This window comes from Arthrobacter sp. U41, assembly GCF_007679325.1.
Classification (GTDB): domain Bacteria; phylum Actinomycetota; class Actinomycetes; order Actinomycetales; family Micrococcaceae; genus Arthrobacter.
Genome location: NZ_VEGI01000001.1, coordinates 1,535,625 through 1,647,642, shown reverse-complemented (window position 1 = coordinate 1,647,642; position 112,018 = coordinate 1,535,625). Strand labels below are relative to the sequence as shown.

Annotated in this window: 112 protein-coding genes and 2 pseudogenes (2 of these 114 only partly in view); 49 read left to right on the top strand and 65 right to left on the bottom strand. The window is 65.9% G+C overall.

Annotated features, from left to right (window positions below):
• The 4 genes from FS787_RS07705 to FS787_RS07690 all read right to left on the bottom strand — a co-directional run.
• Positions 1 to 578 carry the start of an ABC transporter substrate-binding protein gene (locus FS787_RS07705; RefSeq protein WP_260982444.1) on the bottom strand. It extends 793 nt beyond the left edge of the window, so the window shows 578 of its 1,371 coding nt (coding positions 1-578); the start codon lies at positions 576 to 578; its stop codon lies off the left edge, out of view.
• 142 nt (positions 579 to 720) lie between these two features.
• Positions 721 to 1,830 carry a LacI family DNA-binding transcriptional regulator gene (locus FS787_RS07700; RefSeq protein WP_144671589.1) on the bottom strand — a complete coding sequence of 370 codons (1,110 nt, stop codon included), beginning with the start codon at positions 1,828 to 1,830 and terminating at the stop codon, positions 721 to 723.
• Between the two features lie 61 nt (positions 1,831 to 1,891).
• Positions 1,892 to 2,770 carry a PfkB family carbohydrate kinase gene (locus tag FS787_RS07695; RefSeq protein ID WP_144671588.1) on the bottom strand — a complete coding sequence of 293 codons (879 nt, stop codon included), beginning with the start codon at positions 2,768 to 2,770 and terminating at the stop codon, positions 1,892 to 1,894.
• A 91-nt stretch (positions 2,771 to 2,861) separates the two neighbouring features.
• A complete protein-coding gene (locus tag FS787_RS07690; protein WP_144671587.1) occupies positions 2,862 to 3,863 on the bottom strand; it encodes an SIS domain-containing protein in 1,002 nt (333 codons plus the stop codon).
• Positions 3,864 to 4,217: 354 nt separating this feature from the next.
• On the opposite strand from FS787_RS07690, the gene FS787_RS07685 reads away from it, so the two are divergent.
• The 6 genes and pseudogenes from FS787_RS07685 to FS787_RS07655 all read left to right on the top strand — a co-directional run.
• Positions 4,218 to 5,426, top strand: coding sequence for an MFS transporter (locus FS787_RS07685; RefSeq protein ID WP_260982443.1), 1,209 nt, complete (start codon positions 4,218 to 4,220; stop codon positions 5,424 to 5,426).
• A 69-nt stretch (positions 5,427 to 5,495) separates the two neighbouring features.
• Positions 5,496 to 5,960: a GNAT family N-acetyltransferase gene (locus FS787_RS07680; protein WP_222124045.1), complete on the top strand. Its 465-nt coding sequence runs from the start codon at positions 5,496 to 5,498 to the stop codon at positions 5,958 to 5,960.
• Positions 5,961 to 6,087: 127 nt separating this feature from the next.
• Complete coding sequence (locus tag FS787_RS07675) at positions 6,088 to 6,264, top strand: CsbD family protein (protein WP_144671585.1); 177 nt, start codon at positions 6,088 to 6,090, stop codon at positions 6,262 to 6,264.
• A 61-nt stretch (positions 6,265 to 6,325) separates the two neighbouring features.
• Positions 6,326 to 7,198, top strand: a pseudogene (locus FS787_RS07670) (ABC transporter ATP-binding protein); the annotation flags it as partial.
• Between the two features lie 461 nt (positions 7,199 to 7,659).
• On the top strand, positions 7,660 to 8,814 hold the full coding sequence (locus FS787_RS07660) for a helix-turn-helix domain-containing protein (RefSeq protein ID WP_222124044.1): 1,155 nt from the start codon (positions 7,660 to 7,662) through the stop codon (positions 8,812 to 8,814).
• Positions 8,815 to 9,012: 198 nt separating this feature from the next.
• Positions 9,013 to 9,597: pseudogene (locus FS787_RS07655) on the top strand (ATP-binding cassette domain-containing protein); the annotation flags it as partial.
• A gap of 346 nt (positions 9,598 to 9,943) precedes the next feature.
• On the opposite strand, the gene FS787_RS07650 reads toward FS787_RS07655, so the two are convergent.
• Positions 9,944 to 10,687, bottom strand: a complete 744-nt coding sequence (locus FS787_RS07650) for a hypothetical protein (RefSeq protein ID WP_144671584.1) — start codon at positions 10,685 to 10,687, stop codon at positions 9,944 to 9,946.
• A gap of 760 nt (positions 10,688 to 11,447) precedes the next feature.
• Here FS787_RS07650 and FS787_RS07645 point away from each other — a divergent pair.
• The 3 genes from FS787_RS07645 to FS787_RS07635 are packed head-to-tail and all read left to right on the top strand — an operon-like array spanning position 11,448 to position 15,142.
• Positions 11,448 to 12,467, top strand: coding sequence for a serine/threonine protein kinase (locus FS787_RS07645; RefSeq protein ID WP_144671583.1), 1,020 nt, complete (start codon positions 11,448 to 11,450; stop codon positions 12,465 to 12,467).
• Positions 12,464 to 13,069, top strand: coding sequence for a hypothetical protein (locus FS787_RS07640; protein ID WP_144671582.1), 606 nt, complete (start codon positions 12,464 to 12,466; stop codon positions 13,067 to 13,069). The genes FS787_RS07645 and FS787_RS07640 overlap by 4 nt, the downstream gene beginning before the upstream one ends.
• A 15-nt stretch (positions 13,070 to 13,084) precedes the next feature.
• Positions 13,085 to 15,142 carry a hypothetical protein gene (locus tag FS787_RS07635; RefSeq protein ID WP_144671581.1) on the top strand — a complete coding sequence of 686 codons (2,058 nt, stop codon included), beginning with the start codon at positions 13,085 to 13,087 and terminating at the stop codon, positions 15,140 to 15,142.
• Positions 15,143 to 15,189: 47 nt separating this feature from the next.
• On the opposite strand, the gene FS787_RS18120 is transcribed toward FS787_RS07635, so the two are convergent.
• The 4 genes from FS787_RS18120 to FS787_RS07620 all read right to left on the bottom strand — a co-directional run bounded on the left by FS787_RS18120 (position 15,190) and on the right by FS787_RS07620 (position 16,963).
• Positions 15,190 to 15,417 carry a hypothetical protein gene (locus FS787_RS18120; RefSeq protein WP_260982442.1) on the bottom strand — a complete coding sequence of 76 codons (228 nt, stop codon included), beginning with the start codon at positions 15,415 to 15,417 and terminating at the stop codon, positions 15,190 to 15,192.
• A 256-nt stretch (positions 15,418 to 15,673) separates the two neighbouring features.
• Positions 15,674 to 15,862, bottom strand: coding sequence for a hypothetical protein (locus FS787_RS18240; RefSeq protein WP_313959642.1), 189 nt, complete (start codon positions 15,860 to 15,862; stop codon positions 15,674 to 15,676).
• 215 nt (positions 15,863 to 16,077) lie between these two features.
• The gene (locus tag FS787_RS18235; protein WP_313959641.1) at positions 16,078 to 16,290 is read right to left on the bottom strand and encodes a hypothetical protein; all 213 of its coding nucleotides are present in this window, start codon (positions 16,288 to 16,290) and stop codon (positions 16,078 to 16,080) included.
• A gap of 1 nt (position 16,291) precedes the next feature.
• Positions 16,292 to 16,963, bottom strand: coding sequence for an MSMEG_4193 family putative phosphomutase (locus FS787_RS07620; RefSeq protein ID WP_144671580.1), 672 nt, complete (start codon positions 16,961 to 16,963; stop codon positions 16,292 to 16,294).
• An 87-nt stretch (positions 16,964 to 17,050) separates the two neighbouring features.
• On the opposite strand from FS787_RS07620, the gene FS787_RS07615 reads away from it, so the two are divergent.
• Together FS787_RS07615 and FS787_RS07610 are read left to right on the top strand one after the other, a co-directional pair.
• A complete protein-coding gene (locus tag FS787_RS07615; RefSeq protein ID WP_144671579.1) occupies positions 17,051 to 18,439 on the top strand; it encodes a sigma 54-interacting transcriptional regulator in 1,389 nt (462 codons plus the stop codon).
• Between the two features lie 26 nt (positions 18,440 to 18,465).
• The gene (locus FS787_RS07610) at positions 18,466 to 20,469 is read left to right on the top strand and encodes a VWA domain-containing protein (protein ID WP_144671578.1); all 2,004 of its coding nucleotides are present in this window, start codon (positions 18,466 to 18,468) and stop codon (positions 20,467 to 20,469) included.
• 62 nt (positions 20,470 to 20,531) lie between these two features.
• Here the strand turns inward: FS787_RS07610 and FS787_RS07605 are convergent, their stop codons facing one another.
• Entirely contained in the window at positions 20,532 to 21,266 is a 735-nt protein-coding gene (locus FS787_RS07605) for a DUF3592 domain-containing protein (RefSeq protein WP_144671577.1), read from the bottom strand.
• A gap of 259 nt (positions 21,267 to 21,525) precedes the next feature.
• Between FS787_RS07605 and FS787_RS07600 the strand changes: the two genes are divergently transcribed.
• The gene (locus tag FS787_RS07600) at positions 21,526 to 22,005 is read left to right on the top strand and encodes a GNAT family N-acetyltransferase (protein ID WP_186329106.1); all 480 of its coding nucleotides are present in this window, start codon (positions 21,526 to 21,528) and stop codon (positions 22,003 to 22,005) included.
• A 330-nt stretch (positions 22,006 to 22,335) separates the two neighbouring features.
• Here FS787_RS07600 and FS787_RS07595 read toward each other — a convergent pair whose 3' ends face one another.
• A complete protein-coding gene (locus tag FS787_RS07595; protein WP_144671575.1) occupies positions 22,336 to 23,004 on the bottom strand; it encodes a hypothetical protein in 669 nt (222 codons plus the stop codon).
• Positions 23,001 to 24,092, bottom strand: a complete 1,092-nt coding sequence (locus FS787_RS07590) for a type I restriction endonuclease (RefSeq protein WP_144671574.1) — start codon at positions 24,090 to 24,092, stop codon at positions 23,001 to 23,003. Before FS787_RS07590 ends, FS787_RS07595 begins: the two co-directional genes overlap by 4 nt.
• Before the next feature lie 277 nt (positions 24,093 to 24,369).
• Between FS787_RS07590 and FS787_RS07585 the strand changes: the two genes are divergently transcribed.
• From FS787_RS07585 to FS787_RS07575, 3 genes are all read left to right on the top strand, one after another.
• The gene (locus FS787_RS07585) at positions 24,370 to 25,227 is read left to right on the top strand and encodes a phosphatidylinositol-specific phospholipase C/glycerophosphodiester phosphodiesterase family protein (RefSeq protein WP_144671573.1); all 858 of its coding nucleotides are present in this window, start codon (positions 24,370 to 24,372) and stop codon (positions 25,225 to 25,227) included.
• A gap of 45 nt (positions 25,228 to 25,272) precedes the next feature.
• The gene (locus FS787_RS07580; RefSeq protein WP_144671572.1) at positions 25,273 to 26,325 is read left to right on the top strand and encodes a metallophosphoesterase; all 1,053 of its coding nucleotides are present in this window, start codon (positions 25,273 to 25,275) and stop codon (positions 26,323 to 26,325) included.
• Positions 26,326 to 26,602: 277 nt separating this feature from the next.
• Positions 26,603 to 27,457: a hypothetical protein gene (locus FS787_RS07575; protein ID WP_144671571.1), complete on the top strand. Its 855-nt coding sequence runs from the start codon at positions 26,603 to 26,605 to the stop codon at positions 27,455 to 27,457.
• Positions 27,458 to 27,521: 64 nt separating this feature from the next.
• Here FS787_RS07575 and FS787_RS07570 read toward each other — a convergent pair whose 3' ends face one another.
• Together FS787_RS07570 and FS787_RS07565 are read right to left on the bottom strand one after the other, a co-directional pair.
• Complete coding sequence (locus FS787_RS07570) at positions 27,522 to 27,887, bottom strand: hypothetical protein (protein ID WP_260982441.1); 366 nt, start codon at positions 27,885 to 27,887, stop codon at positions 27,522 to 27,524.
• 69 nt (positions 27,888 to 27,956) lie between these two features.
• A complete protein-coding gene (locus FS787_RS07565) occupies positions 27,957 to 29,171 on the bottom strand; it encodes an NAD(P)/FAD-dependent oxidoreductase (RefSeq protein WP_144671570.1) in 1,215 nt (404 codons plus the stop codon).
• Positions 29,172 to 29,360: 189 nt separating this feature from the next.
• Between FS787_RS07565 and FS787_RS07560 the strand changes: the two genes are divergently transcribed.
• Positions 29,361 to 30,152 (top strand): GPP34 family phosphoprotein, encoded by a 792-nt coding sequence (locus FS787_RS07560; RefSeq protein ID WP_144671569.1) that lies wholly within the window; start codon positions 29,361 to 29,363, stop codon positions 30,150 to 30,152.
• A 16-nt stretch (positions 30,153 to 30,168) separates the two neighbouring features.
• Here the strand turns inward: FS787_RS07560 and FS787_RS07555 are convergent, their stop codons facing one another.
• A complete protein-coding gene (locus FS787_RS07555) occupies positions 30,169 to 31,590 on the bottom strand; it encodes an FAD-binding oxidoreductase (protein ID WP_144671568.1) in 1,422 nt (473 codons plus the stop codon).
• Between the two features lie 357 nt (positions 31,591 to 31,947).
• On the opposite strand from FS787_RS07555, the gene FS787_RS07550 reads away from it, so the two are divergent.
• Positions 31,948 to 32,757: an alpha/beta fold hydrolase gene (locus FS787_RS07550; protein ID WP_144672042.1), complete on the top strand. Its 810-nt coding sequence runs from the start codon at positions 31,948 to 31,950 to the stop codon at positions 32,755 to 32,757.
• On the opposite strand, the gene FS787_RS07545 is transcribed toward FS787_RS07550, so the two are convergent.
• The 4 genes from FS787_RS07545 to FS787_RS07530 all read right to left on the bottom strand — a co-directional run bounded on the left by FS787_RS07545 (position 32,754) and on the right by FS787_RS07530 (position 37,531).
• Complete coding sequence (locus FS787_RS07545) at positions 32,754 to 33,890, bottom strand: amidohydrolase family protein (RefSeq protein ID WP_144671567.1); 1,137 nt, start codon at positions 33,888 to 33,890, stop codon at positions 32,754 to 32,756. The genes FS787_RS07550 and FS787_RS07545 overlap by 4 nt on opposite strands.
• A complete protein-coding gene (locus FS787_RS07540; protein WP_144671566.1) occupies positions 33,890 to 35,254 on the bottom strand; it encodes a glutamine synthetase family protein in 1,365 nt (454 codons plus the stop codon). Before FS787_RS07540 ends, FS787_RS07545 begins: the two co-directional genes overlap by 1 nt.
• Positions 35,255 to 35,466: 212 nt before the next feature.
• Positions 35,467 to 35,988 (bottom strand): hypothetical protein, encoded by a 522-nt coding sequence (locus FS787_RS07535; RefSeq protein WP_144671565.1) that lies wholly within the window; start codon positions 35,986 to 35,988, stop codon positions 35,467 to 35,469.
• Between the two features lie 592 nt (positions 35,989 to 36,580).
• A complete protein-coding gene (locus tag FS787_RS07530) occupies positions 36,581 to 37,531 on the bottom strand; it encodes a formylglycine-generating enzyme family protein (RefSeq protein ID WP_260982440.1) in 951 nt (316 codons plus the stop codon).
• Between the two features lie 271 nt (positions 37,532 to 37,802).
• Between FS787_RS07530 and FS787_RS07525 the strand changes: the two genes are divergently transcribed.
• Positions 37,803 to 40,163 carry an arylsulfatase gene (locus FS787_RS07525; RefSeq protein ID WP_144671564.1) on the top strand — a complete coding sequence of 787 codons (2,361 nt, stop codon included), beginning with the start codon at positions 37,803 to 37,805 and terminating at the stop codon, positions 40,161 to 40,163.
• Positions 40,164 to 40,248: 85 nt separating this feature from the next.
• Here the strand turns inward: FS787_RS07525 and FS787_RS07520 are convergent, their stop codons facing one another.
• The 7 genes from FS787_RS07520 to FS787_RS07490 form a co-directional block, all read right to left on the bottom strand.
• Positions 40,249 to 40,497 carry a hypothetical protein gene (locus tag FS787_RS07520; protein ID WP_260982439.1) on the bottom strand — a complete coding sequence of 83 codons (249 nt, stop codon included), beginning with the start codon at positions 40,495 to 40,497 and terminating at the stop codon, positions 40,249 to 40,251.
• A gap of 332 nt (positions 40,498 to 40,829) precedes the next feature.
• Positions 40,830 to 41,513 carry a response regulator transcription factor gene (locus tag FS787_RS07515; RefSeq protein ID WP_260982438.1) on the bottom strand — a complete coding sequence of 228 codons (684 nt, stop codon included), beginning with the start codon at positions 41,511 to 41,513 and terminating at the stop codon, positions 40,830 to 40,832.
• Entirely contained in the window at positions 41,506 to 42,771 is a 1,266-nt protein-coding gene (locus FS787_RS07510) for a sensor histidine kinase (protein ID WP_260982437.1), read from the bottom strand. Before FS787_RS07510 ends, FS787_RS07515 begins: the two co-directional genes overlap by 8 nt.
• Before the next feature lie 262 nt (positions 42,772 to 43,033).
• The gene (locus FS787_RS07505) at positions 43,034 to 44,773 is read right to left on the bottom strand and encodes a cytochrome b/b6 domain-containing protein (RefSeq protein WP_144671561.1); all 1,740 of its coding nucleotides are present in this window, start codon (positions 44,771 to 44,773) and stop codon (positions 43,034 to 43,036) included.
• A gap of 2 nt (positions 44,774 to 44,775) precedes the next feature.
• Entirely contained in the window at positions 44,776 to 45,762 is a 987-nt protein-coding gene (locus FS787_RS07500; RefSeq protein WP_144671560.1) for an electron transfer flavoprotein subunit alpha/FixB family protein, read from the bottom strand.
• A gap of 13 nt (positions 45,763 to 45,775) precedes the next feature.
• Positions 45,776 to 46,552 (bottom strand): electron transfer flavoprotein subunit beta/FixA family protein, encoded by a 777-nt coding sequence (locus FS787_RS07495; RefSeq protein WP_144671559.1) that lies wholly within the window; start codon positions 46,550 to 46,552, stop codon positions 45,776 to 45,778.
• A gap of 188 nt (positions 46,553 to 46,740) precedes the next feature.
• A complete protein-coding gene (locus FS787_RS07490) occupies positions 46,741 to 47,520 on the bottom strand; it encodes an ion transporter (protein WP_144671558.1) in 780 nt (259 codons plus the stop codon).
• A 157-nt stretch (positions 47,521 to 47,677) separates the two neighbouring features.
• Here FS787_RS07490 and FS787_RS07485 point away from each other — a divergent pair, with 157 nt between their 5' ends.
• The gene (locus FS787_RS07485; protein ID WP_144671557.1) at positions 47,678 to 48,106 is read left to right on the top strand and encodes a hypothetical protein; all 429 of its coding nucleotides are present in this window, start codon (positions 47,678 to 47,680) and stop codon (positions 48,104 to 48,106) included.
• Here the strand turns inward: FS787_RS07485 and FS787_RS07480 are convergent.
• The 3 genes from FS787_RS07480 to FS787_RS07470 all read right to left on the bottom strand — a co-directional run bounded on the left by FS787_RS07480 (position 48,103) and on the right by FS787_RS07470 (position 50,745).
• Positions 48,103 to 48,588 carry a sensor histidine kinase gene (locus FS787_RS07480; protein WP_395940320.1) on the bottom strand — a complete coding sequence of 162 codons (486 nt, stop codon included), beginning with the start codon at positions 48,586 to 48,588 and terminating at the stop codon, positions 48,103 to 48,105. The two genes, FS787_RS07485 and FS787_RS07480, sit on opposite strands and share 4 nt — an antisense overlap.
• 94 nt (positions 48,589 to 48,682) lie before the next feature.
• On the bottom strand, positions 48,683 to 49,318 hold the full coding sequence (locus tag FS787_RS07475; RefSeq protein WP_144671555.1) for a GAF and ANTAR domain-containing protein: 636 nt from the start codon (positions 49,316 to 49,318) through the stop codon (positions 48,683 to 48,685).
• Between the two features lie 176 nt (positions 49,319 to 49,494).
• The gene (locus tag FS787_RS07470) at positions 49,495 to 50,745 is read right to left on the bottom strand and encodes an MFS transporter (protein WP_144671554.1); all 1,251 of its coding nucleotides are present in this window, start codon (positions 50,743 to 50,745) and stop codon (positions 49,495 to 49,497) included.
• A 74-nt stretch (positions 50,746 to 50,819) separates the two neighbouring features.
• Here FS787_RS07470 and FS787_RS07465 point away from each other — a divergent pair, with 74 nt between their 5' ends.
• Together FS787_RS07465 and FS787_RS07460 are read left to right on the top strand one after the other, a co-directional pair.
• Positions 50,820 to 51,362, top strand: coding sequence for a transcriptional regulator (locus tag FS787_RS07465; protein WP_144671553.1), 543 nt, complete (start codon positions 50,820 to 50,822; stop codon positions 51,360 to 51,362).
• A 61-nt stretch (positions 51,363 to 51,423) separates the two neighbouring features.
• A complete protein-coding gene (locus FS787_RS07460; RefSeq protein ID WP_144671552.1) occupies positions 51,424 to 51,732 on the top strand; it encodes an antibiotic biosynthesis monooxygenase in 309 nt (102 codons plus the stop codon).
• A gap of 25 nt (positions 51,733 to 51,757) precedes the next feature.
• Here FS787_RS07460 and FS787_RS07455 read toward each other — a convergent pair whose 3' ends face one another.
• The 3 genes from FS787_RS07455 to FS787_RS07445 form a co-directional block, all read right to left on the bottom strand.
• Entirely contained in the window at positions 51,758 to 52,390 is a 633-nt protein-coding gene (locus FS787_RS07455; RefSeq protein ID WP_144671551.1) for a DUF998 domain-containing protein, read from the bottom strand.
• A 97-nt stretch (positions 52,391 to 52,487) separates the two neighbouring features.
• On the bottom strand, positions 52,488 to 53,759 hold the full coding sequence (locus FS787_RS07450) for an MFS transporter (RefSeq protein ID WP_260982436.1): 1,272 nt from the start codon (positions 53,757 to 53,759) through the stop codon (positions 52,488 to 52,490).
• A gap of 48 nt (positions 53,760 to 53,807) precedes the next feature.
• A complete protein-coding gene (locus FS787_RS07445) occupies positions 53,808 to 54,308 on the bottom strand; it encodes a cyclophilin-like fold protein (RefSeq protein ID WP_186329105.1) in 501 nt (166 codons plus the stop codon).
• Positions 54,309 to 54,439: 131 nt separating this feature from the next.
• On the opposite strand from FS787_RS07445, the gene FS787_RS07440 reads away from it, so the two are divergent.
• A complete protein-coding gene (locus FS787_RS07440) occupies positions 54,440 to 55,336 on the top strand; it encodes a helix-turn-helix transcriptional regulator (protein ID WP_144671550.1) in 897 nt (298 codons plus the stop codon).
• Between the two features lie 54 nt (positions 55,337 to 55,390).
• The gene (locus FS787_RS07435; protein WP_395940319.1) at positions 55,391 to 55,732 is read left to right on the top strand and encodes a hypothetical protein; all 342 of its coding nucleotides are present in this window, start codon (positions 55,391 to 55,393) and stop codon (positions 55,730 to 55,732) included.
• A 13-nt stretch (positions 55,733 to 55,745) separates the two neighbouring features.
• Here the strand turns inward: FS787_RS07435 and FS787_RS07430 are convergent, their stop codons facing one another.
• The 8 genes from FS787_RS07430 to glyA all read right to left on the bottom strand — a co-directional run bounded on the left by FS787_RS07430 (position 55,746) and on the right by glyA (position 65,998).
• Positions 55,746 to 57,113, bottom strand: coding sequence for an MFS transporter (locus tag FS787_RS07430; RefSeq protein ID WP_144671549.1), 1,368 nt, complete (start codon positions 57,111 to 57,113; stop codon positions 55,746 to 55,748).
• A gap of 94 nt (positions 57,114 to 57,207) precedes the next feature.
• Positions 57,208 to 58,104 carry a formyltetrahydrofolate deformylase gene (purU, locus tag FS787_RS07425; RefSeq protein WP_144671548.1) on the bottom strand — a complete coding sequence of 299 codons (897 nt, stop codon included), beginning with the start codon at positions 58,102 to 58,104 and terminating at the stop codon, positions 57,208 to 57,210.
• Between the two features lie 3 nt (positions 58,105 to 58,107).
• Positions 58,108 to 59,481 (bottom strand): L-serine ammonia-lyase, encoded by a 1,374-nt coding sequence (locus FS787_RS07420; protein ID WP_144671547.1) that lies wholly within the window; start codon positions 59,479 to 59,481, stop codon positions 58,108 to 58,110.
• Complete coding sequence (locus FS787_RS07415; RefSeq protein ID WP_144671546.1) at positions 59,481 to 60,116, bottom strand: sarcosine oxidase subunit gamma; 636 nt, start codon at positions 60,114 to 60,116, stop codon at positions 59,481 to 59,483. The genes FS787_RS07420 and FS787_RS07415 overlap by 1 nt, the downstream gene beginning before the upstream one ends.
• Positions 60,109 to 63,078, bottom strand: coding sequence for a sarcosine oxidase subunit alpha family protein (locus FS787_RS07410; RefSeq protein WP_144671545.1), 2,970 nt, complete (start codon positions 63,076 to 63,078; stop codon positions 60,109 to 60,111). The genes FS787_RS07415 and FS787_RS07410 overlap by 8 nt, the downstream gene beginning before the upstream one ends.
• Positions 63,075 to 63,380, bottom strand: a complete 306-nt coding sequence (locus FS787_RS07405) for a sarcosine oxidase subunit delta (protein WP_144671544.1) — start codon at positions 63,378 to 63,380, stop codon at positions 63,075 to 63,077. Before FS787_RS07405 ends, FS787_RS07410 begins: the two co-directional genes overlap by 4 nt.
• 27 nt (positions 63,381 to 63,407) lie before the next feature.
• Positions 63,408 to 64,628, bottom strand: coding sequence for a sarcosine oxidase subunit beta family protein (locus FS787_RS07400; protein ID WP_144671543.1), 1,221 nt, complete (start codon positions 64,626 to 64,628; stop codon positions 63,408 to 63,410).
• Positions 64,625 to 65,998 (bottom strand): serine hydroxymethyltransferase, encoded by a 1,374-nt coding sequence (gene glyA / locus FS787_RS07395; RefSeq protein ID WP_144671542.1) that lies wholly within the window; start codon positions 65,996 to 65,998, stop codon positions 64,625 to 64,627. Before glyA ends, FS787_RS07400 begins: the two co-directional genes overlap by 4 nt.
• Before the next feature lie 157 nt (positions 65,999 to 66,155).
• Here glyA and FS787_RS07390 point away from each other — a divergent pair, with 157 nt between their 5' ends.
• Positions 66,156 to 66,827: a GntR family transcriptional regulator gene (locus FS787_RS07390; RefSeq protein WP_144671541.1), complete on the top strand. Its 672-nt coding sequence runs from the start codon at positions 66,156 to 66,158 to the stop codon at positions 66,825 to 66,827.
• On the opposite strand, the gene FS787_RS07385 is transcribed toward FS787_RS07390, so the two are convergent.
• From FS787_RS07385 to FS787_RS07335, 11 genes are all read right to left on the bottom strand, one after another.
• A complete protein-coding gene (locus FS787_RS07385; protein WP_144671540.1) occupies positions 66,828 to 68,981 on the bottom strand; it encodes a discoidin domain-containing protein in 2,154 nt (717 codons plus the stop codon). It lies immediately after the preceding gene.
• A 514-nt stretch (positions 68,982 to 69,495) separates the two neighbouring features.
• Positions 69,496 to 70,449 (bottom strand): threonine/serine dehydratase, encoded by a 954-nt coding sequence (locus tag FS787_RS07380; protein WP_144671539.1) that lies wholly within the window; start codon positions 70,447 to 70,449, stop codon positions 69,496 to 69,498.
• Positions 70,446 to 71,228: a triose-phosphate isomerase family protein gene (locus FS787_RS07375; RefSeq protein ID WP_144671538.1), complete on the bottom strand. Its 783-nt coding sequence runs from the start codon at positions 71,226 to 71,228 to the stop codon at positions 70,446 to 70,448. The genes FS787_RS07380 and FS787_RS07375 overlap by 4 nt, the downstream gene beginning before the upstream one ends.
• Before the next feature lies 1 nt (position 71,229).
• Complete coding sequence (locus FS787_RS07370) at positions 71,230 to 72,237, bottom strand: 4-hydroxythreonine-4-phosphate dehydrogenase PdxA (RefSeq protein ID WP_144671537.1); 1,008 nt, start codon at positions 72,235 to 72,237, stop codon at positions 71,230 to 71,232.
• Positions 72,234 to 72,716 (bottom strand): ribose-5-phosphate isomerase, encoded by a 483-nt coding sequence (locus FS787_RS07365; RefSeq protein WP_144671536.1) that lies wholly within the window; start codon positions 72,714 to 72,716, stop codon positions 72,234 to 72,236. Before FS787_RS07365 ends, FS787_RS07370 begins: the two co-directional genes overlap by 4 nt.
• Positions 72,709 to 74,430, bottom strand: a complete 1,722-nt coding sequence (locus tag FS787_RS07360) for a dihydroxyacetone kinase family protein (RefSeq protein ID WP_144671535.1) — start codon at positions 74,428 to 74,430, stop codon at positions 72,709 to 72,711. The genes FS787_RS07365 and FS787_RS07360 overlap by 8 nt, the downstream gene beginning before the upstream one ends.
• Positions 74,427 to 75,395, bottom strand: coding sequence for a sugar phosphate isomerase/epimerase (locus tag FS787_RS07355; protein ID WP_144671534.1), 969 nt, complete (start codon positions 75,393 to 75,395; stop codon positions 74,427 to 74,429). Before FS787_RS07355 ends, FS787_RS07360 begins: the two co-directional genes overlap by 4 nt.
• Positions 75,388 to 76,890, bottom strand: coding sequence for a tripartite tricarboxylate transporter permease (locus tag FS787_RS07350; protein WP_144671533.1), 1,503 nt, complete (start codon positions 76,888 to 76,890; stop codon positions 75,388 to 75,390). Before FS787_RS07350 ends, FS787_RS07355 begins: the two co-directional genes overlap by 8 nt.
• Before the next feature lie 10 nt (positions 76,891 to 76,900).
• Positions 76,901 to 77,446 (bottom strand): tripartite tricarboxylate transporter TctB family protein, encoded by a 546-nt coding sequence (locus tag FS787_RS07345; protein WP_144671532.1) that lies wholly within the window; start codon positions 77,444 to 77,446, stop codon positions 76,901 to 76,903.
• Between the two features lie 2 nt (positions 77,447 to 77,448).
• Positions 77,449 to 78,426, bottom strand: a complete 978-nt coding sequence (locus FS787_RS07340; protein ID WP_260982435.1) for a tripartite tricarboxylate transporter substrate binding protein — start codon at positions 78,424 to 78,426, stop codon at positions 77,449 to 77,451.
• 129 nt (positions 78,427 to 78,555) lie between these two features.
• On the bottom strand, positions 78,556 to 79,260 hold the full coding sequence (locus tag FS787_RS07335) for a GntR family transcriptional regulator (RefSeq protein ID WP_144671531.1): 705 nt from the start codon (positions 79,258 to 79,260) through the stop codon (positions 78,556 to 78,558).
• Positions 79,261 to 79,420: 160 nt separating this feature from the next.
• Here FS787_RS07335 and FS787_RS07330 point away from each other — a divergent pair, with 160 nt between their 5' ends.
• The 3 genes from FS787_RS07330 to FS787_RS07320 all read left to right on the top strand — a co-directional run bounded on the left by FS787_RS07330 (position 79,421) and on the right by FS787_RS07320 (position 82,210).
• On the top strand, positions 79,421 to 80,224 hold the full coding sequence (locus FS787_RS07330; protein ID WP_144671530.1) for a GPP34 family phosphoprotein: 804 nt from the start codon (positions 79,421 to 79,423) through the stop codon (positions 80,222 to 80,224).
• Between the two features lie 190 nt (positions 80,225 to 80,414).
• Positions 80,415 to 81,242: an alpha/beta fold hydrolase gene (locus FS787_RS07325; protein ID WP_186329104.1), complete on the top strand. Its 828-nt coding sequence runs from the start codon at positions 80,415 to 80,417 to the stop codon at positions 81,240 to 81,242.
• On the top strand, positions 81,239 to 82,210 hold the full coding sequence (locus tag FS787_RS07320; RefSeq protein WP_144671529.1) for a GGDEF domain-containing protein: 972 nt from the start codon (positions 81,239 to 81,241) through the stop codon (positions 82,208 to 82,210). The genes FS787_RS07325 and FS787_RS07320 overlap by 4 nt, the downstream gene beginning before the upstream one ends.
• Positions 82,211 to 82,292: 82 nt before the next feature.
• On the opposite strand, the gene FS787_RS07315 is transcribed toward FS787_RS07320, so the two are convergent.
• Both FS787_RS07315 and FS787_RS07310 read right to left on the bottom strand, forming a co-directional pair.
• On the bottom strand, positions 82,293 to 82,496 hold the full coding sequence (locus tag FS787_RS07315) for a hypothetical protein (RefSeq protein WP_144671528.1): 204 nt from the start codon (positions 82,494 to 82,496) through the stop codon (positions 82,293 to 82,295).
• A gap of 356 nt (positions 82,497 to 82,852) precedes the next feature.
• Positions 82,853 to 83,653, bottom strand: coding sequence for an IclR family transcriptional regulator (locus tag FS787_RS07310; protein ID WP_144671527.1), 801 nt, complete (start codon positions 83,651 to 83,653; stop codon positions 82,853 to 82,855).
• Between the two features lie 119 nt (positions 83,654 to 83,772).
• On the opposite strand from FS787_RS07310, the gene FS787_RS07305 reads away from it, so the two are divergent.
• The 9 genes from FS787_RS07305 (at position 83,773) to FS787_RS07265 (ending at position 92,254) form a co-directional block, all read left to right on the top strand.
• Positions 83,773 to 84,276 (top strand): tripartite tricarboxylate transporter TctB family protein, encoded by a 504-nt coding sequence (locus FS787_RS07305; protein WP_144671526.1) that lies wholly within the window; start codon positions 83,773 to 83,775, stop codon positions 84,274 to 84,276.
• A gap of 2 nt (positions 84,277 to 84,278) precedes the next feature.
• Positions 84,279 to 85,781, top strand: coding sequence for a tripartite tricarboxylate transporter permease (locus FS787_RS07300; RefSeq protein WP_144671525.1), 1,503 nt, complete (start codon positions 84,279 to 84,281; stop codon positions 85,779 to 85,781).
• 63 nt (positions 85,782 to 85,844) lie between these two features.
• Positions 85,845 to 86,846 (top strand): tripartite tricarboxylate transporter substrate binding protein, encoded by a 1,002-nt coding sequence (locus FS787_RS07295; RefSeq protein WP_144671524.1) that lies wholly within the window; start codon positions 85,845 to 85,847, stop codon positions 86,844 to 86,846.
• 32 nt (positions 86,847 to 86,878) lie between these two features.
• Positions 86,879 to 87,517, top strand: a complete 639-nt coding sequence (locus FS787_RS07290; protein WP_144671523.1) for a methyltransferase — start codon at positions 86,879 to 86,881, stop codon at positions 87,515 to 87,517.
• A 13-nt stretch (positions 87,518 to 87,530) separates the two neighbouring features.
• Entirely contained in the window at positions 87,531 to 88,322 is a 792-nt protein-coding gene (locus tag FS787_RS07285) for an NAD(P)-binding domain-containing protein (RefSeq protein WP_144671522.1), read from the top strand.
• Positions 88,323 to 88,403: 81 nt separating this feature from the next.
• Complete coding sequence (locus tag FS787_RS07280) at positions 88,404 to 89,741, top strand: TRAP transporter large permease subunit (RefSeq protein ID WP_144671521.1); 1,338 nt, start codon at positions 88,404 to 88,406, stop codon at positions 89,739 to 89,741.
• 12 nt (positions 89,742 to 89,753) lie between these two features.
• A complete protein-coding gene (locus FS787_RS07275) occupies positions 89,754 to 90,011 on the top strand; it encodes a hypothetical protein (protein ID WP_144671520.1) in 258 nt (85 codons plus the stop codon).
• A complete protein-coding gene (locus FS787_RS07270; protein ID WP_144671519.1) occupies positions 90,008 to 90,997 on the top strand; it encodes a cyclase family protein in 990 nt (329 codons plus the stop codon). Before FS787_RS07275 ends, FS787_RS07270 begins: the two co-directional genes overlap by 4 nt.
• Positions 90,998 to 91,048: 51 nt before the next feature.
• Positions 91,049 to 92,254, top strand: coding sequence for an MFS transporter (locus FS787_RS07265; protein WP_144671518.1), 1,206 nt, complete (start codon positions 91,049 to 91,051; stop codon positions 92,252 to 92,254).
• A 68-nt stretch (positions 92,255 to 92,322) separates the two neighbouring features.
• Here the strand turns inward: FS787_RS07265 and FS787_RS07260 are convergent, their stop codons facing one another.
• The 3 genes from FS787_RS07260 to FS787_RS07250 all read right to left on the bottom strand — a co-directional run bounded on the left by FS787_RS07260 (position 92,323) and on the right by FS787_RS07250 (position 94,143).
• Positions 92,323 to 93,612, bottom strand: coding sequence for a sodium:proton antiporter (locus FS787_RS07260; RefSeq protein WP_144671517.1), 1,290 nt, complete (start codon positions 93,610 to 93,612; stop codon positions 92,323 to 92,325).
• Positions 93,603 to 93,803, bottom strand: coding sequence for a hypothetical protein (locus FS787_RS07255; RefSeq protein WP_144671516.1), 201 nt, complete (start codon positions 93,801 to 93,803; stop codon positions 93,603 to 93,605). The genes FS787_RS07260 and FS787_RS07255 overlap by 10 nt, the downstream gene beginning before the upstream one ends.
• A 136-nt stretch (positions 93,804 to 93,939) precedes the next feature.
• Positions 93,940 to 94,143, bottom strand: coding sequence for a three-helix bundle dimerization domain-containing protein (locus FS787_RS07250; protein WP_260982434.1), 204 nt, complete (start codon positions 94,141 to 94,143; stop codon positions 93,940 to 93,942).
• Positions 94,144 to 94,263: 120 nt separating this feature from the next.
• On the opposite strand from FS787_RS07250, the gene FS787_RS07245 reads away from it, so the two are divergent.
• On the top strand, positions 94,264 to 94,500 hold the full coding sequence (locus FS787_RS07245; protein WP_144671514.1) for a hypothetical protein: 237 nt from the start codon (positions 94,264 to 94,266) through the stop codon (positions 94,498 to 94,500).
• A 65-nt stretch (positions 94,501 to 94,565) separates the two neighbouring features.
• On the opposite strand, the gene FS787_RS07240 is transcribed toward FS787_RS07245, so the two are convergent.
• The gene (locus tag FS787_RS07240; protein WP_144671513.1) at positions 94,566 to 95,648 is read right to left on the bottom strand and encodes a LacI family DNA-binding transcriptional regulator; all 1,083 of its coding nucleotides are present in this window, start codon (positions 95,646 to 95,648) and stop codon (positions 94,566 to 94,568) included.
• 202 nt (positions 95,649 to 95,850) lie between these two features.
• Between FS787_RS07240 and FS787_RS07235 the strand changes: the two genes are divergently transcribed.
• From FS787_RS07235 to FS787_RS07215, 5 genes are all read left to right on the top strand, one after another.
• Positions 95,851 to 96,696: an ABC transporter substrate-binding protein gene (locus FS787_RS07235; RefSeq protein WP_144672034.1), complete on the top strand. Its 846-nt coding sequence runs from the start codon at positions 95,851 to 95,853 to the stop codon at positions 96,694 to 96,696.
• 83 nt (positions 96,697 to 96,779) lie between these two features.
• A complete protein-coding gene (locus FS787_RS07230) occupies positions 96,780 to 97,568 on the top strand; it encodes an amino acid ABC transporter permease (RefSeq protein ID WP_056430206.1) in 789 nt (262 codons plus the stop codon).
• A complete protein-coding gene (locus tag FS787_RS07225; protein ID WP_144671512.1) occupies positions 97,565 to 98,350 on the top strand; it encodes an amino acid ABC transporter ATP-binding protein in 786 nt (261 codons plus the stop codon). The genes FS787_RS07230 and FS787_RS07225 overlap by 4 nt, the downstream gene beginning before the upstream one ends.
• Complete coding sequence (locus FS787_RS07220; RefSeq protein ID WP_144671511.1) at positions 98,350 to 99,408, top strand: Gfo/Idh/MocA family oxidoreductase; 1,059 nt, start codon at positions 98,350 to 98,352, stop codon at positions 99,406 to 99,408. The genes FS787_RS07225 and FS787_RS07220 overlap by 1 nt, the downstream gene beginning before the upstream one ends.
• 66 nt (positions 99,409 to 99,474) lie before the next feature.
• A complete protein-coding gene (locus FS787_RS07215; protein ID WP_144671510.1) occupies positions 99,475 to 100,596 on the top strand; it encodes an FAD-binding oxidoreductase in 1,122 nt (373 codons plus the stop codon).
• A gap of 124 nt (positions 100,597 to 100,720) precedes the next feature.
• Here FS787_RS07215 and FS787_RS07210 read toward each other — a convergent pair whose 3' ends face one another.
• Positions 100,721 to 101,293 (bottom strand): MOSC domain-containing protein, encoded by a 573-nt coding sequence (locus FS787_RS07210; RefSeq protein ID WP_144671509.1) that lies wholly within the window; start codon positions 101,291 to 101,293, stop codon positions 100,721 to 100,723.
• Positions 101,294 to 101,390: 97 nt separating this feature from the next.
• Between FS787_RS07210 and FS787_RS07205 the strand changes: the two genes are divergently transcribed.
• The 3 genes from FS787_RS07205 to FS787_RS07195 all read left to right on the top strand — a co-directional run bounded on the left by FS787_RS07205 (position 101,391) and on the right by FS787_RS07195 (position 103,180).
• Entirely contained in the window at positions 101,391 to 102,185 is a 795-nt protein-coding gene (locus FS787_RS07205) for an alpha/beta fold hydrolase (RefSeq protein WP_144671508.1), read from the top strand.
• An 83-nt stretch (positions 102,186 to 102,268) separates the two neighbouring features.
• Positions 102,269 to 102,643 carry a nuclear transport factor 2 family protein gene (locus tag FS787_RS07200; RefSeq protein WP_260982433.1) on the top strand — a complete coding sequence of 125 codons (375 nt, stop codon included), beginning with the start codon at positions 102,269 to 102,271 and terminating at the stop codon, positions 102,641 to 102,643.
• A 192-nt stretch (positions 102,644 to 102,835) separates the two neighbouring features.
• Positions 102,836 to 103,180 (top strand): DUF6221 family protein, encoded by a 345-nt coding sequence (locus FS787_RS07195; protein WP_144671506.1) that lies wholly within the window; start codon positions 102,836 to 102,838, stop codon positions 103,178 to 103,180.
• Between the two features lie 6 nt (positions 103,181 to 103,186).
• On the opposite strand, the gene arfB is transcribed toward FS787_RS07195, so the two are convergent.
• On the bottom strand, positions 103,187 to 103,609 hold the full coding sequence (arfB, locus tag FS787_RS07190; RefSeq protein ID WP_144671505.1) for an alternative ribosome rescue aminoacyl-tRNA hydrolase ArfB: 423 nt from the start codon (positions 103,607 to 103,609) through the stop codon (positions 103,187 to 103,189).
• A gap of 4 nt (positions 103,610 to 103,613) precedes the next feature.
• Positions 103,614 to 104,429: a DeoR/GlpR family DNA-binding transcription regulator gene (locus FS787_RS07185; protein WP_144671504.1), complete on the bottom strand. Its 816-nt coding sequence runs from the start codon at positions 104,427 to 104,429 to the stop codon at positions 103,614 to 103,616.
• Positions 104,430 to 104,596: 167 nt separating this feature from the next.
• Here FS787_RS07185 and galT point away from each other — a divergent pair, with 167 nt between their 5' ends.
• Both galT and galK read left to right on the top strand, forming a co-directional pair.
• Entirely contained in the window at positions 104,597 to 105,739 is a 1,143-nt protein-coding gene (gene galT / locus FS787_RS07180) for a galactose-1-phosphate uridylyltransferase (RefSeq protein ID WP_144671503.1), read from the top strand.
• Positions 105,736 to 106,929, top strand: a complete 1,194-nt coding sequence (gene galK, locus FS787_RS07175; RefSeq protein ID WP_144671502.1) for a galactokinase — start codon at positions 105,736 to 105,738, stop codon at positions 106,927 to 106,929. The genes galT and galK overlap by 4 nt, the downstream gene beginning before the upstream one ends.
• A gap of 190 nt (positions 106,930 to 107,119) precedes the next feature.
• On the opposite strand, the gene FS787_RS07170 is transcribed toward galK, so the two are convergent.
• The 4 genes from FS787_RS07170 to FS787_RS07155 all read right to left on the bottom strand — a co-directional run bounded on the left by FS787_RS07170 (position 107,120) and on the right by FS787_RS07155 (position 109,258).
• The gene (locus FS787_RS07170) at positions 107,120 to 107,464 is read right to left on the bottom strand and encodes a DUF202 domain-containing protein (protein ID WP_144671501.1); all 345 of its coding nucleotides are present in this window, start codon (positions 107,462 to 107,464) and stop codon (positions 107,120 to 107,122) included.
• A gap of 2 nt (positions 107,465 to 107,466) precedes the next feature.
• On the bottom strand, positions 107,467 to 107,823 hold the full coding sequence (locus FS787_RS07165; RefSeq protein ID WP_260982477.1) for a DUF202 domain-containing protein: 357 nt from the start codon (positions 107,821 to 107,823) through the stop codon (positions 107,467 to 107,469).
• Positions 107,824 to 108,034: 211 nt separating this feature from the next.
• On the bottom strand, positions 108,035 to 108,574 hold the full coding sequence (locus FS787_RS07160) for a TspO/MBR family protein (protein WP_313959640.1): 540 nt from the start codon (positions 108,572 to 108,574) through the stop codon (positions 108,035 to 108,037).
• A gap of 78 nt (positions 108,575 to 108,652) precedes the next feature.
• Entirely contained in the window at positions 108,653 to 109,258 is a 606-nt protein-coding gene (locus FS787_RS07155; RefSeq protein ID WP_144671499.1) for a TetR/AcrR family transcriptional regulator, read from the bottom strand.
• Between the two features lie 84 nt (positions 109,259 to 109,342).
• Here FS787_RS07155 and FS787_RS07150 point away from each other — a divergent pair, with 84 nt between their 5' ends.
• Together FS787_RS07150 and FS787_RS07145 are read left to right on the top strand one after the other, a co-directional pair.
• A complete protein-coding gene (locus FS787_RS07150) occupies positions 109,343 to 110,122 on the top strand; it encodes an SDR family NAD(P)-dependent oxidoreductase (protein WP_144672032.1) in 780 nt (259 codons plus the stop codon).
• A gap of 138 nt (positions 110,123 to 110,260) precedes the next feature.
• Entirely contained in the window at positions 110,261 to 110,869 is a 609-nt protein-coding gene (locus FS787_RS07145) for a DUF1992 domain-containing protein (RefSeq protein ID WP_144671498.1), read from the top strand.
• A 121-nt stretch (positions 110,870 to 110,990) separates the two neighbouring features.
• On the opposite strand, the gene FS787_RS07140 is transcribed toward FS787_RS07145, so the two are convergent.
• Positions 110,991 to 112,018, bottom strand: the 3' portion of a protein-coding gene (locus tag FS787_RS07140; RefSeq protein WP_260982432.1) for a S8 family serine peptidase. It continues 427 nt past the right edge of the window; 1,028 of the gene's 1,455 nt are visible here — the last part of the coding sequence; its start codon lies off the right edge, out of view; it ends in the stop codon at positions 110,991 to 110,993.

Genomic DNA, 112,018 nt, shown 5'->3' with positions numbered 1-112,018 from the left:
GGGGTGATTCCCAGTTCCTTAAAGATTCTCTGGTTGTAGCCCATGAACTTACCGTTGTTGTAAAGCGGGACAGCAAAGTATTTGCCGTCCTTCTCGAAGGCCTTGAGTGCCGATTCGCCGAACTTCGCCCCCCACTCGGTGCCGGGCGCGATGGCGGGCGTTAGGTCCGCAGCGAGTCCGCCGTCGATAAAGTTATTGGCCCAGTTCCCGGCCCAGGTGAAGAAGATATCGGGAAGGGCCTGAGAAGCGGTCAGGGTCTTGGTCTTGTCTTTGATGCTCTGATCCGTCTCCTGAATTAGCTCGAACGAGACGTCCGGATGCATCTTCTGGTACTCGGCCGCCAGATCCTTGAAGTACGGCTCGAGGGGATCGCCACCGAACTTCGTCAGGATGCTTAGCTTTCCGGAGTACGCAGGCTCCTTGGTGAGGTCCAGAGGGGCGGCAGCCTGGCTTCCGCCGCCCCCGCAGCCGGCCAGGGCCAGCGCCGCCCCGGCCACGAGTGCCGTCATCAATTGCTTGCTCTTGGGGAACATCATTTCTTCTACTTTCGCTCGGTGGCCGATCAGCCGAGGCTTCACGATAGGAGCGGCACCTTCGCCCTTCATTGGAATAGGTGCCGATCTCCATTACTGGATATTGGGACTAGTGATACCGGTACCACAGTGAATCACGATTTGACGAGATGGGGAAGAGCCCTGGGGGCGAATTGCGGGGCGGGTTCTATGTGCCGGGAACAGCGGAAGGGACGGGTCCGTCGGAGGACCGCGCGATCAAGGTGGATGGCAGCACATGCCTAGAAGGAGCGGAAACGTCACCATTGATGCGTGCTATGAGCTGTTGGGTCGCTACCGCCCCCAGCTCCCGCACGGGTTGGCGAATCATCGTGAGCGGCGGCTCCATCACGGCAGCCCACGGGCTGTCATCAAAGCCAATCAGTGATACGTCCTTGAGCAGCCGAAGATTGCGTGCCTGCAGTGCGTGGAGCGCACCTATAGTGGCCTCGGTCTCGGTTGTAAAAATTGCGGTGGGCGGATCCGCCAGGGCAAGCATGCCGCTGATTGCGCGCGTCGCTTGTCCTTCGTTTTTCAGGACGTGGGTTACCAGTGCCGTGTCGAACGGTATCCCAGCATCGTTCAAAGCGTCGAGGTAACCGCGCAGGCGTTCGCCGTCGCTCCACAGTGTGTCATCGAGGATGCGATGCATTTGCTCGAGGTCGGTTGCTGGGCTCAGCGTCACTGGGCCCCAGGCGAAAGCGATTCTTCGGTGCCCGTTCTGGATAAGGGAGTCCACGGCGGACCGGGCTGCCTCACGGTTGTCGATGACCACTGAATCCGTATCGAGACTGTCCACGAGGCGGTCAATCAGGACTACCGGAATTCCACGTTCCATGGCGCCGGTCAGATGCAAAATGTCGTCATGGCGCCCGGCGGCCGACGCCACAATTAGGCCGTCGACTTGTTTGGCGAGCAGGACGCCGACGGCGTCTTGCTCAAGTTGCAGTTTCTCGTCGGTGCTCAGGATGATTGCGTCGTAGCCGGCCAGCTTCGCGGTTTCGGATATGCCTTTGAGAACACCAGTGAAGAACGGGTTGGCGACATCCGCCACAACAATGCCAAGGGTTTTGGTGATACCCGTGGTCATGCTCCGCGCCAGGGCGTTGGGCTTGTAGCCCAGGCGCTCAGCCGCGAGCATCACTTTGGCGCGGGTCGCGTCACTAACAGAGCCGTAATTCCCAAGCGTTCGAGCGACTGTGGCCCTGCCCACCCCCGCCGCAGCCGCAACGTCGGTGATGGTCGGAGCCGCGTCATGGTGCTGGTGGTCCGACGGCATCAAATCCCCTTCTATGTGCAGGGATTCGCGTCGGCGTCCCGGCCGTGTAAGTGTTCCTTCATCAGATCCTAGTTGGTGTAGCGACTGGCTGGCCGTAACCAAAGGCGCCCTCCACATAGCACTGCGCCGCCGCAGCGCTTGCAGCAACGCTCAGAGCTTCCAGAAGGCTGTGGGTGGACGGTCGGGAGAGCTTCGTCCAGCCTGCCTTGAGGAGGCTCACGACCATCCCGGTCAAGAAGGCATCACCGCACCCCATGGTGTCGGCGAAACGCCTGGGGTCTACGGGCTCGGCACCCTGCGTGAGGAATTCGTTCCCATCGAACAGCACGGCCCCGTCTGCTCCTCTGGTGCCCACCGCCAAGGTCGCACCTGCCGCAACGACCCGCCGCAACTCATGCTCCGCGGAGTGCCGGGTTCGCCCACCCAACGAAAGCAATGCGAGGTCGACATAAGGAGCGGTTCGGCTGAGGTAATCGTCGGTTCGCCGGTCCGGCTCAGAGGAGTAGTCGAAGCTGACCAAGGCCCCGGTATCGCGCACCAAGGGAAGCTGCGACTCTGACGCTGAGTAGACGCTGGAATGCACTAGGTCCGCCGTGGCCAGGTAGGCGAGGTGCTCCGGTTGGAGCTCGAACGGCTGGCTTAAGGTGACGCCTCCATTGTTCCAACCCAGGAACACCCGGTCGCCGTCGACCACCTCTATTTCAGTCACACCGTTTGGGCCTTCCCGGGTGACGCAGCGGCTGATATCGACCCCTTCTTCTACCAAGGCGGACCGGACGAAGTCTCCTAGTACGTCGCTGCCGAAAACGCCGACGTAGGCAGCGTCCAGGCCCGAGCGCCGTGCTAGAACGGCGAAGTTGACGCAGTTCCCTCCCGGATAGATCACCTTGCGGTCAAGAAATCGGTCCACAATGTTGTCTCCGAAGCCAATTACTTTCATGCTGTTCCCGTCTCGACGCTGCGGGCCCAGGCCCGACCGGGCCCGCAGCGCTGGAAGTCGTATCCCGGCTGGGTACGAACCTGGCTGTCTGTCAGTATTCAACGACGCGGTAGTACCGGCGCAGTTCCAGCGAGTGATTCCGGACCCGCTCTAGGTGCTTGCTGATGCGGTCCACTACGGTGTCCAGAACGAGCGGGGCCAGCAGACCGCGGAAGCGGGGGCTGATACCGGGCAGTTCGTAGTCCTTGGTGTCCAGCAGCGTCGTGTTCTTGTTGTAGTTCTCCGCGAACTTGACGACACGCTCCATGAGGGGCCGGCTTTCATCTTCGCCGAGGAACAGCATGAGGCTCGTGTCTTCTTCGATGAGTTCCAAAGACCCGTGGAAAAATTCGGCCCCGTGGACGCGCGTCGTCCGCAGCCACTGCATCTCCTCGAGGATGCACATGGAGTAGAGGTAGGTGAACCCCCAAAGGTTCCCGGCGCCGACGAGGAAGTGGTAGTCGACATCCTTGTTTCTTTCGGCGAAAGCTTCCGCTGCCGGTTCTGCCTGTCGCGCCACGTCCACCAGGATTACGGGGATGGCTTGGAGCTCCGCCGCAAGCTCTTCGTACCCTTCGAACTCCCCGCGGACAGAAAGCAAGCGCGTGCTGAGGAGCAGCAAGGGGATGTCGAACGGCCATGTCTTGGGTTCGGTGACGAGAACGGCGTCCAATGACTTTGCAAATGGACTGTCACCAAAACCAGTGAAGCCGACCGTGTAGGCGCCCTTAGCCTTCGCGAACTCGATGGCCTCGATGACGTCCTCGGTGGTCCCGGAAACTGATGCAAAAACTGCTACGGAACCGGGACCGAAAGTTGGGTCAGCGGTCAGCATGAGTTCTTTGCCAATAGCGGCGCGAACGGGCAGGTTGGAATTGGAGCGGATGAAGTGCTCATAGGGGAGCATCGCCGCGTAAGTCCCACCGGCACCGATCAGGAATAGATTCTGGAAGTCGCGTTGCTCCAGCGAGTCCACAAGCTGTTCGATCTGCTCCTGCAGTGCAAGCGCACTGCGGGTCTGGAGCAGGAATTTCTCTTCATTGAAGCCCAGCACGGGTAGCCCTTTCGTCGATGAAAAACTGGTAGTGATACATGTTGATACCGGTATCAACAATGTCCACATCGTGTCACGACCGTGAGTAGGCGTCAAGAGCGGTTTTCCAGGCAGACGGCTGCACCGCAAACTTCGGTGCAGGCCGAAGGTCCCTCCACTTTGCCGAATGTGGTGCGTCGACCATCTGTGGCAGAGGATCCGCTGGGCAGCCCGCTCGGCTGTCCAGGGACACATCCGCCCCAACGGCTTGAGGCGGACGCAAGGGTAGGCAACCGGCTCGGCATAAGGTGAGGTGTCGGCAAATTGAAATGCCTAGTCAACTTTTATCTGACAAATCGAAGGATGGAAGAACGCATGATGCCCGCTGCCACCCGGAACGCGCCGGACCGCACTGCCAGATTCGGCTTCGCTTTCATCGGCGTTCTGCTCATCGCAATTAACCTTCGGGTGTCCTTCGTCAGCGTGGGGCCGGTGCTCGGGAACATCAGCAGCGACCTTGAGTTATCAAGTGCCGCAGCAGGGTTCCTCACGGGCCTTCCGCTCATTGCTTTCGCAGTTTTCTCCCCGCTGGCACCCGGCTTTGCGTCCCGTCTGGGTCTCGACCGGGCGCTGTGGATGTCCCTGCTGATCCTGGCCACGGGCATCGTGCTTCGCTCCCTGCCCTTGCCCGGCGTCATCTGGGCGGGCACCGCACTGATCGGCTTGGCTATCGCGTTTCTCAATGTGCTGGTGCCCTCCCTCGTAAAGCGGGACTTTCCGATGCGGGTCAGCCAGGTCACCGGAGGCTACACCGCCACACAGGCCGCCTTCGCCGCGGTCGGGGCAGCCGTCGTCGTTCCCGTGGCACAAACGTCCCCGGCGGGATGGCGGCTTGCCCTCGGAATCTGGGTGGGCCTGGCCCTCATCGCAATGGCGGTGCTCCTGCCGTGGCTGCGCCGGCACAGATCAGGGACCGCGCACGCCACCAGGCCGGAGGTTTCCTTCCGGTCGCCCTGGACCTCAGCCCTGGGCTGGCAGGCGACGATCTTTATGGGATTGCAATCGATCGCCTTCTACGTCCTGATGGCATGGCTGCCCACCATCGAACAAAGCCAGGGGGTTCCCGCCACTACTGCGGGCGTCCATCTGTCCGTATTCCTGCTCATCAGCGTGTTCGCCAGCCTTGCCACAGGGGGAATCCTGCACCGCGGTTCGGACCAGCGCCTTGTATCCTTCACGAGCGGCGGGCTCACGTTCGTGACGTTTCTCGGGCTGGCACTGGCGCCGGACCTCATACTGCTGTGGGTCGTTCTTGGGGCGATCGGGTGCGGGAGCCTCATTGTCATCGCTCTGTCGCTGTTCAGCCTCCGGACCGTGAATTACCCGCAGGCCGCGTCATTGTCCGGCATGGCGCAATCTGTCGGCTACGGTCTCGCCGCGGTGGGGCCGGTAATGTTCGGTGGTCTTCGCGACGTGAGCGGGGGCTGGACGCTTCCGCTGCTCGTCACCGCGGGCATAATGGCGGTTCTCGCCGTGCTGGGGTTGCTGGTTGGACGCGACCGCGTGATCAGCGCTTCAACCTGATCCGCTCCTTAGCCGCGCGTTCAGGAGGTCAGCATGGACACCGCTTCGCCCAGTGCTCAAAATGAGGTCATGACCTCCGGCGGTTCTGCGCGGCGGGCGACGGCGGCCGATGCCGTCGTCGTTGCCCGGCTGCTTCATGATTTCAACACCGGGTTCTCGACGCCGACTCCGGACGCTCGCGAGCTTGAATCGCGGTTGACGCAGCTCCTGGCGGGGGACGACGGCGTGGCCCTGCTGATCGGCGAGCCGGCGAGCGGTGTTGCGGTGCTGAGTTTCCGGCCCAACGTCTGGTACCGAGGGCCGGTCGCGATCCTCGACGAGCTCTACGTCCGTCCAGAGCTCCGCGGTCACCGCCTCGGCAGCGCACTCCTGGACGCGGCCCTCGATTTGGTGCGCGACCGGGGCGGCGCACTCCTTGAGATCAACGTGGACGGCGAGGACACCGATGCGCGCCGCTTCTATGAAGCCCACGGGTTCACCAACACCGAACCCAACCAGACAGACCCAATGCTCTACTACTATCGAGAGCTCTGAAACGGGCACTCGGGGCAGGGCCGTAACGACGCTGCTGGGTTGAGGATGGCCGTCCCGCTGGGCGGCGAATAGCATGAATTTGTGATCCCTCGGCAGCCCGCCGGGCAGTTCTCCAAGGAGGAAAACCATGGGTCTGGGTGACAAGATCCGGAATGCGGCGACAAAGCTGACCGGCAGGGCCAAAGAAGCCACAGGCAAGGCAACGGGGGACGACCGCCTCAAGAACGAAGGCAGGGGCGACCAGGTCAAGGCGGACCTGAAGCAGGCTGCCGAAAAGGTGAAAGACGCTTTCAAGAAGCACTGACGACCGGTAGTGCCGGGAGCTAGTCACGCCGGCCGGGGTCCTTACTGGCCGCCGAGTGCGGTTGGCCCAGCTGGGCTCGATGGCGAATCTGCTGCAGTCCGGGGTGGCGTCGGCCGAGCGGGTGTTCGAGCTGCTGGATGAGGAGGAGCAGTCGGAGGATCCTGTGCCTCCGGTGGCGCCCAACGGCGGGCGGGGCCGGCTGGTGTTCGAGAATGTGTCGTTCTCCTATTCGCCGGACAAGCCGATGATCTCGGACCTGAGCCTGGTGGTCGAGCCCGGGCAGACCGTGGCGATCGTCGGCCCGACCGGGGCGGGGAAGACCACGCTGGCGAATCTGACGATGCGCTTCTACGAGCTCGACGCCGGGCGGATCACGCTCGACGGCGTGGACGTCACCGCGATGACCCGCGACGGGCTGCGCTCGCGGATGGGCATGGTACTGCAGGACACCTGGCTGTTCGGCGGGACCATCCGGGACAACATCGCCTACGGCAGGCCCGATGCGTCGGAGGAGGAGATCCTGGAGGCGGCGAAGGCGACCTACGTTGACCGGTTCGTGCGGTCCCTGCCGGAGGGCTACGACACCGTGCTGGAGGACGAGGGCGGCAACGTCTCGGCGGGGGAGAAGCAGCTGCTGACCATCGCCCGGGCGTTCCTGGCCCGGCCCTCGGTGCTGATCCTGGACGAGGCGACTTCTTCGGTGGACACCCGCACCGAAGTGCTGGTGCAGAAGGCGATGAGCGCCTTGCGCTCCGACCGGACGTCGTTTGTCATCGCGCACCGGCTCTCCACCATCCGCGACGCCGACCTCATCCTGGTGATGGAGAACGGGCAGATCGTGGAGCAGGGGACGCACGCCCAGCTGCTGGCTGCGGGTGGGGCGTATGCCGCGCTGTATGCGGCGCAGTTCGCGGCGCCGGTGGCGGAGGTCTAAGCAGGTCGGGCGCCTGTGGCCGCAACACTTAATCTATGGATCCGTCGTCGTCGGAGTTTTCGGGTTGAACCACTAATTAGATCGCCGAGGACGTCTAGTGTCGCCATAGTGTTTACATAAAACACTATATATCCCTATCCTGAGTACATGTTAGGCACCCTCGACAACGAAAGGTCCCATGCCATGTCTCGCCTCGATCTCGCCAGCCTTGCCCGCACCGCCACTCAGAACATCCAGACCGCCGACGAAGTCAGTCGTGACCCAGCGGTTATCACGGCCGCCAAGCAGTTCGCGGAAGATGGTACCCGGGCCGTCCGCTCCGGAGGGGCTCTCATCCGTGAAACTCGGTCCTCTTGGCATCGCCACAGCGTGGACGGCAGAGAGCCGAACCGATGAGCGATTTCAGCACAGAGGCAATGGGTCTCGTGATCCGCGAGCATCGCCAAGCTCAGACACCTCCGATGACTCAGGAAGAGCTTGCCGTGCGGGCCGAATACGGCAAGGGAGGGGCGGTCTCAATCTCTCGGATCGAGCGTGGCCTCATGAGTCCCGGGCAGCACCGCCTAGACGCCATCGCTTTGGCGCTCCGCCTGACGCCTGAACAGCTCCAGCAGGAGGCTAAGGACCGAACTGACTCCCTCGTTAGTCAGCGTGGCCAGCGACCGGTGAAACTGCGTGACCAAGTCGCCGAGACGAAAAGACGGCATGCCAAGATCAACGACAACGTGGCCCAGCGATCCAGGATCACCCAAGAGTTAGGGGAGGCATTCAATAAGGTCCACGATGACGCCCGCGACCAGTTCTTCATGAAGTTTGTTGAGCTCGCCGAGAGCGTTAGCGGCGCGCCCGCACCCGTAAAGCCGAATGAGCAAGAGATGGATAGCAATAGCGAAACACCTGCTGCGATCCATGTCGGGGCCATGTCGGCGGGGATCGCCAACGCGATCCGCGGCGCCGCCGCTGGTGGCGCAGTTGGGGCGGCCGCTGGCGGCGCCGCAGCCTACGGCGCCTTCACCGCCGTCGCGATGTTCGGAACTGCCTCCACCGGAACGGCTATCTCAACACTGTCCGGAGTGGCAGCGACCAATGCCACCCTCGCCTTCCTCGGCGGAGGCACCCTGGCCGCTGGCGGAGCCGGCATGGCGGGAGGCGCTCTCCTGCTCACAGGCATGGTCGCCGCCCCCGTGGCTGCACTGGCGGCCGCCGGATTCTACGTTCTAAAGCAGCGTCGCACCAAGAAGGAGGAGGAGCAGTTGCGAACCGAGGTCGAGGCTGCTGAAAAGGCTCTGGACCAATCGCAGCAGGGCTTCAACGTAATGATCGACGTGCTGGGTCGGGCCACGGAAGTCATGGAATACGTCAGCGTCCACGGCACGCATGCCCTCGAAAAGTGGAGGGAAAGCCTGCCCCCGGAGCCTCGGGCTTGGGAAGCACTCGGGCACGACGGTCAGGAGCGGTACAAGGAGTTCCTAACCCTCGCGGGATGTCTTCTTGCTGTGAGCAGCATCAACATCACCGCTCTCCTGACGGCAGAGCCCGACGCCTTGCGTGAGATGGAGAAGGCGATCAATGAGACGCTGGGATACGCCGGCCAGACCATCCGGTCACTGGTCTGAGTGCCAGGCGCGGTCAGCGTCGCCAGGTCGGGTTGTCCGAACTGGCTCTGTCCGTACCGATGACGTCGAAAGCGGGGCCCGCAGAGCGGCAACCCGATGTGACAAAACCCGGCAACGGCGGGAGCGACCGCCATCGTTCAATTCAGTTCCGAGTCGCCAGCAGCAACCTCTGGGTTGGAAGGCCGTGCCCTTCAAGGGCTGGACGCCGGGCGGATCACGCTGGACGGCGTGGACGTCGCCGCGATGTCCCGCACCGGGCTGTGCGCGCGGATGGGAATAGTGCTGCAGGATACCTGGCTTTTCGGCTGGACGATCCGGGACACCGTCGCCTACGGCCGGCCCGGCGCTTCGGAGGCGGACATCCTGGAGGCGGCGCGGGCGACGTACGTGGACCGGTTCGTGAAGTCGCTGCCGCAGGGCTACGACACACGCTCGACAATGAGGGCTCCCACGTCTCAGCGGGGGAGAATCAGCTGCTGACCATCGCACGGGCGTTCCTCGCCCCGGCCGTCGGTGCTGATCCTGGACGAGGCCACCAGTTCGGTGGACACTCGCACCGAGGTGCTGGTGGCGAAGGCGATGAGCGCGCTAAGGTCGGACCGGACTTCGTTCGTCATTTGCCCACCGGCTCTCCACCATCCGCGACGCCGACCTCATCCTTGTGATGGAGGCCGCCCCGATCGTGGAGCAGGGAACGCATGCGGGGCGTATGCGGCGCTGTACGCCGCACAGTTCGCGGCATCGGTTGCCGAGGCCTCATTCGTAGGCGCTGTCCACCCCTAAGGCCAAGCACGATGATTGGGCCTGAAGGCTGGGCGCCGGCTCATCGCGGCCACTAATTCAAGGATCTGGTTGGTCACGTCACGGCCGCGCCGGAGGAGGCGGGACGCGAAGCCGATGAAGAGGACGTCACAACAACGATACTGTCCCGCTTCGAAGTTCGATCGGACGGGGAACTAACGCCGACTTGATGACCGTTGTCTGCTGGGCAAATGTCGACGTCGCATAATTGCTGGGACGGGAGCAAAACAAGGGCCCTCAAACAAGCCACCTTCGAAAAGCGCTCCGTTGAAAAGAATCGCCGAGGAGGACTACCTGTCGCCACTGGATGAGTGGGCAGGGGGATGAACTAGTTGTCCGTATTCTCACGGCTTACATTGATGCCAGCGGAAGCGTTCCGATTGCTCCGCGACACCTTCCAGAGAACATCTGAGTAGGTCCGGACATACCAAGCTGCGAGACCATGGTCAGTGAGCTGAAAATCGAGCTTTATTTCGCTCGGCGCGAGGCCAGTTTGCTCCTCCCAAGCCTCCAAGAAGTCTCGAGGCATGGCTTTGCGCACCGTTAGGCCGCGCGCTTTACGCACGAACCAGCGTTCACCGTCCCGCGCTGAATTCGATTCGACGAACCATCCGTGGTTCCCTGTCATCGGTTGAGGAGTGATCTTGCGGCGCCAGCGAAGATCGTCGAGGGTCAGCTTTGCTCCGCGCTCCCGGAGCGCCCTGACCGCCTCTTCGGCGTACGACGGAAGCTCCAGGGATTCTTCCTGACTTGTGTCCGCGTCGGAATCCTCTGGGAGCGACGGCGTAGATGAGCCGTAGTCCTGTGTCGCCGTCTGCTCTTCAATCTTAACGAGGATTCGACGCAGATTGTCGGTGTCCGCGTTCTGCTGATAGGCGATCGTGAAAGTGAGGACGATCGCCGCGATGGCGGCGCCTGCCCCCAATATAACCGGGAGAGATCCCATTCCAGGGATCAGAGCTAGCACGCCACTCGCGCCGCCCAAAAAGACACCGGCGACTAGAAGAGAAATCGGCTGCCAATTCGAAGACTTCGTGGTTGACTGCTCGGGGGTTGCGGTGGTTTGAGACACCATCTGAGGATATACCAACTCTGCGGTTGAATTTGCTTAGGTGATTGCTCCATCGCAGCGATCGAATTGACTGGACGTTGCCCTGCTCGTTTAGCGCCGAAGAGGCGGAATGTATCGGCCTTACATAATCTCGATTACATGCATCCAGCAAGCCCTTGGGATCCAGGTTCGACGGAACCGTGATCGACAAGTGATGATCGGCCGCTATTATGGATGCTCCGACGCATGAGGCAGACCCGTGAGCCGCTTCCTGGCTCTCCGCTCGCTCAAGTTGATACCGCTTGCTCGTACGAGCAAGGCTCGGACTGGTGTCGAAGTTTTCTCTCTCCGCCGCACTCGAGCACCTGGAATTCTGGGAGATCAGGTTGCACCGCCGAAATTTCACCCGTAGCTGGAAATACGGCACTCATTTATACCGGCTCAGACGTTGTCGAGGGCCGCGATTGAGTCGTCAGTCCATGCTGTTTGGGTGCTTGACGCACAGGCAGCGCGGGAATGTACTTGGCGCCACTTGTGCCTTGTGGTGCACGACTCTGAGGAACAACGAAATGGAGACGGGCGGAAACCTGATTTCAATGTCCGCCGCGCTTCTACGACACAGCCCTGATCTTCGACCCGACATGCAGCCTGGTCTGTGAGTTCGGGGCGATGAGAGGGCCGGCGTAAGCACCACCGCGGAATATGCGGTCGCATGGGTTATAGATATGCTGATGCTTTCGAACGGGGCTTGGGGGGCTGATTGTCAGATCAAATTGCTGTGGTGGGCTCCGGCGACATCGACTTCCGGTTCCTTGAAACGCGATTCGCTGGCCCCGCGGGTGCTCGCGACGCGTTCGAACGACTTATTGCAGACATTGTCGGGATCGTTCATCCCGATGTCCAGGAGGTCCAAGCGAACCCGGGCGATTGGGGCATCGACGCCTACGTCGGCGATCTCGGAAAAGAAGGTGAAGTCCATATCTGGCAGTCGAAGTACTTTATCGATGGGTTCGCTAAGACACAGCAGGGCGATGTTCGAGACTCTTACAATTCGGCGCAGAAGGCTGCCCAGGAGAACGGCTACAAGATCGCGTCCTGGACGCTCTGCATCCCCTGCGAACTGGATGGTCCGATGCTCACCTGGTGGGAAGGGTGGAAAAAGCGAACGTCTAAGGCTGACACCCTCACGGTGAGCCTCCAGACCGCGGGGCGGCTGCGGCGACGACTCCAGGCATCGGCCGCGGCAGACGTTCGGAACCACTACTTCTCGCCTCTGTTTCCGCTGCCGCCGACAACCGCTGACCCCGAAGAGCCACGGGGGCTTGAGGAACTTGTCGACAACACCAAGTACGACGGCGCTCTCTTCGTGCGTCAGATGGACGAAGCCGGATTGCCAGAGACTTTCGCTGCCCGAGAGGCGTTTTTCAACGCCGAGATCTTGGAGCGCGAGGTCACCGACAAGGGTATCCAGCTCGAAGTCTCGGCGCTCTCGACATGGCGTGTACGGGTTTCATCGACCTGGTCGACAGCCTTCAACACGGCATGTCAGATGTCGAGGGGCCGGCGCTTCCCGAAACTGTATGGCGAGGTACTCGGAGGGATCGAGACAAATCACGCGCAGGAGGCCGCGAGCCTCCGAGCGCACGTCCTCCACGGCGTTGGCCTGCTCCATCAAGCCGTGGACAATGGCCGCGCTGGATGGGTTCGGGACTGGCGTGATGTCGCCAAAGTCCACCTTGCACGGGTCCCGAACAGCGCTTCCAGCCCAAACAAGGAGGAAGGAATGGAGGAGGAACCGTGAGCGCCGAGGTTGACCCTAACGACAACGCAGCTTCGACGCTGCGCGCGGAGTCCGTACCCGCTTTTCGGATGGCCCAGATCATTCTCGTCCTGGTGGGCGCACAAGCCCAGGAGAGCAAGCTGGATCTCGAGCGGCTTTCGGTGATTGAGTTCCTATCGGCGAACCCATACCTCGTGTTGGACACGGATTCTCCCGCCTCTAATGAGCTACGGCTGCAAGGATTCGGCCGCCACTCCATCACCTACGCCTCGCCGAGCCAGCGCTTCGTTTCTCGGCGGGAACGAGTGACTTCGGACATCGCCCAACTGGTCGCTTTCGGGCTTGTGCGACTCACCGTACACGAGGGGCAGAGAGTCTTCACCGTTACCGAACTGGGGCAGCAATCAGCGGACAGTCTAAGCTCCGTGTACGCCGACGCATACCGGCTCAGTGTCGCGACCGTCGCTCCTCTCGTGATGAAGCTGTCTTCCCCGAAGATGCGAGAGCACCTCGAAACATGGCTTCGGGTGGACCCGGTGCTCTTTGACCTCATCGACAGTCCGACAATCGACGAGTTCGAGGCTGAAGCCTCCGGGCTCGCATCGCGCAACATGCTCTTCTAGGAAACGACGACGCCCATGACGAATCTTCCCGCCTTCAACATACGAGCGCTCCGCTTGGTCGGCCCAAAGCACTCGTACCGCGTCGACTTCACGGACCCACACGACGAGGAGCTGGTCCGGCCGTTGTCGATTATTGCCGGCGAGATCAGCACTGGTAAGACCACCGTGCTGGAGTTCGTCGACTGGTGCCTCGGCGCGAAAGAGCATCCTGAACATGATGAGGTGATGGCGAACGTACGATCTGCTCAGCTTGCCATCGACGTCACGGGACCGGGCGACGCTAACCCCGCACAGTACGTCGTCGAGAGAGCGCTTGGCACGAAGACAACGAGTGCCTACCTTTACACCGGTGACCTCGACACGATGTCTGGCACACCAGTTCGGTCCTTTACTTCCGACCCCTCCGACGCCGACTCTCTGTCCCACTATCTCCTGCAGCTGTGTGGTCTCAGCGGACTCCGCCTGGACCAGTCGCCGTCTCAGGCAGACTCGAAAACCAGCGCACTGAGTTTCAGAGACCTCCAGCCGCTCTGGTTTCTCACCAATCGAAGGCTCGACAACGGCGACCTCGCGTACGAAAGACAACCGCACCGTTCCATCAAGCTCAACCAGGTCGTGAATATCCTGTTCGGCGTCTCGGACAACGAGCAGTCGACGCTGTCCCGCGCCGTGGAAGAACTCGGCGCGGAGCAACGGGAGCTCGCGCGAGCTGTCCAGACGCTTCGGACGTTCATGACAGATGCGGGGTTCACCACCATCGAGGAGATCGACCGCGAGTCGGACCGGCTCAAAATCCGGGTAGCTGAGCTCAACGCACAGAAGCGGGCCATCGACGGCAACATCTCCGCCCGCGGAGACTTCACCGCCGAGCTACGTGCGAACTACGCCCGGAGCGAGAAGCAAGCACAGCGCATCCAGACTGAGTTGCGAGACCGGGACACCCTTGCACGGCGGCTTGAACCCCTCCGCGCTCAGTATGCCGACGAGATCCGACGACTAGATCTCGTCGCTGAATCGCTGAACCTCTTCGACTCGCTCACCGTGGTGACATGCCCGGCATGCCAGAGCAAGCTCCAATCACCGCCCACGGTCGTCGGGAACCAGTGCTCACTCTGCCACTCCCACCTGACCGCAGACGTCACCAATGGCCAGAGCGTTCCCGACCTCAGCACGGAACGACGCAGTCTTGTGCGCCGCCTGAACCAGCTCCTCGAGTTCGCCCAGGAAGTGCGCGCAGAGGGCGACAAGCTTCGGAGGAACCTGGGCGCCGCGAACGCAGCGGTACGAGAGGCGCAATCAGCGCTCGACCGGATCTCCGGCGAAATTATCTCGCCCTTCTTGATGCAACGCGACGAAATCCAACAGTCACTCGGTGACAATCGCGTTGAGCTCACGACGATGCTCCGAGCACGGCAGATGCTGCTGCAGCTGCAGCAAAAGGAAGTGGAACTCCTGCAGACGTCAGCCGCCCTCAAGGAAGCGAGAGCGCGCAAGGCGCGATACCTGAAGAATGCGACGCCTCGAGACACGACCCTCGCCCGCATCGGCGAACGCCTGTTCAACATCCTTGAAGACTTCGGCTATCCGAAAGTCAATCTCGTGCACGTTGACAGGAACCTCGTGCCGTTCGTTCGCGGGCGCCGCTATGACAAGGTCGGTTCTTCTGGGGCCATGACGCTCATCGCAATCGCCTGGGAACTCGCGCTCTTCGAGTTGGCGTTCGAGCAGGGTGCAGGCCATCCCGGATTCGTCATCGTCGACAGCCCCCAGAAGAACCTCGTCCCCGGAGCTGTCACTGCCCCGACTACGCCGGATCCCGGCGCGGACGATGGTGGTGCCGAAATCGGCCTGCTCATCACCGCTCGCAGCCGCAACATTGTGGAGAACATCTACCGCCACGTCGTGAGCTGGCTCGCCAAGCACCCCGGCGCGCAGATTATTTTCGTCGATAACCAACCACCGTCTGTGGCTGATCAGCACATCGTCGTCCGCTACTCGCAGAGCCCCGATGACCCGCCCTACGGTCTCATCGAGAACGAAGACGGTCACGCTTCGGAAGCCGAGAATCGCTGACAGGTGTTGTGCCTAGTCTGGATCCCGAGGTATCCATACACCGTGCCTTAAGGCGACTTGGTCATGCCCCAGTAATTTGCAGGCATTGATCTCGCGCGGAAGCTCGAGCCGTTTGACGAGAAAATCAATCGGACGCGGTTGCGGCCCAAGTGCAGCGCGGCCGGGTATTCACCTTCGGTGCGGAACGCCGTCCACGCGCCGGCGGGAACCTCGATCGTGGCGAGATCGTCGGGCACCGGGGGCGTGCCGGAGACGCCGTCGACGTCGGCGCTCACCTGCAGCAGTCCGGCAGGTTCGGTGGTGTTGCTCAGCCCTTTAAGGCGCGTGCTTTGCCCCGGCAGGGAGGCGATGTGGGCTTAGATGTGCGGGTTGATGCCTAGAGTTGCACTCTTACTCGGAAGATAACCATCGGCACCCCAGCGCTTCCGGTCCTCGCCCCGACATGCGGTCCACTATTGGCGTGGGCGACACATGGAATCGGTGTCCCGTCGCCGCCACACCAGCAGCCACGGATAGCGCATGCCGGTGCGGTCAACCGGCAGCACCCGGGTGTGCAGCAAGCGCTGGACACGCCGCTGCAGGGCGGAGCTCCTCGTCGAGCAGGGCAGTGGGGATGGGGTCGCCGGCGAAGTCCCAGATCACGGTGCGCAGCTTGAAGGCTGCCAAGAAGCGCAGCCCGTGGTCGATGCCCCAGATCCGCCCGTCGTCGCCGCGCAGCACGTGGCCGCTCTTGCGGTCCGTGTTGTTGGCGACGTAATCGAACAGGGCGATCCGCCCCAGCTCGCGGTGGGGCTCGGGGGCATCCTCGAACAGGGTGAAGTAATGCTCTTAGAAGTCGCAGTCGATGAACCACTGCAGCGACCCGACGCCCAGGGGAGCGTCCTCGCGGATCACGGTCGGCGGACGAAACTCCAGCCCAGCGATTCGCTCAGGAGCTAGGCGGCGCGTTCGCGCTTAGAGAGCCCGGGCTCAAAGTCGGGCAGCGGACGTTCGCCGGCTTCCGGCTTGTAGACCGCGTACCCCTCATCCTCGCCGCAAAAGACCTGGACGAGGAATGTCTGGTTGCTGCTGCGCGGGATGCGGCCGAGCAGTTCGATGCTGCCCTCGGTGAGCAGCGTCAGCTCCCGGCCGGACACCGGCTGCCCCAATTCACTGTGCCCTCAGCCCACTGAGCGGTTGTGAAGTCGAATTCACCATGTGCACGGCGGGGTCCTGGCCCTCCACGAACGAGATGGCGGACACCGAGCCCGGGCTGATGACGATGCGCTGGAACAGATCCAGCGGCATGCCCAGGGCGTGCGCAACGGCGGCCTTGATCGGATCCGCGTGGGAGAAGCACACAACCACACCCCCGGCATGGGCCGCACATAGAGCCTCGATAGCTCCGACGGTCCGCGCCTGCATCTCGGTGAAGCTCTCGCCGTTCGGGAACCGGAAGGTGGAAGGGCTGTGCTGCACCGTCTGCCATTCGGGCAGGGCTGCCAGCTCGGCGATCGCGGCGCCGGTCCACTCGCCGAAATCGCACTCGAGCAACCCGTCGTCCAGCTTCACATCCAGTCCGATGCGGGCCGCCGTCGGCTCCGCCGTCTCGCAGGCGCGCTCCAGCGGCGAGGAATAGAGGGCATCGACTGGGAGGCCAGTGAGCCGTTCAGAAACCCGTTCCGCCTGGGCGCGGCCCCTGTCGGAAAGATGAAGTCCCGGCGCCCTGCCCGGCAGCAGCATGCCCGTCGTCGGCGTCTCCCCGTGGCGCACCAGAAGCAGGAGCGTGGCCTGCTGTGGGGGCTCCGCTGAAAGTCCGGGCATTGCTGCAGTCATCAGCATCCAGCCTACGTCCGCACAAACGCCCAATACGCAGGAATCTCAGGAAATCCCTCGATTCGCCGCACAGCAGAGGTCTACGGTGGAGGGGTGAGTGATCGCCCCGATATCTTCACTGTTGGTGAACTGCGTGCCTCCGGCCACGTTCACAAGGACCTGCGCCGCGAAATCCGCGACAACCTGCTCGCCGCGCTCGCTGCCGGCCGTGACCCCTGGCCCGGGATGTACGGCTTCAGCCGCACCGTCCTGCCCCAGTTGGAGCGGGCCCTGCTCGCCGGGCACGACGTCGTCCTGCTCGGCGAACGCGGTCAGGGCAAGACCCGGCTCCTGCGCACCCTGGTCGGGCTGCTGGACGAGTGGTCGCCGGTGATCGAGGACTCGGAACTGAACGAACACCCGTACGAACCCATCACCGAGCACTCCCGGGCCCGTGCCCTCACCGAGGGGGACCGGCTGCGGGTGGCGTGGCGGCACCGCTCGGAACGGTACGTCGAGAAGCTCGCGACGCCGGACACCTCCGTCGCCGACCTGATCGGCGACGTCGACCCGATGCGGGTGGCTGAGGGCCGCCGCCTGGGCGATCCGGAAACCATCCACTACGGCCTGGTGCCGCGCTCCAACCGCGGCATCATCGCCATCAACGAACTGCCTGACCTCGCCGAGCGGATCCAGGTCTCCATGCTCAACGTGATGGAGGAACGCGACATCCAGATCCGCGGCTACGTGCTCCGGCTGCCGCTGGACGTCCTGGTGGTCGCGTCCGCCAACCCGGAGGACTACACGAACCGCGGCCGGATCATCACGCCGCTGCGGGACCGCTTCGGCGCCGAGATCCGCACGCACTACCCGATCGAGCTCGACGACGAGGTGGCCGTCATCCGGCAGGAGGGGCACCTGGTGGCCGGCGTCCCGCCCGTCATCCTCGAGATCCTGGCCCGCTACACCCGGGCGCTGCGGCAGTCGCCCGCGATCAACCAGACCTCCGGGGTGTCCGCGCGGTTCGCCATCGCCGGCGCCGAAACCGTCGCCGCGGCCGCCCTGCGCCGGGCCAGCGTGCGCGGGGAGGACGAGGCCGTCGCCCGGATCATCGACCTGGAAGCCGCCGTGGAAGTCCTCGCCGGGAAGATCGAGTTCGAATCCGGGGAGGAGGGCCGGGAACAGGACATCCTGGACCACCTCCTGCGCGTGGCCACCGCGGAAGCCGTGCGGGCGCACTTCCACGGCATCGACATGGGTGAACTCGTGGCCGCGCTTGACGGCCACACCACGGTGACCACCGGGGAGCTGGTCACGGCGCGGGAGTTCCTGGAAAACCTCCCGTCCCTCAACGGATCCCGCCTCTACGACGACATCGGTGAGCGGCTCGGCGCGGAAAACGACGGGCAGCGCGCCGCCGCCGTCGAACTGGCGCTGGAAGGCCTCTACCTCGCCCGCCGGATCGCCAAGGAGTCCGACGACGAGGCAACCGTCTACGGGTAAGGCAGTTCCACGGCCAAGGAGGCCCCATGACCGCACACCACCGGTCCCGGTACAGCCGCTACCGGGGAGGGCCGGATCCGCTCGCCCCGCCGGTGGACCTGGCGGAGGCGCTGGACGCCGTCGCGGAGGACGTGATGGCCGGCTACTCGCCCCGGTACGCCCTGCAGGAGTACCTGCGGCGCGGCGGCCGCAACCGCGAAGGGCTGGACGACCTCGCCGGCCGCGTCCAGCAGCTGCGCAGTGAACTGCTTGGCCGGCACCGGCTGGACGGCACCCTCAACGAGGTCCAGAAACTGCTGGACACCGCGGTGCTGGAGGAGCGCAAACAGCTGGCCCGCGACGCCATGATGGACAACACCGACCGTGCCTTCCGGGAGATGCAGCTGCAGAACCTGCCCAAGTCCACGGCGGCCGCGGTCAAGGAACTTGCCTCCTACGACTGGCAGTCCAGCACCGCCCGGGAGGCCTACGAGCGGATCAAGGACCTGCTGGGCCGCGAGGTCCTGGACCAGCGGTTCGCCGGGATGAAGGAGGCCCTCGAAGGTGCCACGGAGGAGGACCGCGCGGCCGTGGCCGAAATGCTGCAGGACCTCAACGAGCTGCTCGACAAACACCGCCGCGGTGAGGACACCGACGCGGACTTCCAGGAGTTCAAGGCCAAGCACGGGCAGTTCTTCCCGGAGAACCCGCAATCGGTCGAGGAGCTGGTGGACGCGCTCGCCCAGCGCGCGGCCGCCGCCCAGCGGCTCCTGCAGTCCATGTCCGCCGAGCAGCGCGAGGAGCTGCTGCGGCTCTCCGCGCAGGCGTTCGGCTCGCCGGAGCTGATGGCACAGCTGGGCCAACTCGATGCCAACCTGCAGGCGCTGCGCCCCGGCGAGGACTGGTCCGGCTCCGAACGCTTCGAGGGCGAGGAAGGGCTGGGACTCGGCGACGGCACCGGCGTGCTGCAGGACCTCGCCGAATTGGACGAGCTCGCCGAACAGCTCTCCCAGTCCTACAACGGGTCCCGCCTGGACGACCTGGACCTGGACGCCCTCGCCCGCCAGCTGGGACAGGACGCCGCCGTGTCGGCGCGCACTTTGGCGGGGATCGAGCGGGCCATGCACGACGGCGGCTTCCTCCAGCGCGGGGCCGACGGCGACCTCCGGCTCTCCCCGCAGGCCATGCGGCGGCTCGGCCGGGCGCTGCTGCGGGACACCGCCAGGCAGCTCTCCGGCCGGCAGGGCCGGCGGGATACGCGCGTAGCCGGGGCCGCCGGGGAGCAGACCGGCTCCAGCCGCCCGTGGGAGTTCGGCGACGCCGAACCGTGGGACGTCACCCGCACCATCACCAACGCGATCCGCCGCACCATCGGCGACGGCGGCGACCCGCGCCGCGGACTGCGTCTCGCCGTGGACGACATCGAGGTGACGGAAACGGAGGCGCGCACGCAGGCCGCCGTCGCTCTGCTGGTGGACGTGTCCTTCTCGATGGCCGCCGAGGGACGCTGGGTGCCGATGAAACGCACCGCGCTGGCCCTGCACCACCTGGTCACCACCCGGTTCCGCGGCGACCGGCTGCAGCTGATCACCTTCGGCCGCTACGCGCAGTCCATGGACATCGGCGAGCTCACCGCCCTGCCGGCCTTCCGGGAGCAGGGCACCAACCTCCACCACGGCCTGCTCCTGGCCGGCCGGTTCTTCCGCCAGCACCCGTCGATGCAGCCGGTCCTCCTGGTGGTGACCGACGGCGAACCCACCGCGCACCTGCTGGCCGACGGCGAGTCCTGGTTCTCGTATCCGCCGGACCCGGAGACCATCCGCGTCACCGTGGCCGAACTGGACCGGCTGGGGCGGGCCGGCGTGCAGGCGACGTTTTTCCGGCTGGGCAGCGATCCCGGCCTGGAGCGCTTCATCCAGAAACTGGCCCGCCGGATCGACGGCCGCGTCGTGGCGCCCGAGACCGGGGACCTGGGCGCCGCCGTCGTCGGGGAGTATCTCCGCGCGCACTTCCGCGGACGTGCGTTCGGCGACGACGACTGGGCGCAGTAGATGAAGCCCATGGACTGCCTCGCGAGTCCGTGGAGCGGGGTGCGTGCGCCGACGAGCGAGCCTCAGAGTCTGCGGGCCGCGCGGACATTCCTGACACCCACGACCATCACCACGGCCGGTACGATCAGGACCCCGCCGGTAATGGCAAGGATGAGGAACGCAGTGCGTGGGGTCGAACCGGCATCCTCGTCCCTGTATTCGTGGAAGAGGATGAACCGTTCCGGGTTGCCGGGGTCCGCGTACACCTTCACCATCTCTCCCCGGCGCCAGGCCGGCGCGGGGTATTCACTTTTCTTGCCGCTGTAGTCGTAGATCTGAGCCCGAATTGTCCGTCCCGCAACCGTGTACTTGATGCCTGCCGTGGTCTCGGTGATGTAATCCCGGCCTGAACTATTTCGGGTTCTGTGAGTTGAATGCTCCACGGTGACGGTCCCCACCGTCGCGGGCACGAGGACGCCCTCGCTCTTCAGCTGGGTGTAGTTCCGTTGTTCCGACATTTCCTCGAGGAGCTGAAACGCACCGACGCCAAGGACGATGGCGGCCACCGCCGCGCTGATCCACACCAGGAGTCCCGCCCGGCGCGCGATACGTTCGCCGTCCCAACCCGGCGCAAAGTAGCCGTTGCCCTTCCCATCGTTGAAATACCACTTGGTGGTCCTGCTGATTTCAAAGGCGAATCGGCTCGTGGACCGGTTGGGCGAAGGCGTCCATCCTTCCGGCGGCGCAGGCGGGCCGTCGTCAGCGACGCTGTCACGGAGCGGACGCGAAACATCGTCGAGCGGGGTGCGTTTGGTCATGAGAGCCTGTCCAATTGAGGCGGGTTGCCAGCGAGCCTGTGTCTGCCTATCAACCTAGTGCAGTTGCCCGCACCCGCCCCGCCCGACATGGATGGCCAGGACCTCGCCGAACTGAGCTCCACCACACCGGAGTGCCGCTCCTGCTGCCCAATGCGTACTGGGAGATGCAATCGCGTGTGGTGTCACTTAGCCAGCGTCCTCCGGATCCTGATAGGACGTAAAGGTGGACGCCGCTTCGTCTGCTGCTCATGATGAAGCCATGACTTCCGACGATTCTGCAGGCGGCCAGAGGCCGCGGCGGGCGACGCTGGACGACGCCGCCGTCGTTGCCCAGTTGCTTCATGATTTCAACACTGAATTCTCGACGCCGACGCCCGGCACCCAAGAGCTTGAATCCCGATTGACGCAACTCCTGGCGGGGGACGACGTGGTGGTCCTGCTGACCGGCGAGCCAGCGAGCGGGGTTGCGGTGCTTAGTTTCAGGCCCAACGTCTGGTACCGAGGGCCGGTCGCAATCCTCGATGAGCTCTACGTCCGTCCAGAGCTCCGCGGTCACCGCCTCGGCAGCGCACTCCTGGACGCGGCCCTCGATTTGGTGCGCCGCCGGGGCGGCGCACTCCTTGAGATCAACGTGGACGGTGAGGACACCGATGCGCGCCGTTTCTATGAAGCCCACGGGTTCACCAACACCGAACCCAACCAGACAGACCCAATGCTTTACTACTATCGCGAGCTCTGAAACGGGCACGTTGTTCACGGCGAGGGAACCGTCTTCTGTGAGTCAAAGCGAAGGAACCAACCTGCACACGGCCGCGTCGCCGCCGTGTGGGGGAGTACTTCCGCGGCCGCCCCTACGACGACGACGACTGGGCCAAATAGGTTCACTGGTCGGGACCAGTTGACCTTCTGATCCGCGTTCAAATCGATCCGTTGCGCATCGAGTAAAGCCGTCAGACAAGCACCGTGCCGCGCCTAGTATGCGGGCTGGAGCTTGCTAACGTTTCCTCGCCGCCGACGGCGCTGATCCGCGCCGTCGGCGGCTCGCAATCGCACGCAGACTCCCTCTGTCTCAGAGTGTTTTCGGCATACCTTTCAGCCTTGTAGTGCTGGCGTAGCTCCAAATGGCGTGATCGAGACCCTTTTCTTCTACGCAAAGCTTCTCTGCAGCCTCCTTGACGAGGGAGCCGGCAAATTCTGAAGTCACTCGTCGCCCCACCGCGCGCCCCACGAACTCAGTGATCCAGGTGTCTGCCTTCACCCCATCATGGCTGAGGAGCATGGTGAAGTACTCCCATGTGACCGGGCCGAGGCCAGATACGCCGGTGTACTGGGTCCTGTGATCAGCGTTATCCGGGTCTAAGTGTGCTGGCTCAGTGACCCCAATGGCCGCGAAACGCTTAGCAACTTCCACGATGGCAAAAGCTTTGGTCTTTCCCGCATGCACTTTCTGGCGATTCAGGATCCCTTCGAGTGCAACCGGGTCCTGGCCTGCCAGATGGCGCAGTCTCTCTGGAGCGCTGATGTGCTCAGCGTGCTTCTCATATCGCAGAACGGCACCCCGGGCTCCTGTCCACGACCCGTCGTTGCGTGGTCTGCCGTATCGGAAACGGATCGACATAACCGCATCTACCAATGCTGAATCCATGCGCTCATAGCCGCCTGGCCATCTCTTCCAAGGTGTCGGCATAGCCGCGACTGCGCTGAGGAGCAGATCGAGGTCGGCAACTGGTTCACTCACAGGTAGTTCTTCACACTCGCGCGGAGGGCTTCCGTGTGCTCGTAGATCTCTTCCAGAGAGCTAATGGGCACACGGGTCTCTTCCTTGCTGTCGTCGAAGATGCCGATGTACTTCTGGGTGCGGTTGAAGTGCAGCCGTGCGATCGGCTTCCGGTTGTTGTCGTCCAGCAGCACCGCGAAATAGGACTTGGCGTCCCTCTGCACCACACGAGCGGGCTTGACCTCGCTGCAGACGATGGCCCGCACGATCTGGTACCCCTCGATTTCCTCCAGCGTCGTCTCCAAACCGTCAGCCTCGGCCAGGTCCGCTTCAGCCACAGGTGCGCTGGTGACGCTGGCAGCCGCCGTTGCGTCGTCATTCTGCGGGAAAGCCGGGGCGCCCAGGGCCTTCTTTAGCCGCTCGTTCACCTGGTCGTTCAGAAACTGCTTGGACGCCTTGGCCACCAACGCGGTGAACTGCTCGCGCACCTTCTGCGTGTAAGGGCCCGGATACACCCGACCGGTTAGGAACTTGACCCACTCATCCTCCGGCTCCTTGAACTGCGCGGCGAGGGTCCTCTTGAGTTCACCAATGTATTTCAGTTCGCCGGCCGCGTTGATGATCGAGTCGAGATCAAAGACGTCCTTGGACAGTTTTTGCAGCTCCGGAATGAGGGTTTCATCGATGTCGTTCAAATCGAGTACGAGGAAGGGCTTGGCATCCATGCGGTTCGGCGCATCGAGGTCCGTGAAAAATTGGTACACCTCACCGTTGGTAAGAATGGCGATCCTGGCGTTGGTCACCGCGAAGTACCGGAAAAGCTGAGAGGCGTGCTCGATCTTCACGGGTTCCGTGGACTTCTTGCACTCGATCAGAATCTGAACCTCGCCATCCTTGACGATCGCGTAGTCGATCTTCTCGCCCTTCTTGAGACCCACATCCGCGATGAACTCCGGAACGACTTCCATGGGGTTGAAGACGTCGTAGCCGAGAATTGTGGAAATGAAAGGCATGACAAAGGCATTCTTCGTAGCCTCTTCCGTTTGAATCACATCCCGCTGCTGGCGCACCTTTGCTGCCAATGCTGAAAGTTTTTCTGAAAACTCCATTAGTCCCCCTATGAATTGATGGTGCTGACAACCGTAGCGCAGCCCTGTGACAATTCGATGAAGGTACCCGGAGTCGGGCCGTGACTGGAACAAATGGACGCGCAGGGGGATTACCCGGCGGGCGGGAACAGTTCCAATGGTCCTTCCCAGTTCACCCGCCAGCCACCAGCACGCCCTCCGGCGTTTTCCCACGACCAGCAGTCTTTTCACGCCCCCTTTTTGCCCGGCACGTCCCCGTGTGCCGGGCGGAGAATCCCCTGCATTCAAGGAGTACTCCGTGTTCGTGAAAACCACCCTTACCGCCGTCGCCGTCCTCGCCTCCCTGGCCGGGACGGCAGCAGCCCCTGCCCCGGCAGAGGCGACCAAGCCCGCTCCCGCCGTCGTCGGCCAGCCGCTCGCCCAGGCGCACGCGCACAACGACTACGAGCATGACCGCCCCCTGTTCGATGCGCTGGAGCATGGCTTCACCAGCGTGGAAGCGGACGTGTGGCTGGTGGATGGCGAGCTGCTGGTGGCCCACGACCGTGAGGATGTCCAGCCCGGCGTCACCCTAGAGAGCCTCTACCTCGATCCGCTGCAGAACCTGGTCCGCGGCCAGGGCCATAGCGTCTACCCGAAGTGGGACGGCAGCCTGCAGCTTCTGATCGACATCAAGAGCGACGGCGAATCCACCTACGCAGCCATCGAGCAGGAACTGGCCGAGCACCGTGACATCATGAGCCGCTTCAGCCACGGGACCACCAAGACCGGCCCGGTCACCGCGGTCATCAGCGGAAACCGCCCGCTGGCCACCATGCAGGCACAGGAGAAGCGCTTCAGCTTCTACGATGGCCGTTCCGCAGACCTCACCTCCGGAAAGCCGGCCGGCCTGATGCCGCTGGTCAGCGACAACTGGACCAAGCTCTTCACCTGGCAGGGCGTGGGCCCCATGCCGGAGGCCGAGCGCGCCAAACTGCGCGCCTACGTGGCCGAGGCGCACGCCAATGGCTACCGCGTCCGCTTCTGGGCCACCCCGGACATGCCCGGCACCGCACGCGAGGCCGTCTGGAACGAACTCTTCGACGCCGGTGTGGACCACATCAACACAGACCACCTCGCCGCGCTGCAGCAGTTCCTGACGGCCCGCGCGGCCTGAACCGCCCACCTCACGCCCCAAGCCCGCAAAAAGAGGAACACCGTCATGCCTTCAAAGACCATCAAAACGACGACGGCGGCAGCCGTCCTGGCGCTCGGACTCCTTGCGTCCCAGCCCGCCACCGCCGCCGGCAACACCGCCGACCACACTGCCGACAGCCGGGCGTTCACGTTCGGCGTGATCGGCGACATCCCCTACGGGGAGGCCGAAATCGCGAAGTTCCCCGCCCGCATCCAGGACATCAACGCCGACAGCGCGCTGAAGTTCGTCACCCACGTGGGCGACATCAAGAACGGCTCCTCGGTCTGCTCGGACGAGTACTTCGAGAACATCCGCACGCAGTTCGACACCTTTGAGCACCCGCTGGTCTTCACGCCGGGCGACAACGAATGGGTGGACTGCCACCGCACCAACAACGGCGCCTACAACCCGCTGGAACGGCTCGACAAGCTGCGGGATGTCTTCTTTGACGAGCCGGGCAAGACCCTGGGTGCCACCATGCCGGTCAAGACCCAGGCGGACCTCGGGCTGCCGGAAAACGTCCGCTTCACCCAGAATCGGGTGGCGTTCTCCGTGCTGAACATCCAGGGCAGCAACAACTCGCTGCAGCCGTGGACCGGCCTGGGCGAAACCACAGCCACGCCCGAGCAGGTGGCCGAAGTTGAGCACCGGACGGACGCCGTCCTGGCCCAGATCCGCGACACCTTCGCCGACGCAGAACGCCGCAACGACCGCGCCGTTGTCCTGATGACTCAGGCCGACATGTTCGACCCGTCCCTGCTCGCCGCCGCGACCGCCAACCCTGACACCATGTCCGGCTTCCGCGAAATCGTGCAGGCCATCATCGACGAAACCAACAGCTTCGACGCCCCGGTGTACCTCATCAACGGCGACAGCCATGTCTTCGCCGAGAACCAGCCGCTCGCCGAGGGCTCACCCTGGCTGGACATCTACGGCCAGCCCGCCGCCGATGACCTGGAGCGCGTCACCGTGGACGGATCCGCCAACGCCACCAACTACGTCAGGTTCACCGTCACCGGCAACCGTGCCGACGGCGCCGACGTTCTCGCCTGGGAAAAGGTCCCCTTCAGCCAATAGGCACCCGACGGAAGCGGACGACGGCGGGAGGTCCCGCCGTCGTCCACGTCCCTCTATAACTAAGCGCCAAAGGTCATTGACCGGAAGTCTCTGCGCTGACTTCCGGTCGGCCGGGCCAGCGGCCTGTGGCCTCATGGAAATCAATGGCCCGCATTAGCGGCGTCATGTCGTAGGCCTTGATGTTCAGGGTTAGCCCGACGCCATCATTGCCGGCAGCACTTCGGTCAACGGGAGGCACGAGGCGTGTGGCAGCTCGGTGCGTCCGTAGGATTGGCCCATGACTGAGGGTGTTGCTGAAGCGCGTAAGAAGGATCAACGGGGTGTGTTGCTCCTCCGGGCCGGGATGATTGCCCTGATGTTGGGGATGTTCGTGTGGGTCGCCGGCGACGGGCTCCTTGAGGCGTCACTGTTCCTGGCGGTGGCGGCTGCCTACGCAGTTCTCGTGTATCGCGTCGTCTCGCAATCGGTCCGTGCGTTTACGGTGATGTTCGGGACGTTCTTCCTGAACTATGTAACGTTGATCTCGATCACCGTTGACGATGATCTGGGCATTCCGGCGGCGGGGCCGTGGTTCGTCGGGTTTGTCGTAGGCGGAATTGCCGGCGCATATGTGTGGTTCGGCCCGGGTGCCGGGACGGAATTCAAGCAGGCGCGTAAGCGCAGCCCTGAAGCCGACGGCAGTTTTACGGGCGGGTGGCGCCTTGCGGTGGTCAATGCTGTCTGTGTGCTTGTGCTGCTCGGAATGGGCGTAGCCCAGCTCGTTCTGCTCTCCCCGTCGGTGCTTGCCGTTGCCGTCCTCGCCGTTGCCGTCATCGCCGGCTGGGCCCTATTCCGTTTTCCGCCGCCCCTGCCAGTCAGGGACGGGCTCCTGCTGGCGATACCGGTTCCCTGGTTTGCGTTGATGTTCATAGGCGGCGCCACCGACCAGATGGGTCTTCCATCGGCGTGGGCGTACGGCGTCCTCGCCGGCATCCTGATCGGCGGACGGTACTGGAGCGGCCCCCGGTTCGGTGCTCCCCGGCCACCGTTCAGCGGTCAAGGCACGCGACGACGACTGCGGAATCGCCGGCCGCGTACGCGTCAGACGGAGCGCCGGGAGGACCAGGTCAAGACACCGGTCAGCCGGTCATGACCCTCCTGAGTGAACAACGGAAGCGGACGACGGCGGGAGGTTCCGCCGTCGTCCGTTTGAAGGGTCATTCCTGGGTGCTGAGCTGCCAGTGGACTTTGATGGCCTCGGCAATCGGGCCGGTGGTGACGTCGACCCGGAAGGCGACGGGCGCGGTTCCTGTCTCTTCGATGACCGAGTCGCAGTACACCCGGCCGCAGGAGGGGCACAGGGTGTACAGATCCTCGTCCGCGGGCCACACCGCCAGTCCGGCGGGGACCGGGGTGCTGTCCCCGCCGTAGATGGGGACGCCCTGTGCATTGGCCTGGATCAACCCGTCCTTGCTGACGGTGTTTCCGCACACGCAGGTGATGGTGGTGACATCATGGCCGATCACGTCGGCGGTTTCAGTGCCCATGCTGACCTCCCCGGTGATGGAAAAGACGTTGCTCAACCAGCTTATGCCTGCTGATCCGCGCCGTCGCCTGGAACTTGATAACCGGCAGGTGGCGGCCGGTCAGGCCTAAGCGCGACCCTTGAGGATCAGGTTCCAGTAGACCTTGGGGAAGATGTCACGGTCCACTATCCACGATGCCCGGCTCGCTTTCCACGTTGGCACCTTCGGGATTGAGGGCATGGGCCGGTACTGGTCATCAAACTCGGCGAAGACAACCGAAGAGCGGGCCACCGTGAAGGGGCACACCGAGTATCCGTCGTACTTCTCCGTCAGGGGTTTCCCCTCCCGGGCCGCGACCAGGTTCTTGGCCAGGACCTTCGTCTGCTTTCGCAACGCACCGCCGGACTTGGAATTGGTGGTGGCCGCGGCGTCCCCCAAGGACCAGATGTTCGGAAAACGGACGTGCCGGAGGGTCTGCGGATCCACGTCCACAAATCCGCCCGGGTCGCCGGGTGCGGGCAGCTCCGTGGCCTTCAGCCAGTCCGGGGCCGACTGCGGCGGGACCGCATTGAGCACGTCGTAGTGCAGCTCCTCGGCGAGCCCGGTGGCATTGTTCCGGATCAGCGCGTTCTGCGCCGACGCGTCCACCGACACCAGTTCGCTGTTCAGCCGCAGTTCAATGCCGTACTCGGCGATCTTGCGGTTCAGCTCTTCGTCCACGCCGGGTACCCCGAACACGGTGGGGTAGGGCTGCACCATGACCACCCGGATGTCCTGGAGGACGCCCTGCTCCCGCCAGTAATTGCAGGCCAGGTACATCGGTTTCTGCGCGGCCCCGCCGCACTTGATGGGGCCGGAGGGCATGGTGAAAACCGCGGTCCCGGCTTTGAGTCCATGGAGCAGTCTCCAAGACTTGGCGGCCAGGGTGAACTCATAGTGGGACGCTCCGGAGGGGGAGTGGACGGCGTCGGCCAGGCCCGGGATCTTGTCCCAATCCAGCTGCAGGCCGGGGCAGACCACCAGGTGCCCGAACCCCAACTGGCGGCCCGACGCCAGCGACACCGTGTTGCTCTCCGGGTCGATGTCCACCGCGCTGTCCCGGATCCATTCCACGCCCTGCGGCATGACCGAGCGCTGGGGACGGGTGGCTTCCGATGCGTTCGCCCTCCCGCCGGCGATGTGTGAGAACAGCGGCTGGTAAAAGTGGGTGTCCTGCGGCTCCACCACGGCCACATCCTTCACGCCGTAGCGATGGAGGCGCGCTGCCAGGGAGACGCCGGCGTTGCCGCCGCCGATAATAAGGACTTCGGATTCCACGGGTGTTCCCTTGCTCAGCGGCATCGGCGCTCCTCGGATTGGCGGTTCCAGCAGCGCACGTGTGAACAGCTGCCGGAGCCTCAATAGTAAGCATGATGATCTTTATTGGGTAAGGTCCGTTTCCTGGGCCGCGAGGTTTCGGAGTGCAGACGCCGACGTCGACGCCGGCAAGTTCCCATTGTGGTGGATGCCCACCTGCGCCACGATGTTCCTATGAACGCTGAAACGCCGCAGGCGGCGGAGCTGAATCTTCCCCAGGCCTTCCTCCTTCTCGCAACGAACGACCACGACGGCAAACCTGAGGTGCCGATGTTCGCCCTCAGGACCACTCTGGCCGGGGCAATACTGGCCGAGCTGGAGCTGATCGGTGCGATCGGGCTGCAGGGGAAGCACGTCAGGGCTAGAGACGCCGCCCCGCAGACGGACCTGCAGCACGAGCTGGACCTCATCCGTGGAAAGTCCCGCCCGCACACGCCCAAGCGGTGGATTTCCATGCTGGAGGGCCGCGCCGAAATGCAGCGCGTCTACGAGGGCATGGCGGCTCGGGGCATCGTGGAACACGTCGGCGAGAAACACCTGGGCGTCTTCCGGAGCGTGCGGTACCCGGAGAAGGACCACGCTCCGGAGGCGGCGCTCCTGGAAAAGATCCAAGCGGCACTCGGCGCTTCGCCGTCGGAATCCGGGAAGCCCGATGCCGGGGCGCCGGATACCGCGGCAACCGACGCCGGGACGCCTGACTCCGCGGCGCCTGAAGCCACGGCGCCCGACGCCGGCGCCCCTGCTGCCGCGACGCCCGCACCCGCGGCGCCTGACGCCAAGGCACCCGATGCCAGGACTAAAGCGCTGATCGCCCTGCTTCAGGCGGCCGGGCTGCTCAGCAAGCTGGTCCCGTCAGCAGACAAAATCCGGGCCAGTGAACTGGCGAAGGACTACTGGCCTTCCCGCGCGGTGGAGGACGAACTGCGCATGATCAGACTGGCGGAGGAAGAGGAACCAGGCATCTGAGCCTGCCGTCGCCGTCTCAGCCGGAGGTCGGCACGATGTTGTGGTTGAGGCGGAAGACGTTGTCCGGGTCGAAACGGTTCTTCAGCGCCACCAGCCGGTCATAGGTGTCCGGGCCGTAGGCCTGACGTGCGGCCTCGATGGCGTCCTGCCCGGTTTCCGCGCCGAGGAAGTTAACGTACTCGCCCTGCTCGCCGAACGGCTGCATGAGGGCGTGGGCCTTCCGGGCGAATTCGCTCAGCCGCTGGTCCTCCGCGGGATCGTTCCAGAAACCGTAGATGTTCAGCCAGTATTTCGCCGAGCGGTTGGGAAACGCTGTGGCGTCCTCCGGCACACGCCCGAAGGCCCCTTCCATGTGGTGGATATCAATCCCGGTCCCCATCCAGGTCACCTCGGAGGCGAAACCGACCAGAACGTCGACGGCGGCCTCGTCCAGCCGGGAGAACGACAAGTTCTTCCAGTACCCCCGGGAGCCCTTGGGGAAGAGGCTGTCCATGGCGGACTGCCACGCCAGCCAGTCGGTGGGCGCGACTTCCTCCTCGTCCGGCGGCGCGGCGGCGCGTAGCTGCTCGATCAGCTCGAGCCCGGGCTGGTGGTCCTCCGACGCCCAGGCAAATCCGATGATCATCCACGGTTCCTCGCCCATCTCGAGGTCGGGCGGGAGCACCAGGAAGGAGATGATCGCGTTCATCTCATCGGGCAGATCCTGTGTCCACTGATCAAACGCGCCCAGCGCGCTCTTCCAGCGTGGCGCGCGGTAGAAGAAGTTCCCACCCAGGACGGCATCCGGCAGCGGCCGGGCCCGGAAGGTGAAGGAAGAGACCACCCCGAAGTTCCCGCCTCCGCCGCGCAGCCCCCAGAACAGCTCGGGGTTCTCCTGTTCGCTGGCGTGCAGGTGCTCTCCGGTGGCGGTGACGACGTCGGCGGAGGCCAGGTTGTCCAGGCTCAGCCCGCCGGGCCGGGTCAGCCAGCCCACGCCGCCGCCGAGCGTCAGTCCCGCGACCCCGGTTGCACTGATCACGCCGAGCGGCACGGCCAGTCCGTGCGTAACGGTGGCCTGGTCGACGTCGGCCAGGGTCGCCCCGGGTTCCACCGTCACGAGCCGGCGTTCGACGTCGACGTCCACACCGCGCAACTGGCCCAGATCCAGCACGAGGCCGCCGTCGACCGTGCCGTGGCCGGCGATGTTGTGCCCGCCGCCGCGGACGGCAAGCGGCAGGCCGGTGCGCCGGGCCGTCTGAAGAACGGGATCAATGTCTCCGACGGCGCCCGCCCGGATGACCGCCCGCGGACGCACGTCGATCATGCCGTTCCAGACCGCCCGGGCCTCGTCGTACAAGGGGTCCTGCGGTTCGATCACCGCCCCCGCCAGGCGTCCGCGCAACTCCTCCAGGGCGCGGTCCACGCCGCCGCCCTGCTCTTCCTGATGCATTGTGTTCATCGGTCTGCTGCTTCCGTGCCAAGGGGCTGGCACCCCTTGGTAAATGGTGGTGTCCAATAGTGGAATTGATCTCGCCGGAATCGGCGCTGCAGGGTGATACTTCCAGCCGCCAAGGACTGGAACAGGTTCGCGGTGCCCACAGTATAGATTCGCCGGCGGCGCCCGGACAACGGTCAACGGACAGCGTGGTGTGCCCGCCTGCATGGCCGTGCCGCCCGGCCATTCAGTCCGCCCTAGGCACCCCGCGCACGGGAGAGTAGATTGCGAATGGACTGGCCGCAGGGATGCCGGGCGCGGGCCGGCGCCGGCACCGGCAGGACCGTTCAGCCCGCGGCCGAACACGACAGGAGGGCCGCCATGGGGCGCTATGTGAAAGCGGGGGACCTGGAAATCTGGACGGAGCAGGTGGGCGACGGGCCGGATGTCCTGCTGATCGGCGGGCTGGGGGACACTGTCGAGTCCTGGCAGTTCCAGCTGGACGGGCTGGCGGACCGCTACCGGATGACGGCGTTTGATAACCGGGGTGCGGGCCGCACGGCCATGCCGGAGGGGCAACCGACCGTCGAGGCGATGGCGGACGACGCGGCCGCGGTGCTGCGGGGTCTCGACGTCCCCTCGGCGCATGTTGCGGGGTTCTCCGGCGGTAGCATCATCGCCCAGGAACTTGCCCTCCGGCACCCGGAGCTGGTCCGAAGCCTGGTGCTGCAGAGCACGTGGCCCGCAATGGACAAATACATGAAAACGCTCGCCCGGGCCATCCACTGGCAGGCGGAGCTGGCACCGGACGAACGCGCATTCCTGGAGTTCTTCTTCCTGCTGGTCTATACGCCGCGGGCACACAACAACGGAATGGTCAGCCAGATCATCGAGGACGCCCTCGCGTTCCCGTATCAGCAGTCCACCGGCGATTTCCTGAAGTTCCTTGACGCCTTCGTGGTCCACCAGACGGCAGACCGGCTGGGGCAGATCAACGCGCCCACGCTGGTCCTGGCGGGCGGGGTGGACCCGATGAGCCGGCCGGAACTCGGCCAGGACGTGGCCCGTCGTATACCGGGCGCACAGTTCGAGGTGATGCCGGAGGAATCCCACCAGCCCTTCCAGGAGATTCCGGACGAGTGGAATGCGCGCGTCCACGAGTTCTGGCAGCAGATTCCGGGCGGCGCTTAGGGGAGCGCGTAGACCCGGCGGGCGTTGTCGCGTGCGACGAGTTGCACGATCCTGCGGGCATCAGCCGCGGAACAGTCGTCGTCGTCGATCCAGCCGCCGACAACCTTGGTGATGGCGTTGCGCCACAGTTTCGCCCCGAGGTAGTGGAGTTCCGCGGGGCCGAATGCGTCGGAGGAGTAGAGGATTTTGGTGAAGGGGGCCAGTTCGAAGGAGCGGGCCACCAGATCCCGGCTCCGTGACCCGGTGAAGTTCACGGCAAGGCCCACATCGAGGTAGACGTTTTCAAAGGCGTGGGCCAGATAGCCGGCTTCGCGCTCGTACGGATAGCAGTGGAGCAGCATGATGGGGGTGTCCCTGACCTCGGCGGACCGGAGAAAGTCCAGGAGGTACAGGGGATTGGTTTTGTGCAGGTCCAGGTCGCGGTCACCGAAACCGACGTGGAATTGCAGCGGAAGCTTGATCGATACCGCCGTGTGGATCCCGTGGGCAATAAGGGTCAGGTCGGTGAGCTTCGCGTCGGTGCGGGAGTTCTGCTGCCAGCGGCGGGCTGCTTCCGCGACCGCAGCCGGTGCCGGCCGGCTGAGATCCCGATCGAACCCGGTGCGGTAGGCCAGCACCGTCTTGACGCCCACGGCGCTGTGGGTGAGCTCGTGAAGCCGCTGGCCGAACTCGTCGATGTAATCTGCCGGGTTGGCAATCTCCCGGAGCAGCGCCTCGGCAACGTGTTCCAACCGCACGATCTGGTGGGTCCGCCCGCCGGAGACGCCGGCCAGGCCGGCCGTGCCGAGGTAGTCAGGGCCCTCCAGTCCTGTGTCGACCAGCCAGTCGGTCACCCCGGCAGCGCGGGTCATGCGCCGGCACACCTCGAGTTCTCCCAGTTCGGAGCGCCGGCTCCAGTAGTCCGCCGGTGGGGCGTGCCGGGGCAGGTCAAGAATGCCGCTGCACCAGCGGCGGATGGCGAGCCCGAGTTGTGTGGTGTAAGCGTCCTCCGGGGTGGTCAGCGGTTCGGTGTTCCCCTCGTTGAGCGCGTTCTGGAAGCGAGCCTCATCGCCGTCGGCGGAAAACGCGCCGTGCACGTGGTGATCGACAAGGCTGACGTGGTCCACGAAGTCCGGGAAGGAGCCGTCCGCCATTAGATCGACCAGGCCAGTCGAAAGCGTTCGGCCAGCTCGTGCGGCGGCAGGCCCGCGGAGATCCGCTGTTCGTAGCGCCGGACGGCCACCGTGGCATCGACGATGGCGTCTCCGAGCAGCCTGCGCGCCAGGCGTGACGTGTCCAGTGTGTCGATGATGGCGGCTGGGGAGTCTGCGAGCAGCTGGACGTTGGCCCGGCGCCGATCGTCGTCCGAAAGTCGTCCGGGGTCGCCCGGGATTTCCGCTGGAAGCCGGCGCTCCCCGCGGATGCCGTTCTGGGCGAGTGCCAGGATGGCTGCGGAGGCAAGATACACGTTGGACGACGGATCGACGATTTTCACCTCGATATTGGCTCCGTGCGGATTGCTCCGGCCCTCTTTCAGGAAGCGCACGGAGGCTTCCCGGTTTTCCAGGCCCCAACACAAGTAGGCGCCCGCCCACGTGCCGGGGGCCAGGCGGCTTCCGGACAGGACTGATCCCGTGAGGAACCCCTGGATTTCGGGGAGTCCTGCGATGATTCCGCCAATGGCTGCGCCTCCCTCGGCGCCGATGCCGTGCGGTCCGCTGCCGCCGGAGAACAGCGGCACGTCCTCCTTGTGGAGCGACATGTGCTGGTGGGCCCCGTTCCCCACCGTGCCGGCAAAAGGCAACGGGGAGAACGACGCCTGCAGGCCGTGGGCCCGGGCGGCGATGCCAACGATGATCTTGGCGAGGACCGCGCTGTCCGCGGCCTGGACCGGCGGGGCCGGGGGAAGGGAGAACTCGAACTGGTTCCTGCCGTACTCGGCGTGGATCTGCTCCATCGGAAGGCCGGCCTGGTTCAGCGCCGACAGCAGGTCATCGAGGAACTCCGAGCGGTCCAGGAGGCCGGTTGCCCCGTACGGCACCCAGGGCGCGTTTTCCAGCGCTGAACCGTCCGGGGCGACCAGGAAGAATTCCAGTTCGTGGCCCATAAGAGCCTGGTATCCGGCCTCCCTGAGGCTGCCGTCGACGTCGCCCAGAAGGCCGCGGGCACAGACCGGAGACGCGGTTCCGTCTTGTTCGAACAGGCTGGCCGGTGCCCAGGCCCGGCCGCCGGGCAGGACACGAAGCCCCGCGATATCGATCCTGAGGCGCATATCGCCCACGGTGGTGATGCTGTCCGTGAACGCTATCCCGCCGTCGATGGCGAAGACATGCCAGACGGGGGCAGCGCCCATGCCGGCCTCGTGGAAGGTTTTGAGCCGGGCCAAGGGAACGCTCTTGGCCAGCGTGAGGCCCGAAGCATTCACCACCGTACCGATCACGGCGCGGACGCCGGCCGCTTCGAGCTCGCGCTGAGCCTTTGCAACGGCGGATTCGTCGGCTGCTGCGAAGTGGGTCATGCGCCTATCATGCGGCGACTTCCGGTCCAATGAAAGATCGCGAACCTGTCGTTCGTTGCGGTCCACGGACTCCCGTGGGGAGCGGCACCCAACGCAAACGGACGACGGCGGAAGTCCCGCCGTCGTCCGCAGCGTGTGAACGTATTGCTCGACAGCGACGACCCATTGGTTTCCCGTTGTGAGCCTTCGGTGCGGTCATGCCTGGACTTAGCTCAAGCCAGTGGACCGCAGATATTCGTCTTGCGGGCCGCTCCGCTGAACGGCCTTACTTCTGTGGCCTTGTCGAGTTCCACCGCGTAGTTGACGTTGCCAACCACGTAGATGAGGTCCGTCGAACCATCCGCGTTGGGCACGAACAGAAGGTTTTGCCCGGTCGCCTTGACCTCGTAGTAGTCCGGTCCGACGCTGCGGTCGGTCAATGTGAAGAATACGGTCCCTGTGGCCGTGTATCGCACGGGGGCGCTAATGGGGTTACCTAGGTCGTCCACGGCCGTAGTTGTGACCTTGAAGCCAGGAGAGATGACCTTGTGCGTGCCCGGCTCTGAGCCAATCGTCTTCGCCTTACCGGTGATGTCGAGGCGCACGGCGAATTCGCACAGTGAACCCGCCGGGAATGTCACTGCCCCTGATGCATCGGAAGGCGGTGCTGCCGCTGCGGGGATGGCCGAAATGCCCAGGATCCCCGCTGCCAGCAGCGCGGTGGCTTGGGTTCGATGATTGTTCCGCATGTTCATTGGTGTCTCCGATGGTCCGCGGCCCGTGTGAGCCTAAGGTAAATGTGGCAAAGATGCGCAGGTATGTTCGCGCTTTCGGATGCACTACCCCGTGTTGACTCACGGCGGCTGAGGCCTCGGGCCCTGCCGGTGGGGGCGGCAAGCCGTCCCGTGGATCCGGCTAGGAAGCCAACTATGTGACGGTCCCAACAGTTACTCCAACGACCTTGAGAAAACCTTGCTCAGGACGTGAAGACATTCTGCGCTGGGCAGCCCGTGTCCTCAAGCCGAAGGAAACAATCGTGAGCAACACATGAGTATCGCGACCGACAGCTCTCGGATTGGAGTGGCGGGTGGAGGCATCCAGAGCTGGTGGTTCTGATGCCCAAAAGAACCTGCCCATGCACGCCATGCCGGCAGCCGCAGCAGATCTGATGCCGTGATGTCACTCGCAGGAGTCACCCGCGGTAGCAGCGCCGTAGCCAAGGCCGCCGTCCGTCGGTGCGGCTCTCACGTCGGTCCGCGCAGGCGCCGGATCTAGGTCCATCCGACTAGGGAACACTGCTGCTGCGCGGCCCGAACTCGTTGGGGCACGTCCCTGGGCTTTCCCGGATTAGTGATCCGCGTCCAGGGAACGTGCGCACCGGAAGCCGATATGCGAGGTTGCCGTGTCCTCGGTCTGCGGGGAACGCGCGGCCGGGCGGTAGCGCAGGCAGTACTCCGGAGCGCACAGGTGCGAGCCTCCCTTGAGCACGCGGCGCGGGATGCCGGACCCGGGCTCCGCGCTTGCGGCGGCCTCATCCCGCTGCGGCGAACATGCGCATCCGCCTGCCCGGCCGTGAGTCCCGGCTCCTGCGACCGCTTCGTGGCGGGCCGAATAGTAGCTTCTGGTCCATTCCCACACGTTGCCGATCATGTCGGAGAGCCCGTACCCGTTGGGCGGGAATGTCCCGACCGGGGAGGTTCCCTTCCACCCGTCCGCGCCCGTCTGGAGGTACGGGAAACGCCCCTGCCAGGTGTTGGCCATAAGCACACCGTCCGGGCTCGCCTCGTTTCCCCATGCATAGGTGAACGCATCGGATAGTCCGCCCCTTGCCGCAAATTCCCACTCGGCTTCGTCCGGCAGCCGTTTGCCGGCCCAGGCCGCATAGGCGCCGGCGTCGGCGAAGGATACCTGCACGGCCGGGTGGCCCTCCCGGCCTTCGATTGAGGACCCGGGGCCCAGCGGCTGCTGCCAGCACGCCCCCGGGACCCAGCGCCACCATTGTCTCCAGTCGCCCAGGTCCACCGGGCCGGCGGAAGGCGTGAAAACCAGCCCGCCGGGGGCCAGGTCGCCGGGCGACAGGTCGGGAAAGTCCGCCGGGTGCAGCGGCCGCTCGGCCACTGTCAGGTAACCCGTGGCCGCAACAAACACGGCGAATTCCGCGTTGGTGACGGGGCGGGCATCGAGCTCGAAGGCCGGTACGCGGACCCGGTGCGGGGGTCCTTCGTCGGAGTAAAACGCGTCCGATCCCATCAGGAACTCACCGGCCGGAATATGCAGCATCGTCGGCGTTTCGGGCATTCCGGGGGTCATCCTTCCCGTTCCGCATGGGCCGGCTGCTACGTCCGGTGGGACCGGATGTCGCCGGCGCGCCATGGCTTGAGCCGATGCTACTTGCTACCGCGCCTTGGTTCCAGACGCCGTCGGAAGTCCAACGGGACGTTTAAGCGGCCGCGGATGCCTATCCGGCGCGTCCTGGCCAACAGGCTCATTCCCTATGGGTGAGGCGGAGGCCGGCGGGGCGGAGCAGAGTGAATGGCAAGCCAGCAAAACAACAACCCAGGGGAGTCCCATGTCAATCACGGAGTACACACCCGGTGACCCGTTCCCCGGCGTGGCCGGGCGGACAGTCGAGGAGTCGGAGCCGGCCTGGCCCTCTCCTCAACGGGCCCCCGAGGGAGCGCCGAACGTGCTGCTCGTCGTGCTCGACGACGTGGGTTACGGACAGCTTTCCTGCTTCGGCGGACTGGTGGAGACGCCGAACATCGACCGTGTCGCGGCGAGGGGTCTGCGGTACGCGAACATGCACACGACGGCGTTATGCTCACCGAGCCGGTCGTGCATCCTCACCGGCCGCAACCATCACTCCAATGGAGTCGCCAGCATCATGGAGCTGGCAACCGGCTTTCCGGGCTACGACGGGCGGATGCCGTTCGAGAATGGGTTGCTGCCCGAGATGTTGATCGACTACGGCTACAACACGTTCTGCGTGGGCAAGTGGCACCTGTCGCCGTCTGAGGACAACTCCCCGGCCGGACCGTTCCACCGCCGGCCTCTCGGGCGAGGTTTCGAGCGGTACTACGGATTCCTTGGTGGGGAGACCAACCAGTGGTATCCCGACCTTATCCAGGACAACGCATCGGTTCGGCAGCCGCGGCCGCCGGAGGACGGTTACCACCTGAGCGAGGACCTGGCGGACCAGGCGATCAAAATGATCCTGGACAGTGAGGCCAACGCGCCGGAGAAGCCGTTCTTTTTGTACTACGCCTCCGGGGCGGGACACGCCCCGCACCACGTCCCGAAGGATTGGGCCGACCGCTACCGCGGCAAGTTCGACGACGGTTGGGACGCCTACCGCGAAACCGTGTTCGCCCAGCAAAAGAAGATCGGCCTGTTCCCGGCCGACGCCGAACTATCGCTGCGGGACCCTGACGTTCCGGAGTGGAGCTCGCTGAGCGACGACGAGCACCGGTTGTACGCCCGCATGATGGAGGTCTACGCCGGTTTCGTCTCGCACGCGGATCACCACCTTGGGCGCTTGCTGGACACTATCGAGCAGATCGGCGAGCTTGAGAACACGCTGGTTATGGTCATCTCGGACAACGGCGCCTCGGCCGAAGGTGGCGTGACGGGCTCCTTCAACGAGATGCTGTTCTTCAATCAGGTCCCCGAGAACTTCGACGACAATCTCGCCATGATCGACGAGCTGGGCGGCACGCGGACGTACAACCACTACCCGTGGGGCTGGACCTGGGCGGGCAACACGCCGTTCCGACGCTGGAAGCGAGAGACGTACCGCGGCGGGGCGACCGACCCGTTCGTCGTCGCCTGGCCGGCGAGGATCGCGGCCCGCGGCGAAGTCCGCAGCCAGTACGCCCACGCAATCGACCTGGTGCCGACCGTTCTGGACGCTCTTGGTGTCGAGCCGCCGGCCGCCGTGCGTGGAGTCACCCAGGCGCCAATCGAAGGGGTCAGCTTCGCCAGTTCCTTCGACGCGGCGGACGCGCCGACCAGCCACATGACGCAGTACTTCGAGATGTTCGGCCACAGGGCGATCTACCACGACGGGTGGCGGGCGGTGTGTCCCTGGCCGGGGCCGAATTTCACCGAGTCCGCAGCCATGGGTCGCCGGCTCGGTGATCCGATCACGCCGGACGTCCTCGAGCAGCTCGACGCGAGCGGCTGGGAGCTCTACGACATCAACGACGATCCCACCGAGTCATCCAACGTCGCAGCCGAGCACCCCGACCGGCTGCGGGAGTTGATTGCCCTTTGGTGGAAGGAAGCCGAGAAGTACAAAGTGCTACCGCTGGACGGTTCGCTTCAGGCACGTCTGACGACGGAGCGTCCGCAGACCTCGAGGCCCCGCACCCGGTTCATCTATCGTCCGCACACCTCGCTGGTTCCGGCTTTCGCGGCGCCACCCATCTACAACCGGCCCCACTCCATCGAGGCCGACGTCGAGATTCCGGCCGGCGGCGCAAACGGCGTTCTCATCGCGCAGGGTGGAGATGCCGGCGGCTACACCTTCTTCGTGGAAGACGGACGCCCGCGGTATGTGTACAACTATGTCGGACGCGAAAAGTTCGAGGTGTCCTCGCCCGAACCGCTGCTTCCTGGACGGCATGCCGTTCGCTACGAGTTCGAGCCCACTGGCAAGCCTGACTTCAAGGTGGGCAAAGGAACGCCCGGACGTGCCCAGCTCTACATCGACGGCAAGCTCGTCGGGAACGCAGACTTCCCGTACACCACGCCGCTCCTCTTCGAACTCGAGGGCTTGAGCTGTGGTTACGACTTTGGCGCGCCGGCGACCGAGAGCTACCAGCCGCCGTTCACATTCACGGGCACGATCCACTCGGTCACCGTCGAGGTGTCGGGCGAGCTGATCCGCGACGATGACGCCGAAATAGCCCGGCTGATGGCGCAGCAGTAGAGCGGGTTCCAAGGACGCGTCGATCAGCGGGATGAACGAGGCCAACTTCCAGCTGTCGTTGGCTCGGCGTAGCGCCCCGATGCGCCTAGGGTTCGATGAGCACCAGGATGGTGTCCGGACGGACGCCGTCGAATTTCATCGCTTCGGCTGCCGCTTCGGACTCCATAATCCGCTGGAACGCTTCCATGTCGGGGACCTCGGCGACCAGGCCCACACGGTTGCTCTTGGCCGGGTCGATGAAGGTTCGGACCGTGATGCCCAGCGGCCCGAAGACTTCTTCCCGCTTAGGTGAGCTGAGCCAGTGCTCAACGTCGTCGACTTCGTGGAAAATCATCAATGTTGGCATCGTTGCCTCTGCTTTCTGGGGTTGTGCCAGGAGCCGGGCCGGATAGGAGCCACGTAAGGACATCCTGATCACGCTGAACGTACCACGGCACCGAATGCGGCGATAGCGGGAAAAACTGACGAGCGGGCCCCTCGTCTAGCGGCTGTCTCGATGCTGGAGGGCCGCGCCGAGGTGCGGCGTGTCGACTAGGGATGGCAGCAGCACTGGGCCGAAACCCGCGAGCACCTGCTGACGACGCGCACGCTCCGTGCCTGCGGAAACTCGAAGGTTTTGTTACCTCGCCGGTACTCGGTCACCACGAACGCCGTTTGCTCCGCCCCTCAGGCGCCCAGCAGGCGGCGTTCGTGGGCGAAAGCTACCAGTTGAAGCCGGGTGCGGAGTTCCAGTTTGTCGAGGACGCTCCGCAGATGGGTTTTTACGGTCGCTTCCGAGACGAACAGGGCCTCCGCCATTTCGCCATTGCTGAGGCCCTTGGCCGCCAGCAGAAAGACGTCCCGCTCCCGGGCGGACAGGGCGTTCAGGATGGACAGGTCCGGCCCCGTTGCCGGGACGTTGCGCGCGGCGTGTTCGAAGAGGGAATGTATGGAGCCAGGGGCGATCACGGAGTACCCGGAGTGGACAGTGCGTATCGCGGCCAGCAGGAATTCCGGTTCGGCGCTCTTGAGGAGATACCCGCTGGCTCCGGCCTGTACCGCCTGGACCACCGCCTGATCCCGGTTGAAAGTGGTCAGCGCAATGATCTTGGGCTTGTCGCTGCCGGTGGACGTGGCGTGCTGCACGATCCGCCGGGTGGCTTCCACGCCGTCGAGGACAGGCATACGCAGGTCCATCAGCAACACGTCCGGACGACGTTCGGCCGCCAGGGCCAACGCCTGTTCCCCGTCGGCGGCTTCGCCGGCCAACTCCATGTCCTCCTGGCTCTCGATGAGCATGCGGATACCTGCCCTGAACAGGGGCTGGTCATCCACCAGGGCCACGGTGATGCGTGCCCCGGCATCAGCCACGGTGGTCCGCGTCCCGTACAGAGTCTGTCCCGCTGGTCACGCCGATTGCCGCCAACACCGGCTGGGCTTCCCGGTCTTCAGATGCGGTGATCGAGGCCTGGATGTCAGTGCCGGGATGGCGATCGCCCGGCATGGATTCCCGGGATCCGAAGGGGATGAAAACGGTCACGCGGAAGTGTTCGCCGTCGGGTCCGGCCGTCAGCCAGCCGCCCGCCAGGTGGGCGCGTTCTCGCATGCCGGGGAGTCCGCGCCCCACCCGGGGAGTGGCCTCAACAGCGTCGTCCTTGCCGGCCGCGGCGACGGCCGAGGCCGCGTGGAGGGTGAGGCCCGGCCCGCTCCAGTCAAAGTGGAGCCGCACGTCCGTGCCGCGCCCGCCATGTTTCAGCGCATTTGTCAGGCACTCCTGCACAATCCGGAAAACGGCGACCTGCTGTCCGGTGGAGAGCTTTACCGGTGTCCCGGATTCGCTGGAATGAATCTTCAAACTGCCCCGCTGCATGCCGTCGATGAGAGCCGGGATGTCGCTCAGGCGCGGTTGAGGTGTCACCAGGCCGTCATCACGGACACCCTCAATCACGCGCTGGGCATCCACCAAGGCGCTGCGGGCCGACCGTGCGATGGTGTCGAGGGCGTTTAGCACCGCCTTGGGCTGCTCCTTGCTCAGGTAGCGGGTGCCATCTGCCTGGGCGGCAATGACAGCCAGGGAATGCGCCAGGACGTCGTGGAGATCCCGCGCGATGCGGGTGCGTTCCTGTTCCACGATGAGATCGACTTCGGTCTCTTTCAGGCTGTTTTGGGCCAGTTCGCGTGCCCGGAACAGACTGCCACGTTCCTGGTACAACGCCAGCAGAAGCCCGACGGCGGCACAGCCCCCGGCAATCACCAGGAGGAAAGCGAACAGCTGCGGGCCATAGGTCATGAACATCGGCCTGTCACCGAAGTACATGGGCATGAACCAGCCGACGCCTCCGCCGTACCTCCAAGAGAGCAAAAGGACGGTCATGAGGCCCACGAACGCCAGATTGGCGCCCGCTGCGATGTAGCGTATCCGTGGAGGCGCGGTCCACACGATGAAGCCGAGGGCAATAAAGGAACCCAAGTAGATTGCCCAGTGGTTGGAGGCCATTTGCGGCAGTGCGTAGCTCAACTGTCCGGCGAGGAGCGCGGCCGTGAAGCCGAGTGACACCAGCGGTTTCCAGGAGGCCGTGGCAATGGCCAATGTCATCAAGGCGAGCGACCAGGTCCCTGACCATGTCAACAAATACCCATCCATCCTGCCTACCTCGGCCGCCCACCACAGGAAGAAGAAAGGGACGGCCGCAACCGGGGCGCCCCAATGCCGTGCGAATTTCAGAACTGGTTCCATGCCAGTCACCCTATCGACGGCAATCACCCAGTTCTTTCCAATTCGCTGCAATCTCAACCTAAAAGCCAGATGATTCATTCTTTGAGCCAGACTCCGTGCTGAAGCACCATTCGTGCCAGACTTTCAGCCCGGCAGGCCGCCGGCCGGGACTTGCCTAGCGGCTGCTCACCGGCCCGAACAGCTTCGCGATGGGTGCCAGCACGAGCGGGCGGGCGGCGTACCATCCGGCCGCCGTGACGGCGATGGCGGCCGCAAAGAGCCAGAACCCGGTCCAGTTAACCTCGTCGGTGCCGCCGAACATGTGGTTCAGGTTGCGCAGCGCACCGGTCGCGAACACCAGGAACACGTGGATGAGGATGAACAGCACGAAGAACAACATGGTGGGGAAGTGGAGGGCGCGCGCAGCCTCCACCGGGTAGATCCTGTTCAGCGTCTTCGCGTCCTTCGGCCAGAACTCGCTCATGCGCGCACCCGTGATGGCCGCGAGCGGGGCCGCGATGAACACCACAACGAAGTACATGAGCTGCTGCAGGCTGTTGTAGTTCACCCAGCCGTTCTCCACGGGCCAGTCGAGTGTCATGTACTGCAGGAGCGCCGAGAGCGCGTTCGGGAACACCTCCCAGCTGGTGGGGACGATCCGCATCCAATGCCCGGAAGCGAACAGCAGCACCACAAAGATGAGTCCGTTGGCCAGCCACAGGATGTCCAGCGACTGGTGCAGCCAGAGGTTGATGCTGATCTTCTTGCCACCGCCCTTCGGCGTCCAGAACGCCGGCGGCTTCTGCTGCGTGCGCACCTGGTAGCCGGAGCGGATGATGAGCACCATCAGGAAGAAGTTCAGGAAGTGTGTCCACTGCGCCCACCACGGGAAGCCCGGCTCGGCGGCCTCAGGCAGGTGGTACTCGCCGGGGTACTTTTCGAGGAACTCCGGCACTCCAGGCAGCGTCGTCACACCGCGTGCGGCGAGCACAAGAATCGCGGCGGCGGCCACGGCGCCGACGACGAGGAGCACCACGCGCTTGATCCACTGGCCCAGGGTGCGCGACCCGTAGAGTCTTGCCTCGGCCTTCGGCGGCACGGGCTTTTGAGCGGCGGCCGGCGGTGCCGGGGTTGCCGGGGTTGCTGGCGGGGCGGCCGGTGCTGCGGCGGGGACCGCGGGTGCGCTCGCGGGCGCGGCCGGCTCCGCCGTCGCAGGAGGCTCGACGACGGCAGCGGTCTCCGGCGCGCCGGCAGCCGGGGCATGGGCGCTGGGTTCGGGCTTGGCCTGGACCGCGGGGGCGGCGGCGACAGCAGGGGCAGCAGCGACCGCCGGAGCAAGTCCGGCCGGCGGCCACGGTTCACCGCCCGGGGCGCGGGGAAGGCCGCGCCGGAGCGGTGTGGTTCCCGTCGTCGGCGTGGCGACCGCGGGTGCAGTCGCCGGAACAGCGGCAGGCAGCGACGCTGCCGGCACTTCTTGCGGAGTTGCAGCCGCGGCGGCGGCCGGCGCCTCAGCCGCCGTCGGCGTCTGTGTGGTGCCGGTGGCGGGGGCCCCGGACAGGGCCGCCGCCGATGCCGGAGCCTGGCCCGCGGGCGGCCACGGTTCGCCGCCCGGCACGCGCGGCAGGCCGCGGCGAAGCTGCCGCGAGGCCGCCGCGCCGGAGGTCACGGCCGGGACCGGAGCGGACACCGCCGTCGTACCCGGTGCCGTTTCCGGGGCAGCGGCAGGCGCTGCGGAAACAGCGGAAGGAGCGGCGGCGGGCGCGGCGGTGGCCGGTTCCGCGTTGGACCCAGACTCCGACAGGGCTGCCGGTTCCGATGCGGCAATGCGTGCGGGCGCCTCGCCTGCGGCAGGCCAGGGGTCACCGCCTTCGACGCGGGGCAGGCCCCGCCGAATGGACCGAGACTGGGTTGCCATGGCTACTTCTTCCGGGCCTCAAGGGCGCTGATCAGCTGGGGTACCACCGTGAAGAGATCGCCCACCACACCGAAGTCGGCGATCTCGAAGATCGGCGCGTCCCCGTCCTTGTTGATGGCGACGATCGTCTTCGCGGTCTGCATGCCGGCCCGGTGCTGGATGGCGCCGGAGATGCCCAGCGCGATGTACAGCTGGGATGACACGGAAACCCCGGTCTGGCCCACCTGGTGCGCCTGCGGGACATAGCCCGCATCCACCGCGGCCCGCGAGGCACCGATGGCAGCGCCGAGGGTATCGGCGAGCTGTTCCACCAGGGCGAACTGTTCCTCCGACCCCAGGCCCCGGCCGCCGGCGACAACCTTCGCTGCGCCTCGCAGTTCCGGCCGCGAGGTGGCGACAACGGCCTCGTCGAACGAGTCGATCCGGGCGGCCGGCTTCCCGGACGGCGTCACCGCCAGGGTCTCCGACGCCGGCGGCCGGGCCGCAGCGCGCGCCTCGATGGAGCCCTGCCGGACCGTGATGACCGGCGCCCCGAACGTGGCCGTTGACGTGACGTTGTAGGCGCCGCCGTAGACGGAGTGGTGGGCCACGACGCCCTCGTCATCACGGGACACTCCGATGACATCGACGGAAACCGCTGCCCGCGATCGGACGGCGTAGCGGCCGGCAAGGTCGCGCCCGTTCAGGGAATGCGAGATCAGTATCGCGTCCGGCTGCACCTGCTCCGCTGCGGCGGCCAGCGCGTCAACGCCCGGCACGCCGAGCGCGGACGGGTCCGGAGTCTCGGCGATCAGGACGTGCGCGGCACCAAGGTCTGCGGCCTCCGCGGCGGCGGCGGCGCTTCCGGTGCCGGGTGCGGCGAGCACCAAGGCAATCGGCGTTCCGGCTGCGGCGGCAGCGCCGAAGAGCCCGGGGGCTGCCTTCTCGAGTTCACCGGAAGGCTGGGTTTCGACGACGACGAGGATGGCGTCACGAGGGAATTCAGTCATGATCGGTTGTTCCTTACGCCAGTCGGTTTTCGATGAGGAAGTCAGCGAGCTTCTCGCCGGCGTCACCCTCGTCAATGATCTTGACGCCCGCTTCCCGCGGGGGTTTCTCTGCCACGGTCAGCATGATCGACCGGGCCGCGTCCGGGTTGTCGGCCGTGACCCCGAGGTCTGCGAGTGTCAGCACCTCAACGGGCTTCTTCTTCGCGGCCATGATGCCTTTGAAATTGGGGAAGCGCGGCCCGGGAAGCGCCTCGGTAATGGAAATCACCGCGGGCAGGGCCGCCGACACCTGCTGCACCCCGGATTCCACGGGCCGGGAACCGGACACGGCGCCGTCGCTGATCTGTACAGAGCTGAGGCCGCTGGCAAGCGGCACGTCGAGCAATTCGGCGAGCATCGCGGGAATCATCCCGCCGGAACCGTCGGTGGAGACGTTGCCGGTGATCACCAGGTCGAAGTCCACGCGGCGGATCGCTGCGGCCAAGGTTTCGGCGGTCAGCCCAAGATCCGCACCCCGGAGCGCCTCGTCGGAGATGTGGGTGGCGCTGCCCGCGCCCATCGCAAGCCCCTTGCGGATCGTTGCCGTGGCGCCCTCCGGAGCGAGGGAGAGGACTGCGACCTCCGTGCCCTGGTTCGCGTCGGCGTACGTCAATGCCAGCTCCAGGGCACGCTCACCGATCTCATCAATGACTGTCTCGCTGGCCGCCCGATCGGCGAGGCCGGTTTCAAGGTTCAGTTTTCGGTCCCCATAGGTGTCGGGGACCTCCTTTACTAGGACGATAATCTTCATCGATGACTCTTCCTGTGGCGGGCCTGTCTCAAGCGGAAACAAGCTGGATCTCCAATGAGTCTACGAAAGTGCGGCTCCCGCCGGGCTGGCAGGGCCCGTGTCGCGGGCTGGAGTACCCGTTCTCCGTCCACAGGAGTGCTTTGCCGGAGTGATGAACCGAAGGGCTCTAAGCGACTATGCGTTGAAGTTCACTGGGTTGGCTCGACAAGCAGTTTCCTGATCTCGCTGAGCTTGGCTTCGGACGCATCGAGGCGCAGGCGGAGTCCTTCGACCGTCGCGGCAGGACCTTCGGCCGCACTGGCCGTCGGTGCTTGCTCTTTCTTTCTTGGCGACAGGAAGAAGTTGGCCAAGTAGCCGGTGAAGGTGCCGAAGATGCCGACACCGAGGACGATAATGCCTGCACCGATGGTGCGGCCCGCATCGGTGACCGGATATTGGTCACCATATCCAACCGTCGAGATGGTGACGATCGTGTACCAGATGGCGTCCGAGGCGGTGGTGATGTTGGCCTCCGGGGCGTTCTGCTCGACGCGGAGTATGGAGAGGCTTCCGAATTCCAGCACGAAGATGCCCATAAGCAGCAGTACGTACAGGGAGCTGCCGGCCCGATCTTTGATCAGCGCGCGGCCGATTGTGCCGCTGCCGACCTCGCGGAACAGGCGGTACACCCGGACCAGCCGGAAGACGCGCAGGATCTTGAATTGCGCAACAGGCACGCTGGCCAACAGGTCGGCCCAGCCGAAGTGCTTGAAGAAATAGGCGCCCGCCGATGGCGCGGTGACGATTCGGTAGAGGAAGTCGGCGAGGAAGATCACGCTGAAAAGGGCGTTCATCACGGTGAGCACGGTGTCGAGCGACTCGTCCTGCACGAGATACAAGAGCACGAGATTGACGATCGACAGGATCGAGAGGATGCCGATGAAGATCTCGTATCCGATGCTCTTCAGTTCACTGCGTTCCTTGGTCATGTTTGGATTCTGGCACGTAAGCACTGCCTGGCCGACACCTTTTTGGCCCGGACCTGACGGGACCACAGTCTCCTCCCGACGCCGCCACCGGAAGGGGACTTTTTCGACGGCGACGGGCGCCGTAGGCTATGGGCATCCATCACACCTAGGAGGCACCATGCGCACGGCAACACCCACAGTGCAGGCCGATCAGATCCGGCACCTTTCCGAAAATCTCATGTCGCAACTCACGAAGGGGAGGGAGTGGGCCACTCCCGAGGTTGAAGCGGCACTGCAAAAGATGGTCGCGGGGCTCGATACCGGGATTGAATCTGCGTCCCCGAGGATCCAGGCCGGACTGCGGCGGCTCGCTGACGAACTCGCCGGCGGAGTGGAAACTCTGACTCCGCGTGTTCACGAGGGCCTGCAGCGGGTGGCGCCCAAAGGTTCCCGGGTGCCAGCCCCGGCCAAGTCGCGGCGGACGGCGTCGGGGAACGCCTGGTTGATTGCCGGGGCGGTGGCCGTCGCGGTGACCGTGGGAGTCGCGGCCTGGCACTTCCTTCGGCCCGGCGATGAGGAGCCGACGCCGTCCGTGAACGCGCGTTAGTCCAGGGGCAGCGTTACGGTCACGCAGGTTCCGGCGGCGGCGGCGGACGAATCGATGGTCACCTCTCCGCCGGCGAGGCCTACGGCCACGCGCATGAGCCGCAGTCCCATGCCGGTGTGCCGGCCAGTCATGGCCGCCGGCACGTCGAAACCGCCGCCGTCGTCGGTCACTTTGAGCTGAAGGCCGTGGCTCATGCCGTGGGTGACGCAGCCGAGCCGGATCGTCACCGCTGACGCCTGGGCGAATTTATAGACATTGCTGAGGAGCTCCTGCGCCGCGCGGTACAGAAGGGTTGCGGACTGCCGGTCCACTTCCACCGAGTGGTGCGGAGTCTCCAGATGCACCACGGTGCCGCGTTTGCGGAGGGGAAGGGTCAGACGGTCAATCGCGCCGGTGAGTCCAAGGGCATGGAAATCGACGGGGTGTGTATCGGTGAGGACGCCACGTACGGCGACGACTTCATCGCTGAGTAGTGATTTCATATTCATACTGTGCGCTTGTGTCGTTGTGTTTTCCTGTGACGCGCCGACGACGGCGGGAGTTCCCGCCGTCGTCCGGTTCGGTCCGGTGTGGAAACTACTGCAACTGGTGGCTTTGGCTCTTTGCGCGCCGACCCGCTGCCGTGGCGCGTTCGATGATCTCGTGGGCAATGGCATGGACCTTGCGGTTCGAATCCTGACTCAGCTGGTTCATGAGCTGATAAGCCTCGTCGGCGTCAACCCCGGTGCGTCCCATGAGGATGCCCTTGGCCTGCTCAATAGCCGCCCGATTAAGTGCTGATGCCGCGACCGCCTCGGTAGCGAGTTGGTGGCGGTCTGAATGGATTGATTGCGTGAGGTCAACGATCACACCCCAGACACCGACAGGCTTAGTTCCTTCGAGGATGTAGTCCGCAGAGAAGAGCAGTTTGTGCTGACGGTCCTTGCGGTCGCGAATGGACACGTAAATGGAGGACGGGCCACCTGCGGCAGCCACCCGTTCCCAGTAGGCCTCGACTTTTGGCCGGTCTTCAGGCTCGATGTGGGTCAGTGCCATCTCCATGGAGGGGACCACCTCGCCCCGTTCATACCCGTAAATGCGGTACAACCCGTCCGACCAACGGAATACTCCGTCCGCGAAGTAGTGTTCAACCAGCCCGGTGGGGCAGTCAAGAAACTCGTCATGGGGAATTTCTCGCGCCGCGAATCCTGGGTATTTGCTGTTGGATGCCATTGAAGGGGCCGTTCTACGTGCTTCTGCCCGGCTACCCCCTGCCTGGGCCTGAAACACCAGAATATAGCAGTAGAGGACCCTGAGCATCGACCACTGGCCCGCTCGGGCCTGGAGAGCGAGCACAAGAACGGAGACCGTCAGCCCAGCAGCACGACGGCCGGAAGGACCAGAACAACTCAGGATTCGACGTCGGCCGCGGCAATCGCTTTGTCCGTCAGGATGGGCATCAACCCGAGCAGCGCGAGGGTCAGCACTCCCATGATGCCGAACATGACCTGCAGGCCCAGCCACTGGGCCAGCAGGCCGCCCGCTGCCGCGCCGAGGGGCATGGTGCCCCACGCCAGCAGGCGGTAGGCGCTGTTGACCCGGCCCAGCAGGCGGTTGGGGGCAATACGCTGGCGCAGGGATACGGTGATGACGTTCCACAGCACGATCAGCATCCCGCCCACAAAGAGGAGCGGGCCAAGAATATAGGGGTTGTCCGTCACGGCCGGCGCACCGACGAACAACGCGCCCCCGAAGATCGTGAGTGCCAGGGACCTGGACCGGCCCAGCTTGGCCTCCACGCGTTCGGCCATGAACGAGCCAACGAAGGCGCCGAGAGCGGAGGTCGTCAGAAGTAGGCCGAACCCCACTTCGGAAAGTTTCATTTCGGAAGCCGGTCCCACGGCAAACAGCACCAGGACCGCGAATGCCCCGCTGGACGCGAAGTTGAACACCCCGGTCATTACCGCGAGCGTGCGAAGGATCTTCTGGTTCCAGAGGAACCGCAAACCCTCACCAATGTCGAACCGCAGTGTCGTCTTCACCTCCCGCTCTGTGCGAAAAGCCCCCGGGATCAGGAACAGGGCACCGACGGCCGCAAGCCAGAGGGCCGCCGGCGCGGCAAAGCCCGCAACGACGCCCAGGGTCACCAGCAGCCCGCCCAGCGGAGGACCAACGAACTGGTTGGCGGTGAGCTCGACGGCGTAGAGCCGGCCGTTGGCGCGCGACAACTGATCCCGGTGCACCACCTGGGGCAGGATCGACTGCGCGGAGGTGTCGTAGAGCGTTTCAGCCACACCCACCATCAATGCCACGACGTACAGCGCCCAGATGGAGCCCGAATCCAGCAGGACGACGGCGATCAGCACGGCCGGCAGCGCCGCGCGGCTGAGGTTGGCCCACAGCATGAGCTTGCGCCGGTCCAGCCGGTCGGCCAGCGCCCCGGCGGTGAGGGCGAAGAGGAGCCAGGGAAGCGTCGCGGCGACGGTCAGCCCGGCAATCAGCGTGGGTGACTGCGTGAACTGAATGGCCAGCAGCGGCAGCGCGATCTTGAACACGCCGTCCGCGAGGTTGGACAGCCCGGAGGACGTCCACAGCTTCCAATAGGACGCACCCAGCGGTGCGCTGCCCCGTACGTTCACCTGCGCTGCGGAACTAGTCATAGGTGAACCATTCCCTATTGATTGAGAAAATTCAAGGTGATTGAATTTTGTACATCAGATCGTAGGATAGGTACATGACGGACGCAGGGCCCACGGGCGCCCACGAGAAAAAACCCGCCGCGAGCGCCCGGGAAATCAAGGCGCTGGCACATCCGCTGCGTCTGAGGATCCTGCGTCTGTGCGGACTCCACGAACTGACCAACAAGCAACTCGCCGACCGGCTGGGCCAGGATCCGGGGACGGTGCTCTATCACGTGCGGCAATTGCTCTCCGCCGGATTCCTTGAACCTGCCGAGGTCCGCGCGGGAGAAAGCGGTGCGCTGGAGAAGCCGTACCGTTCCACGGGGCGGTCCTGGAATCTGGACACCGCACTGGTTGAAGCTGGTCCGGGCGGTCCGCTGGCGCCGGTCGAGGCGTTCCGGGAGGAGCTGACGGAAGCAGGGCCGGACTCGATCGCCAGCCTCTCGCGCTTCGTGTTGCACCTCTCCGAGGAGGACGCCGAGGACCTCATCACGCGCATCGGCGCTGTGCTGGACGAATACACGAATAGTGACCGCCAGAGATCGGACCAGCCCGCGTATGGCGGCATCTTTGTCCTTCACCGGTCGCCGGACTAGGTCGCCGCCCCCTTCATTCCCGCGTGAAAGCCGGCGGTAAATGATGGGTCATGATGGTGGGATGATCACCGAACATGCCTTGCTCTCCGTCCGGCCCGGTATGGAGGACGATTTCGAGATCGCCTTCAGCAAGGCAAAGCTCATCATTGCTTCCATGCCTGGATTCCACGGCCTCACGCTTTCGCGATGCATCGAGAACGCCGCCACGTATCTGCTGCTCGTGGAATGGACCCGCCTGGAAGACCACACGGAAGGCTTCAGGGGCTCGGCGGAGTACCAGGAATGGCGCGGGCTGCTGCATCATTTCTATTCGCCGTTTCCAACGGTGGAACACTATGAGCAGATCCTGGCCGTGCCTGCCCGGCCTTAGTTCGACCACTGTTGTACGTCGGTCCTCAAAGAGCCTGGATCAGCGTCAGGCCGCCTGCCAGTGCGACCCAGGCCATGTATGCCAGCATGCTGAAGCGGTTGGGCCAGCCGATGAGTACCTCGGGTTTCCCCACCGCGTCGGGTTGACCGAACCGGAACGTCGCGCCAAGGAACCAGATAAGGCCCGCCCACGGGATGACCGCTGCCCACACGAGAATTTGCCCGGCGGGCGAATGCATGGCAGCGCCGATCCCGGCGCAGGTCGCGGCGATGGGAAAGCCCAGGATGAAGAGCGAGCCCAGACCGGCATGGACCTTGCCCCGGCCCGTGATCTCCGGCCGCGGCGTCGTGATCGGGTCCGTATCGACGAAAGCCGCCCCGATCGGGCCAAGCGCCACCACGGGAAGTCCGGCAGCCAGAACACCGGCGGGCGGCCACAAGGCAAGGCCGGAAGCTGCGACGCCGGTCCCGCCGAGGATGAATGCAATCCGCATGAGCACGCCGTACCGGCCCAGCGAGTATTCACTGAGCATCCGCCAGGAGGGATCGAACTCCGGTTCGAGTTTGTGCAGCGCGACAACGAGAAGGATGGCAACCGCTGCAGCACCCAGCGAGTAGAGGGCGGCAACAGCCGCAAGGGAGTCCGTGAACGCCGTCATTCTTGATTATCAGCCCCGACGCGGAAAATGCCTCGCTCGCTGTCCATACCCTCCCTCCGGGCACAACGGCGACTTTCGAGCAGTCAAAGCGGTTCGGTTACGTGGGAAATGCTGTGCGGCGCCCGGCAACAGCGATGAAGAGCGCGACGGCGGCAAGCCCCACCAGGACGATTGGCAGCACCAACCCGTCGAAGTTGCTGATCACCACCGCGCCGGCCACGCCCGCGGCGAAGATGGCGAGGTTGAACGCGACGCCCAGCATTGAGTTGGCGACGTCGGCGTTCTCGCCGCTTGCTGCGCTGATCGCCGTTTGCAGCTGGGCTGCTGCGCCGCCGAAGGCGATACCCCACAGGACGATGGCCACAAGGACTGCCGCTAACGACGCGTGGCCGACGGTCAAGATGACACCGGCCACCAGGACGGCCCCGACGCTCAGCAGGACCAGACGTCGAAGGCCTTTGTCGATTACTGCCCCGGTGATGGCGATTCCGGCAATGGCCGCCGCGCCGAACGTCACAAGTGCGACGTCGACCGAGAGCTGAAGGCCTGCCGTGCGGAGATAGGAGCCAATGTACGTGTACATGATGTTGTGCCCGAGCATCCAGGCGACAATGACGGCAAGGACCACCGCGACGCCCGGGATGCCGAAGACGCGGACCAACGGCACACGTGTCGCAGCCCGTTGGCCGGGTGCATCCGGAACGAGGATGGCCGCGAGCAGGACAGTGACGATCGTGAGAATGGAGAGCACTCCGAAGGACCAGCGCCAGTCGAGGGTCGTGCCGAGCCACGCTCCGAAGGGCGTCCCTACTGCCAGGCCGACGGGGGTTCCAAGGGATGCGACCGCCAAGGCCCGGCCGGCATGTCCAGGAGCCGTGATGCGCTGGGCGTAGCCGGCGAGCATCCCCCACAGCAGGCCGGAGAATGCACCGGCAAGGAGCCGCGCTCCCAGGGAGAGCACGATGTCGGTGGAGAACACCGTGATGAGGTTCGCGGCCAGGAAACCGAGGATCCCGACCATGAAGACGGGCTTCCGTCGCAGGCCCCGCGTCATGGCGATTGCGGGCAGTGCCGCAATGACTGTTCCGAGGGCGTAGGCACTGACAAACTGTCCTGCGGTGCCCTCGTTGCTGTTCAGCCCCGAGGCGATCTGCGGCAACAGACCGGCGGGCATGGTTTCGGTGGCGATCAGGAGAAATCCCATCAGGGCCATGACCAGCAGCGCTGCCCAGGGAAAACGCCGGGCCTGGACGGAAAGATGGCCCTCCGGCGCCGAAGCCTTCGTGTCCTCAAAGGTGCCGAGGTTTTCGTGAGGCAGGCCGTCGACGGGCGCAGCGCCGGCGTCATCCTGAAGGGTTGCTCGAGTCAAAACGGTTCCGTTCTGTATGTGGGGAAGGTCTGGGGTGGGGTTCCCCGATCAGCCTCCGGGGGCCAGCGTGGCGGTGAAACCGCCCGTGCGGTCCCGTACCGTCGCGAGGTCGTCGAACGATCCGATCCGCACGATTCCGGGGAAGGGCCCGACGTGCTCGTAGTAGAGGACGAGGGCTTGGTCAGGTGCGTAGTAGCCGATGGTCAGTGGATCTGCGTCATCGCCGGCGGGCACGCCGTCGAGGGAAAGAGGGCCCGGTAGCTTTGCGATTTTTTCCTGCCCTCCGTGGTCGCGGAAGGAGAGCGTCAGGGGAAGCTGCTCGAACAGGGAACGTGCAGCCGTGTTGCCGGAGAGCGTTCCGGTCACGGTCTCGCCGTCGATCTGGATGGTGATGGGGGCGAGCTGGGAAGACGCGGCGGTTGCCGAAGTTGTTTCCGGCGGGGAGGTCGGCGGAGTGGGGGAGGCGGGGTGGTTCGAGAGGGTGCTGCACCCGGCGAGGCACAACGCCAGCACGATGATCGGGCTCAGGGGCGGTTTTTTCAGTTGCATGGGAGATGGTTGCCTTCCAAAAGATCCGGTGCATTCCACCACACCACGTCCCTGCGGTCGGAGGGAGCCCCGCTTGATGGGGGTACCCGGAGGGACTCCCTGCACGCCGGCGGGGGACCTATCGTGGATTCATGAACAACCGTGCAGACGTTCGCGAATTTCTCACCTCACGGCGCGCCAAGATCTCGCCCGAGGACCTCGGGCTGCCGGCAGGGACGAACCGCCGAGTGGCCGGGCTGCGCCGCAGCGAAGTGGCAACCCTCGCCGGAGTGAGCGTTGAGTACTACATCCGGCTGGAAAGGGGCGCCATCAGCGGCGCATCCCCTGAAATCCTCGACGCCATCGCCAAAGCCTTGCGCCTGGACGACGCCGAACGGGCACACCTTTTCGATCTGGCACACGCGGCAAGCCCCGTGGCGCGGCCGCCCAAGCGCCGGAGTTCAAAGAGCTGGACGCCGCACACCAGCCTGCAGTGGGCTCTCGACGCCGTCACCTCCGGGCCGGCGTTCGTCCGCAACGGCCGCATGGACCTGCTGGCCGTCAACTCACTCGCGCGTGCCTTCTACAAGGACGTGTACGACATGCCTGGCCAGCCGCCGAACCTCGCCCGTTTCACCTTCCTCGACGAGCGCGGCCGGGACTTCCACGCCGACTGGGACAGCGCCGCCGACGTCGTCGTCTCCATTCTGCGCGCCGAAGCCGGCCGGGACCCGCACAACAAGGAACTCCATGACCTGGTGGGCGAGCTGAGCACGCGAAGCCAGGAGTTCCGGCGCCGCTGGAGCTCGCACAACGTCCGCCATCACGGCGCCGGCTTCAAAACCTTCCGTCACCCAATCGTCGGCGAGATCACCGTTGCCTACGAAGGACTCGAGATGGCGGCCGAGCCCGGCCTTACCCTGACCATTTACAGCGCGGAGCCGGGCTCGCCCTCTGAACAGGCCCTGCGCCTGCTCGCCTCTTGGGCCGCTACGGAATACGCTCAGCACCCCGGGCAGCAGCAGCCGGGGAAACAGCCAGCCGGCTGACGGCTGATCAGCACGGCGAGCCATTCCGCGGCGGTCCGTGCCAGACTTTCAGCCATGGAGCCCATGGATTGCCTGGTCATCTACGTCCCCATCGATGCCGCACAGACTGTCCGGCAGGCCATCGGCGACGCCGGGGCGGGCCGGCTGGGCAACTACTCGCACTGCTCGTTCAGCCTCGAAGGCACCGGGCGCTTCACGCCGCTGCCCGGCGCGAACCCGGCCATCGGCGCCGTCGGATCTCCCGAGGAAGTGCCGGAAACCCGGATCGAGGCCATTTACCCGCGCTCCCGGCGCGCCGCCGTCGTGGGCGCTGCGCTGTCCGCGCATCCGTACGAGACGCCGGCGTTCATGACTTTCCCGGTTGATGCCGGCCTGCCGGACGGGCCGGGCACCTAGAAGCAGTTCCTGCTCATTTAGACGACGAGGTGTTCGCCATCCCCGACTCCTCGGCGGCCGTCCGCGCGTACGACGCCGAGACCCGGCGGTAGACCGGGGTCAGGAAGGCCAGCAGTGCGGCCGCGATCATGATGATCCCGGCCACCAGGAACACCAGGGCGATGCCGCGGGAGGTTCCCTCGCCCAGCAGCGGGGCCAGCTGGGCGGCACCCTCCGCGGACCGGGCGTAGGGGATGATCCAGACCTGGGCGATCGGCGCGATGAGGAACGCGGTGATCGGCGCTGCCGCGGACTCGAACGCCATGGCGAATCCGAATACCCGGCCCTGCCGGTTGAGGGGCACCACCTGCTGGATGACCGTCTGCTCCGCAGCCTCCACGAAGGGCACCAGGACCAGGTAGAGCCAGATGCCGGCGATGTACAGCCAGGCCCACTCCCGCAGTGTGAACACCGCTCCCAGGACCCCCATGACGATCACCGCGATGAGCATGGTGCGCAGAGGGTTGGACCCGAGTCCGAACTTGCCGATCAGCGCGCCGCCCACGATGAACCCGGTGGCGCCGAGCGCGAAGTAGGTCCCCCACAGCTCCACCGAAAACATTTCCAGGCCGTAGGGATCCATCAGCGCCATGTAGACACCGCCGATGAAGTTGTTGAACGTGGAGAACAGGATCAGCGCGAACAGCCCGGAAATGGCCAGCACGGCGGCGAGGGACCCGCGCAGGTCGAATCCGCCGTGCGCGTCAGAGGCGGCCGCGCGCACCTCCTCGGGCATGCGCAGCATCAGCAGGTGCGCGAAGGCCAGCGCCGTGAGCACTATCGCGACGACGATCGTCCAGCCCATGCCCAGCAGCCCGACCGACAGCCCGGAGAGCAGCGAGGTGACGATGAACATCAGTCCCTGCACCATGCCCACCAGCCCGTTGGCGTTGGCCCGCCGGTCCGGCTCAATGAGGATGGTGACCGTGGTGGAGAGGGCAATGTTGCGCATGTTTTCCACCACCGCTCCGACCAGGATGATCAGGGTGAAGACCCAGAACCAGGGCTGTGTCAGGTCCAGGAGCCGGGCGGCGGGTGTCAGCAGGAACATGACCCCGGACAGCACGAACATCACCAGCGTGAAGCCGGCGGCGAAGCGCATCACGGCCAGCTTGCGGTAGCGGTCCACGAAGGTGCCGAAGCTGATGCTGGACAGGGCGATCAGCAGCATGTACGCGCCGCCGATCACCCCGGTGGCGATCACGTTGCGGGTCTGCAGGTACACCCAGAAGGTCAGCGCGAACCACAGATAACTGGTGGTGATGTTGGCGAGGGCGGTGTTTACCAGGATCCCGGCGAACGTGCGGGACCGCTGTGCCGGAGTGCGCAAGGCCTCGGTCATGCGTCCCAGTGTAGTGACAACCGCCGGGCCCGGAAACGGTTGCCGCCCGGTCCGGAGATCTTCGCACAGAGTCCCGCTCTCCGGACCACGCAGGCTACTTCAGGACCACCGTCCTGTTTCCCTGGAGGATCACCCGGCCCTCGCAGTGCCAGCGCACGGCGTTGCTGAGCGCCTTGCACTCGGTGTCCCGGCCGGCCGCCACCAGGTCTTCCGGCCCGTACGTGTGGTCCACCTCCACCACCTGCTGGGAGATGATGGGCCCCTCGTCCAGTTCCGCGTTGACGTAGTGGGCGGTGGCCCCCACGGTTTTCACACCGCGGGCGTAGGCCTGGTGGTACGGCTTGGCGCCCTTGAAGCTGGGCAGGAACGAGTGGTGGATGTTGATGGCCCGGCCGTCCAGCTTGCGCGTGAGGTCGTCGCTGAGGACCTGCATGTAGCGGGCCAGGACCACCAGTTCGACGTCGAACTGGTCAATGAGCTCCAGCAGCCGGGCCTCCGCCGCGGGCTTGGTGGCGGCGGTGACGGGCACGTGGAAGAACGGGATGCCGTGCCATTCCACCAGCGTCTGGTGGTCCGTGTGGTTGGAGACCACGGCCACCACGTCGACGGGAAGTTCGCCAATCCGGGCCCGGAACAGCAGGTCGTTGAGGCAGTGCCCGAACTTGGACACCATGATCAGCACACGGCGTTTGGAACCGTGCGGCTCCAGCCGCCAGCTCATCCCGAAGCGGTCGGCCACCGGGGCGAACGCGGCCCGCAGGGTGTCCGCGGTGGACGCATCGCCGTCGGACGCAAAATGCACCCGCATAAAGAAGTGCCCTTCGGAGCGCTCGCCGAACTGCTGGTTGTCGATGATGTCGCAACCGTGTTCCAGCAGGAAGCCGGAGACGGCGTGGACGATGCCCGGGGACTCCCGGCAGTCCAGCGTCAGGACATGCTCCACGGTGGTGGCCGGCCGGGGGAGGGCGGTTTCAGTTTCGATGGCAGTCATGGCTCAGCACTCGATCACGTTGACGGCGAGGCCTCCGCGGGAGGTCTCCTTGTATTTGGTTTTCATGTCCGCTCCTGTCTCACGCATGGTTTTGATGGCTTTATCCAGCGACACCTTGTGGCTGCCGTCGCCGTGCAACGCCAGCCGCGCGGCGTTGATGGCCTTCACGCTGGCGATCGCGTTCCGTTCGATGCAGGGAATCTGCACCAGGCCGCCCACGGGGTCGCAGGTCAGGCCGAGGTTGTGCTCGATCCCCACTTCGGCGGCGTTCTCCACCTGTTCGGGGATGCCGCCCAACACCTCGCAGAGCCCCGCGGCCGCCATGGAGCAGGCGGACCCCACCTCGCCCTGGCAGCCAACCTCCGCGCCGGAGATGGAGGCATTGATTTTGAACAGGATCCCGACGGCGGCCGCCGCCAGCAGGAAGCGGACCACACCGTCGTCGTCGGCTCCGGGAACAAACTTGGCGTAGTAGTGCAGCACCGCGGGCACAATGCCGGCCGCGCCGTTGGTCGGGGCGGTGACGATGCGCCCGCCGGCGGCGTTTTCCTCATTGACGGCGAGGGCGAAGAGGTTCACCCATTCCATGGCCCGGAGCGGATCGGTGACGCCGGTGTCCGCCGTCAGGGTCTGGAAGAGCGACGGAGCCCGGCGCCGGACGTTCAGCCCGCCGGGAAGGACTCCTTCCGCGGCGCAGCCGTTGTCCACGCACTGGCGCATGACGGCCCAGAGCCCCAGCAGCTTCCCGCGCAGCTCCGCCTCGCTGTGCCAAACCATCTCGTTGGCGAGCATCACGTCGGAGATGGACATGCCCTCCCGCCGACAGGTGTCCAGCAGTTCGTCGGCCGTGGTGAAGGGGTACGGCAACGGGGTGTCGTCGGCCACCACCTGGTCGCCGGCGTCGGCATCGCCGTCAACCACGAAGCCGCCCCCAATCGAATAGAAGCTCCGTTCGCTGAGGACGGCGCCGGTGTGGTCCAGCGCCCGGAACGTCATGCCGTTGGGATGGGCGGGCAGGGACTTTCGGCGGTGCAACACCACGTCCTCGTCCCAGTTGAAGTCCACCCGGTGGTCCCCGCCGATCCGGAGTTCGGCGTCGAGGGCGGCCGCGGCCACCTGGTCATCCGCGGTGGAGGTGTCCACGGTTTCCGGGTCCAGGCCCTGGAGGCCCAGCACCACGGCCTTGTCGGAGCCGTGGCCCCGGCCGGTGGCGCCCAGCGAGCCGAAAAGTTCGGCCTGGACCCGGACGGTGGCGCTCAGGTTGCCCTCACCTTTGAGCCCGTCCGCGAAGAGTTTCGCCGCCCGCATCGGGCCGACCGTGTGTGACGACGACGGCCCGATGCCTACGGAGAACAGGTCGAGGACGCTGAGGGCCATCAGGGCACCTCGGGGGAAGCGAACTCCCTCATGGCGTCCAGGAGCCAACGGCCCAGGAAGTCCGCAAACGAGGCGCGGGGGAACAGCCGGAAGCTCTCCTCCCCGGTCTTCAGCAGGACCACCGGGATGTTGCCGACCTCCGTCGCCAGGGCGGTCCCCGGCGTGAAGCTGCGCGGGTGCAGGTCCAGGGCGCAGCCCTTCTCCAGCACCGCCCGGGCCCGCGGGCCGGTGAGCTCGAACATGGTGCGGTTCGCGGACAGGTCCACCACCTGGCCCGGGCCGTCGCCCAGGGCGGCGGTGAGGGAGCCCAGCAGGTCTCCGCCCAGGGTGTCGTGGTCCTCCTCAGGTGCCACCACCAGGAACTCGGACGGTCCCAGCCACAGGACGCTGACCTGCTCCGCGCCGGCCACCTGGCCGCAGCGGGCCGGCAGCCCGCCGGTGACGGAGGCGATCCGTGACCCCGCCTCGGATGCGGGGTCCACGCGGACCCCGGCCATGGTCTGGAAGGGGCCCTCCTTGAGGACCACCGTTCCCGGGACGGAGCCGGTTTCCAGGGCTGCGGCCAGGTGCGAGGCCGGGCTGCGGCGGATTTCGCGGAGTCCATTGATGCCGGTGAGTGCTGCGGTGTTAACCATCTTTGCGGGTCCCTTCGGGGTCAAAAAGTACGGTTTCGGCGACGACCACATCCACCAGCTGGTCGCCGGCGGCGGCCACGAGGGTCTCGCCGATGCGGTTGCGGCCGTTCTTGATCAGGGCCAGGGCGAACGACCGGCCCAGTGCGGCGCTGTGGTAGCTCGAGGTGACAAAGCCCTGCATCGGGACGGGGCCGTAGGCGGGGTTCGTGGTGATCCCCTTCTCCACCAGCTGGCTGCCTTCCGGCAGCCGCAGCGAGCCGTCCACGGGAAGGACGCTGACCAGGTGCTTGCGGTCCTCGCGCCGGGCGTCGGCCCGGGCGTAGGAGCGCTTGCCGATGAAGTCCTTGACCTTGGAGACCACCCATTCCATCCCGGCGTCCTGCGGGGTGACGGTCCCGTCGGTGTCCTGGCCGACAATCGGGTAGCCCTTTTCGGCGCGGAGCACGTGCATGGTTTCGGTGCCGTACGGGGTGATGTTGAATTCGGCGCCGGCGGCGGCGACGGCTTCCCAGGTGTTCAGCCCGTACCAGGCCGGCACGTTGATCTCGTACGCCAGTTCGCCGGAGAACGAGATGCGGCAGATCCGCGCCTGCACGCCGGAGGCGAGGGTGGTTTCGCGGAAGGTCATGAACGGGAAGGCTTCCGCCTCCAGCCCGCCGTCGGCGGCGAGTTCGGGCGCCACCTTCGCGAGCACCGCACGGGATTTGGGCCCGACGACGGCGATCGTGGTCCACTGTTCGGTCACCGAGGTGCAGTGCACGTCCAGGCCGGGCCATTCGGTCTGCAGCCATTCCTCCAGCCAGTCCAGCACCTTCGCGGCGCCGCCGGTGGTGGTGGTCATGAAGTACCGGTCCTCATCGAGCCGGAGGGTCACGCCGTCGTCGAAGATCATGCCGTCCGCCATGCACATCACGCCGTAGCGGGCGGAACCGGGGGCGAGTTTCTTGAACGCGTTGGTGTAGATCCGGTTGAGGAACTCACCGGCGTCCTTGCCCCGGATTTCGATCTTGCCCAGGGTGGTGGCGTCCATAAAGCCCACGGATTCGCGGACGGCGGCGCATTCGCGGAGCACCGCGGTGTCCATGTCCTCGCCGTCCTGCGGGTAGTACCAGGGGCGCTTCCACTGCCCCACATCCTCGAACAACGCGCCGTGGGCCACGTGCCACGGGTGGATCGAGGTGACGCGGGCAGGGTCGAACAGTTCACCACGCTGGCGTCCGGCGAGGGCGGCGAACGCCACGGGGGTGAACGGTGCCCGGTAGGTGGTGGTGCCGATATCGCCGATGCCGCGGGAGGCCTCGCCGGCGTGCCGGAGTGCCGCGGCGATCACGCCGATCGCGTTGACACCGGAGGTCTTCCCCTGGTCGTTCGCGGTGCTGATCGAGGTGTAGCGCTTGATGTGCTCCACGGACCGCAGCCCGGCCCCGGTGGAGCGCAGGACGTCGGCCACACTCTGGTCCCGCTGGAAGTCGACGAAGTGGTGGTGCCAGTCGTCCGGGGTGCCGGTCTGCCCGGGCACCAGCCACAGCTGGCGGGTGGGCGCGGACGCCTTCGGCTCCGACAAGACCAGATCGGTGGCTGCGTCCGAATTTTCCGGGCGGAAGCCGGCAGCGGTGGCTGCTGCGGTTCCGGCGGAGCGGCCCTCGGCGAGGCAGTCAACCAGATCGAAGCTGCCGCGCCCGGAGCCCACAATCTGCTGGTGGGAAACCACGGTGCTGGGCACGAAGGCCGCCAGGTCCTCGTCCCAACGCAGCTTGCCCTGCCGCTGGGAGTGGAGATGGACCAGAGGGCTCCAGCCGCCGGAGACGGCCAGCAGGTCGCAGGCGATCTCTTCGACGCCGGAGGTGAGTTCGCCGTCGTCGTTGATGCTGCGGACGGTGACACTGGTCAGCCGGCCGTCGCCGGCTGCTGTTCCTGTTCCGGCGGCAGTGTCAGCCACGGCGCTGCCGATCAGCACCCGGGTGCCGGACTCGGCGGCGGCAGCGGCGACGTCGGTCAGCCTGGGGCGGGCGTCGACGACGGCCGCGACCTTGATCCCGGCGGCCCGAAGGTCAGCGGCCAGGGCGTAGGCGGTGTCGTTGGTGGTGCCGATGACCACGCGCTGACCGGCGGCCACCGCGTAGCGGTTGAGGTAGCTGCGGACGGCTGACGCGAGCATGATGCCGGGCCTGTCGTTGTTCTCGAAGACCAGCGGGCGTTCGTGGGCGCCGGGGGCCAGGACCACCTGCTTGGCACGGATGTGCCAAATACGCTGCCGCGATACCCCGGAGGCGGCGGGGCTGGAGAGGTGGTCCGTGCGGTTCTGGACGGCGATGACGTAGTTCGCGTCGTAGGCGCCGAACGCCGTGGTGCGGTTCAGGACGGTGCATTCGGCGCCGGAGACGAGTTCGGCCTCGACGTCCGCCACCCAGTCCAGTGCCGGCTTGCCCTCGATGGTCTCGGCCAACCCGGGCGACGCGGAGCCGGAGAGGAGCGATCCGCCCAGCTCGGGCTGGTCGTCCATCAGCATCACTCGGGCACCGGTGCGTGCGGCCTCGCGGGCCGCGGCCAGGCCGGCGGGGCCGCCGCCGATCACCAGGACGTCCATGTGCACGTACTTCTTGTCGTACTCGGCGCGGTCATCGGCCGGGTCCAGGCGGCCCAGGCCGTTGAGCATGTCCGCTTTCAGCCCGTCCACCAGTGTGACCGTGGTGGCGGGAAGCATGGACTCGGCCACGTGGCCCGGGAACCGCGGCTCCACCCGGACCAGCGCGTTGGGTTCCTCCACGCCGGCGGCCAGGATGCCGCGGGGCCGGTCCTCGTAGAGCGAATTGCCGGCGGTGATCCGGCCGTTGGCGAGCAGGGCCGAGGCGAGCGTGTCGCCGGGGTGGCCGGTGAATTCCTCGCCGTCCACGGTGAAACGCCAGGAAATGGTGCGGTCGATGCGTCCGCCGGCGGCGAGGCGGGCGTTCTGGGAAGTCACTTGGTTGCTCCTTCCGGGGCGGTGGTGCTGGTGGCGGGGCGGGGCGCGCCCATCGGGTAGACGGCCTGGATGTCGTAAGTGACCGTGTCGCGGAGCATGTTGAACCACTGGCGGCAGCCGGTGCTGTGCAGCCAGCGTTCGGCGAATGCGCCCTTGGTGTTGTCGCGGTAGAACAGGAACTCGGCCCATTCGCGGTCGTTCAGGTCGTTCGGGTTCTCCGGGTAGGGCACGTGGGCCTGGCCGCCGTAGTGGAACTCGGTCTCGTCGCGCGAGCCGCAGTTGGGGCAGGAGATGAGCAGCATGTGCGTCTTCTTTCTAGTGGACGGCGGCTAGTGGGCGACGGCGGCGGCGCCGTGTTCGTCGATCAGGGCTCCGGTTTCGAAGCGTTCCAGCGCAAACGGCTTGTTCAGCTTGTGCGGGGTTCCGGTGGCGATGGTGTGGGCGAAGGTGAGTCCGGCGGCCGGGGTGGCCTTGAAGCCGCCGGTTCCCCAGCCGCAGTTCACGAACATGTTGTCCACCGGGGACGTGCCGACGATGGGGGAGGCGTCCAGCGTGGTGTCCACGATCCCGCCCCAGGTCCGGAGCACATGGGCCCGGGCGAAGATGGGGAAGAGTTCGACGGCGGCCGCCATCTGGTGCTCGATCACATGGAACGAGCCGCGCTGGCCGTAGCCGTTGTAGGAATCGACGCCGGCGCCCATGACCAGTTCGCCCTTGTGGGCCTGGGAGACGTAGACGTGGACGTGGTTGGACATGACCACCGTGGGGTGGACCGGTTCGTGAAGTTCGGACACCAGCGCCTGAAGCGGGTGGGACTGGATGGGGAGCCGGAAACCGGCCATTTCCGCCAGGACCGAGCTGTGGCCGGCGGCGCAGAGCCCCACCTTTTCGGTGTTGATGTTGCCCCGGTTGGTCTTGACGCCCACCACGCGGTTGCCGTCCTTGACGAAGCCGGTGACTTCGCAGTTCTGGATGATGTCCACGCCCAATTCATCGCACTTGCGGGCGAACGCCCAGGCGACGTGGTCGTGCTTGGCGATGCCGGCACGGGGCTGGTACGTGGCGCCCATCACGGGGTACCGGATGTTGTCGCTGATGTTCAGGATGGGGCACAGTTCCTTCACCTGTTGCGGGTCCAGCCACTCGGCGTCCACGCCGTTGAGCTTGTTCGCCCCCACACGGCGGATGCTTTCCCGGACGTCGCCCAGGGTGTGGGCGAGGTTCATGACGCCGCGCTGGCTGAACAGGAAGTCGTATTCCAGCTCCTCGGGCAGGATTTCCCAGAGCTTCAGGGCGTGCTCGTAGATGGCTGCGCTCTCGTCCCAGAGGTAGTTGGAACGGATGATGGTGGTGTTCCGGGCCATGTTGCCGCCGGCCAGCCAGCCCTTTTCCAGAACGGCGATGTTGGTCATTCCGTGATTCTTGGCCAGGAAGTACGCCGTCGCCAGGCCGTGCCCGCCGCCGCCGACAATGACGGCGTCGTAGGAGGACTTGGGTTCGGGGTTCCGCCAAAGGAAATCCGGGTGTTCCGGGAGCTGGTGCGTGCTCACTGGGCTGCTCCGATCATGTCTGATTCGAACGCGGCGATCTGGGCGCCGTCGTTCTGGGAAAGATGCGGGTAAAGGGGAAACTGGTCGGCCAGGGCGGTGACCCGGGCGCGGAGCCCGACGGCGGTGTCGTCGCTGAGGGACGCGCCCACGGTTCCGCTGTGCGTGCCGGCAACGGCGGAAGCGGCGATCAGCGCCGTCGCGATGATGTCCGCGACCTCGGCGAATTCCACCGCGCCGAAGCCCCGGGTGGCCAGGGCCGGGGTGCCGATCCGCAGTCCGGAGGACACCATCGGCGGGCGGGGGTCGAACGGAACGGCGTTCCGGTTGACCGTGATGCCCACCCGATGCAGGGCGTCTTCGGCCTGCTGACCGTCCAGCTTTGAGTTGCGCAGGTCCACCAGGACCAGGTGCACGTCGGTGCCGCCGTTCACCACGGAGATGCCGGCCGCGGCCACATCGTCGCGGAGGAGCCGTTCGGCCAGCAGCTTGGATCCCTGCAGGACGCGTTCCTGGCGTTCCTTGAATTCCGGGGTTCCGGCCAGCTTGAACGCCACGGCCTTGGCGGCGATGACATGCTCCAGCGGGCCGCCCTGCTGGCCGGGGAACACGGCAGAGTTGATCTTCTTGGCGTACTCCTCCCGGGCGAGGATGACTCCGCCGCGCGGGCCGCCGAGGGTCTTGTGCGTGGTGGTGGTGACGATGTCGGCGTAGGGCACCGGGTTGGGGTGCAGCCCCGCGGCCACCAGGCCAGCGAAGTGCGCCATGTCCACCATGAGATAAGCGCCCACCAGGTCGGCGATCCGGCGGAACTCGGCGAAATCGAGGTGGCGGGAGTACGCGGACCAGCCTGCCACGATCAGCCGCGGGCGGTGTTCCAGGGCCAGTGCCTCGACCTCGGCCATGTCCACCCGGAAGTCCGATTCCCGCACGTGGTACGGGACCACGTTGTAGAGCTTGCCGGAGAAGTTGATGCGCATCCCGTGGGTAAGGTGGCCGCCGTGCGCCAGGTCCAGTCCCATGATGGTGTCGCCCGGGTCCAGCAGGGCGAACATGGCGGCGGCATTGGCCTGGGCGCCGGAGTGCGGCTGGACGTTGGCGAATTCTGCGCCGAAGAGGGCCTTGACCCGGTCGATGGCCAGCTGCTCCACCACGTCCACGTGCTCGCAGCCGCCGTAGTAGCGCTTGCCGGGGTAGCCCTCGGCGTACTTGTTCGTCAGGACCGAGCCCTGCGCCTCCATGACCGCCGCGGGGGCGAAATTCTCCGAGGCAATCATTTCCAGCGTTGACTGCTGGCGGCCCAGCTCACGGGCAATGGCCTGCTGGACCTCGGGATCGACTGCGGAAAGTCGCTCGTTCAACTGCTCAACCACGGATGCTCCTTTGAAATACCACTATTGCGGTGACTGATATATCAGTGTGAGGTCAATGCTATGATCGAGGTCACAACAGAGTCAATAGCCGGACGCAAAGTGGCACGGAGCTCCCGGTTGGGACCGGACACTGAGCAGCACAGAACGGAGTGGTGCCTTGAACGCACTTCCTGCCCTGCCCCTCGCCGAGGACCAGGCGCTGTCCCAGGCGGAGGCCGCCTACCGGCAGCTGCGCGACAAGCTGATCATGCTTGAGATCCGGCCGGGCGAGCCCATCAACGACGGGCAGCTGGCCGCCGAGCTCGGCTTCGGCCGGACTCCGGTGCGCGAGGCGATCAAGCGGCTGGAGGTGGACCACCTGGTGGTTTCCTACCCGCGCCGGGGTACCTTCGCCACCAGTGTGGACTTCACTGAACTGGCCGACGTCTCGGAGATCCGGGAACTCCTGGAGCCGCTGGCCGCACGCCGCGCTGCCGGCCGTGCCAGCGACGCCATGCGCCGCGAACTGATGCACGTCGCCGACACCATCGCGCAGCTGGATCCCGGACCGGGCGGCTCGCGCGACCTCATGCGGTACGACCTGACCGTGCACCGGCTGATCTACAAAGCTGCCGCCAACCCGCACCTCGAAGACACCCTGATCCGCTACGACAACCTGGCCACCCGCATCTGGTGCCTGGTCCTGGACAAGGTGCCCTCAGTGAGCGGCCACATCGTGGAGCACGTGGAGCTGCTGACCGCGATTGCCGACGGCGACGAGGACCGTGCGGCCGAACTCGCCCTGCACCATGTGGTCAGCTTCGAGGAATCCGTCCGCAAGGTTCTCTGATCAGGGCTGCGTCACGGCCACGGAGATGCTGTGCGGCGGCAGGGTGATGGTGGCGGCCTCACCGGTGCTGATGACGCTTGGGGCCGGCGGCTCGTTGGGTTCCGGGTGGCCGCCGTTGCCTTTGCCCTGGGTGGAATGCCAGTCGTACTGCTCGGCGGAGTACTGGTCGAGCCTCAGCTGTTCGTCGATGACCTCGTGGGCGCCGTCTGTTTTTTGCATCAGACGGACCTTGAGGGTCCGGTCCGGGTCCTTGTTGAACAGGAGCACGCCCAGGCTGCCGTCGGGCCGGCGGAGCGCGTAGGCGGTGACCAGCGGCTCGCCCTTTGAATTGTGGATGTCGCTGGTGGCGGCGTGGACGGTGTGGAGCCCGTCCCCGTCCTGCACCCAGTATTCGTTCACCAGCCGGGCCGCCTGGAAGGCCGCCAGCGGCCGGATCCTCCACTCATCGTAGAACTGCAGCATCATCAGGTTGCCCCACGAGTTGCACTTCTTGCCTTCTTTTTCCTGGAAAACCCAGTTCGGTTCCAGCCCGTAGTAGTAGCTGGTCTCGCCGCCCAGAGCCAGGAACATGGCGGCGGTTTCGGCGTTGATCATGGCGCCGGGCAGCTCCACTTCCACCTGGCCGGCGAAGGAAGAGTAGCCGTACTCGGTGATCACTTTGGGAATGTCGGGGGGAAGGCCGGCCTTCTCCTGGCGGGCAAGCAGGTCCGCCAGGAGCTTGGGGTGCTCGGCAAGCGGCGCGCTCGGATCGGCGCAGACGTCGTCGAACGGGTACCACTCGAAGGAGAAGAAATCGAAGTCCTCCATCGCGTTGCGGTCACGCAGGTAGGACACAAAACGGCCCGTCCAGGACCTCTCGCCGTTTGCGTCGGGCCAGTGCACCCACTCCGGCAACGTGGTCTGGTAGCCCGGGCCGCCGAACTCCAGGTTGGGATCAACCTCTTTCATCGCCCGGGCCATCTGCAGATACAGCGAGCCGTAGTGTTCGGGCTGGGCGAGCTGGCCGTCCGGTTCCTCGCCGATCTCGACGCGTTCCACCGGGTAGCCGCGTTTTTTCAGATAGCGCACCAGGGCGGCCGTGTCCTCCGGCACGCCGTACAGAGCCGGCGCAGGCACCATCATTGGCTGGCCGTTGGTGATGCCGCTTTCGAAGAGGCGCTCGAAGCTCGCGTGCTCGTAGTGCTTGTCGATGTCGCTCGCGCGGTGCCAGGGGTCGGTCGAGGAGGTCCACATCTCCGTCTGCTCCTGCGACGGCAGGTGGCTGACGTGATCGTCGAACCGGCCGCCGACGGTCTGGCCGATGGAGAGTTCGCGCACGGCGAATCCCAGCTTGTCACGGACATCCGTGGAGCCCGCCGGCGCGGTGTTGGAATCCTTGGTCAATACGACGCGCAGATACTGCACGTCCATCGGTTTGGGCGCGATCCGGACGGTCTGCGTGCCACCAGTGCCCTGGTGTGAGCTTTGCGGGAAATCGATCCACTTCCCGCCGTCGACCGGGAAGTGGGCGTCCTTGCCGGACCAGTACTGCACCTTGAAACCTGTCGCGAACGGTGTACCCCAGTCGAACTTCAGAGTGTCTATCGGGAAGGCATGCGGGAAGGCTGCCATGATCCACTGCGGGTTCAGGTCGTCCGCTTCTCCGGTGAAGTGCGAGTCCAGGTACGGGTTGCTTTTCCAGAACGTGGTGGGGTCTCCGTCGGTGAGCCGGGAATAGCCGTCGTTCTTTGCCTGGTCGATGGTGTTCCCGCGGCGGGGAAGGCGGTACCCCTGGGATGCCTTGTAATCTTCCCGGGGTTCGTCTGATGAAACCCAGTACCCTTGCCCGGCAGCGGGGTCGCTCCAGGTCCCGCGCGGGTTCCAGTGCCAGGCCTTGACGCCGAGTTCGGTGCGCAGCCGGTAGCTGATGGGCCCGAAGCCGGCCGCCTTCATGGCCTGCACGTTCGAAGGGGTCCAGACCTTGTCGATTTCGCCTTCCTCCAGACCGTCCACACCGGCGCCCAGGGCCCGGGTGCCCGGGAACTCGTTGACGGCCGTGCCCAGATCAATCTGGATGGTTCCGTCGACGGCCGGCAACGGACCGGGTTCGGCCACGCCGGGGACCACCACGACGCCGAAAATCACTCCCGTCGTGACGAGGCCGGCCAGCGCCAACAGCGTTTTCCTTCCGCCGCGCCTCGGTTTTCTGGGCTGTAGCTCAGAGGTCACGGAACTCTCCTAGGTTTGAGGTACTCGCTGCTGGTGCGTGCGGCCCGGTACGGCAGACGGCGCGCCTGCGGACAGGCGTCAAACCAAAGTCCGGAACAGGGGTCCGCCGAAGATGTGGACACGGCGGGGCTGGACGACGGGCCGGTGTGTGGAGGCCATGAGGAGGTGCGGCCGGGATGGCTGCGTAGGATGCGACCGTCATGCTCCCGGGCCGAGGGCAGGCGCTCAGCAACAGCATGCTTCACTGTTTCTCCCCCCGATACCGGTAAACGGGAGGGAAGGAACCACGCAGTCCCTGGAGCCCCCCCGGGCCTCCTGTTACGCGTCACAAGAACGCACACTTCGACGGTACGAGCGGGCCCCGTCCGGGCGCACGAGTACCCGCTACCTGACCTTGGGCCTTCGGCTACCCGGCCAAGTTTGCCGTGTACCGCGTAATGACTGCGCGGCCCGCCGGGGTTCAGGCTTGCGGAGACCCGGTCGCTGCGCCGAGCGTGGAGGGATCGGTGTTGGCCCCGCAGATGATGACGGCCACACGTTCGTTTTCCCGGGGCACGTAGGCGCCGGCGGTGAGTGCTGCGAAGGCGGTCGCGGCCCCGTATTCTGCGGGAATGCGGTACTCGCTCCACAAGAGTGTCCGGGCGGCGATGATGGCTTCATCGTCTACCAGGACGGAGACGGGCGGTTCCTTCGAGGCCATGCTGAAGGCGATGTCGCCGACACGGCGCGCGCCGAGGGAATCGGCGGCGATACCCGAAACGGACACGTCAACCGGGCGGCCAGCCTCCAGCGCCGCGTGCAGCGTGGGGATCGTGACGAGTTCTACCGCGACGATCTTCGCCCTCCCGGACGCGGCCGCAGCCAGCCCCGCGTACAGACCGCCTCCGCCGACAGCGACGACGATCGTGTCGATGCCGGGCTCGTCCCGGAGGATCTCCTCGGCGATGGTGCCGGCGCCGGCCGCGATCTCGGGCTGGTCGTAGGCGTGGCAGAACAGTGCGCCGCTTTGGGCGACGTACTCCTGTGCTGCCTCATAGGCCTCGACGTACTCTGTGCCGACCTGCCGGACGGTCGCGTTGTACGCGAGGAGCCGTTCGACCTTGACGCGCGGAGCGTTCGCGGGAACGAACACCGTAGCCTGGACGCCCAATGCGGCCGCGGCGTACGCGTTGGCCAGGCCGGCGTTGCCGCCGGAGGCCGCGACGACGCCGACACCAGGGTCCAACTCGCCGCGCTCCAGCGCAGCAAGCTGGCGGTTGAAGGCTCCCCGGGCTTTGAATACCCCGGTGTGTTGCAGGAACTCGCACTTGAGCCACAGCGGCGCGGAGTACGTGCCGCCGCGGAGCAAGGGTGTGCGTCTAATATGCGGGCTGATCCGCTTCTCGGCGGCGAGAACGTCATCCCGTGTGATCATCGGCTGACTCCTGGCACGTCGGGGGCGTTTGCACGTGAGATGAGAGCGGTTGCCTCTTCCAGGATCAGCGCGATGTTGCGGGGGTCGTGGGCGAACCTGCCCAGGAACAGTCCGTCGACATAGGGGTAGAGCCTGGGGAGCAGCCCGGGCCCGGCGCTGCCGCCGTACAGCAGGGTGGCCCCGGCATCCAGTTCCTCCCTGAGGTGCTCCGCGACGGCGCAGACGTAGTCCGGGTCCGCGGGTTGGGGTGCGCCGATTGCCCATACGGGTTCGTAGGCGATGACCGGTTTCGGCCCGTCCGGGTCGATGTTTGCCGTTCGTATTTGTTCCAGGCAGGCCCGGGCTGCCTCCCGGGGGGCAACCCGGGCCGTTTCTCCGACGCACAGCAGCGGTTGGAGCCCGTTGCGCTGGGCCGCGGCCACTTTGGCTGCGACCAGGCCATCGCTTTCGCCGAAATAACGCCGTCGCTCGGCATGACCGATTTCGATCAGGCCCACCCCCATCTCCGCCAGGAACACCGGACTGACTTCTCCTGTCAGGGCGCCGGCATCCTGGTCCGAGGCATTTTGCGCCGCCACCTGGAGGTGAGTTCCGCGTGCCAGTTCCAGGGTGGTTTCGAGGATGGGGAACGTCGGAGCCACGAAGAGCGTCACCTGCCCGGTCTGCACTGCCTCGCAGGCCTTGGCGAGGGACGTGACGGCGCCAAGCCACACCTTGGACTCGCGGTAGCCCAGGTACATTTTGGTGCTGATGCCGAGGGTGATGCTCTTCGCGGTCATGTCAGACGGCGACCTTCGCCGCGCGGATCCGGGCACCGATGGCTGCGGCCAGTTCAAACGCGTGTTCCGTGGCCCCGAGGTTGGCGATGTTCTTCCCCACGATGTCGAACGCCGTGCCGTGCGCGGGGGTGGCGATGACGATCGGCAGGCCACCCTGGATGGTGACGCCCCGGTCGAACCCGATGAGTTTCATCGCGATCTGGCCCTGGTCGTGGTACATCGTCACCACCCCGTCGAAGTCCCCGCGCTTGGCGGCGAGGAAGACCGTGTCGGACGGGAAGGGCCCGGAGGCGTTGATGCCCTCGGCGGTGGCTTCCTTAATGCCCGGCGCGATCTGGTCGATTTCCTCCCGGCCGAAGTTTCCATTTTCGCCGGCGTGCGGGTTCAGGGCGCAGACCGCGATGCGGGGCTCCTGGAGTCCGGAGTCGGACAGCACCGAGTGCAGCAGCCGGATGGCGTTGCGGACGTTTTCCGGGGTGATGCGTTCCGCCACCTCGCTGATGGGGATGTGGGAGGTGACCCGGGCGGTCCAGAGCCCGGGCAGGACGTTGAGTTCGCTGGTGGTGCCCTCAAAACTCAGTTCCTTCGCGAACCAGCGCAGTTCATCCTCCTCGGTCATCCCGCCGAGTTTGAGGCTGGTCTTGTTCAGCGGGGTGAAGAGGATGGCTTCCACCTCACCGGCGTTGGCCATGGCCATGGCCCGCTGGAGCTGGTGGAGGGTGCGGGCGCCGGCCTCCCGCGACACCTGCTTGGCCGGAATCGGCTCGGCCGGGGCCGAATTGTCATCCAGGAGGACCGCGAACCCCGGCTTGGGGGTGTCGCTGAGCGGAATTTCGACGCCGGCTGCCTTGGCTGCCGCTTCGAGCTCGGACGCGTCGGCAAGGACATAGACCTCGGCTACCCGGGTGGTTTCGGGTTTGGCCAGCAGCTTGACGGCCAGTTCCGGGCCGACGCCGGCGGGGTCGCCGAGGGTCAGGGCGATGCGGGGGAGCGGGGACGTGGGGTTCATGCGGTTACTTCCTCATAGGAGCAGATGGCGTCGACCTTGCCGGCGGACGCGGAGGCGGGATTGAAAGTGTAATGGAGCCATTCAGAGGTCAGGCGCCGGGCCAGTTCCAGGCCCACCACGCGTTGGCCCATGGTCAGAATCTGCGCGTTGTTGCTCAGTACCAGTCTCTCCACCGAGTAGCTGTCGTGCGCTGTTCCTGCCCGGATGCCTTTGACCTTGTTCGCTGCGATGGCCACGCCGAGGCCGGTGCCGCAGATCAGCAGCCCCCGGTCGGCCAGCCCGTCGGCAATTTTGTGGGCGGCCTCGACGGCGATGTGGGGGTAGTCGGTGGATTCGGCTCCGGTGACGCCGACGTCGATCACCTCGCCCACCAGGGGATGGGCCAGCAGGTCCGCTTTGAGCGCCTCCTTGTACTCGAGCCCGGCGTCGTCGGATCCGATGACGATCCGCAGTTTCGTTGTCTGCAGTTTCTTATCCATGGGTGTCTTCCTTCATCATGCTGTGGCCGATGGTGCTGACCACCATCGCGAGGGATACGGCACCGGCGTCGGGGTGCCCCAGGCTCTTTTCGGCCAGCGGCCGGGCCCTGCCCAGCTTCGGCCTGAGCCCGGCCGTTGCGGCCGCGGCGGCGGTGGCCGTGGCCGCCGCGTTCTCCCAGGCGAGGTCCAGGCTGAGCCCGTCGGCGAGCCCGGCCCGGAGGGAGTCGGCGAACGGGACGAAGGCGTCAATCATTGTCTTGTCCCCGGGTTCGGCCTTGCCGAGTGACTGCATGGCCAGGAGCGCGGCGTCCACGGCTGCCAGCGCAGTGTCCTGGGACAAGACTGAGGTTCGCAGCAGGGATGCGGAGGCCGCGCAGATCGCGGCCCCCCACAGGGCCCCGGAGGTTCCGCCCGCTTGTTCGGACCAGGCTTCGCCGGCGGCGCGGGTGACGGCGGCGAGGCCCTCGCCGCGGGCCGCGCTGTGCTCGGCGGCACACGCTGCCGCGTGGGCGCCCCTCTGCATGCCGATGCCGTGGTCGCCGTCTCCGGCCACCGCATCGAGGTCGCCGAGCTCCTGTTCGGCCGCGGTCAGGAGTTCGTCCACTGCCCGGAACAGGCGGACACCGATCGGCGCGGCGGAGATGAGGGCGTCGCTCTCAAGGGGGGATCCGGCGTCGAGGTCCACTTTTTGATGGACCACGAGGTCCGGTTCCGCGCTGATGCTGCCCTTGCGGTACGCGGGCGAGTCGGCGGGTGCCGCCCAGAGTGATTCCAGGTCGTCGTCCAACCAGAACAGGGTGAGCGAGACGCCGGACATGTCCAGGCTGGTGACCAGTTCACCGCATTCGGGCTGCACCACCTCCAAGCCGTTTTCCTGCAGCAGGGCGTTGATCTTGCCGAAGAGAACGAACAGTTCGTCGTACTTCACCGTGCCCAGACCGTTGAGGAGCACCGCGACGCGGTTTCCCGGGTTGTCGGGCGTGTCCTGCAGCAGCGCGGTGACCAGGAGCGTGGCCAGCTCATCGGCGGTGGGCAGGGGTGCCTCGGAAATGCCCGGCTCGCCATGGATGCCCATTCCCACGGCCATCATGCCTTCGGGGACTGTGAACAGCGGTTTGGTGGCGCCCGGCAGGGTGCAGCCGGAGAACGCGACGCCCAGGCTCCGGGTGCGGTGGTTGGCGCGGACCGCGATCTGTTCCACGTCGTCCAGGGTATGCCCGGCTTCGGCGGCGGCTCCGGCCACCTTGAAAACGGTCAGGTCCCCGGCGATGCCGCGGCGCTTATGGAGTTCGTCCTGGGGAGCGCTGGCGATGTCGTCCGTCACTGCAATCGAACGGACGTCCATCCCCGCGGCGCGGAGCTGTTCCTGGGCCAGGCCGAAGTGCAGGACGTCGCCGGCGTAGTTCCCGTATCCCAGTAGGACGCCGGCGCCGCGGTGGACGGTCCGGGCGATGCGGGAGATCTGGGAGGCGGAGGGGGAAGCGAAGATATTGCCGCAGACTGCGCCGGCGGCGAGTCCCGGACCCACCAGACCGGCGAAGGCGGGGTAATGCCCGGATCCTCCGCCCACCACCAGGCCCACCCGGCCGTCTGGAATGACGGTGGACCGCACGACGCCGCCGTCGACGGCTTTCACGTACTGGCTGTTGGCTGCCTCGAACCCGGTGAGCATGTCCGCCGCGAAGGTGGACGCATCTGACTGCAGGGCTGTCATGAGACTCTTTCCTTGAGGTAGGGGACGGTGCTGCCCGCCTGCAGCGCGGATTCCAGCAGCGTCCGGAGATAGCGCTGGTTCATGGCACTGACACCCAGCCCGTCGCCGCCGTAGTGTTCGCAGCAGAACACTCCGGTGAAGCCTGCGGAGAGTGCTTCGCGGATGGCCTGGCGGTAGTTGATGAAGCCCAGTTCCAGCGGCGCCGGGCTTGAGGTGACGGACCCGGTGTCCGGGTTTTCGTCCCGGAAGTAGTTCTTGACCTGCCAGTAGTTCGTGTAGGGCAGGGTCTTGTGCAGGATCTCCTGCCAGCTCTCGATGGGCCGGTGCAGCCGGACGAGGTTGCCGATGTCGGGGTTGATGCCGACATTGGCCAGCCCGATGTCCTCAATGAGGCGGACCGCGCTGTCGGCGGTGCCCAGATACGTGTCCTCGTAGAGTTCGAGGGACACCAGCATGCCGTAGTCGGCGGCCCTCCTTCCGATTTCCCGGAAGCGCTGCACGGCCAGTTGCCAGGTGTCGGCGTCGCCGGGAGGATCTCCGGCGCCTTCCGCAGTCCAGAACCACAGGCGCTGGCGCTGCGCCGGCGTCAGCGGCTGGTGGAGACCCAGGGACAGGGTGCCAACCCCGAGTTCCGCGGCTGCTTCGATGGAGCGGAGCGTGTAGTCGAAGTTGGCCGCCCCGTTCACCGGATCCACCACACTGGTTCGCACAATGGACAGGACTGGGGTGCTCAGGCCGGTGGCGCTGAGGACGTCTTTGAACTCCGCCAGCCGGTGGACCGGCAGGTCCGCGGGTTTCAGCCAGCTGTCGGTGAGGTCGACGGCGTCGAACCCCACGTTCCGTACTTCGCGAAGGGTCTGTGCCCATCCCTCGGCCGGCTCGTCCTGCACCGAGGTGCCGTCCGGCTTGGTGCCCGGGAACTGCAGCAGTGCTGCGGCGATGGGCCAGTTGGTGCTGTCATACATGGGTAAGTTCCTTTGCGTCCGAAGGCGTGGACTTGAAGCGGCCGATAAGCCAGGGCCCCACGGCGAGCAGGAGTGCAAGCGACAGGATTGAGACGGAGATCTGGCTTTGGAACATGATCATGAAGTTTCCCTGGCCCAGGGCGGAGGTCTGCACGAGCGACTTCTCGAGCAGGGGCCCGAGGACCACGCCCAGGACCAGCGGTGCGATCGGGAGGTCGAGTTCCTTCATGAAGAAGCCCACGAGGCCGAAGATGACCACCAGCCAGACGCTAAACATGTTGTTGCTGACGGAGTAGGCGCCCACGAGGCTGGTGAGGATGATGATCGGGTAGAGGTAGGCGTAAGGAATCCGAAGCATCTGGGCGAACACCGGCGCGAGCGGCAGGTTCAGCACCAGCAGCATGACGTTGCCGATGAAGAACGAGACGAGTAGTCCCCAGACGAGGGTGGGCTGCTGTTCGAAGAGAAGCGGCCCCGGCTGGAGGCCGTAGATGGTGAACGCGCCGAGGAGTACTGCGGTGGTGCCTCCACCGGGGATGCCGAGCGCCAGGGTGGGAACGAAGTTGGCGTTGGCGGCGGCGTTGTTTGCGCTTTCCGGTGACGCCACGCCTTCAATGGCGCCCTTGCCGAAGTTGTGCTTGTTCCTGGAGAACCTGCGCTCCACCCCGTAGGACAGGAACGACGCCAAGGTGGATCCGGCGCCGGGCAGGCAGCCGAGCAGGAAGCCAATGAAGCTGCCGCGGAAGATTGACGGCATCGAATTGGTGAGTTCCTTGCGGCTGATGACCATGTCCTTGAAGCGCGCCCGGATGGGGGCGGCAGCACCGACACGGATCTGGTGCAGCACCTCGCCAACCGCGAAAAGTCCGATCATGACTTCAACAAACGGGATGCCGCCGAGCAGGTTGACGTTGCCGAACGTGAACCTCGCCTGGCTGAACCCGGACGCGATGCCCACGGTGCTGATGAGCAGCCCGGCGGTGACCATCATGAGGCCCTTGGACATCGATCCGCCGGCGAAGCTCACCACCGTGATCAGGCCCAGGATCATGATCGAGAGGTTCTCCACGGGGCCAAAGTTCAACGCGAACTGGGCGAACGGAGGCGCCAGCGCCATAAGCAGCGCCAGTGAAATGATCGCGGCGATAAAGGACCCGATGGCGGCGATGGCCAGGGCGGAACCGGCCCGTCCCTGCCGGGCCATCTGGTACCCGTCCAGGGTTGTGACCACACTGGCGGCTTCGCCGGGGGTGGAGATCAGCACGGAGGTGATGGTGCCGCCGTACTGGGCGCCGTAGTAGATGCCGGCGAGCATGATGAGGGCGGTCACCGGCTCCATGCCCAGTGTCAGGGGGATCAGGATGGCGATGCCCGTTGTCGAACCGAGGCCGGGCATCAAACCGATGACTGTGCCCACCAGAACGCCAACGAAGCACCACAACAGGTTTTCGAAGGTCAGCGCGGTTGAGAACCCGAGCATGAGATTGTCCAGCATTTGAGTTCTCCTAGATTCCGAGGATGCCCTGGGGCAGCGGCACTCGGAGGAACAAAACGAAGATGGCGTACGTCGCGGCGAGTGTGACGACACTGACCATCACGGAAGGCATGATCTTGCGACGTTCGACGACGACGGCGATCACCAGGAGCATGGCGGCGAAGGCGAGCATAAAGCCGAGCAGCGGGACCAGGGCGACAGTGGCGAGCACAATGCCGATGACGGTCCAGAGCATCCTGTCCCGCTGGCGCTGGGTGCGGCCGTGGATGTCCAGGCCACCGTCCCCGGCCGGGTCCAGGGAAGCTTCCCCGTCATGGAACCCGGGAACCTGCTCCTCCACCACGCTGTCCAGAGTCGGCGTTTGTTTCCTCCCGGACGTCAGCACGTTCACTGCCGCGAAGAACGCCATCAAGGCGCCGGCAACCGTGGGAAGGAATCCCGGCCCTACGCGGCCGTCATCGCCCAGCACGCCGTAGCCGGCACCCATTGCTGCGGCCCCGATTCCCAGGGCAATGATGACCGCGTTGGGTACAAATCTCTGGATAGCGGAGAGCATGGTTACTTGCCCAGCACCTTGGCGAGGTCTTCAGCGTTGCCAGCCAGGTACGTCTTGAAGTCATCGCCGTAGACAGCGTTGGGCTGCAGCACGTTGTCCGCGATGTACTTCTTGTAGCCGTCGGTCTGTTCGAACTTCTTGGCAGCATCAATCCAGTACTGCTTCTGTTCGGCCGTGATGTTGCCCGGCGCGATGAATCCGCGGAACTGCGCAAACGACACGTCAATTCCCTGTTCGGATGCCGTCGGAATGTCCTTCAGGGCCTCAAGCTCATAGCGCTTGTCTGCGAGGGCGCACAGCGGCTTCAGGGTGCCGGCCTCAAGCTGGCCAAGGACCTCACCGGGGTTGACGGAGATGACGTCCACCTGGCCGCCCAGAAGAGCGGCAACCACCTCATTGCCGGATTCGTAGGGAACCCGGTCGAACTTGATGCCTTCCTCCTGCTCGATCAGGGTGAAGACGATCTGGTCCAGGCTGGTCGCGCCGGAGACGGCGGCAACTACCCGGCCGCTGCCCGCTGCCTTGACGACGTCTTCGCAGGTCCTATGCGGCGAATCCGGGCTGACCGTCAGGAGCGTGTAGTCATCGCCCAGCTTCATGATCGGAGTGAAGCTCTCGTAGGTGAAGGGCACGTCCTGGGTCAGGGGCAGCGCCAGCATCGCCGTCTCGGTGGCGAGCAGGTGATCGGGCTTGCCGTCCTGGGCCAGGAAGCTGGCGTAGCCAACAGCTCCGGATCCGCCCTCCCGGTTTTCCGTGTTGATGTTGACGCCTGCGATGTCCTCCAGTCCGGCTGCGATAGCCCGCCCTGAAAGGTCGCTGCCACCGCCCGCTCCGAAGGGGACCACCATGGTGACGTCACCCTTGGGAGTGAATGCCTGCCCCTGGGCTGCGCCTGCAGTGGATGCTCCGCACCCGGTCAGGGCCAACAGGCCTGCTGCGCAGATCCCGGTAATGCCAACAACTTTGGATACTTTCGTCACTTCTTATCTCCTTTGACAAACCAAAGCGGATCCCCGGAGGGACTCGATCCAAGATCCTATTGGATCTACGAATCAGTGTGACATTGGTCATGCCGGAGATGCAAGCGTCGTCGCGTGGGGAGCTGAAAGTTACGGCTGGTCTTTCTTGAGCGCCCGGGTGCGGGCATTGGAGATGTGGGTCGCCATTGCTTGGGCAGCGGCCGGGACGTCGCCACGCTGGAAGGCCTTCAGCACGGCTTCGTGCTCGGCCAGCGCCAGGGCGGTGTCGTCCGAGCCTTCACTGGCGCTCTGCCTCATGCGGTGCGTGTGGGTGCTGGTGGACTCGGCCATCTGGTGCAGGTAGCGGTTTCCGCAGTTGCGCAGGATGGTTTCGTGGAAGTTCCAGTCGGCCTCGAAGTACTTGCGGTAGCCGGCAGTCCGGCCGGCAGGCTCAATGCCCTGGAACAGCTCTGCGGCCTGGCGATGCTGTTCGTGGGCCTCCGCCAGCGCAGGCAGCAGCGCCTCGAGGTGCCCGGCGGCGCGCTGGACCGCTGCGACCTCCACAACCTCCCTGGCGTCGAAGAGTTCCTTCATCTGCTCTTCGCTGAGCGGCGGAGCAACCTTGTAACCCTTCAGCGCAACGCGCCGCACGAGGCCGGTGTGCTCCAGCTGCACCAGGGCCTCGCGCACAGGGGTGGGGGAGACGTCGAGTTGGCGGGCGAGCGAGTCGATGTTCAGGGAAGAGCCGGGTTCCAGCTCTCCTTCGAGCAGGACATCAACGATGTAGTCGTACACCTCATCCCGGAGGATGCGTCGCGAGAAACCAAGCGGAGGTGTGCTGGATGACTTCTTCATGGCCTGATTCTATCGCCCGCGGGAGGCTTTCCTAGATCCTGTAGGAAAGCCTCTCTCCTGTGCTCGAGCAGTCGTGGCGAACGGTAGGCCACCGAAAAGACTGGCGACCCGCCTGCAAATCTTCATTGTGGTGACGGCCCAACTGGGCCACCATGATCCTATGGATGCTGAAACACCTCAACCGGTGGAACTGAGCCTTCCCCAGGCCTTCCTGTTGTTGGCGACCAATGACAAGGACGGCAAACCTGAAGTGCCGGTGTTTGCACTCAGAACCACTGTGGCCGGGGCAATACTGGCCGAACTGGAGCTGACCGGTGCCATCGGGCTGCAGGGGAAGCACATCAAGGCAACCGGCGCCGCCCTGCAAACGGACTTTCAGCACGAACTGGAACTCATCCGTGGCAAGTCCAGGCCGCACACACCCAAGCAGTGGGTCTCCATGCTGGAGGGCCGCGCCGAAGTGCAGCGAGTCTACGAGGGGATGGCTGCGCAGGGCATCGTGGAACATGTCGGCGCAAGGCATCTGGGCCTGTTCCGGACCGTGCGGTACCCGGAGAAGGACCACGCTCCGGAGGCAGCGCTTATGGAAAAGATCCAGGCAGCACTGAACGGTGCGACGCCTGAACCCGCCAAGCCTGATGCCGAGGCGCCGGCCGTAGCAACGCCGGATGCGGCGCCTGATGCCGAGGCGCCCGCTGCAGCAACGCCTGATGCCGAGCCCGTTGCCGAGGCGCCCGACGTCGAGCCCGCCAAGCCTGATACCAAGCCCGTTTCCACGGCGCCCGACCCCAGGATCACGGCGCTGATCGCAATGCTTCAGGCGGCCGGGCTGTTCGGCAAGCTCTTCCCGACAGCAGACAGAGGCCGGGCAAGTGAGTTGGCCAAGGACTATTGGCCGTCCCGCGCGGTGGAGGACGAGCTACTTATGGTCAGGCTGGCACAGGAAGAAGAAGCAACCCTTTGACGTTGCCGGAGCGGTGATGCCTCCCCGGCCGCCGGCTCCACAGGACTACTATGAGAACCGGCTGGCCCAACGCAACGCGGCGCCAGCAGACGCGCCCAACGGATATTTCCGCAACGGCAACCCGGAAGCGCGACGGCGCGGGTCCGCCGTCGAACCCTATCGGCGGCGTCGAACAGCTGAGTATCAAGGAATGAGTTGGCAGATGGCGGCGGGTGCGGCAACGCGAAACAACGTTCAGGTGTCCGGGCCGGAGGATGCCCCGGTCCTGGTGTTCGCCCACGGCTTCGGCACCGACCAGATGACGTGGCACAAAATCCTGCCCTGGTTCACCGACCGCTACCGGGTGGTCCTGCTGGACCATGTGGGGTCCGGCGGCTCCGACCAGTCCGCCTACGATTCGGATACCTATTCCAGGCTGGACGCCTACGTCGATGACCTGCTGGAGGTCTGCGCGGAACTCGGGCTGGAGGATGCCACCCTCATCGGCCACAGCGTCGGGTCCATGATGGCCGTCAGCGCCGCCGTCCGGGACGAAAGCCGCCGGTTCGGCCGCCTGGTCCTGGTCACCGCCTCGCCCAGCTACCTCGACCACCCCGAAGACGGCTACACGGGCGGATTCACCCGCCAGGACATTGACGACGTCTTCGAATCCCTGGACGCCAACTACGTCGTCTGGGCCGAGTCGATGGCGCCCGTCTACATGAACACGCCGCACGCCCCAGAGCTGGACCAGGAAATCCAGGGCAGCTTCGGACGGATCAGCCCCCGCGTCGCCCGCGACTTTGCCCGGGTGGCGTTCCTCTCCGACGTCCGGCACCTGCTGGGCGGTGTCACTGTCCCCGTGCTGCTCCTGCAAAGCACCGACGACGTCGTCACACCGGACCACGTGGGAACGTACCTGCACGCGAAGCTCCCCGACGCCACCCTGGTCCGGCTTGCGGCCACCGGCCACTTCCCGCAAAGCAGCGCGCCGGAGGAAACCGCCGCCGCCATCCTCGAGTTCCTGAAGCCGTCATGAGCCAGCGGACCACCGGGACTGTCGACTACGGGCAGCTCTTCCACCGGGCACCCGCAGGGTACATCGTGGCCGGCACCGACGGAACGATCCTGGCCGCGAACGCCACGATGTGCGCCTGGACCGGCGTTGCGGACGGCGGCCTGGACGGGACCCGGCTGCTGGACCTCCTGCCGGCAGGCGACCGGCTCATGTACCGCACGCATGCCGGGCCGAAACTGGAGCGGGACGGCCACCTTGGCGAGCTCTCCGTGGAGCTGCTGGGGCCGGACGGGCAGCGCCGGCCGGTCCTGCTCTCGATCACCCGCACCGCGGACGGCCCCGAGCCGCGGGACCTGATGATCTTCTTTGCCGCTCCCGAGCGGCGGCGGTACGAGCGCGAGCTGGCCAGCGCGCACCGGCGGCTTGAGGACGCCGAAGCGGAGCGTGCACTGCTCCTGCAGGAGGCTCACCACCGGGCGCTGCACGACCCGCTGACCGGCCTGCCCAACCGGCGGCAGCTGGAGGAGAGCCTGCTGGCTGCCCTGGCGCGCGCCGGCGAGAGGCGGCACGGCGTGGGTGTGCTGTTTTGCGATGTCAACAACTTCAAGAACGTCAACGACACCCTGGGCCACGCGGCGGGGGACCGGGTCCTGGAACACGTGGCGCGCATGCTCTCCCAGGCCGTGCGGGACGCGGACACCGTCACGCGGTACAGCGGGGACGAGTTTGTGGTCCTGATTCCCCGGCTGGACGACCCGGCGGAGCTCGAGGCCGTGGCCGGACGCGTCCGGGCCTGCCTGGCGGACGCCGTCACGGTCGCGGCGACCGAGCTCCGGCTGGGTTTGTCCGTGGGCACGGCGAAAACGGCCGTTCCGTCGGACGCCGATGCGGCCGGCCACCGGGAACTGGCCAGCGCCCTGCTGATAGCCGCCGACCATGACATGTACCGGGTCAAGACTGAGATGCGGCAGGCTGCGGCGGAGGGCTGACCCCTCTGTCGTAGCCGGCAGGCCCTGAAACGCAAACGACGGCGGCGGGAGGCTCCCGCCGTCGTCGTGGTGGTGCGTGGTGCTAGAGGTTGACCGTCTCGAGGTTGGCCTCGCCGTGGTTCAGGCTGAGCGTGAAGGTGCCGGGGCCGCTGGCGTGGACCGCGATGTTGGACTTGGCGGTGTTGTACCGGACCGAGAGGTCGTGGACCAGGGCGTCGAGTTCGTGGTGCATCGTGGCACGGTCCCAGAGCTTGTGGGTGACAGAGGTGGCAGTTTCAAACGTCATTGTTCAGTGCTTCCATTCGTGAATCCGGGTGTCCGGCCGCCGCACCGATGCGGAGCCGCCGTAGGACCAAACCGGGAACGCTCCGGGACCGTGGGCAGCTCAGCGAGCTCACCGGTTTGGCCTCATTGCGTCCACCAGGATGGGTAAAACTGTTGCCGCCGGCCCGCTGTTCCGCTGTTTCGCGGGAGGGTCCGTGGCTGCTGTGGCGGGACTTGGGCGTCCCTCCCACTGCCTTTCCATAGTGCACAGCGGGGCGGATCGGTCTCAAGCTGATGTCGGATTATTTGCCCGTGAGACTCGTCACAGCAGGCCGGACGCTTGCGCCGAGAAGGGTGGAGAGCGGGGGCCTGTCGTACCTAGTAGACGGAGCCTTCCAGCAGCTCTGAGAGCCTGTTTGCAGCGCGCCGCAGTTCCGGAACGGCGGCTTTGAGAGCGGGTTCAGTCGCTGTCTCCACGGGACTGGTCAGGGCGATCGATTCACTCGGCTGGCCGGACCTGTTGGGGACCGCGACGGCGACAGACAGCACGCCCGTGGCGCGTTCGTCCGCCGAGTAGGCGTAGTCGACTCCGGCTTCGGGCAGCCTGCTACGGAGCTCTTTGACGGTAAAAGCGGAGCTTTCGTGACCGGCCGCGATGGCCGCGGCAACTACCTGCTGCAACTCCTCCTCGGAGGCTGAGGCCACCAGTATTTTGCCAGCCGCCCCCACTGTGAGGGGCAGCCGTTTACCCAAGGGCAGGTCGTATCGAAGGGGGGATTCGCCGTCGACCCGTGCCACCAGGATCCGTTCAAAGCCAAGGCGGGTGTAGAGGGACGCGGTCTGCCCGGTCTGCGAAGCCACCTGCTGCAGGACCGGGCGGGCGGCAACAACGAGCGGGTCGTTCTCCAAATAGCTGCGCGCGGCAGGGAGGACGGCGGGACCGATCCGGTACGACTTATCTGTCTGGCTGACCATGCCAAAGTCCTGGAGGACCCTCAGGATCCGCAGGGTCGTAGGGAGGCTCATGCCGCAGGTCCGAGCCAAATCGCTGAGCCGCTGAGGCCGCTCCGCCCGCTGCAGTTCGGCGAAGACCTCCATTGCCCTGGACAGGGACCTCATGTTGGACGCCTTCGGGCCGTCGTCGGCTGGGCTGGCTGAGTGGGTCGAGGGCGCGGTCATCCTTTCATTGTATGTAATTTTCTTTCGCTTGACAGTCGATGTGTCTCCTGTCACTATTTCTCTAGGCGCAATACTATTTCACTGTATGAAATGAACTTTAGAACCGTAAGAAGGAACCGATGACAACGAAGTCAGTTATAGCCAGGCCGGAGCGCACCACACGCGTGGCCCCGTCTGTACTCGTGGGCATCGGCGTGTTCGCCGCCGTAGGTGTCTATGTCCTGGTCAACTCGATTGAGCTGGGCCTCTGGACGTCGCTAGGGCCGGGGCCGGGATTGTTTCCGTTCGCCATGGGCGGCGTGCTGGTTTCGATGTCCATCGTCTGGCTGCTCCAAGAACTGCGCCGCCCCACCGAGACACCTGAAGGCGTTGACCGCGGGCTAGTGATCGCCGTAGTAGTCAGCCTGGCCATCCTCGCGGCAGTCATGGACCTGCTCGGCTTTCAGCTGAGCATGTTCCTGTTCCTCATGTACCACCTGAAGCTGCGCAGCGGCAGGACGTGGACTTCCTCGCTCATCATTGCCCTCGCCGGAAGCGTCGGCGCGTTCTACGCCTTCAACTACGGCCTGAACGTAGCCCTTCCCGTTTCGGCCTTCCCTCCGCTGAACCTGATCGGACTCTAGACGTGGAAACACTCAACGAACTGCTTGGCGGCTTCGCGTCCGCCATGACCTGGCAGAACCTGATATTCGCCTTCATCGGCTGTCTGTTGGGCACTATCATCGGTGTCCTGCCCGGAATCGGCCCCGTCGCCGGCGTCGCGCTGCTCATACCCCTCACAATGAACCTGGACGCGACCGGCGCGATCATCATGCTGTGCGCCATCTTCTACGGCACCGCCTACGGTGGAACCATCACCAGCGTCCTGCTGAACACGCCCGGTGAAGCTGCCTCTGCAATCACCACCATCGACGGCTACGCGATGACAAAGATCGGCAAGGCGGGGGCGGCGCTGACCATCGCAGCCGTCGGATCCTTTGTCGGTGGAACCATAGCCACCCTGGGCCTGGTCGCAGCCGCGAAACCCCTCGGAGAACTCGGCCTGCTCGTCGGACCACCGGAATTCTTCGCCCTGATGGTCGTCGGCATCTCCCTCCTCGTCGCGCTGGCCGGCAAGTCCATGGTGAAAGCAGTCATCTCCGGCGCCCTGGGCCTGCTGATCGCCATGGTAGGCATCGACCCGGTCGCCGGCGCACCACGGTTCACGTTCGGCATGGACCGGCTCCTGGACGGAGTCAGCTTCGTCGCCGTGATCGTGGGCGTCTTCGGGCTCTCCGAACTTCTCTCCCACCGTAAAGGGGCCGCAACGCCCACGGTGCATGCACCGAATTTCCGTTCCCTGCTTCCCACTTCCAGGGAATGGCGCCGGAGCGCTCCCGCCATGGCCCGCGGCACCGGCATCGGCTTCGGACTTGGACTCATCCCCGGCATGACCGGTTCCGTGTCCTCCCTGCTGGCGTACGGCGCCGAAAAGAAGTTTTCACGCCACCGCAACGAACTGGGCAAGGGCGCCATTGAAGGTGTCGCCGGACCGGAAACAGCCAACAACTCCCATGCCAACGCCGCACTGATCCCGCTCTTCACCCTCGGCATCCCGGCATCACCCACCATCGCCGTTCTGATGGGAGCATTCCTCCAGCAGGGCCTCACTCCGGGGCCGACCCTGTTCACCGAACACTCCGAAATCGCGTGGGCCATCATCGCCAGCCTGTTCATCGGCAACCTCCTGCTGCTGCTGCTGAACGTTCCGCTGGTCGGCCTCTGGACCTCCATCCTCCGCGTGCCGCCGTCGATCCTGACCGCTCTGATTCTCCTGTTCATGGTCATCGGCGCCTACACAATCAACTTCAGCGTCTTCGACGTATTCGTCATGATCGGATTCGGACTCCTGGGCCTGGCCCTGAGGCACCTCGACATCCCGCTGGCACCGATGGTGCTCACCCTCGTCCTGGGACCGCTGATGGAACGCTCACTGCGCGAATCCCTGGAAATCTCCCAGGGCGATTTCGGCATCTTCGTCAACCGCCCCATTTCCATGGTGCTGATCGCCATCGGCGTCCTGATCATCTGCAGTCCGATGCTCAAGCTCCGCAAGCCCAAGGCGCTTATGGAAGACCCCGAAACGTAACCAAGCTGTTCACCCCGTCATTCACTACCTATCAGCAGTTTCACCCTTCAAAGGAGAAGAACCTTGACCCGCACACGAATCGCCGCAGCTCTCGCCGCAGCAAGCCTCATCGCACTCACCGGTTGCGGCGCCAACGCCGGCGCCGCCACCACCGCCGCGAATGATTTCCCCAGAAAGGGCAAATCCGTCGAGATCGTCGTGGCCTTCGCCCCGGGTGGCGCAGTGGACACCGCCGCACGGCTCGTCCAGCCCATCTTGGAGAAAGAGCTCGGGACCAACGTTGAGGTGATCAACAAACCCGGCGCCGGTGGCCAGATCGGCTACACCCAGCTGACCAGTGCCAAGGCCGACGGCTACACCATCGGCGCCACCGGCTCCCCGTCAGTGGTGGTATCACCCCTGGACCCCGCCCGCGGCGCCAAGTACACGCGCGACAGTTTCCAGCCGCTGGGCCGGCAGGTCATCGACCCCGCCGTCATTGCCGTACAGCCCGACAGCCCCTACCAGACGCTGAAGGAACTCCTGGACGCCGCCAAGGCCGACCCGAAGTCCATGACCGCCAGCACCACCGGTCTGCAGACCGGGGAACACTTCGCGATGGCGCAGATCCAGGAAACCACCGGCGCCGAGTTCGCGCCGGTCCACTTCTCCGAGGGCGCTTCGCAGGCAACCACAGCGTTCCTCGGCAAGCACGTGGACATCCTCGTCGCCAACGTCAGCGACGTGACCGACCTGACCAAGCAGGGCAAGGCCCGCGTGCTGGGCGTCATGACCGCCGAGCGGTCCCCGTCGCTGCCGGACGTTCCCACGTTCAAGGAGTCCGGCTACGAAGTTGAGGCCGGCACCGTCCGCGGCTACTCTGCCCCGGCCGGGCTGCCGGATGCCGTCGCCAAGAAGCTCGAAGCCGCCCTTCAGAAGGCCATCGAAGACCCCGCGGTCGTCCAGAAGATGAACGACCTCGGCCTGCAGACCAGCTACCTCTCCGGCGAGGCTTACAAGCAGTTCTGGGCCGGACAGGAAGAGGACTTCAAGAAGGTCCTCCCGCTGGTTCAGAAAACAGACTAACCATCCCGCAAACGCCGTTCAGAGGATCCACCATGACTTCTCCAGAGCTTGACACGATCACCGCCGAGCTTTCCCGGCCCGGCCAGGACGTGATTGGCCGCCTCGCCAAACTGCCAGCCGCCAATATCGGCGACGCCATGGACCGCCTCGGAGTCGCGGACTCTGCGATCCAGGCCATCTGGCCGGGCGCCCGCCTCGCCGGACCGGCCTTCACCGTCTGGACCCGTCCGGGCGACAACCAAGGCATCCACCGCGCACTTGAGCTTGCCCGTCCCGGGGACGTCATAGTCGTCTGCGGGGGCGGGGATGAATCCCGCGCCCTGTTGGGCGAACTCATTGGAGAACGTGCCATCAACCTCGGCATTGCCGGGTTCGCCCTCGACGGAGCAGCCCGCGACGCCGAAGCTCTCGGCGAGATCGGGATGCCGGTCTTCGCCCGCGCCATCACCCCTGCCGGGCCCTACAAAAACGGTCCATCGCGCCTCGGAACACCGATCTCCTTCGGCGGCGTCCCGGTTCTGCCCGGTGACATCATCATCGGCGATTCCGATGGCATCGTCGTCATTCCCCGGGAGCAGGCAGCCAGCGTGGCAGACGCCGCCGAAGCCGTCTTCGACGATGAAACCAACCGCCGGCGTGCCATCGTCGCAGCCCGCCACCAAAACCAGTAAGGACAGAATAGCCATGACAGCGTGCACCGTCATCGGCCTCGGCGAAGCGGGGGCCACCTATGCGGCGGCCCTCGTCGCCGAAGGCCACAGCGTCAGGGGATTTGATCCCGTTGCCCCGTCCACCCCGGCCGGAGTGGCCCGGATGGCAACCGCCGCCCAGGCCTGCCTTGGCGCGGAGCTGGTCCTTGTTCTCACCGGGGCAGCCGCGGCCCGCAGCGTCGCGCAGGAATGCCTGCCCGTCATGCCGGAAGGCAGCTGTTACGCCGACTTCACCTCCTCCTCGCCGGATGTCATGCGGGAACTCGGGCAGCTCCCAAGCAAAGCAGCGTTTGTGGATGTCGCCATCCTCGGTCCCGTTCCCACTCAGGGAGCGCGGACACCGTTGATGGTCAGCGGACCCGGATCCCAGGCGATCGCCGACCTCTTGGCCCCGTTGGGCGCCGACGTCGAAATCGCTGCAGGGGAACCCGGGGCCGCCATGGCGCACAAACTCCTCCGCAGCGTCCTGATGAAAGGCCTCGCATCGGTGGTTGTCGAGGCCGTCACCGCCGGGCGCGCCGCCGGCCTCGAGGGCTGGATCCGCGGGCAGATCGCCGGTCAGCTGGCTGGTGACGGGCACGCGGTCATCGACCGGTTCCTCACCGGAACGGCAAAGCACGCCGTGCGACGGTCCAAGGAAATGCAGGACACTGCCACCTACCTGTCCTCCGACCTCGCAGTCCCAGCCGAAATGACCACGGCCTCGGCAGCAGCCCTGGCACGCATCGCTGCGGAAGCCGAACTGACGTCTCCGGCCTTGCGCTGACCCCGGCGTCAGGGAGAATCGTGGACAGGAATCAATGCGGAACCTTCCCACCGCACGCGTCTTTCAGTCAGGAGCAGCACCATGGTTGGCATCTGGGCCCTCGGTGCCTACCTGGCCGTCATCCTGCTGTGGACGACCCTGATAAAGCGCAACGTCGGGGAGGCAATGATTCTCGGTTTCTTGGTCGTACTCCCTTTCGCGGGGGACGCCGCGGGACACATCGGATGGACAGCTTTCTATTCTGCGGTGACCGACGAAATTGTCTATGCAACGATGGCGTTCGTCTTCATGGGATACCTGCTCGACCAGACGGGAGTCCTGGACAAGCTCATTGATTTGCTGAACTCCCTGCTCGGCGGCGTGAGGGGAGGCCCCGCCTGGGTGTCTACCGTGGCCTCGGCCGGCCTCGGCGGCGTGGTCCACAACCAAGCGGCCATCGCCGCCACAGTGGGATCCGTGACAATCCCCTGGATGGAGAAATCCAGGCTGGACAAGCCGTCGGCGGCGACGCTTGTCGCCGGAAATGCCGGGATGGGCATCACCTTCCCGTTCAGTGCCTCAATGTTCGTGCTCGTTGGATCAGCCACCGTCGGGCCGTTGCTGGACGTCGACGACCTCGTCCTGCCCTTGCTCGTCGGCGGGTTGTGGTGCTTCCTGCATCGCCTGGTGGTTACCTGGTTGCTGGTGCGCAGGAGCGGAATGACCGCGTTGGATCCCTCCCACCGCCTGGCGGTCGCAGTTGCGTTCAAACAAGGGGCAGCGACGCTGGCGCTGTTCGCCGTGGTGGCAATTCCGTTGTTCATCACCTCAGGCGGCATCGCGACGGCGCTTTCGGACTGGACCGGCGTGGACGTGGCCAAATCCGTCAGCGTGATCATCTGGATACCGGTGGTCCTGATCATTACCGGTGCGCTGCTGGGCAGGAGACGGCTCCCCGGCAGCCTCCGTGCCTGGTGGGCGCTACTGCAGCAGTCCGCCCCGAGGTTCGGCGTCGTCGGCGTCACGGTCGTTTTCGCGTTCGCGGGGGCCAACGCCCTTGCCGCCACCGGCTTGCCCCAGCAGATGACAGCTTTGCTCAACGGCCTGAATCTGCCGCTGTGGCTTCTCGCGATCCTGATCGGGCTGATCGTTATCGCGGTGGCCGCGCCGCTGTCCGCCACGGCCACCATGGCCGCCGTCGGAACTGTCGGCGTCGCCACACTCGTGGCCGCCGGCGTACCGGCCACCACCGCAGCCGTCGCAGTACTGGTGTTCTCGTCCTGCGAAGCAGCGGTCCCGCCGGGAGGCGCGCCGTTATACGTCGCCTGTGGCATCGCAGATGTGGATCCAGTCAAGACCTTCGCCCGCCTGCTCACACATTACGCACTGCCGTTGCTGGGTATCGGCGTACTGATTACTGTCGGCGTCTTGCCGGTCTAAGGGAATATGACAATGCAGCAGATCAGGCGGTTCATCGGCGTAATTTTCGTTCTCACGCTCGCAGTACTCCTCTCTGGGGGAGTGTTGTACGTGGCGGGTCAGGCCCTCGCGCTGATCTTCGGACGGGGAGATTGGCTGGAATTCTTCAACGAGGCCATCAAGACCCCGATGTGCGTCGCGGCGTCCGTGTGCGCCATCGCAGGGTTCCTTCTCAGCTACAAGCGCCCGCAAAAGCAAAGCCGGACACCCCAGGAGGCAACCACGCGATGACGATACCTACGGAACCCGGAAGCTATCCGTCCTACGCCGGACTCCTGCGAAGGGCGGGCAAACTCGCCGGCACGTCATGGGGGCTCTTTCCTGAACCGGGACGCGGGACGCCCTCCTTCATCGACGGGGATGCCGTCCTGCAGGCCCGCGACTGCATCCGGAGCGGGGCAGTGTTCGGACTGGACTACACAGCCGACGCCTTCGCCCCCGGGATGTCGCTCAAGCGCACAGCTCCACGCCACACCATCTACTCCTCGCATCCGGCGCACCGCGACGACTTCGTGGACGGCTACTACCTCCAGGGATCGACACAGATCGACGGCCTCCGCCACCGCAGGGCCGACGACATCGGCTTCTACAACGGCACCCCTGATAATCAGGTCCGGGAAGGAACCGCCGAGCTCGGCATCCAGGAATGGGCGGAGCACCCCATTGCCGGCAGGGGAGTGCTCGTTGACCTCGACGGGTTCCGCAAGGACCAGGGAAACCCGATAGACCACCCGGGAGGAGAACCCCTCGGCCTTGATCTGATCCATGCGGCGATGGCCGCACAATCCCTCCGCCTGCGCCACGGCGACATCCTTATGCTCCACACCGGTTGGTGTGAATGGTTCCTTGCCCTGACAGCGGACGAAAAGATACGCGCCCGTGACACACGCAGGGCAACCGGCGTAGCCCAGTCGGAGGACTTCGTCGCCTGGGCTTGGGACAACCAGTTGGCACTGATCGCCGCCGACAATTTTGCCCTCGAATGCCTTCCCGTTGTACCCGCCAGTCCGTTCCTCCACTCCGCCCCGAACGACCACGGCATGATGCACCAGCAACTACTGGCCAAACTTGGCACGGCCATCGGTGAACTGTGGCGGCTAGGACCCCTCAGCCGGCAGATGAGATCCACCGGAAACTGGGACGCCTTTGTCACCGTCAAGCCCCTGAACATCACCGGTGGAACCGGATCGCCGGCCAACGCCACGGCAGTGGTCTGACATGGAGGCACTCCGTATGCCCGTCGGGGACGAAGCCTTCCCGCCCAGCCATTGACCGGGATCTCGTGGCGGCTGATCCTGGGCAGCCAGGCCGCCCTGGCACAGGCGTCCTGGACGGGTATCCGGCTCATCATTGGATACCGGGCGCTGGCGGCGGGCGCCGACCCGGTTTTCCTTGGCGCGCTGGCGTCCAGCTTCGCCCTGCCTGCCCTTTTGGCGGCCATCCCGGCCGGGCGCGTCGCGGACCGGGTCGGCGGGACCGGCATGGCGGTGATCGGCCTGCTGATAGCTGCGGCAGGCACCGCCGCCCTGCTGGTTATCCCGGGCCTCCCCGCACTCTTGATCGCCAGTGCGATTGTGGGCCTCGGACATCTCTTGGTAATAGTGGGCCACCAGAGCTTCGTGGCCCACTACAGCACCGCCGATTCGAGGGATGGCGCCTTCGGGGCACTCACAGCGGCGGCGTCTGTGGGCCAGCTCGTCGGGCCGCCGGCGGTCACAATCGTAGCGTCGCTCGGAGCGGGAAGCAGCGGAAGCCTTCCCGATACCGGTGTGGGACTGCTGGTATGTCTGGCCTTCACGCTCCTGGCGGCACCAGGATATTTCGTTCTTCGGGGTCCGGATGCAAACCTCCGGATGAAGCGGCGGCTTCAGACGAGGGTTCCGTCCCGCGTGCGCGGGCTGGTCGCGATACCCGGGGTGTGGAGGTCACTCGCGGTCAGTGCCGCGGTGCTCACGACGGTGGACCTCATGTACGCCTTCGTGCCTGTCTGGGCCACGGACAATGGCATCACCGCGCCCACAGTGGGTTTTCTTCTCGCGCTGAGGGCTGCCGTGTCAGTGCTGAGCCGACTCGGACTGACCCGGCTCATCGGCAAATTCGGACGCAAAGCCCTCCTGCTTACCTCCATCGCGGTCGCAGCCCTGGCACTCATGGCGCTTCCGCTCGTTGGCACGTTTGGCGCAATTGGCGTGATGATCGGTCTCGGAATCGGGCTGGGCATACCCCAACCCCTGACAATGGCGTGGGTGACAGGCCTCGCCGACCCCTCCCGCCACGGGGCGGTACTCGGGCTTCGCCTCACGACCAACCGGTTCGCCCAGATCTCCCTTCCCCTCGCCGTGGGAGCCCTGGCTGCACCCCTGGGGGTTCTGGGCATCTTCTGGGCCAACGCCGCGGTCTTGCTCGGCGCCCTCGCCGTCGTAGCGGGATCCGACGCCGGCAAACAACCGGGGAGCAATCATGAGAACGAGTGACACCCGGCGAGCCGGGCGTCGTCGCCGAGCCCGCGGATCACGGGCTCGCCGCTCATGTGCAGTCGGCCTTAGCGACGGAGCCATTTCGGCCGGAACCGCGGAACGGCGGTGTGCTTGCGGCTCAGGCCCCGGCCGGGCGCGGGAGTGACCGGCACCGGACCGCCGGGTTCCGGGCCCGCGGCGGCCCGTCCGTAGCGGGCGGCCAGCGGCGCGGCGCTGATGCCGTGGGCCACGACGCTGAGCAGGACGGTGGCCGTGATGACGCCCACCGCCTCATCTGACACTGCGCCGAGGGCTTCCAGCGCCAGCAGCGCGAACACCAGCGACGCGAGGCCGCGCGGACCGAACCACCCCACGAACAGGATGGTCTTCCGGTCGAGGCCGGTACCAATCGAGGCGAGTGCCACAGGCAGCATGCGTACCACCGTGAGGCTGAGCACGGCATAGACCAAGGTCAGGGGAACAAAGTTCGCCAGCATGGTGGGAACGGAGATGGCTCCGAAGGTCAGCCACACGAGCAGGGAGACCAGACCGCCCATCTGCTCGACGAACACCAGTTCCGCCGGACCCCGTCGGCCGGCGCAGGTGCCGAACGCCAGCCCGGCGCAGAACGCGGCGACGAAGCCGTTGCCGCTCACGGCGAGGGCGGCGGTGTAGGCGAGTAGGCTCAGGGCAAGGACGCCGATGCCGGCGAAGTCCTCGGTGGCCGTCCCGTGCCGGCGGGCCAGCCGCAGCAGCCACCCGCCCAGGGCTCCGGTTGATGCTCCGACGCCGGCGCCGATGAGCAGTTCGACAGCGGCGCTGCCGGGAGCCTCGGCGCTCTCCAGTCCTGCCGCGGCGGCCGCCCCGGCGATCGCGACCATCACCACCGGGGTGGCGATGCCGTCGTTGAGGCCGCTCTCGACCGTGATGAGCTGGCGGATCCGTGACGGTACCGCCGGGTTCGTCACTACGGGGATCCCGAGGGCGGCGTCGGTGGGCGCCAACGCGGCGCCGACGAGGAGGGCCAGCCACAGCCCGAAGTGGGGGAAGAACCACAGGGCCAGGAGCCACCCGAACACGATGGTCAGCGGCAGGCCGATTCCCAGCAGCCGGACATAACGGCCCACGTCACGGCGCAGTTGCTGGAGGGGCAGGCGGGCGGCGTCGGAGAAAAGCACCCACACCAGGGTGACCTCGACCACCGGCGTGACCGCTTCCGGCGGAGAGGAGACATCGACTACCCCGGACCAGGCCATGGCCGCGCCGACGGCGGTGAACACCACGGGCGCGGTCAGGTCCGCGCGCTGAAGCCGCGCGGACACCAGTGCCCACGCGAACAGCGTGGCGGTGAGCAGGACTAAGGCCGTCAGCTCCATGTCGGATCCGTCCGGATGTCGCGGCGCCGCACCTCGGGGTAGTGAACCGGGTTGAGGGCGCTCCCGCGGCGGCGGGGCCGCACGGCGTCGATCTTTCCGGCGCTGCTTGTTTCGGCGTGATTGACGTTGCGCCGGAGCCTGATGACTTCTTCAAGCAATGCGCGCAGTTCTTCGATCTCCGCGCTGGACACGAGTTGTTACTCCTGCGGGTCGTCCTTCGATCCAGTCCGGGCGTGCCGGAACCGGCCATGCTCAATTTTAGGCCGGGTGGACCTGCCCGGGCCCGTGTCCAAAGTCCCTAGGGGCCGCCGGCTTGGAAACGCCGGCCTATGTGTTGAGTTCCCGGTGGAGTCTGCTCCGGGCGCTGTTTTCGATCAGGGTCGGGATGTAGATTCTGATGCGCCCGGTGTCCAGGGAGTCGTATTCCTCTGCGACGATTCCTTCGATGCGGTGCCGGGGCGCCGCGGGGAAGCGGGTGGCGAGGCGGTCTGCAACCTTGCGGATGGTCGGTTCCCTCTCGGCGTCGCTCACCATTTCAGTGTGATTCAGGCCGCTTCCGGCGTCAATCATTGGGCGGCGGCGTTCACCGGCCGTTAACGGGCCGAGCCTACGCTGGAGGTGACCCATCTCAGTTGACGGGAAGGCGCCACCATGAGCTTTGAAGGAAAGTCCGGCCGGAATGTGCACGGGAGTGAACTCAGGCGCGGGCAGGAGGTCCGCGTACGGGTCGGTGACCAGGATCTGGGCGTCGGCATCGTCGATGAGGTGACGGCCGACGGCGGCAACGCCGTCTGGATCTTCTTCTCAGGGTCCGTGCCGCGCAGGGTCCCGACCGATCACGGCTCGACGGAGTTCACCGTGCTGGAGCCCGAGTCCCGGTTCGCGTAGGAGACCCGCCGCGCGCTCCTGGGCTGCCTGTCCTAATTCCCTTGGCCGGGAGCGCCACGGCCGGATCAGTGGTCGACGTCGATCGCTTTGGGCGCCGCGACCGAGCCGCGGCGAATTAGCTCGGCCATAAACTCCGGATCGGCCGCAGGCATCTTCCGGCCTTCGATTTGCCGGATCAGGGCCTCCGCAGCTGCAACACCCATGTCATACACCGGCTGCGCGATGACGGTGAGCGGCGGGGTGGTCAGCCGTGTCCAAGCGAAATCGTCATACATGAGGAAGGAGACATCCTGGGGAATCGACAGGTCAAGCTCCTGGATGGCCTCCACCACACTCAGGCCGATCAGCCCGTCGGAGGCGATGATCGCCGTCGCGGGGTCCGGGCGCTGGAGCAGCTCGCGGGTGATTTTCTTGATCGATTCGGCATCGCCAGCATTGAGCCGGATCAAGTCGTCCGGCAACTCCAAGTCGGCCTCAACGAACGCGCGCTTCATGCCGTCGCGACGGTCCGAAATCTGGGATGAGTCCAGCGGCATGCCGTCCCGGTACGGCCCGTCTGTCCTCAGCGTGGAGATGAACGCGATTCTGCGGTGGCCGGAGTTGATCAGGTAGGTGGTGGAATCGTGGGAGATGCCCTCCATGTCGACGGCCACTGTGTGGACGTCCAGCCCTGGCGCCTTTCGGTCCAGCAGGACCAGCGGGCGGCCGGACTCGTGAACGCGCCGTAAATGATGCGTTTCCACGGAAGACGCTGGCGCCACAATCAGGCCGTCCACCCGCTTGTCCAGGAGCACCCTGACAGCATCGATTTCGGCCGCGGTGTCCTCGTCGGTATTAATCAGGATGACGTTGAATCCGCTCCGCTTGGCGGTGTCCGTGATGCCCCGGGTGGCCAGGCCGAAATGGGGGTTTTCGATGTCGCCCACCACCACGCCGATGGTGTGTGATTTTCCCGTGTTCATGCTGCGGGCCAGCTCGTTGGGCCGGTAGTCCAGCTCTTCGGCGGCCGCCAGCACCCGCTCGCGGACGTCGTCGCTGACGGCGCCGTAGTTGCCGAGGGCGCGGGCCGCCTGGGCCTTGGACACCTGGGCGGCTCTTGCGACATCGGCGACAGTGACATCGCGGCGCCGGGAAGCATCACTATTCATTACGGCCTTTCGTAGCGGACCCTTGACGCCGGATGTGGCTTCGATTACATTTCTAGCAATCGATGTGAGTCCGGTCTCAATCCTAGGCACTGAGACCGGACTCAGCAAGACCGCATCGACAATCCCGCACCACGGGTCTCAATGCCCGTCTACCTCACCCCTCACCCCCATGATTGGAAACGCTGTGAACACAGGAAATAAGATGCGCCCTGTGGCGCTCATCGCCGCTGCTGTGGCCGCGGTACTGGCCTTGTCCGGCTGCGGCGGTACGTCCTCCGCTTCGTCTACGCCGGCGGACAACCCCTACGGCCTGATTGAGCCCGGCACCATTCGCGTCGCCAGCCTGGGCGACTCCAAGCCCTACACCTTCGCCGACGCCCAGGGGAACTTCACCGGCTTCGACGTCGAACTCTTCAAGGATGTCGCCCACCGCGCCGGAGTCGACAACGTCGTCTTCACCGGACAGGACTTCTCGGGACTGCTGGCCGCCGTCGCCAACGGCCAGTTCGACGCCGGCGTCGCGGCGATCGGCATTACGGACAAGCGCAAGCAGACCGTCGACTTCTCCGACGGCTACCTGGCCGGTTACCTGACCGTCATCACCACCAAGACCTCGGGCATCGCCAACGCCGACGGGCTCTCCGGCAAGCGCCTCGGCGTCGTGCAGGGAACGCTCCAGGAGGCCTATGCCGTCAAGAACTTCACCGCCGCGGACCTTGTCCGTTTCCCGGACAACAACACCGCCATCTCGGCGGTGAACAGTGGATCCATCGACGCACACTTCCTGGACTACGAGGCGGCGAAGGCCTACCAGGAACAGTACGGACTGGTCAGCGCCGCGGACATCCCGTCCTTCGATGCGCCGGCCGGGTTCGCCGTGGCGAAAGGCAAATCGGCCTTCAGGGACGCCCTCAACAAGGGTCTCGCCGAAGCCATGGAGGACGGCACCTGGAAGAAGCTGTACGAGAAGTGGTTCCCGGGCTCCCCGATGCCCGAGCAGTACCTGCCGAAGGCGGAACAGACGGCCAGTCCGACGCCGAGCAAGTAAACGGCCCAGCAGCCACCTGACCGGGCGGGTCGCACCGTGCGGCCCGCCCGGCATCCATAAACCATCTACGTTTGAGAGCAACCATGGACTGGTTAAGCACCATCACCCGCACCTTCTTCGACTTCGGCGCAATGGCCGAAGTCCTGCCCCAGCTTCTGGGAGTCGGACTCCTTAACACCCTTATCATCTCCATTGCCGCAACGATCATCGGCGTTGTCCTCGGGATGGTGGTCGCCGTGATGGGGATTTCCCCGTCCAAGTGGCTCCGTATCCCCGCACGGATCTACACCGACCTTTTCCGAGGCCTCCCCGCCATCCTGACCATCCTGCTGATCGGCCAGGGGTTCGCCCGCTTCAGCCAGTCGATTTTCGGCCCCTCGCCCTACCCTTTGGGAATCATCGCCCTGAGCCTGATCGCCAGCGCCTACATTGGCGAGATCTTCCGGGCCGGCATACAGAGCGTGGACAAAGGCCAGGGCGAGGCCTGCCGTGCTCTGGGCATGAGCTACGCGAAATCCATGGCCCTGGTGGTGGTGCCGCAGGGCGTCCGCCGGGTCCTGCCGGCGCTGGTGAACCAGTTCATCGCGATCGTCAAGGACTCCTCGCTGGTCTACTTCCTGGGCTTGCTGGTCTCCGAACGCGAATTGTTCCGCGTGGGCCAGGACGCCGCAGTCCTCTCCGGCAACCTCTCGCCGCTGGTCCTGGCCGGGATCTTCTACCTGCTGATCACGGTGCCCCTGACCCATCTGGTCAACTACTTCGACAACCGCTTCCGCACCGGCCGGCGGCGCCCCGCCGCGCCCAGTAGCGGCCTCAAGGAAGTCAAAGAACTCGCCGCGGCCTCACCGCTGACAACCGGGAGCAACACATGAGCCTCGCAAGCAACACCGCCAGCACCGGCAACATCGCCCCGGACATCGAGACCTTCCAGGGCTCCAGCCTGGAACTGAAAAACCTCACCATGGCTTACGGCGATATCGAGGTGCTCCGCAATGTCAGCCTCACCGTCGCCCCCGGCACCACCACCTGCATCATCGGCCCCTCCGGCTCCGGCAAATCCACCCTCCTCCGCGGCGTGAACCGCCTGCACGAACCCAAGAGCGGGGACGTGCTGCTAGCAGGCGAGAGCGCGCTGGACGTCAAACCGGATCTCCTGCGCAGCCGCATCGGCATGGTGTTCCAGCATTTCAATCTCTTTCCGGACCATACCGCCCTCGAAAACGTGGCACTGGCACTCTGGAGCGTCAAAGGAATGCCCAAGGCCGAAGCCAGGGAGCGCGCCCACCGCCGCCTCGCCGAGGTGGGTCTTGCCGAACGCGCCGACCACCGGCCCCGGGACCTCTCCGGCGGGCAGCAGCAGCGTGTTGCCATTGCCCGCGCCCTGGCCATGGAACCGGAAGTCATGCTCTTCGACGAGGCCACCAGCGCGCTGGATCCGGAACTGGTCAAGGGGGTGCTGAACCTGATGGCCGGCCTTGGCCGCCGCGGCATGACCATGCTGGTGGTCACACATGAGATGGGGTTCGCCCGAAAAGTCGCCGATCAGGTGGTCTTTATGGATGAAGGCGAGGTTGTCGAGTCAGGCACTCCCGCCGAACTCTTCGACAACCCGCAAAGCGAACGCCTCCAGCGATTCCTTTCGGAAGTGCTCTGATGGAGACCCTGGAGGGAAACACCGCAGCGGCGCCCATCCGCACAGCCGTCGTCGGCTTCGGGGTCTCGGGCAAGGTCTTCCACGCTCCGCTGATCTCGGCGCAGTCCGCCTTCTCGCTGGACGTGATCGTCACGGCCGATCCTGGCCGCGCAGCTGAGGCGGCACAGCTCTACCCGCAGGCCCGGATCGTCCCGACGCCCGAGGCCCTGTTCGCCCTCGCCGGCGACCTGGACCTCGTGGTCCTCGGCACGCCCCCGCTGATGCACTTCGACCTCGCCGCGACTGCCATCGCCCACGGCCTGCATGTGGTGGTGGACAAGCCGTTCGTCACCACGGCGGCGCACGGCGCAGAGCTCATCGCCCGGGCGTCCGACGCCGGGGTGAAGCTCACGGTGTTCCAGAACCGGCGGTGGGACGCCGATTTCCTAACGCTTCAAGAACTTCTCCGGGTCGGGGCGCTGGGTGAAGTCCGCAGCTTCGAGTCGCGCTTTGAGTGGTGGCGGCCGGAAGGCTTCGGAAACTGGCGGGACACGGCGGCAGCGTCCGACGGCGGCGGCATGCTCAACGACCTCGGCGCCCACCTGATCGACCAGGCCATTCAGCTCTTCGGCCCTGTGGCCGAAAGCAACGGCGAGACAGCCAACCATGGACATCCCGACGGAGCCGATACCGAGGCCTTCGTTTCGCTGCTCCACGAATCCGGGGTCCGGTCACGGCTATGGATGAACGGCATGGCAGCAAAGGTCGGCCCCCGTTTCCACGTCCTGGGGTCCCGGGCCGGGTACACGAAGTGGGGCCTGGACAGCCAAGAGCCCGCCCTCGCAACCGGCATGACGCCGTCGGATCCCGCCTACGGCGTGGACCCCGAGGACTCCTGGGGGCGCATTGGCGTGGATGGAGCCACCCAGCCGGTACCGGCCAAAAGGGGCGCCTACCCCGAGTTCTACACCCGGCTGGCGGCAGCCATCCGGGGCCAAGGACCGCTGCCGGTCGACCCCGAAGAATCACTCAACGTGCTGAAGGTCATCGAGAACATCCGAGCCTTCGCCCAGGCCTAACCGTCCTAACCGCATCCCCCACGGGGACCTGCACAACCCCAAGCACCTGCAAAGAAAGGGAGAATCATGTCCTCCACCCCCTCCACCAAGCGCGTGGCCGTTATCGGCGCCGGCATCCTCGGCGTCTCCACCGCCGTCCACCTGCTCCGCGAAGGCGCATCCGTCATCCTGTTGAGCGAAGAGGGCCTGGCCAGCGGCGCCACGGGCCGCTCGCTGTCCTGGCTGAATTCCGCCGGCGAGCGGTCCACCCCCTACCACCAGCTCCGCGTGGCCGGCGTGGACCGCTACCGCACGCTCTTCGCCTCGGACCCGGGCCGGGACTGGCTGCAATTCGGCGGCGGCCTCATGTGGAACGCTCCCGGACAGCGGGCCGCCACGGAAGCGCGCCACAACTACGAGACGTCCATCGGCTACGACTCCAAACTCCTGGCACCTGAACAGATTTCCGCCACAACACCCGGCCTCGACCCGGAGGCCGTAGCGGAGAAGGCCATCTTCAATCCCGGCGAAGGCTGGGTCAGCCTGCCCGAACTGGTGGACTTCCTGATGGAGGAGTTTCACTCCCTCGGCGGGGAGCTAGTCCTCAACGCCGGCAAGGTCTCCGTCGCAGTCGGCGCCGGCCGGGCCACCGGCGTCGAGACGGCGGCAGGAGAGATTTATGAAACGGACGCCGTGCTCGTGGCCTGCGGGGCTGCAACGCCTGCCGTCGTCGCGCCCCTCGGCGTCGAGATCCCGAACGGATCCCCGGTTTCCATGCTGGTGCTGACAAAGCCTTTGGACCACGAAATGAAGGCCGTGCTGAACACCCCCCGGGCCGCCGTCCGGCCCAACCCCGGCGATGCGCTGGCCCTGGACCACGACTGGTACGAGGAGCGCATCACCGAACACGCCGACGGCTCCTTCAGCATCCCCGATGACGTGGTCCAGGAACTGGCCGATGAAGCCTCCAAGCTCATCGCGGGCAACCCCGAACTCAAACCGGCCTCCTGGAAGCTCGGGTACAAGCCGATTCCCGGCGACGGCGAGCCGGTCCTCGGTGAACTCGGCCAGGTGCCCGGCTGCTTCGTGGCCTTCACACATTCGGGGGCCACGCTGGGCCTCATCGCGGGCGAACTCCTTGCGGGCGAGATTCTGACCGGCGCTAAGCACCCGCTGCTGGCCACCTTCCGGCCGGGACGCTTTTCGTAGGCGGCCAACTTCCGCGAAGTCTCCACACCGGGTTCGCCGGAAACCTGCGGGCTTGCCGACCTTCCGGCGACCCCGCGGGTTTCCGGCGAACTCGGCAGTGGGGGACCCGGGAGGCGGGGCAGCGCTACGGCAGCCGCGACGGCCGCAGCAAGCTCGGCGTGCCGGCGAGAGCAGGGTCCAGGGGCACCGGGCTGACCAGCACGGCCGGGCCGCGGTGCAGCAGGCCGTCCGACAGCGGCTGGCAGCGCACACCTCCCCTCCCGCGCATGGCGGCGTGTGCTCCGGGGGCCAGCATCCGGTCCATCCAGGCACAGGGGTGGGCCGGCCGCCCCGCCCGGAGCCTCACTATTTCCCCGCCCGATTCCAGCGCGAAGTCGTGGCCCAGCAGGGGAGCCAGGTGGGCGCCCCTGAGAACCACATTGCGCCGGGTCAACAGCGGGTCAAACGGCCCGACGCCGAGCTCCGTGGCCATCGCTTCGAGGGCTTCGGCGGCGACCAGGGTGACGGCCGCATCCATGTGCGCCGCCTTGCCGAAAAACCGGTCGCCGACGATCCCCTTGCCGGCCACCAGTTCCACCCGGTCCGCGTCCGTCGTGGGGACGTCGGCTGCGCCCTCGCGGGCGCGGCCGAAGTACGCGTGAGCGGGCGACACGAGGAGGTGCAGAATCTCGACGTCGTACCTGTAGCTTGCCGTCATGTCCCCAAACTATCCTCCCCGGCCACGGACGGCACCTCGGCGCCGGAGCGGGTTCCGGGCAGGACCGCCACGGCACAGCGAGGCGTACCCTGAGCCTATGGACTCCGAGGTCCGGAATCTGCGGCTCCCCACGGGCATCTCGGTGCCGTGCCTCGTTCAGGGAAGCGCCGACGCGCGGCCGCTGTTGCTGTTGCATGCCTGGGGCGAATCCCGCCGAAGCTTCGACCGCCTTGTGCCCCGGCTGGCTGACTTCAGGGTCTACGCGCCCGACCTCCGCGGCCAGGGCGGGGCGGACAAACCCGCAGACGGGTATTCGCTGGCGGAACAGGGCGGGGACGCCGCCGCAATCCTGGACGCCCTCAACGTGCCGAAGGCATTTGTGCTCGGTTCCTCCAGTGGCGGCTACGTGGCCCAGCAGCTGGCCGTCGGGTACCCGGAGCGCGTCGCAGCGCTGGTGCTGGTGGGCGCTCCCTTGAGCCTGCGGGGCCGGCCTGCATTCGCGGACGAGGTCGATCGCCTCACGGACCCCATCGACGAGGACTGGGTGCGCAGTTCGCTGTCCTGGTTTCCCCTCCTGCATCCGGTGCCGCGGTGGTTCATCGAGGACCGGGTGCAGGACGGCGTCAGGATGCCCGCGCACGCATGGAAGCGCATCCTGGCGGGCCTGTGTGCCGCCACTCCGCCCACCGAATCCGGAACGATTCATGCGCCCACCCTGATCCTGTGGGGAGCGCACGACGGCGTGCTGCCGCGGCGGCACCAGGAGGCCCTGGCGGCACGAATAGCGGGCGCCGAGTTGAAGGTCTATCCCGGCGTCGCGCACCTGGTGCTGTGGGAATGCCCCGAACAGGTGGCTGCGGATGCGACGAAATTCCTGAGCTCCGTCGGCTGAGGCCGGCAGGAGTTCTTCTCCTCTGGCGCAAACCACGCGTCCGGAGCACAATGCGAGACATCAACGGAGAGGAACGTGGGACTGTGGAATCTGCAAATGAGAACGTGGTCAAGCGGCTGGTGGCGTGCCTCAATGACCGTCGGGTTGAGCTGATGGATGAGCTGTTCCACGACGACGCCGTGATGCACTGGCCGCAATCCGGTGAACTCGTCCGCGGCGCCGAGAACCGGAGGGGCATCTACAGTGCCTTCCCGCAACTGCCGACCATCACGCCCCGCCGGCTGGTCAGCGGCGGGGACCTGGTGGTCCTGGAGGCGTCACTGGACTACGAGGGCCCGACGTATGAAACGGTCTTTATCTTCGAATTCCGGGACGGCAAGATCGCCAAGGAGACGGCGTACTGGAGCGAAGCCTTCGAGGCGCCGGCATGGCGTGCCCAGTGGGTTGAAAAGGCCTAGCCGGAGATCAACGCGCGGCCTCCCCGACGCCGGCTTCGAGCCCCGTCCACCCGCGACGATGAAGGCCCGCCAGGGCTGATCCGCGGCGCAACCGCCCATGCAGCGTAAGACGGCGACGGCGGGGCATGTCCCGCCGTCGCCCTCTTTCGTTATTCCTTTGGTGCGCCAGTCCGGAGTGCAATGATGGTCGCCATGAACATCGTCGAGTTTCTGGAAGCGCGCATCGCGGACGAAGAAGCAGCTATCCGGGATGGCATGTTCGTTGTCGGCACGTCGGATCGCCCGGAAGACGGAGGGGACGGCAAGGGTTCCCTCGGCGAGCGGATGGAGGAGGAGTGCGCGCAGAAAAGGGCCATCATCGCGAGTTGGAAACAAGCTGCCGCGGACGAGGGAATCGAGGATCCCGCGGACGCTGAGGGGACGGTTGCCGTCGCCCGCCGGGCCATGCTGACCATTTTGGCCGGGTCCTATCGGGAGCACCCGGACTACGATCCGGGATGGTCGCCGGATCTGCCCACGGACGTGCCGGCTGAATAGCGCCGGCTACTCGGCGGAGGGCCGCCTGCGCTGCAGTTTCGTCGCCGACCGCTGGCCCTTGGCCGCGAGGCGGCGCTGCTTCGATCCCCGTGTGGGTTTGGTCGGCCGGCGGCTGGCAGCCTCGGGGGCAAGACCCTCCGCCACAAGTCCCGCGAGCTTGGCCAGGGCGATCTCACGGTTGCGCAGCTGGGAGCGCCGCTCGGACGCCGTCACTGTGATCACCCCGGCGACTAGACGTCGTCCCAGCCGGGTGGTTAGCAGCAGCCGCTGCTCTTCCGAAAGCGCCGCCGAGGCGGCGATGTTCCATGAGAGTTCGGCGCGGCTGTCCGAGGTGTTGACGTGCTGGCCGCCGGGCCCGGACGACCGCGAGAACCGCCAGCCCAGCTCCGATGCGGGAATCGTGAGCGCGGGTGACACCTCCAGATCCATGGAACTAGCGTCGCACGATAGTCGTCGGTTCGCCGCCTGGGGCCCCGGCCCCGCCGGATGCCAGCCGCAGCCGGCCCACCCGCTCACCGAGGATCCGCCGGGCCTCCCCGGGCAGTCCCTCGTCGCTGATCAGCTCGTCCGCTTCCTCCAGGCCGGCGATGGTGCTGATGCCGAAGGTGCCCCACTTCGTGTGGTCAGCCAGCACCACCACCCGGCGGGCCGCGGCCACGAAGGCGCGGTCCGTCTCCGCTTCCAGCACGTTCGGCGTCGTAAAACCCGCGTCGGCATCCACACCGTGGACGCCCAGGAACAGCACGTCCAGGTGCAGCTGCTTGAGGGCCGACGTCGCCAGCGGCCCCACCAGGGCATCGGAGGGCGTGCGCTCGCCGCCGGTCAGGATCACGGTGGACGGGGACGAACTCTGGTGGAAGACGTCGGCAACGCGCACCGAGTTGGTCACCACGGTGATTCGGGGCCCGGCGGACAGCAGCTGCGCCAGCGCCCAGGTGGTGGTGCCCGCGCTGAGGCCTACCGCCATGCCTTCGCGCACCTGGGCCGCGGCCTCGTGCGCGATCGCCATCTTCTCGTCCTGCAACTGCGTCACCTTCAGCTCGAAACCGGGCTCATGGGTGCTCACCGCGCCGGGCAGCTTGGCTCCGCCGTGGATTTTTTCCACCGCGCCCGCCGCGTCCAGTGCCTCGATGTCCCGCCGGACGGTCATGAGGGACACGCCCAGCATCCGGGCGAGGTCCGCGACGCGGACGATCCGCTCGCGCTGGACCTCCGCGATGATGGCGGAGTGGCGTGCTGCGGCGAGCATTCTGCGTCCTTCGTGGGGTTCCGGCGTGGATTCGGGGGAGCGGGAAGCAAAGACTGCCCCCGCGCCCTCCAACACATCCTAATGTCCGTACCTGCCAAACGCACACACTTTCTGCTTCATTTTGTGCTCTATTGTTTGAAAATGTTTTGTCGTGTACAACTGAAACCATGACGCGAACCACCATGACCCGCCTGGCCGACGGCCGCGAGATCCTCTATTTTGACGACACCGGGACGGCGGAGCGGCCCGCCGCCTCCCTCGTGGACCACCGCGAGCTGCCCGCCCGCCCCGAACCGGGCCAGCTGCGCTTCGATGCGCTCAGCGGGGAATGGGTCGCCGTCGCCGCGCACCGGCAGTCGCGCACGCACCTGCCGCCGGCGGACCAGTGCCCCATCTGCCCGACGACGCCGGCCAACCGGACCGAGATCCCGGCGCCGGACTACGACGTCGCCGTCTTTGAGAACCGCTTCCCCTCCCTGGGACCTGCCGCGCACGACGTCCCGCCGGCGCCCGGCTGGGGGACCACCGCGCCCGCCGTCGGCCGCTGCGAGGTGGTGGCCTTCACCCCGCAGCACACCGGGTCCTTCGCCGAGCTGGGCTGGCGCCGCACCCGCACAGTGATCGACGCCTGGGCCCACCGCACGGAAGCGCTCAGCGCACTGCCCGGCGTCCAGCAGGTCTTTCCGTTCGAAAACCGGGGCGCCGACATCGGCGTCACCCTGCACCACCCGCACGGGCAGATCTACGCGTACCCCTACGTCACGCCCCGCGCCGCGGTCCTGGCGGCCGCAGCCGGCGCCTACTCGGCCGCGTCCGACGGCGGGGCGACGCTCACGTCCTCCCTGCTCCGGGCCGAACGCCACGACGGCAGCCGCATGGTGCTCGAAGGCGAACACTTCAGCGCCTACGTCCCCTTCGCGGCCCGCTGGCCCCTGGAAGTCCACCTCGTCCCGCACCGCCAGGTCCCGGACCTCGCCGCCCTGAACGGGGCCGAACGCGACGAGCTTGCGGAGCTCTACCCCGAACTCCTGAAGCGCTTCGACGCCCTCTACCCGACGCCCACCCCCTACATCGCGGCCTGGCACCAGGCTCCGCTGGAACCGGCGATGCGACGGGACGGCCACCTGCACCTGCAGCTGACCTCGCCCCGCCGCGCCGCGGACAAGCTCAAGTACCTGGCCGGCTCCGAAGCCGCCATGGGAGCTTTTATCAACGACACCACGCCGGAATCCGTCGCCGCCCGGTTGCGGGAAGTGGCCAGTGAGCCCGCAAGCCGCACCACCCTGACCCCGGAAGGCGCCCCCGCATGAACACCACCACCTGCACCGACGCCGGCGGCGTGGCGGACAGCCTTGCGGACCGGTTCGAGGCCACATTCGGCGCCGCCCCGGACGGCGTCTGGGCCGCTCCGGGCCGGGTCAACCTGATCGGCGAGCACACCGATTACAACGAGGGCTTCGTCCTGCCCTTCGCGATCGACAAGCGGGCCAGGACCGCAGTCCGGCTCCGGGAGGGTTCCTCCGGTAAAGACAGCCGAGTCCGGCTTCTCTCCACGTTTGGCGACCAGGGGCTCGTCGCGGCCGACGCCGCCTCCCTGTCGCCGGGCGCCGTCAAAGGCTGGGCCAAATACCCGCTGGGAGTGGTCTGGGCCCTGCAGCAGCGCGGCCTCGACGTCCCGGGATTTGACCTCCTCCTCGACTCAAACGTCCCGCTCGGTGCCGGCCTGTCTTCCTCGCACGCGATCGAATGCGCCGTCGTCACTGCCATGAATGATCTGCTCGGCGCCGGACTCACCGCCGAGGACATGGTCACACTCACCCACCATGCCGAAAACGCCTTCGTCGGCGCGCCCACCGGCATCATGGACCAGTCGGCGTCGCTGCGCGGCGCCCGCGGACACGCCGTCTTCCTTGACTGCCGGGACCAGTCCGTGGAGCTCGTCCCGTTCCAGGCGCAGGACGCCGGTCTGGTTCTGCTGGTGATCGACACGAAAGTGGCGCATTCCCACGCCGACGGCGGGTACGCGTCCCGCCGGGCGTCCTGCGAGCTCGGCGCCGAGGTCCTGGGCGTCAAAGCCTTGCGGGATGTCGGCGTCGCGGACCTTGAGGAGGCCGGCGGCCTGCTCGATCCGGTGACGTTCCGGCGGGTGCGTCACATCGTCACCGAAAACGACCGTGTGCTGCAGGCCGTGGACACGCTCCGGTCCCAGGGGCCGGCCCGGATCGGCGCCCTCCTTGATGCCAGCCATGCCTCCATGCGGGACGACTTCGAGATCTCCTGCCCGGAGCTGGACCTTGCCGTGGACACGGCCCGCAGCCACGGCGCCATCGGGGCCCGCATGACCGGAGGCGGCTTCGGCGGCTCGGCGATCGCCCTCACCCCGGTGCGGGACGAGCGGCAGGTCCGTGACGCCGTCGTGCATGCGTTCGTGGACGCCGGTTTCACCGCGCCGGACTTCTTCACGGTCACGCCGGCTGCCGGGGCAGAGCGCCTGTCCTGACGTCCTCCCCACCGGCCCCCTCGCCTCGCACGCTCGGCCAGGGAACCCTGCCGGCGTGGGCCCAAGCGGCCGTTCAGGCCGCTCAAAAGGGCGGTTATGTAGCAGTCGATGAGGCGGGGCGGTCCGGACAGCCATCCGCTGCGACTCGGTGTGGCGAACCTGGGCGTTGTCGAACCTGGGGCTGTCGAACCTACTGCAGCGGCAGGAACAGCACGGTGTATATGCCGAGTGCGGCGAGGACCACGACGCTGCCCGCGATGGCCGCCGTCGCCCGGACGCTCGCGGTCATCACGCCTCCGCCGATGCCGCTGGCGGCCCGGTGGTAGCGGCGGCGCTGCGTGACGGCAATGCCCAGCGCCACCAGCAGTGAAGTAGCCACCAGAGTCCCGACGAACCAGCCGTAGTGGGGCATCCAGCGCAGGAAAATGCAGGCGGCCGTGATCAGCGTCAGGGCGGTCCTGCGCCAGGCGAGGTCCGTGCGTTCGGGCTGGAGCCCCGGGTCGTTGTGCACCGCCGCCGCCCTGGTCCGTGCCATGGCTAGGCCGGCCGCCAGATCACAAAAACGATCAGCACGGCCGCGACAAGTGCCCCGCCGGCCGCCAGGATGGGAGCGATCAGGGGCAGCGGAAGCGGTGCCTGCCGGCGCATGGCCCGTTCCACATTGAGCCAGCGGAAGAAGGACCCGCCGCCGGTCACCAGCCCCAGCAGGAGCAGCAGAACGGCGACGGTCTTGCGGACCTCGGGGGTGAAAAGTTCCAAGGTGAAGGCCTCGACGGCGATGCCGCCGGCCACCATCGCCAGCGAGGTCCGGATCCACGCCAGGAACGTGCGCTCGTTGGCCAGCGTGAACCTGGGATCCGGTTCGGTCCCCCCGCCCAGGGCCCAGGCCGAGATCCTGCGCCGGCTCCGGTCAGGCTCGTCCGCGGCGGGAGTCGCTCTGGGGCCGGTCCCGGTGTCAGTGCCGGCGGGGGCCGGGGCGGGGCCGCCGGGTGCCTCGCGGCCGGTGGATGAGGTGTCTGGGCCTTCTTCGTGCGCGGTCATAGTGCTTTCAGGATGTCACCTGGGGAGGCGATTCCGCACTTCAACGGCAATGGCGGCCGGCGCCTCAGTTATGAACGGCCGCAAACAGGTTCAGGCTCGCGGAGAACACCAGCCATGAAACGTAGGGCAGCATCAGCAGCCCGGCTGTCCTGCTGATCGGCCCGAAGTGGAGGACAGCCAAGGTTGCCGCCACGGCATGGGCCCCGATCACAATCAGCGCCAGCCACAGCGCCGCGGTCCCCAGCATCGGGTACAGGCCGAAGAACATCAGCGGCCACGCCAGGTTCAGCAGCAGGAGAGCGCCGTAGACCTTGAGCGCGGCCCTCCGCGGGAAGTGCCGCTGCCGCCACACCAGCCACACGGCCACGGCCGCGGCCGCGTAGAGCCCCAGCCATACCGAGCCGAAAATCCAACCGGGCGGTGTCCATGGCGCCTTGTCGGCCAAGGCGTACCACGTGCCGTTCATCCGGATCGGCAGGGAGCCCAGCAACGACACCAGCCAGGCCATCGCCAGGAAGCCGATCAATGCCGGACCCTGCCGCTGCCAGGGGCGATCGCTGGGCAGCGCCGGGCGCGGGGGAGCTTCTTCAACGTTGGCCAGCACTGACTTACTGTGAACAATCAGGGGGTTGTACGTCAAACCGACGCCGCGCAAAGTGGCGGCCACCCGCAGGTCCGGGAGTCAGGCCGACGGAACCCGCAGCACGTCCACGGCGGCCAGCAGATACGGCACCGGATCCGGGTCCATGCCCTCAGCCCACTGCATCCATGCGTCAAAGGTCGCCGCCAGATAGGCCGCGCACAGGCAACCCGCGGGGCCCTCGGGAACCCCGCGGTCCATAAGATAACGCCTCGCTCCGTCGCGCTGGGGAGCCAACGAACCGTAGCTCCGGCTGGCAAGCTCGGGATGCCGGGCGATCAGGCGCAGCCGCCCCCGCGACACCGCCAGGTCGGGGATCACGGCCACCCCGGCGATCGCGGCGGCCCGCAAACCCGCCATGATGCCGTCATCGCCCGCCCCCCGGACGCGGGCCTCCTCCAGGACCAGTCCGGATGCGCGGACAACCGGTTCCATGCCGCCCCAGATGAGATCGGCCTTGCTGGAGAAATACCGGTAGAGGCTCTTGCGGCCGATCCCGGCCGCGCGTGCGATGTCCTCCATGGACGTCTGTTCGTAGCCGTTCTCGGCGAAGAGCTGGAGCGCGAGGCCAGCGATGGCATCCGGATCAATGGTCACCGGGCGCCCGGAGGAACGCCGTTCTGAGGGCTTGGAGTCTTGCGCGGGCATCCCACCAGTATTCACCCTTTCATAATGACACAGCGTGTCATAAGGTGGAAAATGACAGCATCCCGCAATGTTCGGAAAGGCATCATGGGCAACGACGCTTCATGGCAGGAAACCATCACCGCAGGCCGGTTCGCCGGCCAAACGATCATCGTCACGGGCGCCGGTTCGGGCATCGGCCTGGCCACGGCCCTGCGCGTAGCCGGGGAAGGCGGCCGGGTCATCGCCGCCGACATCAGCTCCGAGCGGCTGGACGCCCTGGTTGCCGGGAACGCCGGTCTGGACCTGGTCCCCGTGGCCGGCGACATTTCGACCGAGGAGACCGTGGCCGCCGTCGTCGCCGCCGCGGGCGGCAGGGTGGACGCACTGGCGAACGTCGCGGGCATCATGGACCACTTCGCGCCGATCCACGAGGTGGACGACGACACCTGGGACCGGGTCTTCAGGATCAACGTCACCGCCCTCATGCGCCTGACCCGCGCCGTGGTGCCGCTGATGCTCGAGGCCGGGGCCGGCTCGGTGGTCAACGTCGCCTCCGAGGCCGGCCTGCGCGGTTCCGCCGCCGGCGCCGCGTACACCGCGTCCAAGCACGCCGTCATCGGGCTCACCAGGAACTCCGCGGTGATGTACGGGCCGCAGGGCCTGCGTTTCAACGCGGTGGCCCCCGGCGCCACCATCACCAACATCGAGGCCACCTGGGGTTCCCAGCTGGCCGCCGAACGGCTCGGCCCGCTGATGGGCGCGAACATCCCGGCGCCGGCCACCGCGGCCCAGCTGGCCGCCTCGATCACCTTCCTGCTCAGCGACGACGGCACCAACATCAACGGCGCCATCCTCGCCTCCGACGGCGGCTGGTCCGCGGTCTGACAGCCGGCAGCACTCCGGGAGCGGACGACGGCGGGAGCTCCCCGCCGTCGTCCGCTCCTGTTTTCGTGGCTTGGCCGCCGGGACTTTGATTCGCATACTGGGAAGAAGGAAGCCGGGCAGGCAACGGGGAGGGTAGTGATGGACAGCGGGTCGGGCGGAGCGTTACGGCGCCGGGTGGAACGCGCAGCGGAACTCCGGGCGCTGCGGGTCAGCGGACTGACCCTCCAGGAAGAGCAGGAACTGGCTGCCGCCGAAGAGAAGGAACGGGACCTGCGCGCGCGGTTCGACGAAGCCACCAGAGCCGAATACCTGATCCGCGATGCCATGGCGCAGGGAAAGTTCGACCACTTGAAATACGCCGGCAAACCCATACCCGGGCTGGGGGAGACGTACGATCCTGACTGGTGGGTCAAGGGCCTGATGCAGCGTGAAAACATCACCGGAATGGGACCCAAAGCCATCCTGCTCCGCACGGAGGACGCCGGGCTGGACGCCCGGATCGGCGAATTGCACTCCGAGAAGCAGGTCCGCGAGCTCCTGGAGGATTTCAATGCCCGGGTTGTTGACGCCCGGCGGCAACTGCAGGGCGGTCCGCCCGTCGTGACGGAAACGCGTGATATCGAAGCGGAAGTCCGGCGCTGGGTGGAACGCCGTGCCGCGCTCGCAGCCGCCGTCGCTGAGCAGGAAACGCAGCAAACGCCGGAGATCCGTCGTCCTTGGTGGCGGCGGATCTGGTCCGGTTCCTAGCAGGGTGCTGCGCTTCCGTGCCCAATCACGTTCCCAGGTACGTGGCCAATCACGTGCCCAGGCCGGCGGTCCGGCGGAACCCGGCCCCGGCACCAGCCGGAACCGGGTTGCGCCCGTGGGGTCAGTACCCCGCGATCTGGGCCAGGTAGCCGTAGAACTTCCCCTCGGCCGGGCGGAACGGGTCGCCCTCAAAGCCGAAGCCGCGGTTGTCCTCGTTGTAGGCGGCGGTGAGTTCAAGGAACCGGGACATCGCTTCCTTTCCTGAGCCCTCACACGCGCCTTCGCTGATGCACAGCGCCAGCGAGCCCGCGACTGCGGGGCTGGCGAAGCTGGTTCCGTGGGCCACTCCATAGCCGCCGGGAGCCGTGGAGGTCATGCAGACCCCGGGTGCGGCGATAGTGTGGGCCTTATCCGCGGATCCGCTGGCGTAGTTGGAGAAGTAAGCCGGGAAGTCATCCTTTTGCCCCACCTTTGACCAGTCTTCGGTCCCACAAAGCGGGGACTTCAGGCTGTCAGGCTTGCCGTCGAAGTCCGCTATGGCCGTGGCGGTCAGCACCTCGTCGTAGGTGGCCGGGACAAAACCGGCGATGTCCTGGCCGGAGTTCCCGGCCGCAACGGCATACACGACTCCGGCGTCGACGGAACGGCAGATGGCGTAGTGCATCGGGTCCGTTCCCTTGCCGCAGTTCTCGGTTTCGGCGCCCGGGCCGCCAATGCTGATGTTGGCCACCGCGATGTCGTTCTCCGGGTCATCGTCGTTGAGGGTCGCGGTCACCCAGTCGATGGCACAGATGAGCATTTCCTCGGTGATCAGGCCGGCGTCGTCAACCACACGGATGGACCACAACGGGGTGCCCGGCGCCGTGCCGATCACGCCCAGATTGTTGTCCTTGGCGCCGATCACCCCGGCCACGAAGGTTCCGTGTCCAACGGTGTCCGTGGAGGTGACCTTCACCGGGGAGCCGGTGGAACAGTCGATGCCACCTTGTACGTTCAGGTCCGGGTGGCTGCTGTCGATGCCGCTGTCGATCACCGCCACGTTGACGTCGACAGCGTCCCGGGCCTGGGGCAGTTGGCCGCCGTCCGGGAGGGAACCGCCGATTCGCAGCCACCACAGCGGCGCCACCTGGTTGTTGGGCCCCGGATCCT

Coding starts and splice junctions, on each gene's coding strand:
- FS787_RS07305 (WP_144671526.1), top strand. CDS start 83,773: ATGACAACGAAGTCAGTTATAGCCAGGCCGGAGCGCACCACACGCGTG.
- FS787_RS07535 (WP_144671565.1), bottom strand. CDS start 35,988: ATGAACATGCGGAACAATCATCGAACCCAAGCCACCGCGCTGCTGGCA.
- FS787_RS07210 (WP_144671509.1), bottom strand. CDS start 101,293: ATGACGGCAAGCTACAGGTACGACGTCGAGATTCTGCACCTCCTCGTG.
- FS787_RS07520 (WP_260982439.1), bottom strand. CDS start 40,497: ATGATTTTCCACGAAGTCGACGACGTTGAGCACTGGCTCAGCTCACCT.
- FS787_RS07475 (WP_144671555.1), bottom strand. CDS start 49,318: ATGGCATCCAACAGCAAATACCCAGGATTCGCGGCGCGAGAAATTCCC.
- FS787_RS07215 (WP_144671510.1), top strand. CDS start 99,475: ATGTCCTCCACCCCCTCCACCAAGCGCGTGGCCGTTATCGGCGCCGGC.
- FS787_RS07480 (WP_395940320.1), bottom strand. CDS start 48,588: ATGAAATCACTACTCAGCGATGAAGTCGTCGCCGTACGTGGCGTCCTC.
- FS787_RS07380 (WP_144671539.1), bottom strand. CDS start 70,449: ATGATCACACGGGATGACGTTCTCGCCGCCGAGAAGCGGATCAGCCCG.
- FS787_RS07565 (WP_144671570.1), bottom strand. CDS start 29,171: ATGCCGCTGAGCAAGGGAACACCCGTGGAATCCGAAGTCCTTATTATC.
- FS787_RS07260 (WP_144671517.1), bottom strand. CDS start 93,612: ATGGAGCTGACGGCCTTAGTCCTGCTCACCGCCACGCTGTTCGCGTGG.
- FS787_RS07280 (WP_144671521.1), top strand. CDS start 88,404: ATGGTTGGCATCTGGGCCCTCGGTGCCTACCTGGCCGTCATCCTGCTG.
- FS787_RS07495 (WP_144671559.1), bottom strand. CDS start 46,552: ATGAAGATTATCGTCCTAGTAAAGGAGGTCCCCGACACCTATGGGGAC.
- FS787_RS07460 (WP_144671552.1), top strand. CDS start 51,424: ATGATCACCGAACATGCCTTGCTCTCCGTCCGGCCCGGTATGGAGGAC.
- FS787_RS07600 (WP_186329106.1), top strand. CDS start 21,526: ATGACTTCCGACGATTCTGCAGGCGGCCAGAGGCCGCGGCGGGCGACG.
- FS787_RS07445 (WP_186329105.1), bottom strand. CDS start 54,308: ATGCAACTGAAAAAACCGCCCCTGAGCCCGATCATCGTGCTGGCGTTG.
- FS787_RS07155 (WP_144671499.1), bottom strand. CDS start 109,258: ATGCCCGCGCAAGACTCCAAGCCCTCAGAACGGCGTTCCTCCGGGCGC.
- FS787_RS07560 (WP_144671569.1), top strand. CDS start 29,361: ATGAACGCTGAAACGCCGCAGGCGGCGGAGCTGAATCTTCCCCAGGCC.
- FS787_RS07285 (WP_144671522.1), top strand. CDS start 87,531: ATGACAGCGTGCACCGTCATCGGCCTCGGCGAAGCGGGGGCCACCTAT.
- FS787_RS07695 (WP_144671588.1), bottom strand. CDS start 2,770: ATGAAAGTAATTGGCTTCGGAGACAACATTGTGGACCGATTTCTTGAC.
- FS787_RS07245 (WP_144671514.1), top strand. CDS start 94,264: ATGAGCTTTGAAGGAAAGTCCGGCCGGAATGTGCACGGGAGTGAACTC.
- FS787_RS07550 (WP_144672042.1), top strand. CDS start 31,948: ATGGGGCGCTATGTGAAAGCGGGGGACCTGGAAATCTGGACGGAGCAG.
- FS787_RS07430 (WP_144671549.1), bottom strand. CDS start 57,113: ATGACCGAGGCCTTGCGCACTCCGGCACAGCGGTCCCGCACGTTCGCC.
- FS787_RS07145 (WP_144671498.1), top strand. CDS start 110,261: ATGGACAGCGGGTCGGGCGGAGCGTTACGGCGCCGGGTGGAACGCGCA.
- FS787_RS07580 (WP_144671572.1), top strand. CDS start 25,273: ATGCCTTCAAAGACCATCAAAACGACGACGGCGGCAGCCGTCCTGGCG.
- FS787_RS07330 (WP_144671530.1), top strand. CDS start 79,421: ATGGATGCTGAAACACCTCAACCGGTGGAACTGAGCCTTCCCCAGGCC.
- FS787_RS07205 (WP_144671508.1), top strand. CDS start 101,391: ATGGACTCCGAGGTCCGGAATCTGCGGCTCCCCACGGGCATCTCGGTG.
- FS787_RS07360 (WP_144671535.1), bottom strand. CDS start 74,430: ATGACAGCCCTGCAGTCAGATGCGTCCACCTTCGCGGCGGACATGCTC.
- FS787_RS07685 (WP_260982443.1), top strand. CDS start 4,218: ATGATGCCCGCTGCCACCCGGAACGCGCCGGACCGCACTGCCAGATTC.
- FS787_RS07700 (WP_144671589.1), bottom strand. CDS start 1,830: ATGCCGTCGGACCACCAGCACCATGACGCGGCTCCGACCATCACCGAC.
- FS787_RS07485 (WP_144671557.1), top strand. CDS start 47,678: ATGCGCACGGCAACACCCACAGTGCAGGCCGATCAGATCCGGCACCTT.
- FS787_RS07660 (WP_222124044.1), top strand. CDS start 7,660: ATGACTCAGGAAGAGCTTGCCGTGCGGGCCGAATACGGCAAGGGAGGG.
- FS787_RS07315 (WP_144671528.1), bottom strand. CDS start 82,496: ATGACGTTTGAAACTGCCACCTCTGTCACCCACAAGCTCTGGGACCGT.
- FS787_RS07270 (WP_144671519.1), top strand. CDS start 90,008: ATGACGATACCTACGGAACCCGGAAGCTATCCGTCCTACGCCGGACTC.
- FS787_RS07405 (WP_144671544.1), bottom strand. CDS start 63,380: ATGCTGCTCATCTCCTGCCCCAACTGCGGCTCGCGCGACGAGACCGAG.
- FS787_RS07375 (WP_144671538.1), bottom strand. CDS start 71,228: ATGACCGCGAAGAGCATCACCCTCGGCATCAGCACCAAAATGTACCTG.
- FS787_RS07420 (WP_144671547.1), bottom strand. CDS start 59,481: ATGGCCCTCAGCGTCCTCGACCTGTTCTCCGTAGGCATCGGGCCGTCG.
- FS787_RS07365 (WP_144671536.1), bottom strand. CDS start 72,716: ATGGATAAGAAACTGCAGACAACGAAACTGCGGATCGTCATCGGATCC.
- purU (WP_144671548.1), bottom strand. CDS start 58,104: ATGACTGCCATCGAAACTGAAACCGCCCTCCCCCGGCCGGCCACCACC.
- FS787_RS07575 (WP_144671571.1), top strand. CDS start 26,603: ATGACTGAGGGTGTTGCTGAAGCGCGTAAGAAGGATCAACGGGGTGTG.
- FS787_RS07225 (WP_144671512.1), top strand. CDS start 97,565: ATGAGCCTCGCAAGCAACACCGCCAGCACCGGCAACATCGCCCCGGAC.
- FS787_RS07680 (WP_222124045.1), top strand. CDS start 5,496: ATGACCTCCGGCGGTTCTGCGCGGCGGGCGACGGCGGCCGATGCCGTC.
- galK (WP_144671502.1), top strand. CDS start 105,736: ATGAACACCACCACCTGCACCGACGCCGGCGGCGTGGCGGACAGCCTT.
- FS787_RS07150 (WP_144672032.1), top strand. CDS start 109,343: ATGGGCAACGACGCTTCATGGCAGGAAACCATCACCGCAGGCCGGTTC.
- FS787_RS07345 (WP_144671532.1), bottom strand. CDS start 77,446: ATGCTCTCCGCTATCCAGAGATTTGTACCCAACGCGGTCATCATTGCC.
- FS787_RS07540 (WP_144671566.1), bottom strand. CDS start 35,254: ATGACCCACTTCGCAGCAGCCGACGAATCCGCCGTTGCAAAGGCTCAG.
- FS787_RS07530 (WP_260982440.1), bottom strand. CDS start 37,531: ATGCCCGAAACGCCGACGATGCTGCATATTCCGGCCGGTGAGTTCCTG.
- FS787_RS07355 (WP_144671534.1), bottom strand. CDS start 75,395: ATGTATGACAGCACCAACTGGCCCATCGCCGCAGCACTGCTGCAGTTC.
- FS787_RS07635 (WP_144671581.1), top strand. CDS start 13,085: ATGACGAATCTTCCCGCCTTCAACATACGAGCGCTCCGCTTGGTCGGC.
- FS787_RS07230 (WP_056430206.1), top strand. CDS start 96,780: ATGGACTGGTTAAGCACCATCACCCGCACCTTCTTCGACTTCGGCGCA.
- galT (WP_144671503.1), top strand. CDS start 104,597: ATGACGCGAACCACCATGACCCGCCTGGCCGACGGCCGCGAGATCCTC.
- FS787_RS07435 (WP_395940319.1), top strand. CDS start 55,391: ATGGAGCCCATGGATTGCCTGGTCATCTACGTCCCCATCGATGCCGCA.
- FS787_RS07675 (WP_144671585.1), top strand. CDS start 6,088: ATGGGTCTGGGTGACAAGATCCGGAATGCGGCGACAAAGCTGACCGGC.
- FS787_RS07470 (WP_144671554.1), bottom strand. CDS start 50,745: ATGACTAGTTCCGCAGCGCAGGTGAACGTACGGGGCAGCGCACCGCTG.
- FS787_RS07275 (WP_144671520.1), top strand. CDS start 89,754: ATGCAGCAGATCAGGCGGTTCATCGGCGTAATTTTCGTTCTCACGCTC.
- FS787_RS07195 (WP_144671506.1), top strand. CDS start 102,836: ATGAACATCGTCGAGTTTCTGGAAGCGCGCATCGCGGACGAAGAAGCA.
- FS787_RS07310 (WP_144671527.1), bottom strand. CDS start 83,653: ATGACCGCGCCCTCGACCCACTCAGCCAGCCCAGCCGACGACGGCCCG.
- FS787_RS07240 (WP_144671513.1), bottom strand. CDS start 95,648: ATGAATAGTGATGCTTCCCGGCGCCGCGATGTCACTGTCGCCGATGTC.
- FS787_RS07325 (WP_186329104.1), top strand. CDS start 80,415: ATGAGTTGGCAGATGGCGGCGGGTGCGGCAACGCGAAACAACGTTCAG.
- FS787_RS07620 (WP_144671580.1), bottom strand. CDS start 16,963: ATGCTGATGACTGCAGCAATGCCCGGACTTTCAGCGGAGCCCCCACAG.
- FS787_RS07465 (WP_144671553.1), top strand. CDS start 50,820: ATGACGGACGCAGGGCCCACGGGCGCCCACGAGAAAAAACCCGCCGCG.
- FS787_RS07500 (WP_144671560.1), bottom strand. CDS start 45,762: ATGACTGAATTCCCTCGTGACGCCATCCTCGTCGTCGTCGAAACCCAG.
- FS787_RS07490 (WP_144671558.1), bottom strand. CDS start 47,520: ATGACCAAGGAACGCAGTGAACTGAAGAGCATCGGATACGAGATCTTC.
- FS787_RS07235 (WP_144672034.1), top strand. CDS start 95,851: ATGCGCCCTGTGGCGCTCATCGCCGCTGCTGTGGCCGCGGTACTGGCC.
- FS787_RS07440 (WP_144671550.1), top strand. CDS start 54,440: ATGAACAACCGTGCAGACGTTCGCGAATTTCTCACCTCACGGCGCGCC.
- FS787_RS07455 (WP_144671551.1), bottom strand. CDS start 52,390: ATGACGGCGTTCACGGACTCCCTTGCGGCTGTTGCCGCCCTCTACTCG.
- FS787_RS07415 (WP_144671546.1), bottom strand. CDS start 60,116: ATGGTTAACACCGCAGCACTCACCGGCATCAATGGACTCCGCGAAATC.
- FS787_RS07610 (WP_144671578.1), top strand. CDS start 18,466: ATGACCGCACACCACCGGTCCCGGTACAGCCGCTACCGGGGAGGGCCG.
- FS787_RS07290 (WP_144671523.1), top strand. CDS start 86,879: ATGACTTCTCCAGAGCTTGACACGATCACCGCCGAGCTTTCCCGGCCC.
- FS787_RS07220 (WP_144671511.1), top strand. CDS start 98,350: ATGGAGACCCTGGAGGGAAACACCGCAGCGGCGCCCATCCGCACAGCC.
- FS787_RS07320 (WP_144671529.1), top strand. CDS start 81,239: ATGAGCCAGCGGACCACCGGGACTGTCGACTACGGGCAGCTCTTCCAC.
- FS787_RS07370 (WP_144671537.1), bottom strand. CDS start 72,237: ATGAACCCCACGTCCCCGCTCCCCCGCATCGCCCTGACCCTCGGCGAC.
- arfB (WP_144671505.1), bottom strand. CDS start 103,609: ATGGATCTGGAGGTGTCACCCGCGCTCACGATTCCCGCATCGGAGCTG.
- FS787_RS07505 (WP_144671561.1), bottom strand. CDS start 44,773: ATGGCAACCCAGTCTCGGTCCATTCGGCGGGGCCTGCCCCGCGTCGAA.
- FS787_RS07525 (WP_144671564.1), top strand. CDS start 37,803: ATGTCAATCACGGAGTACACACCCGGTGACCCGTTCCCCGGCGTGGCC.
- FS787_RS07350 (WP_144671533.1), bottom strand. CDS start 76,890: ATGCTGGACAATCTCATGCTCGGGTTCTCAACCGCGCTGACCTTCGAA.
- FS787_RS07185 (WP_144671504.1), bottom strand. CDS start 104,429: ATGCTCGCCGCAGCACGCCACTCCGCCATCATCGCGGAGGTCCAGCGC.
- FS787_RS07590 (WP_144671574.1), bottom strand. CDS start 24,092: ATGGAGTTTTCAGAAAAACTTTCAGCATTGGCAGCAAAGGTGCGCCAG.
- FS787_RS07545 (WP_144671567.1), bottom strand. CDS start 33,890: ATGGCGGACGGCTCCTTCCCGGACTTCGTGGACCACGTCAGCCTTGTC.
- FS787_RS07605 (WP_144671577.1), bottom strand. CDS start 21,266: ATGACCAAACGCACCCCGCTCGACGATGTTTCGCGTCCGCTCCGTGAC.
- FS787_RS07555 (WP_144671568.1), bottom strand. CDS start 31,590: ATGAACACAATGCATCAGGAAGAGCAGGGCGGCGGCGTGGACCGCGCC.
- FS787_RS07170 (WP_144671501.1), bottom strand. CDS start 107,464: ATGGCACGGACCAGGGCGGCGGCGGTGCACAACGACCCGGGGCTCCAG.
- FS787_RS07335 (WP_144671531.1), bottom strand. CDS start 79,260: ATGAAGAAGTCATCCAGCACACCTCCGCTTGGTTTCTCGCGACGCATC.